Annotated in this window: 118 protein-coding genes, 1 tRNA gene and 1 riboswitch (1 of these 120 cut by a window edge); of the genes, 62 read left to right on the forward strand and 57 right to left on the reverse strand. The window is 67.9% G+C overall.

What is annotated here, in order from left to right; genetic code table 11:
• The 4 genes from ACZYYX_RS13810 to ACZYYX_RS13825 form a co-directional block, all read right to left on the reverse strand.
• The coding region (locus ACZYYX_RS13810; protein WP_463815090.1) for a transglycosylase family protein at positions 1–668 on the reverse strand (668 nt) is incomplete at its 3' end.
• Between the two features lie 9 nt (positions 669–677).
• A riboswitch (cyclic di-AMP (ydaO/yuaA leader) is annotated at positions 678–846 on the reverse strand.
• Positions 847–1,128: 282 nt separating this feature from the next.
• Complete coding sequence (locus ACZYYX_RS13815; RefSeq protein ID WP_463815091.1) at positions 1,129–1,377, reverse strand: MoaD/ThiS family protein; 249 nt, start codon at positions 1,375–1,377, stop codon at positions 1,129–1,131.
• Between the two features lie 3 nt (positions 1,378–1,380).
• The gene (moaA, locus tag ACZYYX_RS13820; protein ID WP_463815092.1) at positions 1,381–2,445 is read right to left on the reverse strand and encodes a GTP 3',8-cyclase MoaA; all 1,065 of its coding nucleotides are present in this window, start codon (positions 2,443–2,445) and stop codon (positions 1,381–1,383) included.
• Complete coding sequence (locus ACZYYX_RS13825) at positions 2,442–2,873, reverse strand: YccF domain-containing protein (RefSeq protein WP_463815093.1); 432 nt, start codon at positions 2,871–2,873, stop codon at positions 2,442–2,444. The genes moaA and ACZYYX_RS13825 overlap by 4 nt, the downstream gene beginning before the upstream one ends.
• A gap of 175 nt (positions 2,874–3,048) precedes the next feature.
• Here ACZYYX_RS13825 and ACZYYX_RS13830 point away from each other — a divergent pair, with 175 nt between their 5' ends.
• Both ACZYYX_RS13830 and ACZYYX_RS13835 read left to right on the forward strand, forming a co-directional pair.
• Complete coding sequence (locus ACZYYX_RS13830; protein WP_335332866.1) at positions 3,049–3,459, forward strand: cold-shock protein; 411 nt, start codon at positions 3,049–3,051, stop codon at positions 3,457–3,459.
• 118 nt (positions 3,460–3,577) lie between these two features.
• Positions 3,578–4,594: a glutathione S-transferase family protein gene (locus ACZYYX_RS13835; RefSeq protein ID WP_463815094.1), complete on the forward strand. Its 1,017-nt coding sequence runs from the start codon at positions 3,578–3,580 to the stop codon at positions 4,592–4,594.
• Here the strand turns inward: ACZYYX_RS13835 and ACZYYX_RS13840 are convergent, their stop codons facing one another.
• Positions 4,595–5,077: a DUF2771 domain-containing protein gene (locus ACZYYX_RS13840; protein WP_463815095.1), complete on the reverse strand. Its 483-nt coding sequence runs from the start codon at positions 5,075–5,077 to the stop codon at positions 4,595–4,597.
• Positions 5,074–6,741 (reverse strand): MFS transporter, encoded by a 1,668-nt coding sequence (locus ACZYYX_RS13845; protein WP_463815096.1) that lies wholly within the window; start codon positions 6,739–6,741, stop codon positions 5,074–5,076. Before ACZYYX_RS13845 ends, ACZYYX_RS13840 begins: the two co-directional genes overlap by 4 nt.
• 332 nt (positions 6,742–7,073) lie before the next feature.
• On the opposite strand from ACZYYX_RS13845, the gene ACZYYX_RS13850 reads away from it, so the two are divergent.
• Positions 7,074–7,820, forward strand: coding sequence for a DUF3027 domain-containing protein (locus ACZYYX_RS13850; RefSeq protein WP_463815789.1), 747 nt, complete (start codon positions 7,074–7,076; stop codon positions 7,818–7,820).
• Between the two features lie 4 nt (positions 7,821–7,824).
• On the opposite strand, the gene ACZYYX_RS13855 is transcribed toward ACZYYX_RS13850, so the two are convergent.
• Both ACZYYX_RS13855 and ACZYYX_RS13860 read right to left on the reverse strand, forming a co-directional pair.
• Positions 7,825–8,277, reverse strand: a complete 453-nt coding sequence (locus ACZYYX_RS13855) for an SRPBCC family protein (protein ID WP_463815097.1) — start codon at positions 8,275–8,277, stop codon at positions 7,825–7,827.
• Between the two features lie 18 nt (positions 8,278–8,295).
• Positions 8,296–8,544, reverse strand: a complete 249-nt coding sequence (locus tag ACZYYX_RS13860; protein WP_463815098.1) for a DUF2530 domain-containing protein — start codon at positions 8,542–8,544, stop codon at positions 8,296–8,298.
• A 51-nt stretch (positions 8,545–8,595) separates the two neighbouring features.
• Between ACZYYX_RS13860 and ACZYYX_RS13865 the strand changes: the two genes are divergently transcribed.
• Both ACZYYX_RS13865 and ACZYYX_RS13870 read left to right on the forward strand, forming a co-directional pair.
• Positions 8,596–9,414 carry a TrmH family RNA methyltransferase gene (locus ACZYYX_RS13865; protein ID WP_463815099.1) on the forward strand — a complete coding sequence of 273 codons (819 nt, stop codon included), beginning with the start codon at positions 8,596–8,598 and terminating at the stop codon, positions 9,412–9,414.
• Entirely contained in the window at positions 9,411–9,695 is a 285-nt protein-coding gene (locus tag ACZYYX_RS13870) for a DUF2537 domain-containing protein (RefSeq protein ID WP_463815100.1), read from the forward strand. The genes ACZYYX_RS13865 and ACZYYX_RS13870 overlap by 4 nt, the downstream gene beginning before the upstream one ends.
• On the opposite strand, the gene sepH is transcribed toward ACZYYX_RS13870, so the two are convergent.
• Together sepH and serC are read right to left on the reverse strand one after the other, a co-directional pair.
• Positions 9,663–10,496, reverse strand: coding sequence for a septation protein SepH (sepH, locus tag ACZYYX_RS13875; protein WP_463815101.1), 834 nt, complete (start codon positions 10,494–10,496; stop codon positions 9,663–9,665). The two genes, ACZYYX_RS13870 and sepH, sit on opposite strands and share 33 nt — an antisense overlap.
• A gap of 88 nt (positions 10,497–10,584) precedes the next feature.
• Positions 10,585–11,700: a phosphoserine transaminase gene (gene serC / locus ACZYYX_RS13880; RefSeq protein WP_463815102.1), complete on the reverse strand. Its 1,116-nt coding sequence runs from the start codon at positions 11,698–11,700 to the stop codon at positions 10,585–10,587.
• Between the two features lie 215 nt (positions 11,701–11,915).
• On the opposite strand from serC, the gene ACZYYX_RS13885 reads away from it, so the two are divergent.
• Entirely contained in the window at positions 11,916–12,944 is a 1,029-nt protein-coding gene (locus tag ACZYYX_RS13885; protein ID WP_463815103.1) for an AurF N-oxygenase family protein, read from the forward strand.
• Between the two features lie 36 nt (positions 12,945–12,980).
• A complete protein-coding gene (locus ACZYYX_RS13890; RefSeq protein WP_463815104.1) occupies positions 12,981–14,654 on the forward strand; it encodes a 4Fe-4S binding protein in 1,674 nt (557 codons plus the stop codon).
• Here ACZYYX_RS13890 and ACZYYX_RS13895 read toward each other — a convergent pair.
• From ACZYYX_RS13895 to ACZYYX_RS13910, 4 genes are all read right to left on the reverse strand, one after another.
• On the reverse strand, positions 14,651–15,427 hold the full coding sequence (locus ACZYYX_RS13895) for a bestrophin-like domain (protein WP_463815105.1): 777 nt from the start codon (positions 15,425–15,427) through the stop codon (positions 14,651–14,653). The two genes, ACZYYX_RS13890 and ACZYYX_RS13895, sit on opposite strands and share 4 nt — an antisense overlap.
• Before the next feature lie 56 nt (positions 15,428–15,483).
• Positions 15,484–15,936 carry a VOC family protein gene (locus ACZYYX_RS13900; RefSeq protein WP_463815106.1) on the reverse strand — a complete coding sequence of 151 codons (453 nt, stop codon included), beginning with the start codon at positions 15,934–15,936 and terminating at the stop codon, positions 15,484–15,486.
• 69 nt (positions 15,937–16,005) lie between these two features.
• Positions 16,006–16,620: a maleylpyruvate isomerase N-terminal domain-containing protein gene (locus tag ACZYYX_RS13905; RefSeq protein ID WP_463815108.1), complete on the reverse strand. Its 615-nt coding sequence runs from the start codon at positions 16,618–16,620 to the stop codon at positions 16,006–16,008.
• Positions 16,617–17,735, reverse strand: coding sequence for a citrate synthase 2 (locus ACZYYX_RS13910; protein ID WP_463815109.1), 1,119 nt, complete (start codon positions 17,733–17,735; stop codon positions 16,617–16,619). Before ACZYYX_RS13910 ends, ACZYYX_RS13905 begins: the two co-directional genes overlap by 4 nt.
• Positions 17,736–17,830: 95 nt before the next feature.
• On the opposite strand from ACZYYX_RS13910, the gene pdxH reads away from it, so the two are divergent.
• From pdxH to ACZYYX_RS13945, 7 genes are all read left to right on the forward strand, one after another.
• Positions 17,831–18,460: a pyridoxamine 5'-phosphate oxidase gene (gene pdxH / locus ACZYYX_RS13915; RefSeq protein ID WP_463815790.1), complete on the forward strand. Its 630-nt coding sequence runs from the start codon at positions 17,831–17,833 to the stop codon at positions 18,458–18,460.
• A complete protein-coding gene (locus tag ACZYYX_RS13920) occupies positions 18,460–19,731 on the forward strand; it encodes an MFS transporter (protein ID WP_463815111.1) in 1,272 nt (423 codons plus the stop codon). The genes pdxH and ACZYYX_RS13920 overlap by 1 nt, the downstream gene beginning before the upstream one ends.
• An 81-nt stretch (positions 19,732–19,812) precedes the next feature.
• Positions 19,813–20,463 carry a TetR family transcriptional regulator gene (locus tag ACZYYX_RS13925; RefSeq protein WP_463815112.1) on the forward strand — a complete coding sequence of 217 codons (651 nt, stop codon included), beginning with the start codon at positions 19,813–19,815 and terminating at the stop codon, positions 20,461–20,463.
• A 123-nt stretch (positions 20,464–20,586) separates the two neighbouring features.
• Complete coding sequence (locus ACZYYX_RS13930; protein ID WP_463815113.1) at positions 20,587–21,891, forward strand: citrate synthase; 1,305 nt, start codon at positions 20,587–20,589, stop codon at positions 21,889–21,891.
• Between the two features lie 153 nt (positions 21,892–22,044).
• Positions 22,045–23,478 carry an MFS transporter gene (locus ACZYYX_RS13935; RefSeq protein WP_463815791.1) on the forward strand — a complete coding sequence of 478 codons (1,434 nt, stop codon included), beginning with the start codon at positions 22,045–22,047 and terminating at the stop codon, positions 23,476–23,478.
• Positions 23,468–23,887, forward strand: a complete 420-nt coding sequence (locus ACZYYX_RS13940; RefSeq protein ID WP_463815114.1) for a MarR family winged helix-turn-helix transcriptional regulator — start codon at positions 23,468–23,470, stop codon at positions 23,885–23,887. Before ACZYYX_RS13935 ends, ACZYYX_RS13940 begins: the two co-directional genes overlap by 11 nt.
• A gap of 75 nt (positions 23,888–23,962) precedes the next feature.
• Positions 23,963–25,216 carry an HNH endonuclease signature motif containing protein gene (locus ACZYYX_RS13945; protein WP_463815115.1) on the forward strand — a complete coding sequence of 418 codons (1,254 nt, stop codon included), beginning with the start codon at positions 23,963–23,965 and terminating at the stop codon, positions 25,214–25,216.
• Here ACZYYX_RS13945 and ACZYYX_RS13950 read toward each other — a convergent pair.
• Together ACZYYX_RS13950 and ACZYYX_RS13955 are read right to left on the reverse strand one after the other, a co-directional pair.
• Positions 25,213–26,781: a phytoene desaturase family protein gene (locus ACZYYX_RS13950; protein ID WP_463815792.1), complete on the reverse strand. Its 1,569-nt coding sequence runs from the start codon at positions 26,779–26,781 to the stop codon at positions 25,213–25,215. The genes ACZYYX_RS13945 and ACZYYX_RS13950 overlap by 4 nt on opposite strands.
• A complete protein-coding gene (locus ACZYYX_RS13955) occupies positions 26,778–27,026 on the reverse strand; it encodes a DUF2630 family protein (RefSeq protein ID WP_335334034.1) in 249 nt (82 codons plus the stop codon). Before ACZYYX_RS13955 ends, ACZYYX_RS13950 begins: the two co-directional genes overlap by 4 nt.
• A 44-nt stretch (positions 27,027–27,070) precedes the next feature.
• On the opposite strand from ACZYYX_RS13955, the gene ACZYYX_RS13960 reads away from it, so the two are divergent.
• Positions 27,071–27,808, forward strand: coding sequence for an SDR family oxidoreductase (locus ACZYYX_RS13960; RefSeq protein WP_463815793.1), 738 nt, complete (start codon positions 27,071–27,073; stop codon positions 27,806–27,808).
• Between the two features lie 9 nt (positions 27,809–27,817).
• Entirely contained in the window at positions 27,818–28,180 is a 363-nt protein-coding gene (locus ACZYYX_RS13965; RefSeq protein WP_463815116.1) for an FKBP-type peptidyl-prolyl cis-trans isomerase, read from the forward strand.
• A gap of 70 nt (positions 28,181–28,250) precedes the next feature.
• Here ACZYYX_RS13965 and ACZYYX_RS13970 read toward each other — a convergent pair whose 3' ends face one another.
• The 3 genes from ACZYYX_RS13970 to ACZYYX_RS13980 form a co-directional block, all read right to left on the reverse strand.
• The gene (locus ACZYYX_RS13970; protein ID WP_463815117.1) at positions 28,251–29,591 is read right to left on the reverse strand and encodes a sensor histidine kinase; all 1,341 of its coding nucleotides are present in this window, start codon (positions 29,589–29,591) and stop codon (positions 28,251–28,253) included.
• Positions 29,592–29,660: 69 nt separating this feature from the next.
• Positions 29,661–30,371: a two-component system response regulator PrrA gene (prrA, locus tag ACZYYX_RS13975; protein WP_463815794.1), complete on the reverse strand. Its 711-nt coding sequence runs from the start codon at positions 30,369–30,371 to the stop codon at positions 29,661–29,663.
• Between the two features lie 40 nt (positions 30,372–30,411).
• The gene (locus tag ACZYYX_RS13980; RefSeq protein ID WP_463815795.1) at positions 30,412–31,188 is read right to left on the reverse strand and encodes a potassium channel family protein; all 777 of its coding nucleotides are present in this window, start codon (positions 31,186–31,188) and stop codon (positions 30,412–30,414) included.
• 138 nt (positions 31,189–31,326) lie between these two features.
• On the opposite strand from ACZYYX_RS13980, the gene ACZYYX_RS13985 reads away from it, so the two are divergent.
• From ACZYYX_RS13985 to ACZYYX_RS14005, 5 genes are read left to right on the forward strand one after another with little or no spacing between them, the layout of a single operon-like run.
• Positions 31,327–33,285, forward strand: a complete 1,959-nt coding sequence (locus tag ACZYYX_RS13985; RefSeq protein WP_463815119.1) for an ABC transporter ATP-binding protein — start codon at positions 31,327–31,329, stop codon at positions 33,283–33,285.
• On the forward strand, positions 33,278–35,149 hold the full coding sequence (locus ACZYYX_RS13990) for an ABC transporter ATP-binding protein (RefSeq protein ID WP_463815120.1): 1,872 nt from the start codon (positions 33,278–33,280) through the stop codon (positions 35,147–35,149). The genes ACZYYX_RS13985 and ACZYYX_RS13990 overlap by 8 nt, the downstream gene beginning before the upstream one ends.
• Positions 35,146–36,966: an ABC transporter ATP-binding protein gene (locus ACZYYX_RS13995; RefSeq protein WP_463815121.1), complete on the forward strand. Its 1,821-nt coding sequence runs from the start codon at positions 35,146–35,148 to the stop codon at positions 36,964–36,966. Before ACZYYX_RS13990 ends, ACZYYX_RS13995 begins: the two co-directional genes overlap by 4 nt.
• Before the next feature lie 28 nt (positions 36,967–36,994).
• On the forward strand, positions 36,995–38,686 hold the full coding sequence (locus ACZYYX_RS14000) for an AMP-binding protein (protein WP_463815122.1): 1,692 nt from the start codon (positions 36,995–36,997) through the stop codon (positions 38,684–38,686).
• Positions 38,687–38,700: 14 nt separating this feature from the next.
• Positions 38,701–40,314, forward strand: a complete 1,614-nt coding sequence (locus ACZYYX_RS14005; protein WP_463815796.1) for an AMP-binding protein — start codon at positions 38,701–38,703, stop codon at positions 40,312–40,314.
• Here ACZYYX_RS14005 and ACZYYX_RS14010 read toward each other — a convergent pair.
• Positions 40,311–41,414 carry an epoxide hydrolase family protein gene (locus tag ACZYYX_RS14010; RefSeq protein WP_463815123.1) on the reverse strand — a complete coding sequence of 368 codons (1,104 nt, stop codon included), beginning with the start codon at positions 41,412–41,414 and terminating at the stop codon, positions 40,311–40,313. The two genes, ACZYYX_RS14005 and ACZYYX_RS14010, sit on opposite strands and share 4 nt — an antisense overlap.
• Before the next feature lie 32 nt (positions 41,415–41,446).
• On the opposite strand from ACZYYX_RS14010, the gene ACZYYX_RS14015 reads away from it, so the two are divergent.
• A complete protein-coding gene (locus tag ACZYYX_RS14015) occupies positions 41,447–41,893 on the forward strand; it encodes a hypothetical protein (RefSeq protein ID WP_463815124.1) in 447 nt (148 codons plus the stop codon).
• Positions 41,894–41,896: 3 nt separating this feature from the next.
• Here the strand turns inward: ACZYYX_RS14015 and ACZYYX_RS14020 are convergent, their stop codons facing one another.
• On the reverse strand, positions 41,897–42,772 hold the full coding sequence (locus tag ACZYYX_RS14020; protein ID WP_463815125.1) for a crotonase/enoyl-CoA hydratase family protein: 876 nt from the start codon (positions 42,770–42,772) through the stop codon (positions 41,897–41,899).
• Between the two features lie 34 nt (positions 42,773–42,806).
• Positions 42,807–43,499 (reverse strand): hypothetical protein, encoded by a 693-nt coding sequence (locus ACZYYX_RS14025; protein ID WP_463815126.1) that lies wholly within the window; start codon positions 43,497–43,499, stop codon positions 42,807–42,809.
• Positions 43,500–43,539: 40 nt separating this feature from the next.
• Between ACZYYX_RS14025 and ACZYYX_RS14030 the strand changes: the two genes are divergently transcribed.
• From ACZYYX_RS14030 to ACZYYX_RS14040, 3 genes are read left to right on the forward strand one after another with little or no spacing between them, the layout of a single operon-like run.
• On the forward strand, positions 43,540–44,274 hold the full coding sequence (locus ACZYYX_RS14030; RefSeq protein WP_463815797.1) for a P-loop NTPase family protein: 735 nt from the start codon (positions 43,540–43,542) through the stop codon (positions 44,272–44,274).
• Between the two features lie 2 nt (positions 44,275–44,276).
• A complete protein-coding gene (locus ACZYYX_RS14035; protein ID WP_463815127.1) occupies positions 44,277–46,283 on the forward strand; it encodes a YhgE/Pip family protein in 2,007 nt (668 codons plus the stop codon).
• Between the two features lies 1 nt (position 46,284).
• A complete protein-coding gene (locus ACZYYX_RS14040) occupies positions 46,285–46,545 on the forward strand; it encodes a hypothetical protein (protein ID WP_463815128.1) in 261 nt (86 codons plus the stop codon).
• A 3-nt stretch (positions 46,546–46,548) separates the two neighbouring features.
• On the opposite strand, the gene ACZYYX_RS14045 is transcribed toward ACZYYX_RS14040, so the two are convergent.
• Positions 46,549–48,018: a carboxyl transferase domain-containing protein gene (locus ACZYYX_RS14045; RefSeq protein ID WP_463815129.1), complete on the reverse strand. Its 1,470-nt coding sequence runs from the start codon at positions 48,016–48,018 to the stop codon at positions 46,549–46,551.
• Positions 48,019–48,043: 25 nt separating this feature from the next.
• Here ACZYYX_RS14045 and ACZYYX_RS14050 point away from each other — a divergent pair, with 25 nt between their 5' ends.
• The 6 genes from ACZYYX_RS14050 to ACZYYX_RS14075 are packed head-to-tail and all read left to right on the forward strand — an operon-like array spanning position 48,044 to position 54,642.
• Positions 48,044–48,778: an enoyl-CoA hydratase gene (locus ACZYYX_RS14050; RefSeq protein ID WP_463815130.1), complete on the forward strand. Its 735-nt coding sequence runs from the start codon at positions 48,044–48,046 to the stop codon at positions 48,776–48,778.
• The gene (locus tag ACZYYX_RS14055) at positions 48,778–49,884 is read left to right on the forward strand and encodes an MBL fold metallo-hydrolase (protein ID WP_463815131.1); all 1,107 of its coding nucleotides are present in this window, start codon (positions 48,778–48,780) and stop codon (positions 49,882–49,884) included. The genes ACZYYX_RS14050 and ACZYYX_RS14055 overlap by 1 nt, the downstream gene beginning before the upstream one ends.
• 29 nt (positions 49,885–49,913) lie before the next feature.
• A complete protein-coding gene (locus ACZYYX_RS14060) occupies positions 49,914–51,503 on the forward strand; it encodes a serine hydrolase (protein WP_463815132.1) in 1,590 nt (529 codons plus the stop codon).
• Positions 51,500–53,878: a cation-translocating P-type ATPase gene (locus ACZYYX_RS14065; protein ID WP_463815133.1), complete on the forward strand. Its 2,379-nt coding sequence runs from the start codon at positions 51,500–51,502 to the stop codon at positions 53,876–53,878. Before ACZYYX_RS14060 ends, ACZYYX_RS14065 begins: the two co-directional genes overlap by 4 nt.
• A gap of 10 nt (positions 53,879–53,888) precedes the next feature.
• Positions 53,889–54,179, forward strand: a complete 291-nt coding sequence (locus ACZYYX_RS14070; protein ID WP_463815134.1) for an antitoxin — start codon at positions 53,889–53,891, stop codon at positions 54,177–54,179.
• Between the two features lie 7 nt (positions 54,180–54,186).
• Positions 54,187–54,642, forward strand: a complete 456-nt coding sequence (locus tag ACZYYX_RS14075) for a type II toxin-antitoxin system Rv0910 family toxin (protein WP_463815136.1) — start codon at positions 54,187–54,189, stop codon at positions 54,640–54,642.
• Between the two features lie 74 nt (positions 54,643–54,716).
• Here ACZYYX_RS14075 and ACZYYX_RS14080 read toward each other — a convergent pair whose 3' ends face one another.
• Positions 54,717–55,364, reverse strand: coding sequence for an NAD(P)H-binding protein (locus ACZYYX_RS14080; RefSeq protein WP_463815798.1), 648 nt, complete (start codon positions 55,362–55,364; stop codon positions 54,717–54,719).
• A gap of 94 nt (positions 55,365–55,458) precedes the next feature.
• On the opposite strand from ACZYYX_RS14080, the gene ACZYYX_RS14085 reads away from it, so the two are divergent.
• Positions 55,459–56,301, forward strand: a complete 843-nt coding sequence (locus tag ACZYYX_RS14085; RefSeq protein ID WP_463815137.1) for an extracellular catalytic domain type 1 short-chain-length polyhydroxyalkanoate depolymerase — start codon at positions 55,459–55,461, stop codon at positions 56,299–56,301.
• A 2-nt stretch (positions 56,302–56,303) separates the two neighbouring features.
• Here the strand turns inward: ACZYYX_RS14085 and ACZYYX_RS14090 are convergent, their stop codons facing one another.
• Positions 56,304–56,885 (reverse strand): TetR/AcrR family transcriptional regulator, encoded by a 582-nt coding sequence (locus ACZYYX_RS14090; protein ID WP_463815138.1) that lies wholly within the window; start codon positions 56,883–56,885, stop codon positions 56,304–56,306.
• Positions 56,886–57,042: 157 nt separating this feature from the next.
• On the opposite strand from ACZYYX_RS14090, the gene ACZYYX_RS14095 reads away from it, so the two are divergent.
• The 9 genes from ACZYYX_RS14095 (at position 57,043) to ACZYYX_RS14135 (ending at position 66,051) form a co-directional block, all read left to right on the forward strand.
• On the forward strand, positions 57,043–57,489 hold the full coding sequence (locus ACZYYX_RS14095) for an MmpS family transport accessory protein (protein WP_463815139.1): 447 nt from the start codon (positions 57,043–57,045) through the stop codon (positions 57,487–57,489).
• Positions 57,486–60,353, forward strand: a complete 2,868-nt coding sequence (locus tag ACZYYX_RS14100; protein ID WP_463815140.1) for an MMPL/RND family transporter — start codon at positions 57,486–57,488, stop codon at positions 60,351–60,353. Before ACZYYX_RS14095 ends, ACZYYX_RS14100 begins: the two co-directional genes overlap by 4 nt.
• Positions 60,354–60,463: 110 nt before the next feature.
• Positions 60,464–61,804 (forward strand): ammonium transporter, encoded by a 1,341-nt coding sequence (locus tag ACZYYX_RS14105; RefSeq protein ID WP_463815142.1) that lies wholly within the window; start codon positions 60,464–60,466, stop codon positions 61,802–61,804.
• Positions 61,805–61,990: 186 nt separating this feature from the next.
• Entirely contained in the window at positions 61,991–62,890 is a 900-nt protein-coding gene (locus tag ACZYYX_RS14110) for a thiamine pyrophosphate-dependent dehydrogenase E1 component subunit alpha (protein ID WP_463815143.1), read from the forward strand.
• Entirely contained in the window at positions 62,887–63,867 is a 981-nt protein-coding gene (locus ACZYYX_RS14115; protein WP_463815144.1) for an alpha-ketoacid dehydrogenase subunit beta, read from the forward strand. Before ACZYYX_RS14110 ends, ACZYYX_RS14115 begins: the two co-directional genes overlap by 4 nt.
• Positions 63,864–64,118 (forward strand): biotin/lipoyl-containing protein, encoded by a 255-nt coding sequence (locus ACZYYX_RS14120; protein WP_463815145.1) that lies wholly within the window; start codon positions 63,864–63,866, stop codon positions 64,116–64,118. Before ACZYYX_RS14115 ends, ACZYYX_RS14120 begins: the two co-directional genes overlap by 4 nt.
• Before the next feature lie 13 nt (positions 64,119–64,131).
• Positions 64,132–64,380 (forward strand): acyl carrier protein, encoded by a 249-nt coding sequence (locus ACZYYX_RS14125; RefSeq protein ID WP_463815146.1) that lies wholly within the window; start codon positions 64,132–64,134, stop codon positions 64,378–64,380.
• On the forward strand, positions 64,377–65,342 hold the full coding sequence (locus ACZYYX_RS14130; RefSeq protein ID WP_463815147.1) for a 3-oxoacyl-[acyl-carrier-protein] synthase III C-terminal domain-containing protein: 966 nt from the start codon (positions 64,377–64,379) through the stop codon (positions 65,340–65,342). The genes ACZYYX_RS14125 and ACZYYX_RS14130 overlap by 4 nt, the downstream gene beginning before the upstream one ends.
• The gene (locus ACZYYX_RS14135; RefSeq protein ID WP_463815148.1) at positions 65,335–66,051 is read left to right on the forward strand and encodes an SDR family oxidoreductase; all 717 of its coding nucleotides are present in this window, start codon (positions 65,335–65,337) and stop codon (positions 66,049–66,051) included. Before ACZYYX_RS14130 ends, ACZYYX_RS14135 begins: the two co-directional genes overlap by 8 nt.
• Here the strand turns inward: ACZYYX_RS14135 and ACZYYX_RS14140 are convergent.
• Positions 66,039–66,458 (reverse strand): hypothetical protein, encoded by a 420-nt coding sequence (locus tag ACZYYX_RS14140; protein ID WP_463815149.1) that lies wholly within the window; start codon positions 66,456–66,458, stop codon positions 66,039–66,041. The genes ACZYYX_RS14135 and ACZYYX_RS14140 overlap by 13 nt on opposite strands.
• Positions 66,459–66,517: 59 nt before the next feature.
• Entirely contained in the window at positions 66,518–66,703 is a 186-nt protein-coding gene (locus tag ACZYYX_RS14145) for a hypothetical protein (protein ID WP_463815847.1), read from the reverse strand.
• A gap of 105 nt (positions 66,704–66,808) precedes the next feature.
• On the opposite strand from ACZYYX_RS14145, the gene ACZYYX_RS14150 reads away from it, so the two are divergent.
• Both ACZYYX_RS14150 and ACZYYX_RS14155 read left to right on the forward strand, forming a co-directional pair.
• Positions 66,809–68,224, forward strand: a complete 1,416-nt coding sequence (locus tag ACZYYX_RS14150; protein WP_463815150.1) for an aldehyde dehydrogenase family protein — start codon at positions 66,809–66,811, stop codon at positions 68,222–68,224.
• Positions 68,225–68,278: 54 nt separating this feature from the next.
• The gene (locus ACZYYX_RS14155; protein ID WP_463815151.1) at positions 68,279–69,163 is read left to right on the forward strand and encodes an amidohydrolase family protein; all 885 of its coding nucleotides are present in this window, start codon (positions 68,279–68,281) and stop codon (positions 69,161–69,163) included.
• A gap of 69 nt (positions 69,164–69,232) precedes the next feature.
• Here the strand turns inward: ACZYYX_RS14155 and ACZYYX_RS14160 are convergent, their stop codons facing one another.
• From ACZYYX_RS14160 to ACZYYX_RS14170, 3 genes are read right to left on the reverse strand one after another with little or no spacing between them, the layout of a single operon-like run.
• On the reverse strand, positions 69,233–69,442 hold the full coding sequence (locus ACZYYX_RS14160; protein WP_463815152.1) for a hypervirulence associated TUDOR domain-containing protein: 210 nt from the start codon (positions 69,440–69,442) through the stop codon (positions 69,233–69,235).
• Between the two features lie 56 nt (positions 69,443–69,498).
• A complete protein-coding gene (locus ACZYYX_RS14165; protein ID WP_463815153.1) occupies positions 69,499–70,395 on the reverse strand; it encodes a cyclopropane mycolic acid synthase family methyltransferase in 897 nt (298 codons plus the stop codon).
• 52 nt (positions 70,396–70,447) lie between these two features.
• Positions 70,448–71,395 (reverse strand): cyclopropane mycolic acid synthase family methyltransferase, encoded by a 948-nt coding sequence (locus tag ACZYYX_RS14170; protein ID WP_463815154.1) that lies wholly within the window; start codon positions 71,393–71,395, stop codon positions 70,448–70,450.
• 191 nt (positions 71,396–71,586) lie between these two features.
• On the opposite strand from ACZYYX_RS14170, the gene ACZYYX_RS14175 reads away from it, so the two are divergent.
• Positions 71,587–72,312 (forward strand): 3-keto-5-aminohexanoate cleavage protein, encoded by a 726-nt coding sequence (locus ACZYYX_RS14175; RefSeq protein WP_463815155.1) that lies wholly within the window; start codon positions 71,587–71,589, stop codon positions 72,310–72,312.
• On the opposite strand, the gene ACZYYX_RS14180 is transcribed toward ACZYYX_RS14175, so the two are convergent.
• Entirely contained in the window at positions 72,302–72,748 is a 447-nt protein-coding gene (locus ACZYYX_RS14180) for a cupin domain-containing protein (protein WP_463815156.1), read from the reverse strand. The genes ACZYYX_RS14175 and ACZYYX_RS14180 overlap by 11 nt on opposite strands.
• A 25-nt stretch (positions 72,749–72,773) precedes the next feature.
• Here ACZYYX_RS14180 and ACZYYX_RS14185 point away from each other — a divergent pair, with 25 nt between their 5' ends.
• Together ACZYYX_RS14185 and ACZYYX_RS14190 are read left to right on the forward strand one after the other, a co-directional pair.
• Positions 72,774–73,220, forward strand: coding sequence for a hypothetical protein (locus ACZYYX_RS14185; RefSeq protein ID WP_463815157.1), 447 nt, complete (start codon positions 72,774–72,776; stop codon positions 73,218–73,220).
• A complete protein-coding gene (locus tag ACZYYX_RS14190) occupies positions 73,217–73,813 on the forward strand; it encodes a GNAT family N-acetyltransferase (protein WP_463815799.1) in 597 nt (198 codons plus the stop codon). Before ACZYYX_RS14185 ends, ACZYYX_RS14190 begins: the two co-directional genes overlap by 4 nt.
• Positions 73,814–73,819: 6 nt before the next feature.
• Here ACZYYX_RS14190 and ACZYYX_RS14195 read toward each other — a convergent pair whose 3' ends face one another.
• Positions 73,820–74,482 carry a hypothetical protein gene (locus ACZYYX_RS14195; RefSeq protein ID WP_463815158.1) on the reverse strand — a complete coding sequence of 221 codons (663 nt, stop codon included), beginning with the start codon at positions 74,480–74,482 and terminating at the stop codon, positions 73,820–73,822.
• Between the two features lie 130 nt (positions 74,483–74,612).
• Between ACZYYX_RS14195 and ACZYYX_RS14200 the strand changes: the two genes are divergently transcribed.
• Complete coding sequence (locus tag ACZYYX_RS14200; RefSeq protein WP_463815159.1) at positions 74,613–75,305, forward strand: response regulator transcription factor; 693 nt, start codon at positions 74,613–74,615, stop codon at positions 75,303–75,305.
• A complete protein-coding gene (locus ACZYYX_RS14205; RefSeq protein ID WP_463815160.1) occupies positions 75,302–76,732 on the forward strand; it encodes an ATP-binding protein in 1,431 nt (476 codons plus the stop codon). The genes ACZYYX_RS14200 and ACZYYX_RS14205 overlap by 4 nt, the downstream gene beginning before the upstream one ends.
• Positions 76,733–76,791: 59 nt before the next feature.
• Here ACZYYX_RS14205 and ACZYYX_RS14210 read toward each other — a convergent pair whose 3' ends face one another.
• The 5 genes from ACZYYX_RS14210 to ACZYYX_RS14230 all read right to left on the reverse strand — a co-directional run bounded on the left by ACZYYX_RS14210 (position 76,792) and on the right by ACZYYX_RS14230 (position 81,529).
• Positions 76,792–77,241, reverse strand: coding sequence for an Hsp20/alpha crystallin family protein (locus ACZYYX_RS14210; protein WP_463815161.1), 450 nt, complete (start codon positions 77,239–77,241; stop codon positions 76,792–76,794).
• Positions 77,242–77,359: 118 nt separating this feature from the next.
• Entirely contained in the window at positions 77,360–77,917 is a 558-nt protein-coding gene (locus ACZYYX_RS14215) for an isochorismatase family protein (RefSeq protein WP_463815162.1), read from the reverse strand.
• The gene (locus tag ACZYYX_RS14220) at positions 77,914–78,765 is read right to left on the reverse strand and encodes a winged helix-turn-helix transcriptional regulator (RefSeq protein ID WP_463815800.1); all 852 of its coding nucleotides are present in this window, start codon (positions 78,763–78,765) and stop codon (positions 77,914–77,916) included. Before ACZYYX_RS14220 ends, ACZYYX_RS14215 begins: the two co-directional genes overlap by 4 nt.
• Positions 78,766–78,791: 26 nt before the next feature.
• On the reverse strand, positions 78,792–80,315 hold the full coding sequence (locus tag ACZYYX_RS14225) for a carotenoid oxygenase family protein (RefSeq protein WP_463815164.1): 1,524 nt from the start codon (positions 80,313–80,315) through the stop codon (positions 78,792–78,794).
• Complete coding sequence (locus tag ACZYYX_RS14230; RefSeq protein ID WP_463815165.1) at positions 80,312–81,529, reverse strand: acetyl-CoA acetyltransferase; 1,218 nt, start codon at positions 81,527–81,529, stop codon at positions 80,312–80,314. The genes ACZYYX_RS14225 and ACZYYX_RS14230 overlap by 4 nt, the downstream gene beginning before the upstream one ends.
• Positions 81,530–81,725: 196 nt before the next feature.
• Here ACZYYX_RS14230 and ACZYYX_RS14235 point away from each other — a divergent pair, with 196 nt between their 5' ends.
• Entirely contained in the window at positions 81,726–82,412 is a 687-nt protein-coding gene (locus ACZYYX_RS14235) for a GAF and ANTAR domain-containing protein (protein WP_463815166.1), read from the forward strand.
• A gap of 4 nt (positions 82,413–82,416) precedes the next feature.
• On the opposite strand, the gene ACZYYX_RS14240 is transcribed toward ACZYYX_RS14235, so the two are convergent.
• The 5 genes from ACZYYX_RS14240 to ACZYYX_RS14260 all read right to left on the reverse strand — a co-directional run bounded on the left by ACZYYX_RS14240 (position 82,417) and on the right by ACZYYX_RS14260 (position 85,443).
• The gene (locus ACZYYX_RS14240) at positions 82,417–82,791 is read right to left on the reverse strand and encodes a DUF4267 domain-containing protein (RefSeq protein WP_463815801.1); all 375 of its coding nucleotides are present in this window, start codon (positions 82,789–82,791) and stop codon (positions 82,417–82,419) included.
• Positions 82,791–83,090 (reverse strand): NIPSNAP domain-containing protein, encoded by a 300-nt coding sequence (locus ACZYYX_RS14245; RefSeq protein ID WP_463815167.1) that lies wholly within the window; start codon positions 83,088–83,090, stop codon positions 82,791–82,793. The genes ACZYYX_RS14240 and ACZYYX_RS14245 overlap by 1 nt, the downstream gene beginning before the upstream one ends.
• Positions 83,091–83,092: 2 nt before the next feature.
• The gene (locus tag ACZYYX_RS14250) at positions 83,093–83,569 is read right to left on the reverse strand and encodes a DUF1772 domain-containing protein (RefSeq protein WP_463815168.1); all 477 of its coding nucleotides are present in this window, start codon (positions 83,567–83,569) and stop codon (positions 83,093–83,095) included.
• A 125-nt stretch (positions 83,570–83,694) separates the two neighbouring features.
• Complete coding sequence (locus ACZYYX_RS14255; protein ID WP_463815169.1) at positions 83,695–84,648, reverse strand: AraC family transcriptional regulator; 954 nt, start codon at positions 84,646–84,648, stop codon at positions 83,695–83,697.
• 54 nt (positions 84,649–84,702) lie between these two features.
• Positions 84,703–85,443, reverse strand: a complete 741-nt coding sequence (locus ACZYYX_RS14260; RefSeq protein ID WP_463815170.1) for an SDR family oxidoreductase — start codon at positions 85,441–85,443, stop codon at positions 84,703–84,705.
• Between the two features lie 206 nt (positions 85,444–85,649).
• On the opposite strand from ACZYYX_RS14260, the gene ACZYYX_RS14265 reads away from it, so the two are divergent.
• Entirely contained in the window at positions 85,650–86,630 is a 981-nt protein-coding gene (locus ACZYYX_RS14265) for an IS481 family transposase (protein ID WP_463815171.1), read from the forward strand.
• On the forward strand, positions 86,627–86,839 hold the full coding sequence (locus ACZYYX_RS14270; RefSeq protein WP_463815172.1) for a hypothetical protein: 213 nt from the start codon (positions 86,627–86,629) through the stop codon (positions 86,837–86,839). The genes ACZYYX_RS14265 and ACZYYX_RS14270 overlap by 4 nt, the downstream gene beginning before the upstream one ends.
• 42 nt (positions 86,840–86,881) lie before the next feature.
• On the opposite strand, the gene ACZYYX_RS14275 is transcribed toward ACZYYX_RS14270, so the two are convergent.
• A tRNA-Arg gene (locus tag ACZYYX_RS14275) sits at positions 86,882–86,954 on the reverse strand.
• A 143-nt stretch (positions 86,955–87,097) separates the two neighbouring features.
• Here ACZYYX_RS14275 and ACZYYX_RS14280 point away from each other — a divergent pair.
• From ACZYYX_RS14280 to ACZYYX_RS14290, 3 genes are read left to right on the forward strand one after another with little or no spacing between them, the layout of a single operon-like run.
• Positions 87,098–87,751, forward strand: a complete 654-nt coding sequence (locus tag ACZYYX_RS14280; protein WP_463815802.1) for a hypothetical protein — start codon at positions 87,098–87,100, stop codon at positions 87,749–87,751.
• Positions 87,748–88,314: a cytochrome c oxidase subunit 3 gene (locus ACZYYX_RS14285; RefSeq protein WP_463815173.1), complete on the forward strand. Its 567-nt coding sequence runs from the start codon at positions 87,748–87,750 to the stop codon at positions 88,312–88,314. Before ACZYYX_RS14280 ends, ACZYYX_RS14285 begins: the two co-directional genes overlap by 4 nt.
• A 1-nt stretch (position 88,315) precedes the next feature.
• Positions 88,316–88,585, forward strand: a complete 270-nt coding sequence (locus ACZYYX_RS14290) for a cytochrome C oxidase subunit IV family protein (protein ID WP_463815174.1) — start codon at positions 88,316–88,318, stop codon at positions 88,583–88,585.
• Positions 88,586–88,591: 6 nt separating this feature from the next.
• Here ACZYYX_RS14290 and ACZYYX_RS14295 read toward each other — a convergent pair whose 3' ends face one another.
• The gene (locus ACZYYX_RS14295; protein ID WP_463815175.1) at positions 88,592–89,416 is read right to left on the reverse strand and encodes an LLM class F420-dependent oxidoreductase; all 825 of its coding nucleotides are present in this window, start codon (positions 89,414–89,416) and stop codon (positions 88,592–88,594) included.
• Between the two features lie 127 nt (positions 89,417–89,543).
• Between ACZYYX_RS14295 and ACZYYX_RS14300 the strand changes: the two genes are divergently transcribed.
• Complete coding sequence (locus ACZYYX_RS14300; RefSeq protein ID WP_463815176.1) at positions 89,544–90,638, forward strand: glutamate--cysteine ligase 2; 1,095 nt, start codon at positions 89,544–89,546, stop codon at positions 90,636–90,638.
• Here the strand turns inward: ACZYYX_RS14300 and ACZYYX_RS14305 are convergent.
• The 12 genes from ACZYYX_RS14305 to ACZYYX_RS14360 form a co-directional block, all read right to left on the reverse strand.
• On the reverse strand, positions 90,635–91,354 hold the full coding sequence (locus tag ACZYYX_RS14305; RefSeq protein WP_463815177.1) for an anti-sigma factor: 720 nt from the start codon (positions 91,352–91,354) through the stop codon (positions 90,635–90,637). The genes ACZYYX_RS14300 and ACZYYX_RS14305 overlap by 4 nt on opposite strands.
• Positions 91,351–91,932 (reverse strand): sigma-70 family RNA polymerase sigma factor, encoded by a 582-nt coding sequence (locus ACZYYX_RS14310; protein ID WP_463815178.1) that lies wholly within the window; start codon positions 91,930–91,932, stop codon positions 91,351–91,353. The genes ACZYYX_RS14305 and ACZYYX_RS14310 overlap by 4 nt, the downstream gene beginning before the upstream one ends.
• 43 nt (positions 91,933–91,975) lie before the next feature.
• The gene (locus tag ACZYYX_RS14315; RefSeq protein WP_463815179.1) at positions 91,976–92,707 is read right to left on the reverse strand and encodes a DUF1365 domain-containing protein; all 732 of its coding nucleotides are present in this window, start codon (positions 92,705–92,707) and stop codon (positions 91,976–91,978) included.
• An 82-nt stretch (positions 92,708–92,789) separates the two neighbouring features.
• Positions 92,790–93,854 (reverse strand): poly-gamma-glutamate hydrolase family protein, encoded by a 1,065-nt coding sequence (locus ACZYYX_RS14320; RefSeq protein WP_463815180.1) that lies wholly within the window; start codon positions 93,852–93,854, stop codon positions 92,790–92,792.
• Between the two features lies 1 nt (position 93,855).
• Positions 93,856–95,082, reverse strand: coding sequence for an Nramp family divalent metal transporter (locus ACZYYX_RS14325; RefSeq protein ID WP_463815181.1), 1,227 nt, complete (start codon positions 95,080–95,082; stop codon positions 93,856–93,858).
• A 93-nt stretch (positions 95,083–95,175) separates the two neighbouring features.
• Complete coding sequence (locus ACZYYX_RS14330; RefSeq protein ID WP_463815182.1) at positions 95,176–95,409, reverse strand: hypothetical protein; 234 nt, start codon at positions 95,407–95,409, stop codon at positions 95,176–95,178.
• 7 nt (positions 95,410–95,416) lie between these two features.
• Entirely contained in the window at positions 95,417–95,665 is a 249-nt protein-coding gene (locus ACZYYX_RS14335; RefSeq protein WP_335330652.1) for a hypothetical protein, read from the reverse strand.
• Between the two features lie 20 nt (positions 95,666–95,685).
• Positions 95,686–96,762, reverse strand: coding sequence for an NAD(P)H-dependent amine dehydrogenase family protein (locus ACZYYX_RS14340; protein ID WP_463815183.1), 1,077 nt, complete (start codon positions 96,760–96,762; stop codon positions 95,686–95,688).
• An 8-nt stretch (positions 96,763–96,770) separates the two neighbouring features.
• On the reverse strand, positions 96,771–97,562 hold the full coding sequence (locus ACZYYX_RS14345) for an SDR family oxidoreductase (protein WP_463815184.1): 792 nt from the start codon (positions 97,560–97,562) through the stop codon (positions 96,771–96,773).
• A gap of 55 nt (positions 97,563–97,617) precedes the next feature.
• On the reverse strand, positions 97,618–98,562 hold the full coding sequence (ku, locus tag ACZYYX_RS14350) for a non-homologous end joining protein Ku (protein ID WP_463815185.1): 945 nt from the start codon (positions 98,560–98,562) through the stop codon (positions 97,618–97,620).
• Positions 98,563–98,571: 9 nt separating this feature from the next.
• A complete protein-coding gene (locus ACZYYX_RS14355; RefSeq protein ID WP_463815186.1) occupies positions 98,572–99,528 on the reverse strand; it encodes a carbohydrate kinase family protein in 957 nt (318 codons plus the stop codon).
• Positions 99,525–100,940, reverse strand: coding sequence for a mannitol dehydrogenase family protein (locus ACZYYX_RS14360; RefSeq protein WP_463815187.1), 1,416 nt, complete (start codon positions 100,938–100,940; stop codon positions 99,525–99,527). Before ACZYYX_RS14360 ends, ACZYYX_RS14355 begins: the two co-directional genes overlap by 4 nt.
• A 292-nt stretch (positions 100,941–101,232) precedes the next feature.
• Here ACZYYX_RS14360 and ACZYYX_RS14365 point away from each other — a divergent pair, with 292 nt between their 5' ends.
• The 6 genes from ACZYYX_RS14365 (at position 101,233) to ACZYYX_RS14390 (ending at position 108,884) form a co-directional block, all read left to right on the forward strand.
• Positions 101,233–102,168, forward strand: a complete 936-nt coding sequence (locus tag ACZYYX_RS14365) for a sugar-binding transcriptional regulator (RefSeq protein ID WP_463815803.1) — start codon at positions 101,233–101,235, stop codon at positions 102,166–102,168.
• Between the two features lie 26 nt (positions 102,169–102,194).
• Positions 102,195–103,556, forward strand: a complete 1,362-nt coding sequence (locus ACZYYX_RS14370) for an ABC transporter substrate-binding protein (RefSeq protein ID WP_463815188.1) — start codon at positions 102,195–102,197, stop codon at positions 103,554–103,556.
• Positions 103,553–104,536 carry a carbohydrate ABC transporter permease gene (locus tag ACZYYX_RS14375; RefSeq protein ID WP_463815189.1) on the forward strand — a complete coding sequence of 328 codons (984 nt, stop codon included), beginning with the start codon at positions 103,553–103,555 and terminating at the stop codon, positions 104,534–104,536. The genes ACZYYX_RS14370 and ACZYYX_RS14375 overlap by 4 nt, the downstream gene beginning before the upstream one ends.
• A 2-nt stretch (positions 104,537–104,538) precedes the next feature.
• A complete protein-coding gene (locus tag ACZYYX_RS14380; RefSeq protein ID WP_463815190.1) occupies positions 104,539–105,423 on the forward strand; it encodes a carbohydrate ABC transporter permease in 885 nt (294 codons plus the stop codon).
• Between the two features lie 29 nt (positions 105,424–105,452).
• Positions 105,453–106,535, forward strand: a complete 1,083-nt coding sequence (locus ACZYYX_RS14385) for an ABC transporter ATP-binding protein (RefSeq protein WP_463815191.1) — start codon at positions 105,453–105,455, stop codon at positions 106,533–106,535.
• Positions 106,536–106,601: 66 nt separating this feature from the next.
• Positions 106,602–108,884, forward strand: a complete 2,283-nt coding sequence (locus ACZYYX_RS14390; protein ID WP_463815192.1) for an ATP-dependent DNA ligase — start codon at positions 106,602–106,604, stop codon at positions 108,882–108,884.
• A 12-nt stretch (positions 108,885–108,896) separates the two neighbouring features.
• Here the strand turns inward: ACZYYX_RS14390 and ACZYYX_RS14395 are convergent, their stop codons facing one another.
• The gene (locus ACZYYX_RS14395) at positions 108,897–110,066 is read right to left on the reverse strand and encodes an alpha/beta hydrolase family protein (RefSeq protein ID WP_463815194.1); all 1,170 of its coding nucleotides are present in this window, start codon (positions 110,064–110,066) and stop codon (positions 108,897–108,899) included.
• Positions 110,067–110,147: 81 nt separating this feature from the next.
• Here ACZYYX_RS14395 and ACZYYX_RS14400 point away from each other — a divergent pair, with 81 nt between their 5' ends.
• A protein-coding gene (locus tag ACZYYX_RS14400) for an HNH endonuclease signature motif containing protein (RefSeq protein ID WP_463815195.1) crosses the window boundary here: on the forward strand, positions 110,148–111,486 show its 5' portion. Its footprint extends 104 nt past the window's final position; only the first 1,339 of its 1,443 coding nucleotides appear in the window; it begins with the start codon at positions 110,148–110,150; its stop codon lies off the right edge, out of view.

Genomic DNA, 111,486 nt, shown 5'->3' on the forward strand with positions numbered 1-111,486 from the left:
GGAGGCAGCGGGGCGTCGAGCGGTGCCGCATCGACCGGAGCCGGGGCCGGAGGCGGCGGGGCCATGGGATCGACCGGCGGCGCGGGCAGCGGGGCGGCCATCGCGTCGACGGGGGCCGGGGCCGGAGGCGGCGGGGCCATGGGGTCGGCCGGCGGCGCGGGCAGCGGGGCGGCCATCGCGTCGAAGGGCGCGGGCGGCGGCGGAGCGAGCGGGTCGGCGGGCGGGGGTGGCGGGAGAAGCAGGCCGAGAGGGCCGGCGGGAGCGGGCGCTTCGTTGGCGGTCTCGTTGACGACGTTGCGGGGTGTTGCGGCGGAGAGCGGCCCGCCGCATGTGGGCCACGCGCCCTTGCCCTGCGATGCGAGCACACGCTCGGCGACCGCGATCTGCTCGTCCTTGGTGGCCAGGTGAGCCGCCGGGGCGAATTCGCCGCCACCGTGTCCGGACCAGGTGCTGGGGGAGAACTGCAGGCCACCCTGATATCCGTTGCCGGTGTTGATGGCCCAGTTGCCGCCGGATTCGCAGCTGGCGACCCGGTCCCATTCGTTGTCGGTGGCTGCGCCTGCGGTGCCGGCCAGAGCCAGGCTGCCGCCTCCGATGACCGCGCCGGTGACAGCGATCTTGGCGACGCTGACAGAAGATGCCGTGGGCTTGCGATGCCGTCCACTCATAGGTGTGCGAGGTCCTCTCGTATGCGCCCGCGAGGTCAGCTGTCGGGTTCGGGCTGGAGAGGTCGCCCGGCCGGCGGCGTCGAAACGACGTCGGCTTCACCCCTAGGAGCCGGTATCGGCTCCAGGTCCTTTCGGTGGACCGGTGGGTCCCCCGCCTCCATCCAGGTGGGTCTCGTCGTCCCCGCGGACCAGCGGATGGAGCTCGGCGCAACTGGTCTCGCAGCGAGCCGGTCTGTGGGGGTGACCGGCCTGGTCCAGAACGGTAACGGCTCGCCAGATTCTCGTCACCTCGTCGCCATCACCGTGTCGCCGACCTCGGCAAATACTAAAAATTCTCTAAAATGCCTGGCGGGCGCGTTGTTCCTGCAGGTGCCGGGCGGCGCAACCTCGCCGTAGCCACCCCGTGATCATTCCGTGATGTGACGTAAATCACGGAATACATGGCGGACAGTCCGCACTTTCACCCGCCGGCGAACGGCGGGAGCACATCGATCGTCTGCGCAGGCCCTAGCGGAGTCGTGATGTCGCGCACAGCCATCCCGTCCCGCAGATACGAGCAGCGCGCCAGCACGCGCTCCAGCTCCGGACCCCGGGACCGGAGCACCTCGACCAGGTCGGCCACCGTCGCGGAGTCGCCCACGTCGACCGCCTCGTGGTCCACCCCTGCCGCCGCGCGCGCAGCGGCGAAGTAGCGCACCGTCACCGTCACGTCTCAGCCGCCGATCGCGCTCATCGGACGGTCGGGCTGCACGAACCCCGGATCGTTGATGCCGTGCCCGGCCGCTTTCCCCCACATGGCGGCGCGCCACGCGGATTCGAGGGCGGCGTCGTCGGCGCCGGACCGCAGCAGGTCCCGCAGATCGGTCTCGTCACGCGCGAACAGACAGTTGCGCACCTGGCCGTCGGCGGTGAGCCGGGTGCGGTCGCAGCTGGCGCAGAACGCATGCGACACCGAGGCGATGACGCCGACATCGCCGAGCACCTCGCCGCCGCTGTCTCGCACCTGCCACAGCTCGGCGGGTGCCGACCCGCGCGGCGCCGGGTGAGGGGTCAGCGTGAACTCCTGGCGCAGCGCGGCCAGAATCTCATCGGCGGACACTGTGCGCTCACGCTTCCAGGAATGGCCGGCGTCGAGTGGCATCTGTTCGATGATTCGCAGCTGGTAGCCCTGCGCCAGACAGAACCGCAGCAGCGCGACCGCATCGTCCAGCCCGCTCACCGGATCGAGCACTGCGTTGACTTTGACCGGGGCCAAGCCGGCGACTTTCGCGGCGCGCAGCCCGGCCAGCACCGCATTCAACCGATCACGCCGGGTGATCGCGGCGAAGCGTTGCGGATCGACGGTGTCCAGAGACACGTTGATGCGGTCCAGGCCGGCCGCCTTCAGCCCAGCGGCGCGTGCGGCGAGGCCGATGCCGTTGGTGGTCAACGTGATCTCCGGGCGGGGACGCAGAGCTGCCGTCGCTGCGATCACCTGCTCCAGATGCGGCACCACCAGTGGCTCCCCGCCGGTGAAGCGCACGCTGGTGACCCCGAGCCGGGTCACCGCGAGTCGAAGGAGCCGATTGAGTTCGTCGACGCCCAGCTTCGCCTCGGCCGGTAGCCAGTCGAGTCCTTCCGCGGGCATGCAGTAGGTGCAGCGCAGATTGCACAGGTCGGTCAGTGACACCCGCAGGTCGGTGGCCACCCGCCCGAAGGTGTCGACCAACGGTCCGCCAGCCGGAGCGCCCTGCGGCAGCCCGCGCACCGATGGCACGCCGAGTGCGACGGCGGTCATCGTGGATATCCGCTCACTGTGCCGGTGGCACCGGTGACACCGGTGGCGCCGTGTCCGTCGACCGGAACGATCTCCTTGCCCAGCGGCATCAGCGAGACCGGGATCAGCTTCAGGTTGGCCAGCGCCAGCGGGATGCCCACGATCGTGATCGCCATCGCGATGGCGGTCAGCACATGTCCGATCGCCAGCCAGATCCCGGCGACGAGCAGCCAGATGATGTTGCCGATCAGGGCGCCGGGCCGGACCCCGGGCTTGTCGACGATCGTGCGACCGAACGGCCACAGCGCGTACACCGCGATGCGCAGCGCCGCGAAGCCGAACGGGATCGTGATGATCAGGACGAAGCAGATCAGGGCGGCGACCAGATAGCCGAGCGCCAGCCACAGGCCACCGAAGATCAACCAGATGACGTTCAGGATCAGGCGCATCTTCTTCCTCCCGCGGTCCGGCAAGCCTACCGAGTTAAGGGGGTGCTGGCTGCGGCGACGTCCGAGTAGGATCGTGGCGGCGCGTCCCGGCAGGCGGGGCGCTTCCTCTATGTAAGCGGTCTGTACCCCGTTGGGTGCGGACGTATCGGTTCAGACAGACAAGCAGGTGAGAGAAGTGCCGACCGGCCGGGTGAAGTGGTACGACGCGGAGAAGGGCTTCGGGTTCCTCTCGCAGGAAGACGGTGAGGACGTCTACGTGCGTTCCTCGGCGTTGCCCGCCGGTGTCGAGGGTCTCAAGGCCGGCCAGCGCGTCGACTTCGGTGTCGCCGCCGGCCGCCGCGGCCCTCAGGCGCTGAGTGTCAAGTTGATCGATCCGCCCCCGAGCCTCACCCGGACCCGCCGCGAGGCGGCCACCGTCGAGCACAAGCACACCCCCGACGAGCTGCACGGCATGGTCGAGGACATGATCACCCTGCTCGAGGGCGCGGTGCAGCCGGAGCTACGCAAGGGGCGCTACCCGGATCGCAAGGTGGCCCGTCGCGTCTCGGAGGTCGTCAAGGCCGTCGCCCGCGAACTCGACGCCTGAGCCCGCGAACTCGACGCCTGAGCCCACGAACTCGACGCCTGAGCCCGCGAACTCGACGCCTGAGCCCGCGAACTCGACGCCTGAGTCGTCGGTCGCCCGACGGGGTAAGACAGAGTCCATGAGCTACGTGGCCGACCCGTCGAGTTCCGGCGGCGACTTCGATCGGGACACCGACTACATCTCCACCCGCATCACTGCCGATGGCCGCGACGGCTATCCGGTCGAGGCGGGACGCTACCGCTTGGTGGTCGCGCGGGCCTGTCCGTGGGCGAATCGCACGATCATCGTGCGTCGTCTGCTCGGGCTCGAGGACTCGCTGTCGATCGGCTTCTGCGGCCCCACCCACGACGAGCGCAGTTGGACATTCGATCTGGATCCCGACGGTGTCGATCCGGTGCTGGGCATCCACTTCCTGCGCGATGCGTACAACAAGCGCATCCCTGCCTACCCGAAGGGCATCACGGTGCCCGCGATAGTCGACGTGCCGACGGGCGAGGTCGTGACCAACGACTTCGCGCAGATCACGCTCGACATGTCGACCGAGTGGACCGCCTACCACCGCGACGGTGCCCCTCAGCTGTATCCCGACCCCCTGCGTGCCGAGATCGACGAGGTGGCCCAGCGCATCTACACCGAGGTCAACAACGGGGTGTACCGCTGCGGCTTCGCCGGCTCCCAGCGTGCGTACGAGCGGGCCTACGACAGGTTGTTCACCGCGCTCGACTGGCTCACCGACCGGCTGGCAGATCAGCGATACCTGGTGGGCGACACCATCACCGAGGCCGACGTCCGGTTGTTCACCACGCTGGCGCGCTTCGACCCCGTCTATCACGGACATTTCAAAACCAACCGCGCCAAGCTCTCCGAGATGCCGGTGCTGTGGGCCTATGCGCGCGACCTGTTCCAGACGCCCGGCTTCGGCGACACCATCGATTTCGTGCAGATCAAGCAGCACTACTACATCGTGCACAGCGACATCAATCCCACCGGGGTGGTGCCGAAGGGCCCGGACCTGGCGAACTGGCTCACCCCGCACGGTCGAGAAGCGTTGGGGGGCAGGCCATTCGGTGACGGGACCCCGCCCGGCCCGCCGCTTGAGAGCGAGCAGGTGCCCGCGGCCCACGGCGCGGGCTGATCAGCTCCAGCTGGTGCGTACCGACCACTCGGCGTGCGGCACCGGGAACTCGTTGCCGTCCTGATCGCGCACCAGCGTCGGCAGCTGCACCGCGAACCCGGTCAGCCGTCCGCGCTGCGCGTCGACGGTCGGGATCGTCACCGCGAGACGGGCATTGGGGCGGAACTCCTCGATCACGTCACCGTCCTCGTAGGCGCGCAGCAGCACCCATGGCGCCTTCGCGATCTCGGCGGGCAGCGACAGCTGCACCGGGTGGCGCCCTGACACGGGCAACTCGCCTTGGTCTGCGGGCACGACACAGTCGGTGGGGTTGAGTACCTGGCAGAACCGGTAGGGCCCGACGCGGGTCAGCTGACCGGCGGAGAAGGCCGAGATCTCCGGCAGCTCCGGTCCCGCGTCGCGGGAGAGCCGCCACACCACGACGGCGGTGCCGGCTGCGGCGAGCAGCGCAACGGCGACCAGGACAGCGATGACGCGCTTCACTCGCCGGTCACCGCCGGCTCGGCGCGCACGCCCTGTGCCGCTGCGTGGACGGGGCGGTTGCCGCCTAGCCCCGGAACCAGCGATTCGCCGCGGTAGCTGAAGATCGTCTGGGCCAGACAGAGGATCAGCAGCGCCGTGATCGTGGTGAACCCCGCGTACAGCTCGGTGTAGATCAGCACGCCCGTCGCACCGCCGATCACCCAGGCCAACTGCAGCAGCGACTCGGAGCGACCGAACGCCGACGCGCGTGACTCCTCGGGCAGGTCGTCCTGCAGCGAGGCGTCCAGGGATGCCTTGGCGACGGCGCTGGCTCCCGAGGTGACCAGGGTCGTGGCGGCGGCGACGAGCAGGCTGCCGGTGAGTGCGGTCGCGAGCGACATCGCGGTCACCGCGATCGCGCACCGGACCACCAGTTGCGCGGGATGACCGAGTTTGAGGCGCGCCGCGGTGAAGTTCCCGATGAAGTTGCCCACCGCGGCCGCGGCGCCGATCAGCCCCAGGATGCGCAGCTGCTCCCAGCCGCTCGCGTCGTGGGCCTTGGCGACGAACGCGGGGTAGAGGAACAGGAAGCCGACCATCACCTTGACCGTGCAGTTACCCCACAGGGCGGCGATGATGTTGCGGCCCAGCGGTTGTCGAGCCTTCGCGGCGGGTGGCTCGCGGAATTCCCCGTCGGTGCCGCTGTGGTAGCTCAGCGTCGCGGGGATCTCACCCTCGGTGACCTCGACCCACTTCGGGATGCGCATCGCCAGCACCGCGCCGGCCATCGACACCGCGACCACGACGTAGAGCGCGCCGGGCATGGCGAACAGCTGGAACCCCCACTCGGCCGCGGCCGCGATACCGCCGCCGACCATCGTGCCGCCGAGGAGGCCGAACATCGTCAGCCGGGAGTTGACCCGGACCAGGTCGATGGTCGGGGGCAGCACCCGCGGCGTCACGGCGCTGCGCAGCACCGAGAAGGACTTCGAGAGCACCATCATGCCGAGCGCGCACGGATAGAGCACCCAGGACGGGAAGCTGCCGGTCGCGCTGTCGAAGTTGGCGATCAGGATCACTGCCAGGACGGTGCGCAGGCCGAACGATGCGGCGAGGGCGACACGGCGGCCGTGCTGCAGACGGTCCAGAGCGGGTCCGATCAGCGGCGCGATGACGGCGAACGGGGCGATCGTGATGAGCAGGTAGAGCGCCACCCGGCTCTTGCTCTCGCCCGTCGCGGCCGCGAAGAACAGGGTGTTGGCCAGGGCGACCGCCATCGCGGCGTCGAGCGCGAAGTTGGCGACCACCGGCCACGTCAGCGCGGTCAGACCGGATTTGTCGGCGCCGTCGGCCGTGGCTGCCCGGTGGACCAGCCCGTACATCTTCGAGCCCATCTCGCGGCTGCGCTGCGCGGCCGCGCGCGTGACCGTCACCTTCTCGGCGCCGGCGGCCCGGTCCTCGTCGAACCGGTCGTAGTTGCGACGACGATCGTGCTCGTCCAGGGGCGGTAACCAGCGGTTCCCGCTGGAGTTGGCGGCGGAGGAGGCTCGCCTGCCGCCGCCCGACACCGGATCGCTGGGGTAGTTGGCCATCCCCGGGTGTTCTCCGGCGGGCGGACGCGGCGGGTAGTAGCGTCCGCCGGTCGGACCGGCGGGGTCCTGGTGGTCGCGCCGCGCTCCTGTCACGCGCTCGATTCTCCCCCATGGAGGCGACAGCGGACGTGCAGCCAACCGGTGTGGCTCGCGACCGGCTGCGTCGGGCAAGATGAACACCGATGGACAGCGTGACCGAACCTTCCTCGCCCGAGCCCGATCGGCCAGCCGAGGCATCCGAACCGGCGGCCGAGTCGGTGGTCGAGCCGTCCGCCGAGACTGCAGTGGAGGCTGAGGCTGCTGAGGCGGTCGAGCCGGCTGAGTCGGAACTCTCTGAGGCGGCCGAACCGGTAGAGCTCGAGGCGGCCGAGACTGAACCGGTCGAGCCCGAGGTGACCGAACCTGAACCGGTCGAGCCCGAGCCGATGCCCGCGGAACTCGTGGCGATGCTGGTCGGCGCCGACGGCGACGCCCGCGCCGCGATCGTGGAGTTCAGCGGCCCCGACACCATCGGCGACTATCTCGGCGCCGAGGTGGAAGACCAGTTCTCGGCCACCCACCGGTTCGTCGCGGAGCTGCCCGGTTACCGGGGCTGGCAGTGGGCCGTCGTGGTGGCGGCCTGGCCGGGCGCGACCCAGGTCACCATCAGCGAGGTCGTCCTGGTCCCTGGCCCGTCTTCGCTGCTGGCACCCGAATGGGTGCCGTGGGAGGAGCGGGTCCGCGCGGGTGATCTCGGTCCGGGTGACCTGCTCGCACCGCCTGCCGACGATCCGCGACTGGTTCCGGGTTTCATGGGTACCGGCGATCCGCAGATCGACGAGGTGGCGGTCGAGGTCGGGCTGGGCCGGCGTCAGGTACTGAGCCTGTGGGGGCGCGCCGATGCCGCGCAGCGCTGGCACGACGGCGATTTCGGACCCGGCTCGGCGATGGCCCGCGCCACCCGCCGGCAGTGCCGAGATTGCGGGTTCTACGTGCCGCTGGGCGGGGCGCTGGGTGTGATGTTCGGGGTCTGCGCGAACGAGTACGCGGCTGACGGCCGTGTGGTCGATGCCGAGTACGGGTGCGGAGCCCATTCCGACACGCCGTCGCCGAAGGGAGCGGGCTCGCCGCAGTTCGACCCGTTCGACGACGGTGTGCTGGATCTGGTGGAGCGCACCGAGGAGCGCTCCTAGTTCGTCAGTTCTCGGCGGCTGCTTTGATGCGCGCCAGCGAGGCGTTCATGCCCTGAATGAGTTCCTGTTCGAAGCTGGGCACCCCGCCCATGAACTTGCCGACCAGGAACGTCGACGCCGCAGTGGTGCCGTTCTCGGCGTTGCGGGTCTCCACCAGCCGGGTGCCGGCGTCGGTGGGCTCGAGCTCGTAGCTCCACACGGTGTTGTTCTCATTCACCTTGAACGCCAGCTTCTTCTCGGGCACGTATTCGGTGATGCGAGATGTGGTGGGCCAGAACAACATTCCGCGGCGATTCATGTTGATGGTGCGGGCGCCCTGGCGGACCCCGCCGATCGCCTTCATCAGCCGGCACTGCGGGCTCCACTGCGGCATCCGATCCAGATCGGAGACCAGCTTCCACACGGTCGAGACCGGTGCGTTGATGTCGATCTGCGCTTGCAGAATGGGCGCCGCCATGACGGTGTCCTCCTCTAATCAGTCCAAACCGCTCTGAGCCCCGCGGGATCCGCGGCGCACGGCGTGACGTTGCCACAGAAAGATCGACGTGCCAAGAACGCCCACGCCGAGTCCGGCCAGGCTGACGGGCCGCCACGGCGCCAACGATGCGACCGTGAACGCGAGCAGAGCCGTGATGAGCCACCCGGCGGTGATCACGACGATCACGGGCCACGGGGAGGTCAGGCCGCGTGGCAGCGGCGGCGGTTCGGGAGGTGTCGTCGTCATCGCGACCCAACGTAATCGATCGATACGCACGCGTCGGTAGTGTCGGTCGCCGTGCCCGCCCTCGTCATCGACGTCGACGATCCCTCCGACCCGCGCCTGGACGATTTCCGCGACCTCAACAGTGTCGATCGGCGACCCGATCTGCCGAGCGGCAAAGGCCTCGTGATCGCCGAGGGCGTGCTGGTGGTGCAGCGCATGCTCGCGTCGAGGTTCCGTCCGCGGGCGCTGCTGGGCACCGACCGCCGATTGGCCGAGCTCGGCGCCGACCTCGACGGGCTCGCTGCGCCGTACTACCGCGCGAGCGCCGAGGTGATGGCCGAGGTGGTCGGGTTCCATCTCAACCGCGGAGTGTTGGCCTCTGCGTCGCGCGCCGACGAGCTGACCGTGCCTCAGGTGCTCGACGGTGCGCGGACGGTGGCGGTGCTGGAGGGGGTCAACGACCACGAGAACCTCGGCTCGATCTTCCGTAACGCCGCGGGCCTCGGGGTGGGGGCGGTGATCTTCGGCGGGGGGTGTGCCGATCCGCTGTATCGGCGCGCTGTGCGCGTCTCGATGGGGCACGCGCTGCTAATTCCGTTCGCGCGGGCGCAGAATTGGCCGGGCGATCTGAGCCTGTTGCGCGACAACGGCTTTCGATTGATCGCGATGACCCCAGATGCTGCTGCGCAGCGGCTGGCCGACGCTTGTGCCGGCCTGGTCGGCGAGAAGGTGGGCATCCTGGTCGGGGCGGAAGGGCCGGGTCTGACCGAGCACACGATGCGCGCCTGCGACGTGCGCGCCCGCATTCCGATGTCAAGCGGCACCGACTCCCTCAACGTCGCGACAGCAGCGGCATTGGCGTTCTACGAGCGGGATAGGCTCGCGCCGTGAAGCCCGAGGAACCGACTCCCTGGGGTACCGGGCTGACCGTCGCGGCGTTCGTCGCGGCCGTACTCGCCGCGGTGCTCATCGTGTTGGGCATCGGTCTGATGAGGGTGAGTCCGCTGCTGGCGATCGGATTGAATCTCGTCGCCGTTGGGGGACTGGCCCCGACGGTGTGGGGCTGGCGCAGGGCGCCGGTGTGGCGCTGGTTCGTGCTCGGCGGGATCGTCGGAGTCGCCGCCGCATGGATCGGGTTGTTAGCGCTGGCCGCCGCTGGAACGTACGCCTAGCAGCACGTCTTCCCACGCAGGCACGGTGGGCCGCGCCTTCTTCTGGCGAGACGGCTTCACCTCGGGGGCGGGGGTCTCCTCGGCCGTCGGCTCGGGTTCTGGTGCATGCACCGACACCTGTGCGGATGCGGGGGCGGGGGCGGGCGCCGGGGCGACCGGTTCAGGATCGCCGAGGGCGAGCTGGGCCACGGGGGCGAGCGGCCGCAGCGGCCGGGCGTAGCTCGGATCGATCAGCTGGTAAGCGGCGTCGTCGAACGCGGTCACCGTGCCGCCGTGGGCGCCCGGCGCGTACCGGAAGTGCGCGACGTTGTCGGACAAGCCGGCCTTCCACGCCATCTGCACCGTCCAGCGACCGTCCTCGTTGCGCCACGCGTCCCACTCGGTGGCTTCGGGGTCCAGGCCGCGGGCGATCAGTGCGGTCGTCACCGTCTCCAGCAGCGTGAGAACGGACGGACCGTCGTTCAGCACAGGGTGCGCGGCGGTGGCCAACTCTGCGGCCCGGGAGCGCTCCAGAAGGACCGGGTGGGCGAACCGTTCCACCCGTGCGATGTCGACACCGGCGGCGGTGGCGACCTGCTCCACAGAGGCTCCGGCGCGGATCTTGGCTTGAATCTCCCTGGGGCGCAGCACGTTCGGCACCTCGACATCGATCGTTGTCTGGTTGGAGCCGGCCCGGTCGCCGCGCACGGCGGCCTTGAGTCGCTCATCGGAGCGCAGGATGAACTTCTCGCCGGAGTCGTCCGTCTCGCAGATGATCCGTTTGCCGTCGACTTCGAGTCCGACGACCTTCAGTTCCCGCATGGCGACCTCCTCTCGGGCTGCGCTGAGCCCGATACGCGGTCACCCTACTGCGTTATCTCGCCGTTACCGCGGTGACACGCGGCAGTCGCTACATCCTCTGGACGACCCAGTCGATGCACGCGGTCAGAGCGCTCACATCGTCAGGCTCCACCGCCGGGAACATGCCCACGCGCAGCTGGTTGCGGCCCAGTTTGCGGTACGGCTCGGTGTCGACGATGCCGTTCGCGCGCAGGGTTTTGGCCACGGCCGCGGCGTCGACGTCATCGTTGAAGTCGACGGTGCCGACGACGGCCGAGCGCAGGGCCGGGTCCGTCACGAACGGGGTGGCGAACGACGATGCCTCGGCCCAGGAGTAGAGCCGCGACGACGAGTCCGCGGTGCGCTTGGTCGCCCAATCCAGTCCACCGTTGCCGAGCAGCCAGTCGATCTGCTCGGCGAGCAGGACCAGCGTGCCGATCGCGGGGGTGTTGTACGTCTGGTTCTTGACGCTGTTCTCGATCGCGATGGGTAGTGACAGGAAGTCCGGCACCCAGCGGCCGGACGCCGCGATGGCCTCGACGCGGGCCAGCGCGGCCGGCGACATCAGCGCGATCCACAGGCCGCCGTCGCCGGCGAAGTTCTTCTGCGGGGCGAAGTAGTAGGTGTCGGCGTCGGTGATGTCGACGGGCAGGCCGCCGGCGGCAGAGGTGGCGTCGATGACGACCAGCGCGTCGCCCGAGCCGTCGGGACGTTGGACGTCGACGGCGACGCCGGTCGAGGTCTCGTTGTGTGCCCACGCGATGACGTCGACGGACGGGTCCGCGGTCGGTGCGGGTGCGCTGCCGGCGTCGGCCTTGATCACCACCGGGTCTCCGACGAAGGGATTCTTGGCCACCGCCGAGGCGAACTTCGCGCTGAACTCCCCGTAGGTCAGGTGCAGCGAGCGCTTGTCGACCAGCCCGAACGCCGCGGCGTCCCAGAACGCGGTCGAGCCGCCGTTGCCGAGGATCACCTCGTAGCCCTCGGGTAGCGAGAACAGCTGACTCAGGCCGTCGCGGACGCGGCCCACCAGGTTCTTCACCGGGGCTTGCCGATGCGAGGTGCCGAAGAGATAACCGGCCTCGGCCAGCGCGGTCAGCTGCTCGGGGCGCACTTTGGACGGTCCGCAGCCGAACCGGCCGTCGCCGGGCTTGAGGTCGTCGGGAATCGTGAGGTCCGCAGCCATGGGGCAAGCCTAGAACCGGGGTGGTTCACCCTTCGAATCCGGTGGGAATCCGGTGACATCGACCGTTGTGCTTGTGATCTGCATCACGTGTGATCGGAATAACGCGCTCAGGGCACATTCAGGAGATTGCCCTGTTCAATTTGTGGGACCGCGGGTACTGTCGCTGGACAACGGGTACAGGAATGTAAACCTCGTATGAGGGATGGAGGCTCCCGATGGCAGTCAAAGAAGCACGCACGAAGATCATCCGCCGCTGGCGCAAGAACATGGACGTGTTCGACGACGCGGAGTACGTGAACACGTTGCAGACCCTCTCTGAGGGGTCCGTGCGGCGCAATTTCAATCCGTACACCGACATCGACTGGAACTCGCCCGAGTTCGCAGTCACGCCGAACGACGAGCGCTGGATTCTCCCGGCGACGGACCCGATCGGCAAGCACGAGTGGTACCGCTCCCAGCCCAAGCAGCGCCAGATCGAGATCGGCATGTGGCGCCAGGCCAACGTCGCCAAGGTCGGTCTGCACTTCGAGTCGATCCTCATCCGCGGGCTGATGGAGTACGCGTTCTGGACGCCCAACGGCTCGCCGGAGTACCGCTACTGCCTGCACGAGGCGGTCGAAGAGTGCAACCACACCCTGATGTTCCAGGAGATGGTGAACCGCATCGGCGCCGACGTGCCGGGCATGCCGAAGCTGCTCAAGTGGGTGCAGCCCGTGATCCCGCTGGTTGCGGGCCCGCTGCCGATCCCGTTCTGGTTCGGCATCCTCGCCGGCGAGGAGCCCATCGACCACACGCAGAAGAACGTGCTGCGCGAGGGCAAGGCGCTGCATCCGATCATGGAGCGCGTCATGGCGATTCACGTCGCCGAGGAGGCCCGCCACATCTCGTTCGCTCACGAGTACCTGCGCAAGCGGGTTCCGGATCTGCCGAGGCGCAAGCGGTTCTGGCTCTCGCTCTACGTTCCTGTGGTCATGCGCGTGCTGTGTTCGGCGATCATCGTCCCGCCGCGGGCGTTCTGGAAGGAATTCGACATTCCGCGCTCGGTGCGTAAGGACATCTTCTTCTCCTCTGCGGAGTCGAGGCAGATGCTGCAGGACATGTTCGGTGACGTGCGGATGCTGGCCCACGACACCGGGCTGATGAACCCGCTCGCCAAGCTCATGTGGCGTATCTGCCGGATCAGCGGGCGGCCCAGCCGGTACCGCAGCGAGCCGCAGCGCGCGCACCTGGCTTCGGTCGCGTAGGCCAGGACAGACGTAGCGACAGGCCAGCGACAGACCATGCCCCATGTGATCACCCAGTCGTGTTGCAGCGACGGGTCCTGTGTTTTCGCGTGCCCGGTCAACTGCATCCATCCGTCACCGGATGAGCCGGGCTTCGCGACCGCCGAGATGCTCTACATCGATCCGGACGCCTGCGTCGATTGCGGAGCGTGTGTGTCGGCCTGCCCGGTGGGTGCGATCGCACCCGACAGCAGGCTGAGCGCCGAGCAGTTGCCGTTCATTGAGATCAACGCAGGGTTCTATCCGAAGCGGGAAGGCAAGCTCCCGCCGACGTCCAAGCTCGCTCCGGTGCCGGAGGCGCCGATGGTGCACACCCGCGGCAGCGGCCCGTTGCGGGTCGCGATCGTCGGCTCCGGGCCCGCCGCGATGTATGCCGCAGACGAGCTGCTCACCCAAGCGGGCGTGCAGGTCAACGTGTTCGAAAAGCTGCCGACCCCTTACGGTTTGGCGCGCGCAGGCGTGGCTCCCGATCACCAGGCGACCAAGCGGGTCACTGCGCTGTTCGACAAGATCGCCGCCCGCCGAGACTTTCGGTTCTTCCTCAACGTCGAGGTGGGATCGGACCTCACCCACGACGAGTTGCTCGAGCACCATCACGCAGTGCTCTACGCCGTCGGTGCGCCGACCGACAAGCGCCTCGACGTGGAGGGGATGAACCTCCCGGGTGCGTGCACCGCCACCGAATTCGTGGCCTGGTACAACGGGCACCCCGATTTCGCCGACCTCTCGGTCGATCTCAGCGGTGAGCGCGTGGTCGTCGTCGGCAACGGCAACGTCGCCCTCGATGTGGCGCGTGTTCTCACCACCGATCCGGATGCGTTGGCGCGCACGGACATCGCCGATCATGCGTTGGCGGCGCTGCGCGAGTCGAACGTTTCCGAGGTGGTGATCGCCGCGCGGCGTGGTCCTGCCGCGTCGGCATTCACCCTGCCAGAACTGATCGGGCTCACGGCTCGATGCGAGGTCGTGCTGGCCCCCGCCGATCATCAGAGGGTGCGCGATGACCTGGCCGAGGTGACCGACGACCTGACTCGTCGCAAACTCGAGATCCTCACCAAACTCGGTGACAGCACCGCGCCCATCACCCGTCCGCGAATTCGGTTGGCGTACTTGCTCACTCCGCGCCGGGTGCTCGGCGCGCAACGGGTGACGGGGATGGAATTCGACGTCACCGGCACCGACGAGGTGGTCACGATCGAGGCGGGCACCGTGTTGACGTCGATCGGCTACCGCGGCATGCCGATTCGAGGAGTCCCGTTCGACGAGACCGCCGGGGTGGTGCCCAACGACGGTGGCCGGGTTCTCGACGGTGATGCGCCACTGCACGGCTGCTACGTGGCCGGGTGGATCAAGCGTGGTCCCACGGGGTTCATCGGCACGAACAAGTCGTGTGCGGCAGAGACCGTGCAGACCCTGGTCGCCGACTACAACGCGGGGCGTCTGCCCGAACCGCGCCACCGGCCCTCAGCTGTGGAGCGCTTTGTCCGCGGACGACAGCCACAGGTCGTCGACGCCGTCGGATGGCGCGCGATCGATGCCGCCGAGGTGGCGCGCGGTGAGGGCCGGCGCCCCCGCGTGAAGTTCACCGACACCGACGAGATGCTGCGTGTCGCCGCCGCTGCGCCGGTCGAGCCGATGCACCGACGGCTGCTGGCCGGGTTGCTGCGCTAACTGTTCCAGTAGTTCAGCACGTTGATGAACGCGGTGGGCTGCACCGACAGCGCGCCGACGTACGGATGCTCGAGCGCGAAGATCAGGTACATCACGAAGGCGAGCAACGATGCCGTCAACCCGATCGCCAATCCGTGGACCAGCAGGTCCCGTGTGCCGAACAGGTAGGTGAACGCCATCAGCACGGCGCCGCCACCGATCAGCAGTACCCACAGTTCGGCTGGCACCGAGGCCTCGCCCGTGGACACCCGTAACTTCCGGTTGGCGCTCAGATCGTTCAGTCGGACGATCGCATGATCGAAGAACGCGATCTCGTTGCGGGTCTCCGGCTGGACCTTTAGATACGAGTTCCACACGTTGTCGAGCGCCTCGGACTGCTCAGAGATGGGCTCGCCGCGGCGCATCCTAGGGAATTCGCTGTCGATCACGTTCCGCGTATAGGCGATCAGGCTGCGCTCCACCTCGTCACGGTTCGCGGCCGGTAGCGCAGTGGAATCGCGGAGCAATTCGGCGACCGCCGAGGCCTCCTTGCCGCTGGCGTCCTCGGCGTCGCCCATCTGTTCCCACACCACCACGACGACGAACGCGACCAGTACGGCGTAGAGCACTCCGGCGACTTGAAACACCGCACTGGACACCGGATTCGCGTTCTCCAGCCGAGTGTGCGACACCATCTTGCGGAACAGCACGAGCCCGCCCACGGAGATTCCCACAATGACGACGACCCAGATCAGTCCGAGAAGCACAGGCGGGAACTGGAGCAACCAGATCATCGTCGGATTATTGCTGGCCCGCCCCGCCTAGCCTGGCAAACACACCAGCGGAATTGTCAGGCATCGCTACCCATCTGCGCCGCGATGTCGGCGACGTCGACCTCGCGCACCGACTCGGCGAGCGCCCAATGATGGCCGAACGGGTCACGCACCACCCCGTAGCGGTCACCCCAGAACTGGTCCTCGAGAGGGTTGACCACGACCGCGCCGGCATCGAGGGCCCGCTGGAATCGGCCATCGACGTCGGCGCCGTGCAGGTGGAGCGTGACGGGCGTGCCACCCAGCGCGGTGGGGGTGGTCGACACCCCGTCGTTGTACTCGGGGAAGTCGTCGTTGAGGAACACCATCGATCCGTTGATCCGCATGCAGGCGTGCATCAGCTTGCCGTCGGGTCCCGGCAGTCGGACCATCTCCTCGGCGCCAAATGCCCGGGCGTAGAAGTCCAGCGCTGCGGCGGCGTCGCCCACCACGAGGTGGGGGACGAGCATCGGGGTGTTGTCGATGGCCATGAAAGTCTCCTTCGGTGAGGGTCGGACGGTCGTCGGTACTGACCCGGCCGGTCCGCGGAACTCATCGGCTCAGACGACGGAGAACCCCGCCGGCAGCGTGCTGCGTCCGGTCAACGCCAGCAGCACCGCCGGGCCCTGCCCCAGATGTGCGCCGATGCGGCCCGCCAGCGCGGCGGCCTCGGCGAGCACCTCGACCGGCGGATGCACGGTCAGCCCCACCGCAGCGGCGATGTCCAGACCGTGTACGGCGATCTCGAAGGTCCGGGTCGGCAGGTAGGTGTTCAACCGCACGCCCAGCCCACCGATCACCTCGATCAGGGGATCACCGGCGGCGTCGATGTCGCCGAGCGCACGCTCGACCAGTTCGTCGATCGCGGCGACGGGGTGTTCGCCGAGATCACGGCCGGCCTGACGCCCGCGCTCCACGATCGCCTCGGCGCCCATGCCGGCGGCAAGGGCGTTGATGCGCACGTAGTACTCGGCTGGTGTGCGCACATCCTCGCGGGATGCTGGGGAGTGCAGGTAGGTGCTCACGGTGATCAGCGATCGTGACGTGTGCCCGACCAGATCGCGCACAGACCACTCGCCGAGCCCCGGATCGTCCCACCGATCCGCGGGTATCTGACGCGCGAGCGTCGCCAGATAGCGTGCGGCCGAGGCAAAGACGATCCGTTCGGTCGTCATGGCCGGGCCAGCGTGTTCCAGCCCTCGACCGACTCGAGGCTGCGCGGTGACGGGCCCACGTAGATCGCCGACGGTCGCACCAGCTTGCCGAGGCGCTTCTGTTCGAGGATGTGGGCACACCAGCCCGCCGTGCGCCCACACGTGAACATCGCGGGCATCATCGTCGGCGGCACCTGCGCGAAATCGAGGATCACCGCTGCCCAGAACTCGACGTTGGTCTCGATCGCACGGTCGGGCCTGCGTTCCCGCAACTCGGCCAGCGCGGCCTGTTCCAGCGCGGCGGCGACCTCGTATCGCGGCGCCGCGAGCCGTTGCGCGGTGGCCCGCAGGACGCGAGCCCGGGGATCTTCGGCCCGATACACGCGGTGGCCGAATCCCATCAGCTTCTCTTTGCGATCCAGGATGCCGGTGATGACCGCGCGCGCGTCACCTGTGCGCTCGGCCTCCTCGATCATCGGGATGACGCGGGCGGGGGCGCCGCCGTGCAGCGGACCGCTCATCGCGCCGATCGCACCGGACAGTGCGGCGGCGACGTCTGCGCCCGTCGACGCGATGACCCGCGCGGTGAACGTCGAGGCGTTCATCCCGTGCTCGGCAGCGCTCACCCAGTAGGCATCGATGGCCTCGACGTGCCGCGGATCGGGTTCGCCCTGCCATCGGGTCATGAATCGTGCTGTCACCGTGGGGCATTCGTCGATGATGCGCTGGGGGACGGCCGGCTTGCCGATGCCGCGCGCGGACTGCGCGACGTAGGACAGACCCATCACCGAGACCCGCGCCAGGTCGTCGCGCGCCGTCTGGTCGTCGATGTCCAGCAGCGGCTGCAACCCCCAGATCGGGGCCAGCATCGCCAGGCCGGCCTGGACGTCGACGCGAACGTCACCGCTGTGCACCGGGACCGGGAACGGTTCGGCAGGCGCAAGTCCCGGCCCGAACCGACCGTCGACCAACAGACCCCAGACGTCGCCGAAGGTCACCTGATTCGCCACCAGGTCGTCGATGTCGACGCCGCGGTAGCGCAGGGCGCCGCCGTCCTTGTCCGGTTCGGCGATCTCGGTCTCGAACGCCACCACGCCCGCGAGTCCGGGGGCGAAATCTTTGGGCACCGCAGTCATGGGCGTGATTGTCGCACCACCCCCCGCCGCCGAAACTGCCAGTCGTACCTCGGGCGTAGCGTGATCGCGTGAGCACATCGGATCACCTCGCGCGCATGCGGGTGGAGTACGGATCGGTGGAAAAGGACGGCAGCGCCGACCTCGACGAGACCTGGCTCGACGGCGGCTGGCTCGCCCTGCTGACCAGCTGGTTGGCCGACGCCGAGCAGGGCGGGGTCGTCGAACCGAACGCGATGGTCGTCGGCACGGTCGACGCGGCGGGAAGACCGTTCACCCGCACCGTGTTGTGCAAGAGCGTGACCGCATCCGGCCTCACCTTCTACACGAACTACGACTCGGCCAAGGGCGAGCAGCTCGCCTCCCAGCCGTACGCCTCGGCGACGTTCCCCTGGTACGCGCTCGGCAGGCAGGTACACGTCCGCGGGGCGGTGACCAAGGTGCCCGACGCCGAGACCGCCGCCTACTGGGCGCAGCGTCCCCGGGGGTCGCAGCTGGGGGCGTGGGCATCGGCGCAGAGCACGCCTGTCGCCTCGCGTGATGCGCTGCACCGTCAGCTCGCCGAGGTCACCGAACGGTTCGCCGACGCCGAGGCGGTGCCCGTCCCGCCGCACTGGGGTGGTTATCTCATCGCGGCCGAGGAGATCGAATTCTGGCAGGGTCGAGAAAACAGGCTGCACAACAGGATTCGCGTTCGCCAGGACCGCATCGAACGCCTCCAACCGTAGTGGGGCGGCTCTTCGCCGACACGACGCCGCTACAGACACCGGATTTCCGGCGGCTGTGGTCGGCCGGCATCGTCACCGTTGTCGGCGCGAACCTGACGATTTTCGCGGTCCCCGTGCAGCTCTATGTCCTGACCCAGAACTCGCTGTACGTCGGACTGGCCGGGCTGTTCGCGCTGGTGCCGCTCGTCGTCTTCGGGCTGTGGGGAGGCGCGTGGGCCGATGCGATGGATCGGCGGAAACTGCTGATCATCACCTCCAGCGGCTTGACGGTGTCCTCGGCGCTGCTGTGGCTGCAGGCGGCGCTGGCGATCGACAACGTGTGGGTGGTGTTGAGCTTGCTGTCGGTGCAGCAGGCGTTCTTCGCGGTGAACTCGCCGACCCGGTCGGCGGCGATCCCGCGGATGCTGCCCACCCCGCAGTTGCCGGCGGCGAACGCCTTGAACATGACGGTCATGCAGTTCGGCGCGATCGCGGGCCCGCTGCTCGCGGGTGTCCTCCTGCACTGGGTCGACCTGTCGACCCTCTATCTCATCGACACGGTGACCTGTCTCGCCGCGGTGTGGGCGACCGTCAGGTTGACCCCGATGCCGCCGTTGCTGACCGGTGAGGGTGCACCGGGCTACGGGCTGGGCGCCGTGCTCGACGGTTTCCGCTACCTCGCGGGCAACCGTGTGGTGCTGATGTCGTTCGTGGTCGACCTGATCGCGATGATCTTCGGCATGCCGCGGGCGCTGTTCCCGCAGATGGCCCACGAGAGCTTCGGCGGTCCCGTCGACGGCGGCACCACGATGGCGCTGTTGGCGGCCGCGATGTCGGCGGGTGCGGTGGCTGGCGGCGTCTTCTCCGGCTGGCTGCCCCGGGTGCGCAGGCAAGGGCTCGCGGTGGTCGGCGCGATCGTGGCGTGGGGCCTGGCGATCGTCGGCTTCGGGCTCGCGGCAGGGGCGGCCAATGGCACCGCAGGCGTGATGCTGTGGATCGCTCTGGGCTGCTTGGCTTTCGGCGGTGCGGCCGACATGGTGTCTGCGGCGTTCCGGTCGACGATCCTGCAGGAGGCGGCGTCCGACGAGCTGCGCGGTCGGCTGCAGGGCGTTTTCATCGTCGTCGTCGCGGGCGGACCCCGCTTGGCCGACACTGCGCACGGCGCGGTGGCTGCTGCCGTCGGCACCACCGTCGCCGCGACGGGCGGCGGTGTGCTCGTGGTGGTCGGGGTGGTGTTGGCGGCGCTGGCGGTGCCGGCTTTCGTGCGGTATCGGGTGCCCGGGGTCCGGTGATCCCGCGGCCGGTCGCTGCCGATCGATCTGCATGTCAGAACGCCCCTCGCGACACCTCCTGGCCGATTAGCATCGACTCCCGTGGGTGATGTCAGGGGGGAGCCCGTGCTCGGGCTTCGTGAGCGCAAGAAGCGCCGTACCCGGGCCACGCTGATCGACGCCGCTGTCGCGCTGTGTGATCGGCAGGGTTTCGACGGGACGACCGTCGACCAGATAGCTGCGAGCGCCGACGTCTCGCCCCGCACCTTCAGCCGCTACTTCGCCACCAAGGACGCGATCGCGCTGGCGCTGATCGACGAGGTGCTCGACCGGGTGGCCGCGGAGCTGATCACCCAGCCGCCCGAGATCGGCCATTTCGAGGCACTTCGCCGGGCGTACGTCGGAATGGCGCAGAGCACCAAGCTGGCCCCCGCCGGGGCACTGTCGTCGTATCGGTTCATGCAGATCCTGCGGATCACGGTGTCCTCGGGGACGCTTCAGCAGGCGGCCGTCGAATTCCGTGCCAGCCCGGTGGATGTGGCGATCGCCGACCGAATGGGAGTGCCTGTCCATGACCGTCGGGTCAGGCTGATGGCGGCGGTGTTCGGCGGTGTGTTGATGACGGCGCTCCAGGAGGTCACCCGGCACCCGTCGGCGCTGGTCAACGTCGCTTTGGACGAGACGATCGCCGTGTTCGAGTCGGTCTGCGATGACTTCATGGCCGAGTTCGCCGCGGTCGGGCAACCTGTCTGACGCGCGCGTGATCCGTCGTCGGCGACCCCCGCGGGCGCCCTCGTGCGAATGCGACTACCTTCTGTAGTCAGACTTGCAGTCAGACCTCGCGATTCCCGTTAGAACCGACCCGAAGGGATCCCAGTGGCCGATCACGCCGAAACCGGGAAAGAGCACGCCACCCTGTCCTATCCCGGCGGGGAGCTGGAACTCGACATCGTCACAGCGACCGAGGGTGCCGACGGCATCGCGCTAGGGTCATTGCTGGCAAAGACCGGTTACACCACGTACGACGGCGGCTTCGTCAACACCTCTTCGACCAAGAGCGCCATCACCTACATCGACGGTGATGCCGGCATCCTGCGTTACCGCGGCTACCCGATCGAGCAGCTCGCGGAGAAGTCCAACTTCATCGAGGTCAGCTACCTGCTGCTGTACGGCGAACTGCCCACCGCCGATCAGCTGGAGAAGTTCACCACCCAGATCCAGCGGCACACCCTGCTGCACGAGGACCTCAAGCGGTTCTTCGACGGCTTCCCCCGCGACGCCCACCCGATGCCGGTGCTCTCCAGCGCGGTCAACGCGCTGAGCGCCTACTACCCGGATTCGCTGGACCCGTTCAACCCGCAGCAGGTGGAGCTGTCCACCATCCGGTTGCTGGCCAAGCTGCCGACGATCGCCGCCTATGCCTACAAGAAGTCCGAGGGGCAGCCGTTCCTGTACCCGGACAACTCGCTGACGCTGGTGGAGAATTTCCTGCGGATGACGTTCGGATTCCCCGCCGAGCCCTACGAGGTCGACCCGGAGCTCGTCCGCGCGCTCGACATGCTGTTCATCCTGCACGCCGACCACGAGCAGAACTGCTCGACGTCGACGGTCCGTTTGGTCGGTAGTTCGCAGGCCAACCTGTTCACGTCGATCTCCGGTGGCATCAACGCGCTGTGGGGTCCGCTGCACGGCGGCGCCAACCAGGCTGTGCTCGAGATGCTCGAGAAGATCCGCAAGGGTGACGACGACGTCGCGACGTTCGTCAAGAAGGTCAAGAACCGCGAGGACGGCGTCAAGCTGATGGGCTTCGGCCATCGGGTCTACAAGAACTACGACCCGCGGGCGCGCATCGTCAAGGAGCAGGCCGACAAGATCCTGGGCAAGATCGGCGTGCAGGACGAGCTGCTCGACATCGCCAAGGAGCTCGAAGAGATCGCGCTGACCGACGATTTCTTCGTCGAGCGCAAGCTCTACCCGAACGTCGACTACTACACCGGCGTGATCTACCGAGCCATGGGCTTCCCGACGCGGATGTTCACCGTGCTGTTCGCACTCGGCCGGCTGCCCGGGTGGATCGCGCACTGGCGGGAGATGCACGGCGAGCCGAACAAGATCGGCCGCCCGCGGCAGATCTACACCGGCTACACCGAGCGGGACTACGCCGACCTCGACGCCCGCTAGCCACTTTTCGCCCAAACCGACGTTTGGGCGAGAAATCGCGAGTGATCTCCGCCATTTCGTCGAGCTCGATTGCGCCGAGCGTCACACCGACGTCACTTGCGATCGTGACAGTTGTAGTTTCACAATCGTTGTGTGAATGAAACTGTCGGCAACCTGACGCCCAGGCGCAAGACGATCGTTCTGGTCTCCTGCTGTCTGAGCCTGCTGATCGTCTCGATGGACGCCACGATCGTCAACGTCGCGATCCCTGCCATCCGCACCGATCTCTCGGCATCGCCATCTCAGATGCAGTGGGTGCTCGACGTCTACACCCTGGTTCTGGCGTCGCTGCTGATGCTGTCCGGGGCCACCGGTGACCGGTTCGGCCGCAGGCGCGTCTTCCAGATCGGCCTGACCCTGTTCGCGCTGGGATCGCTGGCCTGCAGCCTGGCGCCCAGCATCGACGCCCTGATCGGCGCCCGGTTCCTGCAGGGCATCGGCGGCTCGATGCTCAATCCCGTTGCACTGTCCATCATTTCGCAGATATTCGTGGGCCGTCAGGAGCGGGCCAGGGCACTGGGCATCTGGGGTGGGGTGACGGGCATCTCGATGGCGCTCGGGCCCATCGTCGGCGGCCTGCTCATCGAGACGATCGGCTGGCGCTCGGTGTTCTGGATCAACCTGCCCATCTGCGCGGCCGCGCTGATCCTGACCGCCATCTTCGTGCCCGAGACCAAGTCGGCCACCATGCGCAGTGTCGACCCGATCGGACAGTTGCTGGCTGTCATCACGCTGTTCGGCATCGTGTACACCCTGATCGAAGGTCCGGTGCTGGGGTGGACCCACCACCGGGTCATCGTCGTCGCCGTCGTCGCCGTCGCGGCGCTCGCCGCGTTCCTGCGCTACGAATCACGACGCCACGACCCCTTCCTGGATCTCCGGTTCTTCCGCAGCATCCCGTTCAGTTCGGCCACCATCTCAGCGGTCAGTGCCTTCTCCGCCTGGGGTGCCTTCCTGTTCATGATGTCGCTGTATCTGCAAGGCGAGCGCGGTTTCTCGGCGATGCACACCGGCCTCATCTACCTGCCCATCGCAATCGGCGCACTGGTCTTCTCCCCGCTGTCGGGTCGCCTGGTCGGCCGGTTCGGCGCGCGCCCGTCCCTGTTGATCGCTGGAACGCTGATCGCAGCCGCGGCCACGATGCTCACGTTCTTGACGCGGTCCACGCCGGTGTGGTGGCTGGTGATCGTGTTCGCGGTCTTCGGCATCGGGTTCGCCATGGTCAACGCGCCCATCACGAACGCTGCGGTCGGTGGGATGCCCCTGGACCGCGCGGGTGCCGCGTCGGCGGTGACGTCGACGAGTCGGCAGGTGGGCGTCAGTATCGGTGTGGCGCTGTGTGGTTCGGTGGCCGGCTCGGCGATCACCATGAGCGGCGCTGATTTCGCGGCAGCGGCTCGACCACTCTGGTTCATCTGCGTGGCGCTCGGGTTGGTGATCCTGACGCTCGGGGTTTTCTCCACAACGCAACGCGCGCAACGGTCCGCGGACCGGCTGGCGCCACTGATCGCCGGCACGCCGACCCCGGTCAGCGCCCATGTCCGGTGACACAATGGCCGACGGGGTGTGGCGGGACATGACCGCACTGGTCATGGACAACCTCGACGGGTGGAAGCGTCTCGTCGTCGAGCGCTCCGGATTGCCGTTCAGTCGCGTGCGCATCCTGATGCGGCTCAGCAAGACGCCGATGACCGTGAAAGACATCGCCGCAGCCGCCACCATAGACGCGCCCGCTGCGACGGTCGCCATCAACGACCTCGAGCAGCGTGGGCTCGTGAGGCGTGAGATCAACCCGCAGAACCGTCGCTGCAAGGTGGTGTCGCTGACTGACGCGGGACGCGAGTTGGTGCGTGCGATCGACGACGTCCGTGACCCGGCACCGGAGATGCTGACCGGTCTCGACGCCGACGACTTGGCGACGCTGCGATCGCTGCTGGACAAACTCGCCGCCGGCTGACGCTGTCCATCCCCAGAGCCGTTTTCATCCCCAGGCTCGGGGTGAATTGTCAGTGGCCGCTGGGAGATTGGGGTCATGTCTCCGAGCAGTTCCTTGGCCATCGATGAGCGGTTGTCGGTGCTGCATGAGGAATTGGCGGAGCTGACGGGGCAGCGCAATGCGATCGATGCGCGGATCGTGGCGATCGCGGCCGAGATCGACCGCGACGAGCTGTGGGCCGCGGCCGGAGCCCGCTCGACCGCGGGGTGGCTGGCGTGGAAGGCGGGGGTGTCGCCATCGCGAGCGCAGACCGTTGCCGCGATCGCGCACCGCTACGACGAATTCCCGCAGTGCATCGAGGGGTTGCGGGAGGGCCGGTTCTCAATGGATCAGGTCGGCGTGATCGCTGAGCATGGCCTGCCGGGCTCGGACGAGCACTTCGCCACCATGGCGCAATCCGCGACGGTCACCCAGTTGCGCACTGCGTTGAAGATGCAACCCAAACCCATCCCGGAACCGCGGCCCGACGACGAGGCAGAGGATGAGGACGGCGTGCCCGTCGTCGATCCGGGGCCGCAGGTGTCGATCACCTCGACCTCCGATGAGCAGTACACGTACTGGCACATCGCGCTGCCACACGTCGAGAACGCCGCCTTCGACGCCGCGCTGGCATCGCACCGTGACGCGCTGATCTCCGAATGGACGGCCACCGACCCTGATGGGCGGGCGTCGATGCCCGGCAACGCCGCGGCGTTCCTGCGGTTGGTCGACGCGAGCTGGGACGCCGAAGCGATCGCGCGTCCGCACGGGCAACGCACCACCGTGGTCGTACACGTCGATGTAGCCAGCCGAGTCGCGGCCCTGCACTTGGGGCCCGTTCTGCCCGACGGCGACCGCCGGTACCTGGCCTGTGATGCCACCTGCGAGGTGTGGTTTCACCGCGACGGGCAGGTGATCGGGGCCGGGCGTTCAACCCGGACGGTGAACCGGCGCCTACGCCGGGCGCTCGAGCATCGCGACCGTGTCTGCGTGGTCCCCGGGTGCGGGGCCACCCGCGCACTGCACGCCCATCACCTGGTGCACTGGGAGGACGGCGGACCCACCGAGCTATGGAACCTCGCGCTGGTCTGCCCGTATCACCACCGGGCCCATCACCGTGGCCTGATCACGATCACCGGACCCGCCGACCAACTCATCGTCACCGATGCCGCCGGTCGAGCGATGACCTCCGCATCGTTGGCACGACCACCCACCCAACCACCCCCGACCGTCGCACCATGTCCCGGTCCGACCGGGGAACGCGCGAACTGGTGGTGGTACCAGCCCTACGAACCTCGACCGCCCAGCTAGCGGCCGAGCACGGCCATCGCGGCGTTGTGCCCACCGATGCCCGAGACGGCACCGCCCCGGCGAGAACTCGATCCGCACAGCAGGATTCGCTCGTGCGGCGTCGCCACACCCCACCGCTGCGCCGGCGTGGAGAGCGGTTCGTCGTCCTCGGCGAAGGGCCACGACAGCGCTCCGTGGAAGATGTGGCCGTTGGTCATGCCCAGTGCATCGTCGAGGTCGGCGGTCGTCTTGGTCTCGATGCACAGCCGGCCCGCGGCGTCCTCCATCAAGACATCGTGAATCGGCTCGGCAAGAACCGAATTCAACGACGTCAGCACCGCGGAGGTCAGCGTGTCGCGCATCCGCTGTGGGGTTCCGCTCGTCGTCAGGTGGTGCGGTGTGTGCAGCCCGAACACCGTCAGCGTCTGTGCTCCCGACGCGCGCAGTGCATCGGAGAGGATCGTCGGGTCCGCCAGCGAGTGGCAGTAGATTTCACACGGAAGTGGTTCCGGCACAGTGCCATCGGCGGCGTGTCGGTAGGCCGACTCGAGTTGGCTGTAGGTCTCGTTGATGTGGAAGGTGCCCCCGAACGCCTGCTCGACGGTGACGCTGTCGTCGCGCAGACGGGGGAGCCGCCGCAGCATTAGATTCACCTTCACCTGCGCGCCGGGTGCGACGTCGGGGACGTCCTCACCGAGTAGCCGCGCCAGCACGGCAGGCGTGACATTGGCCAGGACGTGGTCGCCGACGACGCGGTGCTGTACACCGCCGTGGCGGTACCGCACCTCTCCGTCGGGCGTGATCGACTCGACCTCCGCGCCGGTGAGGATGTCGGCGCCGAAGCCTGCGGCCGCCGCGGCGAGCGCTCCGCTGACCGCCCCCATGCCGCCGACCGGCACGTCCCAGTCGCCTGTCCCTCCGCCGATCAGGTGGTAGAGAAAGCAGGCGTTCTGCTGCAGCGACGGATCCTCCAGTGCGGCAAAGGTTCCGATCAGGGCATCGGTGGCCATCACGCCGCGGACCAGATCGCTGCGCACCGCCGAGGTGATCGCATCACCGACAGGCTCGTCGATGAGCGCCCGCCACGCCCACTCCGCATCGGCGCCGGCGGCCTCCACGACCTCCCGACGCAGATCAGAACGGGTTCGCAGGGGCTCGGTCAGCGTCGGCCAGACCCGGGACGTCACCGTGGTGCAGCGCCGGTAGAAGTCGTCGAACGCCGCCTCGTCGTCCGCGGCCCCCACCGCACCGAACGTCGAGGCCGGACCGACGAGCAGTCCGGTGCGGCCGCCGGACGTCGGGTCGGGCGTGTAGGACGACCAGCGACGGTGCACCAGCCGGACGCGGAGCCCGAGATCGTCGATGATGCGCTGCGGAAGCAGGCTCACCAGATACGAGTACCGCGACAGCCGCGCGTCGACGCCGTCGAACGCGTAGGCCGACACCGCGGCACCGCCGACGTGGTCGAGCCGCTCCAACAGACGGACGCGGCGGCCGGCGCGGGCGAGGTACCCAGCGGCCACCAGCCCGTTGTGCCCCCCGCCGACGATGACGACGTCGTGGTGGGAGTCCGTAGCGTCGCTCAGTTCAGGTAGCCCTCGACCTCGTCGGCCGGCCGCACCTGCGCGGCGCTCGGGTCACCACCGGTCTCGCGCAGGGCCCGCCGCTGGCGCAGCAGATCCCAGCACTGATCGAGTGCGACCTCCACGGCACGCAACCGCTGGTGCTCTTCGGATTCGTCGATCTCGTGATGCTGGAGCTTGGAGCGGAGATCCTTCTCCTCCGCGACGAGCTGGTTCACCTGGGCGAGGATGTCTTCGTCGTTGGCCACGCCCTACAGTCTGCCCCTCGACGCGATCTAATGAACCGGTGACCATGCGTAGTGCCCTGGTGACCGGGGCGTCGGGCGGTATCGGAGCGGCGATCGCGGCGGCCCTGCGCGAGGAGGACTTCGCGGTGACCCTCGTCGGCCGCGATCAGACCAAGCTGGAAGCGGTGGCGGCCTCGATCGGCGGCTCCGCGGTGCACACCATTGCCGGTTCGCTGGCCCAGGAGTCCTTTCTCGACGAGCTGGTGGCGTTCCACGCCGAGCGGCACGGGTCGCTGGACCTGCTGGTCAACAACGCCGGGGTCGCCGGCAACCGTGCGGTCGCCGACATCACCGCGGACTTCCTCGACGCCCAGCTGGCCGTCAACGTCCGCGCGGTCGTGTTGTTGACCGCGAAGTGTCAACCGCTGCTGAGAGAATCTGTGCGCCAACGCGGTTCGGCGCAGATCGTGAACACGGCGTCGAACGCGGGCAAGCGCGGCGAGGCGACGCTGTCGTCCTACTCGGCGACCAAGGCCGCGGTCGTGGGATTCACCGAGGCGCTGCACGACGAGCTCGCCACCTCGGGCATCAAGGCGACCGCGATCTGCCCGGGTCTGGTGGACACTCCGATGGCGGACGCCTACCGCGGTGCGATCGAAGCCTCCACCATGATCACTGCGCGCGACGTGGCCGAGGTGGTGCGGATGACGACGCGCCTGTCGGCGGCGTGCATCCTCCCCGAGGTGGTGCTGCTGCGGCCGACCGAGTGGTTGCAGCCCGAGGAGGTCCGGACGCCGGTCTAGGCTGATCGGATGGCGACCAAACCCGAGATCGACTTCCCTGACGGCCCGGCACCCACCGAGCTGGTGATCGAAGACATCACCGTCGGCGACGGCCCCGAGGCGGTCCCGGGCGCCAACGTGGAGGTGCACTACCTCGGCGTCGAGTACGACACCGGCGAGGAGTTCGACAGCTCCTGGAAACGTGCTGAGTCGATCGAGTTCCCACTGCGCGGGCTCATCCAGGGCTGGCAGGACGGCATCCCCGGGATGAGGGTCGGCGGCCGGCGCAAGCTGACGATCCCGCCGGAGCAGGCCTACGGCCCGGCCGGCGGCGGACACCGTCTGTCGGGCAAAACGTTGATTTTTGTCATCGACCTTCTGGCTACCCGATGACGTGATCTTTGTCATCGACCTTCTGGCTACCCGATGACGTGATCTTTGTCATCGACCTTCTGGCCACCCGCTAGCGCGGGCCTGGCAGTCGCAGTAACAGCCGCGCACCGCCCAGCGGGCTGGCGTCCAGAGACGCTGTGCCGCCGTGCAATTCGGCCTGCTGGGCCACCAGGGCCAGGCCCAGGCCCGACCCGGAGTGCGATGCCGTCGAGCCACGCGAGAACCGCTCGAACACCACGGTGCGTTCCTCTTCGGGCACGCCGACGCCGTCGTCGTCGATCGCGATCTCCACGCCGGCCCGCGAGCTGACCGCGGACAGCTGCACGCGGGTCGCGCCGCCGTGCTTGACCGCGTTGGCGATCGCGTTGTCGACGGCCAGCCGCAACCCCGCAGGCAACCCGACGATGATCACCGTCGGCGCCGGCACCAGCGACACCTCCAGCTCGGGGTACACCCGCATCGCGTCGTGCGCAGCCCGGTCGAGCAGTTCGGTGATGTCGACCGGCACGTGGTCGTCCTCGGTGGACAGTTCCCCCTGCGCCAGCCGCTCCAGCGCACCCAGCGTCGCCTCGATCCGGGTCTGCGTACGGATGACGTCGCCGACGACTTCCTTGCGCTGATCCTCGGCGAGGTCGAGCGTCGCGAGCACTTCGAGGTTGGTGCGCATCGCGGTCAGCGGGGTCCGCAACTCGTGGGCCGAGACGGAGGCGAAGTCACGGGCCGAGGTCAACGCAGCCTTGGTCCGGCCCTGCTCCTCCCACACGCGGCCGACCAGACCCTTGATCGCGTCGGCGATCTCGACGGCCTCGGTGGCGCCACGGATGTCGATGTCGGGTGCTTCGTCACCCGCCTCGATCTGCCGGGTCTGCTGGGCCAGCCGCTTGAACGGCCGCACCGCGAACGCGGCCAGCAGCCAGCCGCCGAACGTCGCCGCACCCACGGCCATCGTGCAGATGATCAACACGCGGCGGTGCAGGTTGTTGGTGTCGGTGATAGTCGCGTCGTAGGTGGCGCCGACGGCGACCGACATTGGCTCGGGGGTGGACAACTCCACGGTGCGCACCCGGTAGCGCACCCCGTCGACCGTGGTGTCGGCGTACCCCGGCGCCAGTTCGGGCAGCACGACGGAGTTCGACGTCACCTGCCCGTCGGCACGACGGACCGTGATGACGGCGTCCTGGTCGTTGGGCGAGGGCGGGATCTCGTCGAGGCCGCGCGGCAGGAACGGGATCGCGAACCCGGCGGCCTCGTCGAGGCGCCGGTCCAGTCTTTCCTTGCGGTCCTGTGTGATGCCGACCCACACCACCGTGCCGACGATCCCGACGACGATGGCCGCGGCGATCGCGGTGGCGAACGCGACGCGGGTGCGCAGCGACGGCGTGCGCCGGAAGATCCGCGACACCACGATCATGAGCGTGGCCGTCGGTTCTTCGCGCGAGCGCTCATCAGGATCCTCGGTTCTTCGCGCGAGCGCTCATCACTACTGCTGACGGAGCACGAAGCCGACCCCGCGCACAGTGTGCAGCAGGCGGGGCGCGCCGTTGGCTTCCAACTTGCGGCGCAGGTAGCCGATGAAGACGTCGACGACGTTGGTGTCGGCGGCGAAGTCGTAGCCCCACACCAGCTCGAGCAGTTGCGCGCGGGACAGTACCGCGGTCTTGTGCTCGGCGAGCACGGCCAGCAGGTCGAACTCGCGCTTGGTCAGGTCCACGTCGGTGCCGTCGACGCGGGCGCGCCGGCCGGGGATGTCCACTTCGAGCGGGCCGACGGTGATCGTCTCCGACGAGAACGTCGCTGTGGACCCGCGTCGGCGCAGCAGCGCCTTGACCCGGGCGACCAGCTCGGCCAGCACGAACGGTTTGACCAAGTAGTCGTCGGCGCCCGCCTCCAGGCCGGCCACCCGGTCGTCGACGGAGGAGCGTGCCGACAGCACGCAGACCGGTACGTCGTTGTCCATCGCGCGCAGCGCGGTCACCACGGACACACCGTCGAGCACGGGCATGTTGATGTCGAGCACGATCGCGTCCGGCCGCGTTTCGGTCGCACTGCGCAGCGCCTCGGCGCCGTCGACAGCGGTGAACACGTCGAAGCCGGACAGCCGCAGGCCGCGCTCCAGCGAGGCCAGCACGTCGGGATCGTCGTCGACCACGAGCACCCGGGGCGAACCCACTGCACTGTCCATGCCCGCAATCTTGCCTGACGAGAGGCCCGGGCTGCGGGAACCTCGCCCGTTACCCGTCGGGGCGGTCGCGTCCGGGAGCCGGGTCGCCGAGCCGCGCGACCTCCTCGCGCAGCTGGGCGATCTCCTGGACCAGCGTGTCGATGTGCGCGGTGGTCACCTGCTGGGCCGCCGTGTCCTCGTCGGCCACCCGCTCCACGATCCACGACGCCAACGTCGCGGTGATCGAGCCGAGCAGGCTGATGCCCCCGATCATGAGCAGCACGGCGATCACCCGTCCCGTAGGGCTGACCGGGGTCAGATCGCCGTAGCCGACGGTGGTGATCGTCGTCATCGCCCACCACAGGGCCTCGCCGAAGTGGGTGATGTGCGCATCGGGGTAGTGCCTCTCGGCCTGCAGCACGGCCAGCGAGGAGACGTAGACCAGCAGCACCGCCCCACCGACCGTGTACATCGCCACGCGGCCGCGGATGGCGTGGCCGACGGCACGGTTGAGCACCGTGATCAGCGTGACCAGCCGCAGGAGGCGCAGGTGCCGCAGGATGGGCAGCGCCACGATGGCGAGGTCGAAGAGGTGCCGCCAGAACCACCGCCAGCGGTGCTCGGCCAGGGACAGTCGCACCAGGTAGTCGACGATGAACATGCCCCACGTGGCGAGGCTGACGGCATGGACGGCCACGGCTGCCGCCCCTGAGGGGAGCGCGAGCACTTCCACGCTGTAGGCGGCCAGGAACAGCAGGGCGGCGGCGGCGAGCGGCCACTCGGCGCGCCGTTCCCAGGCCTGGAGCCTGGTTTCCGGGGGAGCCGACGGACTCGACGACTCGGACACCTGCGTCGCGGTCTGCTCCGCTTCCACGCTCTGCACGTGCGCTCCTCGTCTGTCTTGCCTCGACTACGGTCCCGACGCTAGCCGGCCCGCCTGGGAAGTCTTTGACCTCACCCATTGTTGAGGTTCTACGGTGATGAGATGAGCTTGGAAACAGTTGCCCGGCAGTCGCTGTACCGGCAGACGGATGCCAGGGGTGGTGATCTGCGCGGTTTGGCAGACCGCCGGCTGATGGCGCGCATCTGGCGGTTCGCTGCTCGGCATCATCGCATGCTCGGCTGGTTCCTCCTGGTCAGCGTGCTCGGCTCGGTGCTGACAGTGGCGACGCCCCTGCTCGCGGGCCGGGTGGTCGACGAGATCACCCGCGGGGGCTCGGTGGCGACGGTCATGGTGCTGGCCGTGGTGATCGCCGGTGTCGCGCTGGCCGAGACGGCGATGTCGTTGCTGACGCGGTGGTTGTCGTCGAACATCGGCGAGGGGTTGATCCTCGATCTGCGCACCGCCGTGTTCGACCACGTGCAGCGGATGCCGGTGGCGTTCTTCACCCGCACGCGCACCGGTGCGCTGGTGAGCCGCCTGGGCAACGACGTGATGGGTGCTCAGCGGGCATTCTCGGACACCCTCTCGGGCGTCGTCTCCAACATCGTGACGTTGACGTTGACGCTGGCGGTGATGGTCAGCATCTCCTGGCAGGTGACCCTGGTCTCGCTGGCGCTGATGCCGCTGTTCCTGCTTCCCGCCCGCCGCATCGGCGCGGCGATGGCGAAACTCTCGCGCGAGGCGGCCGGCCACAACGCGACGATGAACACCCAGATGACGGAGCGGTTCTCCGCGCCGGGTGCCACGCTGATCAAGCTGTTCGGTGACACCGACGCCGAGTCCCGCGAGTTCGGGGTGCGCGCCGGCCGGGTGCGCGACATCGGGGTGCGCACCGCGATGCTGCAGTCGACGTTCATGAACTCGCTGACGTTGATGTCGGCGCTGGCGCTGGCGCTGGTCTACGGCCTCGGCGGCGCGTTGGCGCTGGGTGGGACGCTGCAGGCCGGGGCCATCGTGTCGCTGGCCCTGCTGCTGACGCGGCTCTACGCACCGCTGACCGCGCTGGCCAACGCCCACGTCGAGGTCGCCACAGCCCTGGTCAGCTTCGAGCGGGTCTTCGAGGTGCTCGACCTGGTGCCGCTGATCCAGGAGCGGCCGGGGGCTGTCGCGATCCCCGACGGTCCGGTCACCGTCGAGTTCGACGACGTCCGGTTCGCTTATCCCGCCGCCGACACCGTGTCACTGGCCTCGCTGGAGGACGTCGCGGAACTGGACGACCGCGGTGGCGACGAGGTGCTGCACGGCATCTCGTTCACGGCCCGGCCGGGTCAGATGATCGCGCTCGTCGGTTCGTCGGGTGCGGGGAAGTCGACGACCGCGTCGCTGCTGGCCCGGCTGTACGACGCCACCTCGGGGGCCGTCCGCCTCAACGGGGTCGACGTGCGCGACGCGACGTTCGCGTCGTTGAAGGACACCGTCGGCATGGTGACCCAGGACGGGCACCTGTTCCACGAGTCGATCCGGGCCAACGTCGCGCTCGCCGCGCCCGACGCCACCGATGAAGAGATCTGGGAGGCGCTGCGCCGGGCCCGCCTCGACGGCGTGGTCGCCGACATGCCCGACGGCCTCGACACGATCGTCGGCGAGCGCGGATACCGGCTCTCCGGTGGGCAACGGCAGCGCCTGACCATCGCGCGTCTGCTGCTGGCCGCACCTCAGGTCGTCGTGCTCGACGAAGCGACCGCATCGCTGGACTCCGAATCGGAGGCCAAGGTGCAGCAGGCCCTGGCAGAAGCGCTGGCCGGCCGCACGTCGGTGGTGATCGCCCACCGCCTCTCGACGATCCGCGCGGCCGACGTGATCCTCGTCGTCGAGGACGGCCGGATCGTGGAGCGCGGGACGCACCCGGAGCTGCTGGCGCGCGGTGGCCGCTACGCCGAGCTGTACCGCACCCAGTTCGGGGTGCCCTCGGGCGCGCGGTCGCATCTGCCGTGCCACCGGTCGCATTCGCTAGATGGGTTAACCACTTGCTCGCAGTGGGAAGATGTTGTGAGTGGCTGATTCCGGAACCAACGCGCTGCGCGCAGCGCCCGCGATCGCGCCGCGGCCCCGGCGGGTGAGGCCCAGCTCGGACCTGTGGCGCATGTTGCCGTACCTGCTGCCGTATCGCGGCCGCTGGATTCTGATGTTCACGGCGGCCTTCTTGAGTCTGGGCGCCACGGTCGGGATTCCGCTGATGACCAAGGCGGTGATCGACGGGCCGGTGCGCCACCAGGATCAGCAGGGGCTCTGGACGCTGGGTGCTGCGGCGATGGGCCTCGGGATCGCCGAGGCGGTGCTGTGGTTCATCCGGCGGTGGCTGGTGTCCCGCGCGACGATGGGCGTCGAGGCCGACATCCGCAAAGACCTCTACGCGCGCCTGCAGATCCTGCCGATGTCCTTCCACGGCCGCTGGCAGTCTGGTCAGCTCCTGTCGCGAATCATGAACGATCTGGGTACGATTCGCCGTTTCCTGTCGTTCGGGCTGACGTTCCTGATCCTGAACATCCTGCAGATCACCATCGTCACCGCGATCCTGCTCGCGATGTACTGGCCGCTGGGTGTGGTGGTGCTGGTGTCGATCGTGCCGATCACGCTCACGGTGCTGCACTTCCAGCAGGAGTACACGCGGCTGTCGCGGCTGGCCCAGGATCAGGCCGGTCACGTCGCCACCCACGTCGAGGAGGCCGCGCTCGGTCTGCGCGTGGTCAAGTCCTTCGGCCGGGAGGACTACGTCTACGACCGCTTCGACGAACAACTCACCGATCTCTACGACACGCAGGTGAGCCGGGTGACGGTGTCGGCGAAGTTCTGGACGCTGTTGGAGATCATCCCGAACCTGACGCTGATCCTCGTGCTGGGTTTCGGCGCCTACGCCGCCGGCCACGGCTACGTGACGATGGGCACGCTGGTCGCGTTCATCACGATGATGCTGTCGCTGGTCTGGCCGATCGCGTCGCTGGGCTTCCTGCTGTCGATGACGCAGGAGTCCTTCACCGCGGCCAACCGCATTGCCGAGATCTTCGACGCGCCGCGCGAGATCACCGACGGCCCGCGCGATGCGACCCCGCGCGGTGGCCGCCTGGAGCTCGTCGACGTCGGGTTCAGGTTCCCGGATTCCGACGACTGGGCGCTACGGCATGTGAACGTGACCGTCGAGCCGGGGGAGACGCTGGCACTCGTCGGCGCCACCGGGTCGGGCAAGTCGGTGCTGGTGGGTCTGCTGTCTCGGCTGTACGACGTGACCGAGGGCGAGATCCGTATCGACGCCCAGGACATTCGCGAGCTGAGCCTCGAGGCGCTGCGGCGGGCGGTGGCCACGGCGTTCGAGGATCCGACGCTGTTCTCGATGTCGGTGTCGGAGAACTTGCGCCTGGGCAAGCCGGATGCGACGGACGACGAACTGCGCCAGGCCGTCGAGGTGGCCGCCGCGCAGTTCGTCTACGACCTGCCCTACGGGCTGGACACCCGCATCGGCGAACAGGGCATGAGCCTGTCCGGCGGTCAGCGGCAACGTCTTTCGTTGGCGCGAGCCATTCTGGCCGCGCCCCGCATCCTGGTTCTCGACGACACGTTGAGCGCCCTGGACGTGCACACCGAGGCCGTGGTCGAGGAAGCGCTGCGTCGTGTCCTGCACGCGGTCACCGGCGTGGTGGTGGCCCACCGCGCCTCGACGGTGTTGCTCGCTGACCGGGTGGCGCTGCTGCAGAACGGCACGATCACCCACGTCGGCACCCACGCCGAGCTGCTGGCGAACGTGCCGGAGTACCGCTACCTGTTGGCCGCCGACGACGAGCTCGACGACGGCTGCGAGCGGGAGGTCGACTGGGAGCAACGGGCCGAGCGGGCGCGGCTGGATCACGAGATCCTGGAGGGCAGGACGTGAGCGTGACCCCGGAGTGGCGCGGTCGGTTCGACGAACACGACGACCTGCCCATCGACGAGTCGGTGCCGCGGCGGCGCGAAGCCCGCGCGCTGCTGGGCTCGCTGCTGCGCCCCTACAAGTGGACGGTCGCCGCGCTGGCCGCCGTCGTGGTCGTGGAAAACGTTGCGCGGCTGTCGGTTCCGATCCTCGTGCAGCGGGGCATCGACGACGGCATCCCGCCTCTGCTCGGGGGTGGGTCGGCCGCCACGCTGATGACGATCGTCGGTGTGCTGTGTGCGGTGGTCCTCGTCCAAGCCAGCGCGCGGATGTTCTTCCTGCGCCGTTCCGGTCGCATCGGTCAGCGGGTACTACGGGAACTGCGCCGACGGGTGTTCCGGCATTTCGGCCGCCTCGACATCGCGTTCCACGACCGCTACACCTCCGGCCGCGTCGTCAGCCGATCCACCAACGACGTCGAGGCCATCCAGGACATGCTGGAGACGGGCTTCGACAGCCTGATCACCGCGGTGCTCACGCTCGTCGGCACCGCCGTCCTGCTGATCACCCTCGACGCGGAACTCGGCCTGATGTGTCTGGCGGCGTTCCCGATCCTGGTGATGCTCGTCGCGTGGTTCCACCGCGAGTCGTCGCGGATCTACCGTGAGGTGCGTGAGATCTCGGCGCTGGTGATCGTCCAGTTCGTCGAGACCATGACCGGCATCAAAGCGGTGCAGGCGTATCGGCGGGAGCCGCGCAACCAGGAGATCTTCGAAGGCATCGCCGACCGCTACCGGGTGATCAACGAGAAGACGTTCAGGCTGCTGGCGATCTTCATGCCCGGCGTCAAATTCGTCGGCAACATCACCACCGGCGTCGTTCTGATCTACGGCGGCTACCGGGCCCTGCACGGCGAGATGACGATCGGCACCTTGGCCGCATTCCTGCTCTACCTGCGGATGTTCTTCGAACCCATGCAGGAGATCTCGCAGTTCTTCAATACGTTCCAGTCCGCGTCGTCAGCGCTGGAGAAGCTGGCCGGGGTGCTGGCCGAGAAGCCCGCCATCAGCGATCCCGCCGAGCCGGTCCGCCTCGATCACGTGCGGGGTGACATCTCCTTCCGCGACGTCCGGTTCGAGTACGTGCCGAACCGGCCGGTGCTGCCGCACCTGGACCTGGTGGTCCCCGCGGGGCAGACGGTGGCTTTGGTCGGCACCACCGGCGCGGGCAAGACGACGATCGCCAAACTCGTCACCCGGTTCTACGACCCGGTCTCGGGCAGCGTGTCCCTCGACGGGGTCGATCTGCGCGACCTGCGGCAGACCGACCTGCGCCGGCACGTGGTGATGGTGACGCAGGAGAACTTCATGTTCGGCGGCACGGTCGCCGACAACATCCGTTTCGGCAAGCCCGACGCCACCGACGCGGAGGTGCGGGCGGCGGCCGAGGCGGTCGGCGCGCACGGATTCATCACCGCTCTGCCCGAGGGGTACGACACCGACGTCGCCAAGCGCGGCGGCCGGTTGTCGGCGGGGCAGCGTCAGCTGGTCGCGTTCGCGCGGGCGTTCCTGGCCGACCCCGCGGTGCTGATCCTCGACGAGGCGACGTCGTCGCTGGACATCCCGAGCGAGCGGATGGTGCAGCGGGCGTTGGAGACCGTGCTCGCCGAACGCACGGCGGTGGTGATCGCCCACCGGCTCTCGACGGTGCAGATCGCGGACCGGGTGCTGGTGCTCGAGCACGGCGAGATCGTCGAGGACGGCTCGCCCGAGGAGCTCACCGCTCGCGACGGCGGGCACTACGCGGCGCTGCACCGGTCCTGGGTGCAATCGCTGGCCTGATCTTCGTGCCGCAGGGCAGTATCAACCCATGACCACGAACACCGACCGGTATCGCGCGGCACGTGACCACCTCGTCGAGACGATCGGTGATTACGACAAGGCCGTCGAGACGTTCGAGTGGCCCCACATCACCGGCCAGTTCAACTGGGCGACAGACTGGTTCGACGTCGTCGCGCGTAGCCGCCCGCAGGACATCGCGTTGTGGATCGTGGAGCAGGACGGCCGCGAACAGCGCGTCACGTTCGCCGACATGGCCGCGCGCTCGGATCAGGTGGCGACCTGGCTTGCGAGCATCGGGGTCGGCGCTGGTGACCGGGTCATCCTGATGCTCGGCAATCAGGTCGAGCTGTGGGAGTCGATGCTGGCGGTGGCCAAGCTGGGCGCGGTGATCATGCCGACGACGGCGGCGCTGGGTGCCGACGACGTCGCGGACCGGCTACGGCGCGGCGGTGCAGGTTTCGTGATCGCCAACTCCGCCGACGCCGCGAAGTTCGCACGCGTGGACGCGTCGTTCGTCGGCATCGCGGTGGGGGAGACGGTACCGAGCTGGCTTCCCTACTGGGATGCGGCTGCGGTGGAGGCCGCCGGCCCGTTCGAGCCGGGAACGGCGACGTCGGATCCGCTGCTCATCTACTTCACCTCCGGGACCACCAGTAAGCCCAAGCTCGTCGAGCACTCGCAGGTCAGCTACCCCGTCGGGCATCTGACGACGGCGGCGTGGCTCGGGGTGCGGCCCGGCGACGTGCATCTGGCGATCAGCTCGCCCGGATGGGCCAAGCACGCGTGGAGCTGCTTCTTCGCCCCGTGGATCGCCGAGGCGACGATCTTCGTCTACAACTACGCCCGCTTCGATGCCGACGCCCTTCTCGAGCAGCTGCGCCGCGCCCGCGTGAGCACGTTCTGCGCGCCACCGACGGTGTGGCGCATGCTGATTCAGGCTGACCTGGGCGACAGGCCCGAGGGGCTGCGCGAGATCCTCGGCGCGGGTGAGCCGCTGAACCCCGATGTGATCGCCCGGATCGAACAGGCATGGGGACTGACGATCCGCGACGGGTTCGGCCAGACCGAGACCACACTGGCGGTCGGCAACACCCCCGGCCAGCCCGTGAAGGCGGGCTCGATGGGCCGCCCGATGCCCGGTGTGCCGGTGGTCCTGGTCGATCCGCTGACCGGCGAGCGGGCGGCCGAGGGTGAGATCTGCCTCGATCTGGGCGCGACGCCGCCGAACCTGATGACCGGATACCTCGACGACGAGAAGCGCAACGCGCACGTGATGCGGGACGGCTACTACCACACCGGTGACGTGGCGAGCCGCGACGCGGACGGCTACATCACCTACATCGGCCGCACCGACGACGTCTTCAAGTCCTCCGACTACAAGGTGTCGCCGTTCGAGCTCGAGAGCGTGCTGATCGAGCACCCCGCGGTGGTCGAGGCGGCCGTCGTCCCCGCTCCCGACGAGACGCGGCTGGCGGTGCCGAAGGCTTACGTGGCGCTGGCCGACGGCTGGTCCGCGGACGCCGAAACAGCGAGGCAGATCATGCGATACAGTCGCGACCACCTGGCGCCGTATCTCAAGGTGCGCCGCGTCGAGTTCGCGGAGCTCCCGAAGACCATCTCCGGCAAGATCCGCCGGGTCGATCTGCGTCGCCGCGAGGAGGAGGCGCACCGGGAGGGCACCCCGATCGAGAGCGAGTACCGGTACGAGGATCTGGTGTGAACGGGGGTAGCGAGATGCTGTCGTATGACGCCGGACCCACCGATACGCCGCTCCTCGAGGAGACCATCGGCGTCAACTTCGACCGTACTGTCGCCGCCTTCGGCGACACCGATGCCGTCATCGATGTGGCGGCCGGGCGGCGCTGGACCTACGCCGAGCTCGACGCCGAGATCTCCACGGTGGCACGGGCGTTGATGGCCCGTGGGATCAGGCCGGGCGACCGGGTCGGCATCTGGGCGCCCAACAGCGCGCAGTGGGTGATCGTGCAGTTCGCGACGGCGAAGATCGGCGCCATCCTGGTCAACATCAACCCCGCCTACCGGACCCACGAGCTGGCCTATGTGCTCGAGCAGTCGGGCACGCGCACGTTGTTCGCCGCCACCGCGTTCAAGTCGTCGGACTACGTCGCGATGGTCGCCGACGTGCGTCCGCGCATACCCACCCTCGAGGACGTGATCTTCCTCGGCACCGACGACTGGGCGGGTCTCCTGGGCGATGCGCAGGCGGTGGACACCGCCGAATTGGTCAGCAGATCAGCCGAACTGAACACCGATGATCCGATCAACATCCAATACACCTCGGGCACAACGGGTTCCCCGAAGGGCGCCACGCTGTCGCACCGCAACATCCTGAACAACGGCCACTTCGTCACCGAGCTGATCCGTCTGCAGCCGGGCGATCGGCTCTGCGTTCCGGTGCCGTTCTACCACTGCTTCGGCATGGTGATGGGCACACTCGGCTGCACGACCCACGGTGCGACGCTCGTCATCCCCGCTGCCGCTTTCGGCCCGGCGGACACGTTGCGCGCGATCGCTTCCGAGCGGTGCGTCGGGGTTTACGGGGTGCCCACGATGTTCATCGCGATGCAGAACCATCCCGACTTCGCCGCGACCGATCTCTCGTCGCTGCGCACCGGAATCATGGCCGGTTCGGTGTGTCCGGTGGAGGTGATGAAGCGCTGCGTGGAGGACATGTCGATGACGGAGGTGGCCATCGCCTACGGGATGACCGAGACCTCGCCGGTGTCGTGCCAGACACTCGTCGACGACGACCTCGACCGACGCACCTCCTCGATCGGGCGCGCGCACCCGCACGTGGAGATCAAGATCGTCGACCCTGATACCGGCGAGACGCTGCCCCGTGGTGAGCCCGGCGAATTCTGCACGCGCGGTTACTCGGTGATGCTCGGCTACTGGCGCGACGACGAGAAGACCGCGGAGGCCATCGATTCCGACGGTTGGATGCACACCGGTGATCTCGCGGTGATGCGGGCCGATGGGTACTGCAACGTCGTCGGGCGGATCAAAGACATGGTGATCCGGGGCGGGGAGAACGTCTACCCACGCGAAGTCGAGGACTTCCTGCTCACCCACCCCGACATCGCGGACGCCCAGGTGATCGGGGTTCCTGATGCCGTCTACGGCGAGGAGATCTGCGCCTGGATCCGGATGCGCCCCGGCCGACCCGCGCTGGATGCGGCCTCGGTGCGCGAGTTCGCATCAGAGAGGTTGGCGCACTACAAGATTCCCCGCTACGTGCACATCGTCGACGAGTTCCCGATGACGGTCACGGGCAAGGTGCGCAAGGTCGACATGCGCCGCGACAGCATCGCGCTGCTCGGCCTCTAGCGGAACTCGGAGAAGAACGCGACGACCTCGTCGATGAACAGCTCGGGCTGCTCGAATGCCGTGAAATGACCACCGCGGGGCATGTCGGTCCATCGGGTGATGTTGTAGGTGGCCTCGCACCAGCGGCGCGAGGAGCGCAGGATCTCCTTGGGGAATGACGCGACGCCCGTGGGCAATTCGACCCGGCCGGGACTACCGAACCTGGCGAAGCTCTCCCAGTAGAGCCGCGCCGACGACGTCGCGCTCGCCGTCAGCCAGTAGAGCATCACGTTGTCGAGCATCTCGTCCTTGGTCAGCACGTTCTCCGGATGTCCGTCGGAATCGGTCCAGGCCCAGAACTTCTCGACGATCCATGCCATCTGCCCAACGGGGGAGTCGGTGAGCCCGTAGCCCAGCGTCTGCGGCCGCGTCGACTGCTGCTTGGAGTAGCCGGTGCCCCACTGCTGATGCTCGGAGTAGGTGTCGAGCACCTCGCGTTCGTGCGGCGTCAGGTCGCTCAGGTCTTTCGGCGGCCTGCCGATCGGCATGTTGGTGTGGATCGCCACGCAGTGGCCCTCGTTGCGGCCGATCTGCGTGGTCACCGCCGATCCCCAGTCGCCGCCCTGGGCGCCGTACCGCTCATAGCCGAGTCGGACCATCAGCTCGTCCCACGCCGTCGCGATGCGTTCGATGCCCCAGCCGGTCGCGGCCGGCTTACCCGAGAAGCCGTACCCGGGCAGTGACGGGCACACCACGTCGAAGCCCGCGGCGGTCAGCGGCTCGATCACCTTCGTGAATTCGACGATCGAACCCGGCCAGCCGTGGGTGATCAGCAGCGGGAACGCGTCGGAGCGGCCGCAGCGCTGATGAACGAAATGGATGGAGAGTCCGTCGATCTCGGTGGTGAACTGGTCGAATCGATTCAGTGCGGCTTCCCTTGACCGCCAATCGTAAACGTCGCGCCAGTAGTCGGCGAGCTCGCGGGCGTAGGACAGCGGCAGGCCCTGGCTCCAATCGCCCACGCATTCGCGTTCGGGCCACCGGGTGCGCGCCAGCCGCTCCCTCAGGTCGGCGAGGTCGGCGTCGGGGACGGCGATGCGGAACGGCGTGACGGCAGGCATGATTCATCCTGGCACCGGGATAATCGGAGCTTGTGTCCACCCCGACGCTCGTCCTGCTCGCCGCCACCACGCTGGCCGCCTGCATCTGCCTGGGCGCCGCGCTCTACGAGTCGCTGGTCGTCGATCCGTACTGGCCGCGCCGCCCCGGGCTGATCCAGTCGCGCAACGGAGGCATCGCCCGGGTCAGGTTCTGGCTGCCCGCCCCCGTCGTGTTCGAGGTGCTGCTGATCGTCACGCTGATCCTGACGTGGGGTGACTCCGCGATCGGGACGGCTCTGCTGGTGGCGCTGGTCAGCCACGCGACGATGCGGCTGTGGGCGCTGTTCGATCTGGTCCCGCGCGCCGCGGAGTTCGAACGCACCGATCCCGCCGACGTCGACGAGGCAGCGGCGGTGCGGTGGACGCGACGCAACCTGCTGCGGGTGCCGCTGCTGCTCGTCACTTCCGGCGCGATGCTGACCGCGCTGGCGCTGGCCTGAGGGTCAGTGATCGGGGAAGATCCGCGGCAACGCGGTGGCGCTGCCGGTGAAGTTCGGCGGCCGCTTCTCCCGGAACGCTGCAACGCCTTCCTTGCCGTCGCCGATCGAGGTGTAGAACATCGCCAGCGAGTCGCTCAGGTGCGCCTGCAGCGGTGATTCGGCGGCGCCGTTGCGGTAGATCAGCTGCTTGGCCAGCGCCAACGCCACCGGCGAACGCCCGGAGACGTAGCTGCGGGCCAGTGCGATCGCGTCGGACACCAGCGAGTCGGCCGGATGCACCGACCGCAGCAGCCGGCCGCGCAGTGCGTCCTCGGCGGTGATGATGTCGGCCGAGTAGACCCAGTCCAGGGCCTGCTGGATGCCGACCAGCCGGGGCAGGAACCACGAGGAGCAGGCCTCGGGCACGATGCCGAGTCGGCCGAACACGAAACCGATCCGGGCGTTCTCGGATGCCACCCGGATGTCCATGGCCAGTGTCATGGTTGCGCCGATGCCGACCGCGGCGCCGTTGATCGCCGCGATGACGGGCTTGGGCAGCGCGTGGATCGCCAGGGTGACCCGGCCGCCGGTGTCGCGGATGCCGCTGTGCAGCGGCTCGCTCGCATAATCCGCCTGCATCTGTTCGGGTGTCGGCGCCAGGGTCTCGTCGAGACCGAACACGTTGCCGTCGGCCGAGAGGTCCATCCCCGCGCAGAACGCGCGGCCGGCGCCGGTGACGACGATGGCGCGGATCGCGTCGGCGTAGGCGTCGACGGTGAAGAACTGCTCCAGTTCCCGCGCCATCGTCACCGTGAAGGCGTTGAGCTGCTCGGGACGCGACAGCGTCAGCAGCGCCACCCCGTCGGCGTCGACGGTGCACTGCAGGGTTTCGTAATCCACGTCGGTGAGGCTACCGACCGCCCGGGCGCGGGTTTCAGGCTTCGAGTTCGCCGAGCACCTTGCGTTCGATCGCCGCGCGGGTGGCGACCGGCAGCACCACGAGGCCGGCGAGTTCTTTCTGCGCACGGCCGTAGGCGTTCTGGCGTTCCTGCGGGGTGGCGGCGTCGTCGCCCGCCAGGCGCAGCAGGTGCTGGGCGCGGGCCAGCCGGTCCTGGTCGTCGGCGGAGAAGTCGCTGCGACGGCGGCGGGTCGCCTCGGCCTCGGCGGCATCGAACGCGGCGACGTAGTCGGTCACCGCGTCGCGATATCCCGCGGCGGCATCGCGATCGTCGACGATGTCGTCGGGCTGCGCGGGCCGCAGCAGATCCGCCCGGCTCTTGGCTTTGTGGAAGGCCAGGGTCAGAGGTTCTCGCATGTCCGTCATGACCGGGAAGTCCAGCAGCTTCGCGACGTCCAGTTCGTAGGAAAGCCATCGCGCGTCGGTGGCGTCGTGGCGCGCGAGCAGCTTGGTCAGCTCGCGGCGCCGGTTCTCCACGCTGGATGCACCCGAGGCCTTCTCCCGGGCGAGCGCGACTTTGGTCTCCTGCTTGATGCGGTAGCGCTCGAGCCGGCGCTGGGCGCGGCGTTCGTTGGCGGCCGATATGCCGCGCGCGGCGCCGCCGATCACCCCGCCGAGCGGAAAGACCAGCCACCAGTAGTTTCCGGCGAACTGCAACAGCGCCTCCACACGCCCAGAATGCCACCGGGCGATGTGGTGGGATTGGCTGGTGCCGGACGTGCCGTCAGATCCAGTCCTCGAAGATCCAGACCCAGCGCTCGAGCCCGCGATCGTCGCCCGTGGGCTGACGCTGCGAGGACCATGGGGGCCGGTGTACGGACCCGTGGACCTCGAGGTCCCCGCGGCAGGGGTGACGGTCATGGTCTGTCCCGCGGGGTCGGGGCGCACGGCGTTGTCGATGACGCTGGCCGGACGGATGCGTCCGACGTCGGGGGCGCTGACGGTGTTCGGACGATCCCGCGCCCGCGAAATCTTCGCCGTCGCGGCCCTGGCCGGCATCGACGAACTCGACACCGTGGCCGAGTCGGTCACGGTGGGGGATCTCGTCACCGAGCAGATGCGCTGGGATGCACCGTGGTACAGGCTGATTCGCCGTGCCGACGACGACGACGTGAGACGCGTGTGCGGGCCCGTCTTCGGCGAGTTGCCGCTGCCACCGCGCTCGGAGTTCGTCGAGGAGCTCACCGAACTCGACGGCCTGCTGCTGCGCATCGCGCTGGCCAACACGCGCCGCCCGCGGCTGCTCGTGGTGGGCAACCTCGAGCAGGTCACCAGCGATCAGAGCCGGGACCTGCTGGTCGACCGGCTGGTCGATCTGGGCCGCGAGCAGACGGTGCTGACCGCGAGTGTCAACGGTGTCGCCGCCCGCCCCGGGCTGCGAGAGATCCCGGTCGCAGGCGTCTTGCGCGCCGAACTCGCGGGACTTCAGAGAGGTGAGGCGTAGTCATGCTGGCCGGGATGTCACTGGGCACAGACCTCAAGCGGTACTCGCACGGGCTGATGCCACGGATCGCACTCGTCACGATCATCCTGCTGCCGTTGCTCTACGGCGCGATGTACCTGTGGGCGTTCTGGAATCCGTTCGCCGAGGTCGGCAAGGTGCCCGTCGCGCTGGTCAACGCCGACCGCGGCGCCCAGGTGCAGGGCACGCAGGTGCACGCGGGCGACGAGGTCGCCCGGGCCCTGCTCGATTCGGGCCAGCTGGATCTGACCGAGGTCTCCGCGCAGGAGGCCGCCGACGGCGTGGCCGACGGCCGCTTCTACTTCTCGATCACGTTGCCCGACAACTTCTCCGAGCTGGTGGCTTCCCCCTCCGGGCCTCGTCCGGCGCAGGCCCCGCTGCAGTTCACGTTCAACGACGCCAACAACTACCTCGGCACGGTCATCGGGCAGAACGCCTCGAGGGAGATCCTCAACCAGGTCAACGCCAAGATCGGAGAACGCGGCATCGGCACCGTCGTCAACGGATTGGCCCAGGCCGGCACGGGCCTGGATCAGGCCGCCGGCGGCGCCGAGCAACTCGCCGGGGGCCTGGTCGCCGCTGACGACGGCGCCCACCGGCTCGCCGGCGGTGTGGACACGTTGACCTCGGGTCTGCGCACCGCCCGGGCGGGATCGGCGCAGCTGGCCGCGGGCACCCGCCGACTGAGCGGGGCCGTCGACACGGCGACCACGCCGCTGCTCGACGTGCTCGACCGGGTGGGCGGGCTGGACCTGAATCCCGACGAGGTCGCCCGCGCTGCGCAGCATCTCTCGGGTGCGGTCCGATCGACGACCGACCGGATCGCCGCGCTCAACATCAGCAGTTCTCAGGCGACCGCGATCGTCGACCAGACCGTCGGATTCCTGCAGAACAATCCCGATCCCGCGGTTCGTGACGCCGGGCAGGCGCTCGCCGGCGCGCAGCGCCTGCTGCGCGCCCAGGGCATTGATCCCACCACCGATGACGGGCTGGTCCGGCTGCGCGACAGCGCTGCCACGCTGGAGGGAGAACTGGGTGATCCCAGCAGCCGGTTGCGGACATTCCTGACCCGCGCACTGAACGGCGGCCTGCGCTCCGACGTCGCACAGCTGCGCGACGGGGTCCACCAACTCGATTCCGGAGCGCAGCGTCTCAATGCCGGCCTCGGTCAGTTGGCCGCCGGCGGGAACCAACTGTCCGCAGGGGCACACCAACTGGCCGACGGCACCGCGCAGTTGCGCACCGGCGGGCAGGAGCTGGCCACCCGCCTGCGTCAGGGTGCGGAGCAAATCCCTTCGTGGAACCCGCAGCAGCGCACTGAGGTCGCGCGCACTCTGGCAGCGCCGACGGAGCTCGATCTGCGCAACACCCACCCGGCGGCGACGTTCGGGACCGGCTTTGCGCCGTTCTTCCTGCCGTTGGCCCTGTTCATCGGCGCGATGATCGTGTGGATGTTGCTGACGCCGTTGCAGTCTCGGCCCATCGTGAACGGACTGGGCGCCCTGCGTGTGGTGCTGGCGTCCTATTGGCCGGGGCTGCTGATCGTGGTCTGCCAGGTGGTGGTGATGTATGTCGTCGTCCATGTCGGCGTCGGTTTGCACGCCGCGTACGCGCTGGCCACGGTCGCGTTCCTCGCGCTGGTCGCCGGCGCCTTCCTGGCGCTGATCCAGGCGTTCAACGCGGTGCTCGGGGTCGCCGTCGGACGTGTCGCGACGCTGGCGTTCCTGATGCTGCAGCTGGTCTCCGCAGGCGGCATCTATCCGGTCGAGACCACCGCGAAGCCCTTCCAGATCCTGCACCCGTTCGATCCGATGACATACGCGGTCAACGGTTTACGTCAGTTGATCGTCGGCGGGATAGATGCCCGGCTGTGGACGGCGATTGCGGTGCTATCGGCGGTGCTGCTGGCTTCGCTGGCCGCCAGCTCCTGGGCGGCGCGGCGCAACAGGCAGTACACGCTCGAGCGGCTACACCCGCCGATCGAGGTCTGAGGTGAACCGCGACGACGACCGACGGCTCAAGGATTTCGCCGGTGCCGTGGTGCTGCTGCTCCTGCAGGGATTCTGTTGGCGTGCAGTGCTTTTCCTCTCCCACGGGAATGGCCTGGTGCTGCGCTACGGCGGATTCGCGGTGCTGATGCTGACCCTGGCCGCGGTGATCTGGCGGGTGGTCAGGGCGCGGGCGGCGGCGTGGTTCGCGCTGGGTGGGCTGGGGGTCCAGGCCGCGATCGGTGCGCTCACCCTGCTCGTCTGAGGCTCAGGGCAGGCCGATGCGGCGATACCGCTCGATGCGGGTGGCCAGCCTCTGCTCGGCCGGTCCCTGCCCCAGGGTGTGCAGCTCCGCGGCGATGGTGTCCGACAGTCGGCCGATGAACGCGCGGGGCTCGCCGGCGGCGTCGGGATGCTCGGGCACGACCGCGTCGACGATACCGCTGCGCAAGAGGTCGGCGGATCGGATGCCTTGGGCTGCAGCCAGTTCGGGGGCGTGGTCGACGTCGCGGTAGACGATCGCGCTGGCGCCCTCGGGCGGCAGCGGCGCGAGCCAGCCGTGCAGCGCGGCGATCACCCGGTCGGCCGGCACCATCGCCAGGGCGGGGCCGCCGCTGCCCTGTCCCAACAGGACCGACACCGTCGGGGTGTCGAGCATGACGAGATCGGCCAGGCAGCGCGCGATCTCCCCGGCGAGGCCGTCCTCCTCGGCCTCGACCGACAGGGCCGGGCCCGCCGTGTCGATCACCAGGACGAGGGGCAGCTGAAGACCAGCCGCCAGCGCCATGCCGCGGCGGGCTTCGCGGAGCGCGGCGGGTCCCACCACACCCCTGACATGTTCCTGGCCGAGCACGACGGCGGGCTGCCCGCCGAAGCGCGCGAGTGCCAGCACGGTCGTCGCGGCCTCGCCCTGTCCTGTGCCGGACAGCAGGACCCGCTGGGTGGAGCCGTGGCGCAGCAGCGCACCCACCCCGGGCCGCTCCGGCCGCCGGGAGATCTCCACCGACTCCCAGGCGGGCACGTCGGGCAGCGGCTCGACGGCAGGGGCGGGCGGTGCGGCGCCGGGCGGATCGGACACCACGGTCAGCGTGCGGTCGATGGTCGCGCGCAGGACGTCGAGGGGCACGACGGCGTCGACGACGCCGTGACGCTGGAGGTTCTCGGCGGTCTGCACTCCGGCCGGGAAGGGTTCGCCGTACAGATGCTCGTAGACGCGCGGGCCGAGGAATCCGATCAGGGCGCTCGGTTCGGCGGCGGTGACATGCCCCAGCGAGCCCCACGACGCGAACACCCCGCCCGTCGTGGGATGCCGCAGGTACACCAGATACGGCAGGTGCGCCTGCTTGTGCTGCTGCACGGCCGCGGTGATCTTCACCATCTGCAGGAAGGCCACGGTGCCCTCCTGCATGCGGGTGCCCCCCGAACTGGGCGAGGCCAGCAGGGGCAGCCGCTCGGCGGTGGCGCGGTGCACCGCTGCGACGATGCGTTCCGCGGCGGCCACCCCGATGGATCCGGCGAGGAAGTCGAACTCGCACACGACCAGCGCGACCCGGCGGCCGAACACCCGACCCTCGCCGGTGAGCACCGACTCGTCGAGGCCGCTCGCAGCGCTGGCAGCGGCCATGTCGCGGCGGTAGGAATCCGACATCGGTACCTGAAGCGGTGCGGAGTCCCAGCTCACGAACGATTCCTCGTCCAGGACGGCGTCGCGCAGTTCGAGGGCGCGGATCCGGCTCACAGCTCGAGGCTAATAGGCTGGGCCCATGATTGAAGCCACCCGTGACGGCCACGTGCTGACTCTCGAGATGCAGCGTCCGGAGCGGCGCAACGCCCTGAGCTCCCAACTCGTCGACGGTCTGCGCGAGGCGATCGAGAAAGCCGGCACCGAGGACGTGCGCGCGATCGTGCTCACCGGCGCCGGGCATGTGTTCAGCTCCGGTGCCGATCTGTCCGGCGGCCAGGGCGTGGCCGACGAGCTGCCCGACAAGGCCAGGGCACTCAACCTCGCGATCGACAGGGCGCCGGTGCCCGTGATCGGCGCGGTCAACGGCCCGGCGATCGGGGCCGGGGTCATCCTGTCGATGATCTGCGATCTGCGCGTGGTGGCGCCCGAGGCCTACTTCCAGTTCCCGGTCGCCAAGTACGGCATCGCGCTGGACAACTGGAGCATCCGCCGGCTGACCTCGCTCGTGGGCGCCGGCCGCGCGCGCGGCATGCTGCTGGCCGCCGAGCGGCTCACGTCGGAGGCGGCGCTGCAGACCGGGATGGCCAACCGGATCGGCACGCTGGCCGACGCCCAGGCCTGGGCCCAGGAGATCGCCGGGTACGCCCCCTTGGCTCTGCAGCACGCCAAGCGGGTGCTCAACGACGACGGCGCCTACGAGGATCCCTGGCCCGCGCACCAGGAACTGTTCGACCGGGCGTGGAAGAGCCACGACATCATCGAGGCGCAGGTGGCCCGCATCGAGAAGCGCGCGCCGAACTTCACGGGCGCCTGATGTTCTCGACGGCGCTGCGGTACGGGTTCGGGACGGCCTCCCTCCTGGGAGCCGGCTGGGTGCTGCGGGCGCTGCAGGGCACCTCGGCATCGCTGGGCGCCACCCCCGCCGAGATCGCCCCGGTCGCGCGGCGCTCGCCGCAGTACCGCGACGGCAAGTTCGTCAACTTGGAGCCGCCGTCGGGCATGACGGTGGACCGGGAAGCGCGGCGCACCCTGCTGCGCGATCTGGCCAACTCCGGCTCCTCGGGCAAGCCGCCGGGTCCCATCCCCATCGCCGATCCGCCGAAGGTGCATCCGGATGCGGAGACCGCCGCGGCGAGTTGGTACGGCCACTCCAGCTCGCTGATCGAGATCGACGGCTACCGCGTGCTCGCCGACCCGGTCTGGAGCCGACGATGCTCGCCCTCACGTGCCGTCGGGCCGGAGCGTATGCACGAGATCCCGCTGCTGATCGAGGCGCTGCCCGCGGTCGACGCGATCATCATCAGCCACGATCACTACGACCATCTCGACATCGACACCGTCATCGCCCTCACCCACAGCCAGCGAGCCCCGTTCCTGGTCCCGCTGGGTATCGGTGCGCACCTGCGTAAGTGGGGCATCCCGGAGAGCCGCATCGTCGAGCTCGACTGGCACGAATCGCACCGCATCGGGGACCTGACGCTGGTCTGCACGCCGGCGCGGCATTTCTCCGGCCGGCTCTTCACCCGGGACACCACACTGTGGGCGTCGTGGGTGGTGATGGGGCCGCGACACCGGGCGTTCTTCGGCGGCGACACCGGTTACACGAAGAGTTTCGCCGAGATCGGCGCCGAGTTCGGGCCGTTCGACCTGACGCTGCTGCCGATCGGCGCCTACCACCCGGCGTTCTCCGACATCCACATGAACCCCGAGGATGCGGTGCGCGCCCACCTGGACATGACCGAGGGTGGGCTGATGATGCCTATTCACTGGGCGACGTTCCGCCTCGCGCCGCACGCATGGGCCGAGCCGGCCGAACGTCTCGTGGTGGCTGCCGACGCTGAAGGCGTCCGGATCGCGGTTCCCATCCCCGGTGGCCGGGTGGACGGCGATTCGACGTTCGACCCGTGGTGGCGGCTGTAACGACGCGTTCGCGGGTTACCGTTTCGGGCATGAAACCTCGGGTGGCCGTGCTCGCCGTGTTGTCCGTGCTGGCGGCCGGCTGCGGCGCCGGACCTTCCCCGAATCCGACGACGACGGCGGCGCCACCGAGCCAGAACGCCGACACGCCACCGCCGCTGGTGCCGGCGATGCCGCTGCCCGAGGGCGCGGTGGACAAGGCCGTGGCGAAGCTCGACGGTCTCGCCGAGGAGCTGATGACGTCGTCGGGTATCCCGGGGATGGCCGTGGCCGTGGTGCACGCAGGAAAGACCTTGTACGCCAAGGGGTTCGGCAAAAAGGATCTGACCAGACCCGACGGCTCCGACAACGCCGTCGGCCCCGACACCGTGTTCCAGCTCGCCTCGGTGTCGAAATCGTTGTCGGCCACGGTGGTGGCCCACGAGGTGGGTGCGAAGACCGTCGACTGGAACACCCCGATCGTGTCGAAGCTGCCGTGGTTCGCGCTCGCCGATCCGGCTGTCACGCCGATGGTCTCGATCGGGGACATGATGTCGCACCGCTCCGGGCTGCCCGACCATGCCGGTGACTTGCTCGAGGATCTGGGTTACGACCGCAGGCAGGTGCTGGAGAAGCTGCGGGACTATCCGCTCGATCCGTTCCGGATCTCCTACGCCTACACCAACTTCGGGTTCACCACCGGCGCCGAGGCAACGGCAGCCGCGGCGACCAAACCGTGGGAGGACCTCGCCTCCGACGTGCTGTTCCGGCCGCTCGGCATGACGACAGCGAGTTTTCGCTTCGCCGACTACGCCCGCCGCCCCGACCGCGCCGTCGGCCACATCCGCATCGACAACACCTACCGGCCGCAGTTCGTCCGCGACGCCGACGCGCAGGCGCCCGCCGGCGGGGCCAGCGCTTCGGTGACGGACATGTCGCACTGGCTGGCGATGGTGCTGGGCAACGGGACCTATCAGGGTCGGCAGGTGATCGACCCGGCAGCGCTGCTCCCCGCGCTGACCCCCCAGTCGGTGTCGAGCCCGGCCTCGGAGGCGGCGATGCGTACCGGGTTCTACGGGTTCGGGTTCAACGTCGGCACGACGTCGGCGGCACGCACCGAACTCAGCCACTCCGGCGCCTTCGAGTTGGGCGCCGGCACGAACATCCTGATCCTGCCGTCGGCCGACGTGGCGATCGTCGCGCTCACCAACGCCACCCCGACCGGGGTGCCCGAGACGCTGACCGCGGAGTTCGCCGATCTGGTCCAGTTCGGCGAGATCCGGCAGGACTGGCGCAGCCTGTACGCGAAGGCATTCGAGCACATCGACGCGCCGACCGGATCTCTGAGCGGGAAGCAGCCGCCCGCCGCCCCCGCGCCTCCGGCGCCGCTGGCCGACTACCTCGGCACCTACCGAAACGACTTCTGGGGCCCGGCCACCGTGACCGAGGTCGACGGCACGCTGCGACTGCGGATCGGCACGACACTGGATGTGCCGCTGCGACATTGGGACGGAAACACGTTCGCCTACGATTTCATCACCGAGAACGCGCCGCCGGGCACGGTGGCCTCGGCGACGTTCGACGGCCCGCGCTTGACGCTCGACTACTACAACGCCGAGGGCAAGGGAGTGTTCACCCGGTGACCGCTGCGGGCCTGTCCGACGCGGAGGTCGCCCAGCGCGTCGCCGAGGGCAAGACCAACGACGTCCCGACCCGCGCCGCGCGCAGCGTCTCGGAGATCGTGCGCGGCAACGTGTTCACCCGGATCAACGCCATTCTCGGGGTGCTGCTGATCATCGTGCTGACCACGGGGTCGGTGATCAACGGCGCCTTCGGTCTGCTGATCATCGCCAACAGCGGGATCGGCATCATCCAGGAATTGCGCGCCAAGCGCACCCTGGACAAGCTCGCGATCGTCGGCCAGGCGAAACCCACGGTGCGCAGGCTGTCCGGGACTGCGGCGCGTCAGCCCAGTGAGGTGGTGCTGGACGACCTGATAGAGCTCGGACCCGGTGACCAGATCATCGTCGACGGCGACGTGGTCGAGGCGGCGAACCTCGAAGTCGACGAGTCGCTGCTGACCGGCGAAGCCGATGCGATCGCCAAACACCCGGGTGATCACGTGATGTCGGGCAGTTTCGTGGTGGCCGGCAGCGGTGTCTACCGCGCCACCAAGGTGGGGCGCGAGGCGTACGCTGCCAAGCTCGCCGAGGAGGCCAGCAAGTTCACGCTGGTGAAGTCCGAACTGCGCAGCGGCATCAACAGGATTCTGCAGTTCATCACCTACCTGCTGGTGCCGGCCGGGGCGCTGATCATCTACACCCAGCTGTTCACCACCGATGCGGGCTGGCGGGAATCCGTGCTGCGGATGGTCGGCGCGCTCGTGCCGATGGTGCCCGAAGGTCTGGTGCTGATGACCTCGATCGCGTTCGCCGTCGGTGTCGTCCGATTGGGCCGACGGCAGTGTCTGGTCAACGAGTTGCCCGCCATCGAAGGCCTGGCTCGAGTGGACGTGGTGTGCGCGGACAAGACCGGCACGCTCACCGAGAACGGGATGCGGGTCAGCGAGGTCGAGCCACTGGACGGCAGCGCGGTCACCGAGGTGCTGGCCCAGCTCGCCGCCGACGACGACAGGCCCAACGCCAGCATGGCGGCGATCGCCGAGGCGTACCGGATGCCGCCGGGCTGGACGGCCACCGCCACCGCGCCGTTCAAGTCGACCACGAAGTGGAGCGGCGTCTCGTACGGCGAGCACGGCAACTGGGTGATCGGTGCGCCGGATGTGCTGCTCGACCCGTCGTCGTCGGCGGCTACGCAGGCCGAACAGATCGGTGCGCAGGGCCTGCGGGTGCTGCTGCTGGGGTCCAGTGACCTGCCGGTCGACGATCCGCAGGCGCCGGGCACGGTGACCCCGGCTGCGCTGGTCGTGCTGGAGCAGCGGGTGCGACCCGATGCGCGCGACACCCTCGAATACTTTGCCTCCCAACGGGTCTCGGTCAAGGTGATCTCCGGAGACAACGCGGTCTCGGTGGGTGCGGTGGCGGCGTCGCTCGGTCTCGCAGGCGAGACGATGGATGCCCGCCGGTTGCCCGCCGAACCCGACCGGCTGGCCGACACGCTGGAGGAGTGCACGACGTTCGGCCGGGTGCGTCCCGACCAGAAGCGCGCGATGGTGCACGCACTGCAATCACGCGGGCACAACGTCGCGATGACGGGCGACGGTGTCAACGACGTACTGGCGCTCAAGGACGCCGACATCGGCGTCGCGATGGGCTCGGGCAGTTCGGCATCGCGTGCGGTGGCCCAGATCGTGTTGCTGGACAACAAGTTCGCCACCCTGCCTTTCGTGGTGGGGGAGGGCAGGCGGGTGATCGGCAACATCGAGCGCGTCTCCAACCTGTTCCTGACCAAGACCGTCTATTCGGTGTTGCTCGCGGTGCTCGTCGGGCTCGCAGGTCTGTCGGCCAAGATCTTCGGCACCGATCCTCTGCTGTTCCCGTTCCAGCCCATTCACGTCACCATCGCCGCCTGGTTCACGATCGGGGTGCCGGCGTTCATATTGTCGTTGGCGCCCAATGCCGAACGCGCGCACCCGGGCTTCGTGCGTCGCGTGATGACCGCGGCGCTGCCGTCGGGACTGGCGGTCGGGGTCGCGACGTTCGTGTCCTACCTGCTGGCCTACCAGGGCAGGGCCGCAAGTGCGGTCGAGCAGACGCAGGCCTCGACCGCGGCGCTGATCACCCTGCTGGTGTCGGCGCTGTGGGTGCTGGCCGTGATCGCCCGGCCCTACGAATGGTGGCGGGTGGCGCTGGTCGCCGTGTCCGCGCTGGCCTACGTGCTGATCTTCAGTCTTCCGGCGGCCTGGAAGCTGTTCCTGCTCGATCCGACGAACCTGACGACCACGTCGACGGCGCTGCTGATCGGGCTGGTCGGGGCGGGCGCGGTCGAGGTGATCTGGTGGGTTCAGGGCAGGGTCCTGGGTGAAACCCGCAGGCTGTGGCGTTCGCCAGAACGGTAAAGTCGGTCGCATGGGATTTCTGGACAAGGCGAAAGATCTTCTCTCCAAGAACGCCGACAAAGTGGACACCGTGATCGACAAGGCCGGTGACCTCGTCGACAAGAAGACGCAGGGCAAGTACACGTCGACGGTCGACAAGGTGCAGGAAGCCGCCAAGAAGGCCCTCAACGAGCAGCAGCCGGGCCAGCCCGGCACACCCGGTCAGCCCGGCACACCCGGCACACCCGGCACACCCGGCACACCCGCCCAGCCGCCGGTTCCGCCGCAGCAGGAACCGCCGACGGCGCCGCCGATGTCGTAGCGCGCCGATGGCCAAGCTCTCGGTTTCCGTCGACGTGCCGCTGCCGCCCGAAAAGGCGTGGGAGAGCGCGTCGGATCTGTCCCGCTACAAGGACTGGTTGTCCATTCACAAGGTGTGGCGCTCCCCGCTGCCCGACACCATCGACAAGGGCACCACGCTCGATTCCATCGTCGAGGTCAAGGGCATGCTCACCCGCATCAGCTGGACTGTCGTGCACTTCAAGCCGCCGGAGGCGATGACGCTCAACGGCGTCGGGCGCGGTGGCGTCAAGGTGAAGCTGATCGGCAAGATCAAACCGGCCACGAACACCTCGGGCACCGCCGACGGGTCGAACGTGCAGTTCGACGTGCACCTGGGCGGGCCTGCGCTGTTCGGTCCCATCGGCATGGTCGTGGCGAGCGCCCTGCAGGGCGACATCCAGGAGTCGCTGAACCGCTTCAAGGCCGTCTTCGCCCCGTCCTGAGTCCGGCGAGCAGACGCGAACTCGCGCAGAAACAGCCCCAAAAGCAGGAGTTCGCGTCTGTTCGCGGAATGAAACTAGAGCGCGGCGGGGATCGGGGTGTCGCCGGCGATCACCTCGAACGTGCGGCCCGCGGTCTGCGAGTCGTCGAGGACCGCGACGATGACCGCCGCGACGTCGGCCCGGGAGATCTTCCCGCGGCCTGTCTTCTGGGCGACGGTCACCCGGCCGGTGGGCTCGTCGTCGGTGAGCTGACCGGGTCGCACGATGGTGGCGGAAAGCGCTGGCCGAGAAAGTATTTCGTCGTCGGCGGCGCCCTTGGCGCGCAGGTAGGCGACGAAGACCTCGTCGGCGGCGTCATCGGGAGTGTTCACGTCGGCGCCCATCGACGAGATCATCACGTAGCGCTGCACGCCGGCCGCTTCGGCCGCGTCGGCCAACAGAATCGCGGCATCCCGGTCGACGGTCTGCTTACGGGCCGCGCCGCTTCCCGGACCCGCGCCGGCGGCGAACACCACGGCGTCCGCTCCGGCCAGATGGCCGGCCACGTCGTCGGCGGAGGCGCTCTCGAGGTCGATCACGACAGCTCGCGCACCGGCAGCCTCCACATCGGCGGCGTGGTCGGGGTTGCGGATCAGCCCGACGGGCATGTCCCCGCGCGCGGCGAGCAACCGCTCCGTGATCAGCGCGATCTTGCCGTGACCGCCTGCGATGACGACCTGCATCGTCGATTCCTCCTCGGTCGGGGACACTGGTGCCGTGTCTACCACCGTGCCCCGGTCGGTTTCGGCCGAAACCGTTCGGTCAATACTGGCGCCCGTGCACCGCAGCGCCGCCCGAGTCCTGACCGCACTGGCCACCGGGCTGGTCATCGTGGGTTCCGCCATCCCTGCCGCTGCCGCACCAGGGCCGGCCACGGGGTTGCTCCAGGTCGGCGGACTACAGCGCACCTACTCGGTACACGTACCGCCCGGCGCCGTCACCGGCCTGGTCATCAACCTGCACGGCGCGGGGCAGACCGGCCGTGACCAGGAGGTGGGCACCAACTACGACGCCGTCGCAGACCGCTACGGGTTCGTCGTCGCCTACCCCGACGGGGTCGACATGAGCTGGGCCGACGGTCGCGGTGGCTCGGTCCCCGAGCGACAGGGTGTCGACGACGTGGGTTTCCTGTCCGCGCTGATCACCCAGCTCACCAGCGAGTACGGGGTCAACCCGGGCCGGGTGTTCGTCACCGGCATGTCGGCCGGCGGCTTCATGGCCCAGCGCCTGGCCTGCGACCGCGCCGACCTGGTCGCCGCCGTGGTGTCGGTCGCCGGGACGCTCGGCGCGACGGTTCCGTGCGCGCCGTCGCGGCCGGTGTCCGTGCTCGCTGTACACGGCGACGCCGACCCGGTGGTCCCGTTCGGCGGGGGCCCGATGGTCGGCCGCGGCGGGCCGAGCGTGATCGTCTCGGCATCCGAACTGGTCAACCGCTGGCGCGCCATCGATGGATGCCCGCCGCCCGTCGACACGCCGGGCCGCTCGTCAGCGACCGGCTGCGCCGACGGAACCGCGGTCGAGTTCGTGATCGTCGGCGGTGGCGGCCACGTCTGGCCGACCGGATTCGGCTTCGACGCGAGCCAGGCCGGCGCCGACTTCTTCGCCGCCCACGGGCGCTGAGCTCAGGTGCTGATGCGCCGCAAGCTGGGCAGCAGCACCTCGTCGACGAGCATCCGTACGGTCGCATCGGTCGGCGGCCGCTCCGATATCAGGCACCGGAACACCAGATAACCCGGCAGGACGTCCCAGATCTCGGGGTTGATCGCGGCCTGTTCGATCTCCCCGCGGTCGACGGCGGCCGCCAGCACCTCCTCGATCAGCGTGTGCCGGTGTCGGACGAACTTGTCCTGCATGGCCGCTTGCAGCTGGGGGCTGTGTGACATCTCGTTGAGCACCGCCCGCATCGTGGACGTGTGCTCGCGGGCCTGCGCGGCCACCGACATGCCGATCGCGATGAGATCGTCGCGCAGGCTGCCGGTGTTCGGCGCCTTGGCCGATGCGCGGGTGCCCTCGATGAATGCGGCGAGCACGAGGTCGGCCTTCGAGGGCCACCTGCGGTACATGGTGGCCTTGCTCGCCTTGGCCTCGTTGGCCACCGCGTCGACCGTCAGCCGGTCGTAACCGTGGGTCTGGAGAAGACGGAGAGTCACCTGGAGCAGCTCGGCTTCGCGCTCCGTCCAGCCGCACTCCGACTCGGGTACCACGGGGCCCACCTTATTCCTTCTGATGTGCCCCGCCCCCTTGTCGATTGTCGGCTGCTGCGACACGGTTCAGCGCTTGCAGTGGCCAGTACCGTACCGTACCGTTTCGACCGGCGCCGGTGGGTCAACCGGCCACTCGTCGATCGGGGTGAGCTCGGCAGTGAGCAGAGTGTCGGTAGGCCGCATCGTCCGGAAGCGCTGGACGGTGATCGTCACCGTGGTGGTGGTCGCGATCGTCACGTTCAGCGTGTACCGCCTGCACGGGATCTTCGGCTCCGACAACACCGTGTCCCGGCCGAGCGCCGACGCGCTGGAGAACACCGGATACAACCCCAAGCGCGTGCTGTTCGAGGTGTTCGGCGCGCCGGGGACCGTCGCCACGATCAACTACCTCGACGCCGACGCCCAGCCGCAGCGCGCCGACGACGTCACCCTGCCCTGGTCAACGACGTTGACCACCGACGACCCCACGCTGTTCGCCGATCTGCGCGCCCAGGGTGACGGCGACACGATCGGCTGCCGGATCACGGTCAACGGCATCGTCAAGGACGAGAGGACCACGGACAACGTGAACGGATACATCTCGTGCCTGGACAAGTCCGCATGAGTGAGCACCGCGTCGAGGTCGAACCGTCACGGGTGGCGCACCTGATCCGGGTGCTGTGCGTGCCGATCCTGCTGGTGTGGATCGCTGTCGCGGCGCTGACCAACATCGCTGCCCCGCAGCTCGAGGTCGTCGGCGCGGAGCGCTCGGTGTCGATGAACGCCGCAGATTCACCGTCGATACAGGCGATGCGACACATCGGCCAGACCTTCAAGGAGTTCGATTCCGACAGCGCGGCCATGATCGTGCTGGAAGGCGACCAGCCCCTCGGCGCCGACGCGCACCGCTACTACGACTCCTTGGTCAAGCGCCTGGCGCAGGACACCACCCACGTGCAGCACATCCAGGACTTCTGGGGTGACCCGTTGACGGCCGGTGGCTCCCAGAGCAAGGACGGCAAGGCCGCGCTGGTGCAGGTGTACCTGGCGGGTAATCAGGGTGAGGCACTGGCCAACGAGTCCGTCGACGCGGTTCGCGACATGGTCGCCGACATGCCGCCGCCCCCCGGCGTCAAGGCCTACGTCACCGGTGCCGCGCCGCTGATCACCGACAACTTCGAAGTGGGCAGTGCGGGCACGCACAAGGTCACGGCCATCACGTTCCTCGTCATCGCGGTGATGCTGCTCATCGTCTACCGGTCGGTGGTGACGATGCTGATCGTGTTGGTGGCCGTGGCCATCGAGCTGGCCGCCGCGCGCGGTGTCGTTGCAGTGCTGGCGAATTCAGGGCTCATCGGCCTGTCCACCTACTCGACCAACCTGCTGACGCTGCTCGCGATCGCCGCAGGCACCGACTGGGCGATCTTCCTCGTCGGCCGCTACCACGAGGCGCGCGGCGCCGGCGAGGACCGAAAGGTCGCGTACAACACCATGTTCCGAGGGACGGTTCACGTGATCGTCGGCTCCGGGTTGACGATCGCCGGTGCGGTCGCCTGCCTGTATTTCACCCGGCTGCCCTACTTCCAGACCCTTGGTGTGCCCGCGGCGATCGGTGTGCTGGTGACGCTCGCAGCCGCGCTGACGCTCGGGCCGGCGGTGCTCGTGATGGCCGGCCGGTTCGGGTTGATGGAGCCCAAGCGGGCGATGCGGACGCAAGGGTGGCGGCGCATCGGGACGGTGATCGTGCGCTGGCCCGGGCCGATCCTGGTGGTGACGTGTGCGATCGCGCTGATCGGACTGCTCGCGTTGCCCGGATACAAGACCAGTTACGACGCGCGGCCCTACCTGCCCGACACCGCCCCGGCGGTCGTCGGGTACGCCGCGGCGGAGCGGCACTTCTCCGAGGCCCGGCTCAACCCCGAGCTGCTGATGATCGAGACCGATCACGACATGCGCAACCCCGCGGACATGCTGATCCTCGAGCGCGTCGCCAAGGCGGTGCTGCACACCCCGGGTGTGGCACTCGTGCAGTCGATCACACGACCGCTCGGCACGCCGATCAAGCACAGCTCCATCCCTTTTCAGATCAGCGCGCAGAGTGCCAGCCAGATCATGAACCTGAGCTATCAGAAGGATCGGGCCAACGACCTGATGAAGCAGGCGGCCGAGATCAGCAACACGATCGACATCCTCAAGCAGCAGCTCACTCTGCAGCAGGCCAGTGCGGCCGCGACCCACGAACAGACCCAGGCGTTCCACGACACCGTCACGATCGTCACCGACCTGCGGGACAAGCTCGCGAACTTCGACGACCAGTTCCGTCCGCTGCGCAACTACTTCTATTGGGAGCCGCACTGTTTCGACATCCCGATGTGCGCGGCACTGCGGTCGGTGTTCGACTCGCTCGACGGCATCAGTGCGCTGTCCGATCAGTTCACCAGCATCACAGCCAGCCTCGACAAGCTCGACGCGCTGCAACCGCAACTGCTGGCGCTGCTGCCGCCGCAGATCGCCATCCAGGAACGCAACCGTGACCTGACGCTGTCGAACTACGCGACCACCGGCGGCACCAACTCCCAGAGCGAGGAGGCGCTGCGCAACGCCACGGCGATGGGCCAGGCGTTCGACACCGCCAAGAACGACGACTCGTTCTACCTGCCGCCCGAGGCGTTCGACAACCCGGACTTCAAGCGCGGACTCAAGTTGTTCCTCTCACCCGACGGCAAGGCCGCCAGGATGATCATCACCCACGAGGGCAATCCCGCGACTCCCGAGGGGATCTCGCACATCAATGCGATCCGGGACTCGGCGTTCGACGCGATCAAGGCTACGCCCCTGTCCGACGCCAAGATCTACGTCGCCGGAGTTGCCGCCACGTACAAGGACGTTCAGGACGGCGCCAAGTACGACCTGCTGATCGTCGCGCTCGCCGCGCTCGCCCTCATCCTGCTGATCATGATGTTCATCACCCGCAGTCTGGTCGCGGCGGCCGTCATCGTCGGGACGGTGGTGCTCTCCCTCGGTGCGTCGTTCGGGCTGTCGGTTCTGGTGTGGCAGTACATCTTCGGTATCCAGCTGTACTGGATCGTGCTGGCGCTGGCGGTGATCCTGCTGCTCGCCGTGGGTGCGGACTACAACCTGCTGTTGATCTCCCGGTTCAAGGAGGAGGTGGGTGCCGGGCTCAAGACCGGCAGCATCAGGGCCATGGCCGGCACCGGCGGCGTCGTCACCGCGGCCGGATTGGTGTTCGCGGCCACCATGTCGTCGTTCGTCTTCAGCGATCTGGTCGTGCTGGGGCAGATCGGCACGACGATCGGTCTCGGCCTGCTCTTCGACACCCTGATCGTCCGGTCCTTCATGACCCCGTCGATCGCGGTGCTGCTCGGACGCTGGTTCTGGTGGCCGCAGATCGTGCGGACAAGGCCGGCCAGCCAGATGTTGCGGCCCTACGGTCCCCGCCGCGCCGTGCGTGACCTCCTCGGCGGGTGATAAGGGGGCACACCGGCGGGGCTGTACGAAACATGTCGGAAACATGATCGCCTTGTAGTGGAAACGAGGGGTCGACATTCTCGTTCGGGACCGCCCGAAGGAGTGCGAACGTGAACCAGATCGACCCCGCAGCGACCGCCTGGTTGTTGGCCAGCACCGCCCTGGTGCTTCTCATGACGCCGGGCCTGGCGATCTTCTACGGCGGGATGGTCCGCACCACTGGCGTTCTCAACATGATCATGATGAGCTTCATCGCGATCCCGTTGGTCACGGTCACGTGGTTGCTCGCCGGCTACAGCCTCGCGTTCTCGGACAGCAGTGCCGGCGGGGTGATCGGGGGCCTGTCACACCTCGGGCTGGGCGGAATCACCCCGGACACCGTGCACGGACAGGTGCCCGAACTCCTGTTCGTGACGTTCCAGCTCACGTTCGCGATCATCACCGCGGCTCTGGTCAGCGGCGCGATCGCCGACCGGGCCAAGTTCGCGGCATGGGTGGCCTTCGTCCCGCTGTGGGTGATCGTGGTGTATTCGGTTGTCGCGCACTGGGTATGGGCGCCCGACGGATGGATGATGCGCTGGGGTGTCTTGGACTACGCCGGTGGGTTGGTCGTCGAGATCGTCTCCGGCGCATCGGCGTTGGCGTTGGCGCTGGTGCTGGGGCCACGCATCGGGTTCAAGAAGGAGGCGATGCGGCCACACAATCTGCCGTTCGTCCTCCTCGGCGTCGGCCTGCTGTGGTTCGGGTGGTTCGGGTTCAACGCCGGGTCGGCGCTGGCCGCGAACGGGACGGCGGCGGCCATCTTCTTGAACACCCTGGTGGCCGGCTGCCTGGGCATGCTCGGATGGCTCACGGTCGAACAACTCCGTGACGGCAAGCCGACGACCTTCGGTGCGGCCTCCGGCGTGGTCGCCGGCCTGGTGGCGATCACACCGTCGTGCGGAACCGTCACCACGTTGGGCGCCGCGGCGGTGGGTGTCGCCGCCGGTGTGGTGTGTGCGTTCGCCATCGGTCTGAAGTTCCGGTTCGGATACGACGATTCCCTCGATGTGGTCGGGGTGCACTTCGTCGGCGGTGTCGTGGGGGTCCTGCTCATCGGTCTTCTCGCCTCGGAAACGATGACGGGCGGATCGAGCGGTCTCTTCTACGGCGGCGGCTTCGGTCAGCTCGGCAAACAGGCGGTGGCGGTCGTGGTGGTCGCGGGCTACGCGTTCGCGGCATCGTTCGTGCTGGCCATGGTGATCGACAAGATCATCGGCTTCCGCATCAGCGCCGAGGACGAGGTGTCGGGTGTGGACTTCTCGCAGCACGCCGAAACCGCCTATGCCGAAGGTGTTCACGGGCATGCCAGCGTGCACGGCGCACCGCCGCGCGCAGGCGTGTTCGGCACCTCTGGTCCGACGGCATCTCGGCCGGCTGCCTCGGGAGGGCACGCGCCACAGCAAGACTGACGTGCCCATGCTGTGAATATATGCACACGACGTATTCGACGGTGCGGTAAGTTACAGTAGCTAAGAACTTGTTCCGAAGGTCAGTCACAGCGTCGAGTCACCAGCGTCTCTCACGCATCCCGGGCTGGTCGCCGGGACGTCATTGGGTAGGTCGTAGTCGTTGACGCCGACGGGAGCGGTGCTGAATTGACCGATCTGGCAACGTCTGTGAATGTGCAGACCAGCCGCGCAATGCTGCGCCACATGCTGGTCGCGCGCGGCGTGGACGCTGAGGCGGTCCGCCTGCAGAACCAGGGCCGTGTCGATCTGTGGCTTTCGTGCCGCGGTCAGGAGGCCGCGCAGGTGGCCTCGGCAATGGCGATCGGTGAGACCACCACCATCTTCCCCAGTTATCGCGAACACGCTGTTGCGATCGTGCGTGGCATCGACGGCGTCGGACTGGTGGCGCAGTGGGCGGGCCGCACCTTCTGCGGGTGGAATCCACGCCACCACCGGTTCTTTCCGTACACGTTGGTGGTAGCTGCACAGACGCTTCACGCGGTCGGCTACGCGATCGCCCGTCGGCTGCAGAGTTTTTCCGAGATGGTGGTGGTCTATCTCGGCGACGGGGCGACCAGCGAGGGCGACGTGTCGGAAGCGATGAATCTCGCGGCGGTCGAATCGGTACCGGTGCTGTTCGTCGTGCAGAACAACGGATGGGCGATCTCCAAACCGAGCCATGAACAGATGCGCACGAGCATCGCCGAGCGGGCCCGCGGCTTCGGTATCACGTCGTGGTCCGTCCGCGCCGAGGATCCCGAACGGACCTATCTGCAGTGCCTCAGCGCGCGCGAGCACGTGGAGACCACAGGCACCCCGGGTCTGATCGAACTGCACACCACGAGAACGGCGGGGCACAGCAGTTCTGATGCGCACACGCTCTACCGCGACGAGCAGGAGTTGGCCGCTGCGGCAGCCAACGATCCGGTGCAGAACTACCGAAATCGGCTGTACTGCGCCGGAGTCGTGGACGACGCATGGCTCGCCGAGGTCGATCGCGACATCGAGGCGCACAGCCGCGCGATGGTGGAGGCATTCGGTCGATGACCACCGCGCGGCCCAGCTGCCTGGCCGAATCGCTCAACGGCGCGCTGTCCGAACTGATGGACAGCGACAGCTCGATCGTGTTGATCGGTCAGGACATCGGACGCCTGGGCGGGGTCTTCCGGGTCACCCGGGGCTTGCAGAGCCGCTTCGGAACCGGTCGGGTGCGCGACGCCGTGCTCGCCGAGTCATCGATCGTCGGCCAGGCGATCGGGATGTCGATGGCCGGCCTCAAACCCATCTGTGAGATCCAGTTCGACGGCTTCGTGTATCTGGCGATGAACCAGATCGTCACGCAGGCAGCCAGAATGATCACTCGCTGGAACGGTGAGCTCGACCTGCACCTGGTGGTACGGGTTCCCGTCGGCGGCGGCATCCGCGCGGTCGAGCACCACAGTGAATCCCCCGAGGCGCTGTTCGCCCACACCCCGGGCCTGCACGTCGCCTACCCGTCGTCGCCCGAGGATGCCGCCGCGATGCTCGACTACGCGTGCCACCTCGGCTCACCGGTGATCTTCTTCGAGCCCAAACGTCTGTACTGGCACCGAAGACGCCAAGCCAGGACGGATTCGCAACCCCGCTCGGCGCTCGGCGCCCGTGTGATCCGGCCCGGATCGGCGATCACCGTGGCCGGCTGGGGTGCGGTGCTCGAAGAGGTTCTGGCCGCTGCCGACGACCTGGCCGGTTCTGTCGACGTCGAGGTGGTGGACCTGCGCTGGATCGCACCGATGGACGTCGACACGGTACTCGCCTCCGTCTCCCGTACCAGGCGGCTGTTGATCGTGCACGAGGCGGTCGAATTCTGCGGTGTCGGTGCGGAATTGGCGGCCACGGTGAGTGAGCGGGCCTGGCATGAGCTGGCCGCCCCGGTACGCCGGTTGGCGCCGCCGCGCCACATCTACCCACCCGCGGACCTCGAGTCCGACCACCTGGTCGATCAGCCCGCCATCGTCCGCGCGATCGAGGAGATGTTCCGGTGAGCGGGGATTCGACGATCGACATCCACGTCCCGGACTTCGGTCACGGGCTGACCGACGCCCTGGTCGTGGAATGGCTGGTCTCCGTCGGCGATGTCGTCGAGCGCGGCGACGTGGTAGCCGTCCTCGAGACGGACAAGAGCAGTGTGGACCTGATGGCCGAAAAGTCAGGCACAGTAGTCGAAATCGTGGTCGACGCCAGGTCGATCACGACGTCAGGATCAGTGTTGTACAAACTCGACGAGCGACGGTGAAAGGTCGAAGGCGATGTCATCCATCGAAGAACGAATGAACACCATCATGCTCAAGATCGTCCAGCGTCGATCTCCCGACGCCGGCGTCGACGACTTCACCACCGCGATCTGGGATCTCGACCTGGACTCGCTCGATGTCGCCGAGCTCACCGAGCTCCTGGAGAAGGAGTTCAGCGTCGAAGCCGACCTCGAGCGCCTCGACGAGTGTGTCAGCCCCGCCGACATCAAGAACTACTTCCTGGGACTGATCGGCACACCATGAACGCCGGAATCGTCGACATCGTCACGGCCACAACGGGAGAGCACGTCCCAAACGCCTTCTTCGACTCCATCGGGCTCACCGACGAGTGGATTCGCCGCCGCACCGGAGTGGCTGCGCGGTGGTGGATGGACGACGACGAAGCCCTCGACGATGTCGCCGCGCGCGTCTGCGCGCCGCTGGTCGCCCGGCACGAGGGCACCCGCATCGCCGCGCTGCTGGTGGTGAGCAGTTCGGCCGGCGGTTCGGTGCCCGGGATCGCGCAGCGGGTGGCCACCAAGGCCGGATTACCCCAGGACATCTTGGCTTTCGACATGTCCGCGGCGTGCAGCGGTTTCATCTACGGTCTGATCTCCGGGTTGAGCCTGTGCGACGGCGGCGACGGTTCTGCGGTGATCGTGTGCTGCGTCGAGGCGATGTCGCGCATGCTGGACAAGACCGACCGCAATACGGGGCCGCTGTTCGGTGACGGCGCCGGCGCGGTCCTGATCGCCCCCCGGCCGGAGTTCCGCAAGCATCGCTGGCATGCCGGATCCGACGGCGCGGGCGCGGATCTGATGCGCGGTCAGGTCGGTCAAGGAATCACACTCGACGGTATCCGCGTCTACCATCGCGCCGTCCGCACGATGACCGAGACGGCGAAAATCCTGCAGGACGGTGACGTCGAACCGGCCATCGTCATCGGCCACCAAGCCAATTCGCGCATCCTGCAACGGGTCCGCGACGAAGCTGAGATCGGCGACGCGGTGTTCGTGGACTGCGTCGAGAACTTCGGCAACACCTCGGCGGCATCGATCCCGCTCGCACTGGGTGAATCACTGCGCCGCGGCAGTATTCCCACCGCGGGCCGGGCGCTGCTCGTCGCCTACGGTGCCGGTGAGGCGTGGGGAGGCGTCATGGTCGACTACGACTTCGACGACTACGACGCCGACCTCGCCGACGCCGGCCTCGACCCGGATGGGTGATCGTCCCGACGTCGTCCTCGTGACCGGCGCCTCCCGCGGGGTCGGCGCCGACGTCGCCGTCGGGGTGGCGCGTCCCGGCCGGCACGTTGTGGTCAACTACCGGGAGAAGGAGCGTCGCGCCGCAGAGGTCGTCACGACAGTGCGTGAGACGGGTGCCGGCGCGACGGCGGTGCAGGCGGACCTCTGCGACGAGCAGGCCGTGAGCGCGATGTTCGACCAGGTGTCCCGTCTGGGAACGCTGAAGGTATTGGTGCTCAACGCTTCTGGTGGTCTGGAGCGCCACGCCGACGCCGGCTACGCCCTGCGGCTCAACCGCGACGCGCAGGTGGACCTCACGCGGCGGGCCATGGCGATCATGCCGGCCGGGGCAGTGATCGTGTTCGTCACCAGCCATCCCGCGCATTTCTTCGATCGTCAACCGGTGCCCATCGCCGGCTACGCAGGGGTGGCGGAAAGCAAACATGCCGGTGAGGTGGCCCTGCGTGGGCTACAGCACGAATTCGACGATAAGGGCATCAGGTTCGTGGTGGTCTCGGGGGATCTGTTGGAAGGGTCGGTGGCACTGCGGCTGCTCCAGCGCGTCGACCCGGACGCGGTGGCGGCTCGGCGCGCGGCGGGGTCCCTGCCGACGGTCGCGGACTTCGCCGCGGCGATCGTCGCAGCGGTCGACGCACCGCTGCCGACCGGCGACACGATCTACGTGGGGTGAGGTTTCGAGCGTGAAGCGCGCCGCCGGGGCGGCTTCTCCTCGCGGGGTGGTTCTGCGGCACCCCGGTTGGTGAACCTGCCCAGGGTGGACACGCCCGGCATCGTGGAGACTGCACGGTAGACGTCGTTGCCGGTGGCCACCAGGGCCTCGAGTTGGGGGAGTAGCGCGTCGAGCGTGCGCAACATCGGATCGGCCAGCGCCAGATACCGTTCGGTTCGGTCGATCACCGCATTGAGACGCGCCGTGGCTGCCGCCAGGTTCTCGATCAGGTCGGGCATCTCAGCGGCCAGCTGAATGGAGGCGGGCGGGATGCGCATCGCAGTGGTCGCGACCGTCTGGGCCGCATCTGCCGCCGCCTGCGCCGCTGCCCTGATCTCCTTCGGGCTGGGGACTTTCTGAGGGGTCATGCATCAACGATGACGCATGCCGCCAAAGCCCGTGGGCTTTGGCGGCATGTGTCGGCCCGCTAAAACCAGACTTTTCGCCCGCCGACGGGACGGCCCACCGCGCCGAGAATCCACAGCACGACGCCGACGACAACAAGGATGGCGCCGATCGTGTAGAGGATCGACAGGCTGGTGAAATAGCCGATCAACAGAAGGATGATGCCGAGCACGATCATGGTCAATCCGATCTTCCGGGTCATGTTCACGTCACAATTGCATGGAAGGAATTACCAGTTCCGTCAAAACCAAACCGACCAAAGGCGTGCCGCCGAAGGCGCCCGCACGTCGGCCCGGTGAGGAACAGTGGTGGCATGCGCGAATATCTCGAGTTCTACATCGACGGTCAGTGGGTCCCGCCGGTGCGGCCCAACACCCTCGACGTCGAGGATCCGTCCACGGAGGAGGTCACCGGTCGCATCGCGCTGGGCTCCTCGGCGGACGTGGACGTCGCCGTCCAGGCCGCCCGGCGGGCGTTCGCCTCGTGGTCGCAGACCAGCCGGGACGACCGGCTCGAGATCTTGTCGGCGATCCTGACCGAGTACCGCGCCCGCGCTGGTGACCTGGCCGACGCGGTGCAGGAGGAAATGGGGGCGCCTCCGGCGCTCGCATCGGGACCTCAGGTCAACCTCGGGCTGGGCCACCTGCTCTCGGCCATCGAGACACTGAAGACCTTCGCGTTCGACGAGCAGCAGGGCAACACACATGTGGTTCGTGAGCCGATCGGTGTGTGTGGTCTCATCACGCCGTGGAACTGGCCCCTCAACCAGATCGCCTGCAAGGTGTTCCCCGCGCTGGCCACTGGCTGCACGATGGTGCTCAAGCCGTCGGAGGTGGCACCGTATTCGGCGCAGATCTTCACTGAGATCCTCGCTGCGGCTGGGCTTCCTGCAGGGGTGTACAACCTCGTGTACGGCGACGGTCCCGGGGTGGGGGCACCGCTGTCCGCGCATCCCGACATCGACATGGTCTCTTTCACGGGGTCGACCCGCGCCGGCGTCGAGGTCGCGAAGAACGCTGCCGCCACGGTCAAGCGGGTGACGCAGGAACTCGGCGGCAAGAGCCCGAACATCGTGCTCGACGACGATCGATTCGCCAAGAGCGTGGCCGCCGGAACGACGGCGATGATGCTCAACAGTGGCCAGAGCTGCAACGCCCCGTCACGCATGCTCGTTCCTGCGACGCGGATGACCGAGGCCGTCGACGCGGCGAGGGAGGCCGCGCAGGCCGTGCGCGTCGGCGATCCCGCGGACAAGGAGGCCATCGGGCCCGTGGCGTCGAGGGCCCAGTACGACAAGATCCAGGGCCTCATCGCCCGCGGCATCGACGAGGGGGCCACGCTGGTCACCGGTGGACCCGGTCGCCCCGACGGTCTCGATACCGGGTACTACGTCAGACCGACGGTGTTCGCTGACGTCACCAACGACATGACGATCGCGCGGGAGGAGATCTTCGGGCCGGTGCTGTGCATCCTCGGCTACGACGATCTCGACCACGCCGTCGAGATCGCCAACGACACCGAGTACGGACTCGCAGGGTACGTCTCGGGGGCCGACGCCGAACAGGCCCGCGCCGTCGCCAAGCGCATCCGAGCCGGTTCGGTCGCGATCAACCACGCCTTCGACATCGCGGCACCCTTCGGCGGGTACAAGCGCAGCGGCAACGGCCGCGAATGGGGCCGGTTCGGCTTCGACGAGTACCTCGAGATCAAGGCCGTGATGTCGGTGTAGTCGGTCACGCCGAGAAGGACCAGCGACACCGAAAGCGTGAGAGAAAGCGGCGAAATGTACACCTGCAACATCGATTTCGACCGCGTCGACGCCATCGACATCCACACCCATGTCGAGATCGACGGGCATGGGCACCGGGCGTACGACGACGTCCTGATCGAGGCGACGGCGAAGTACTTCAAGATGCCGCCCGGGATCGTCGCCAGTGTCGATGCCATCGCCGACCAGTACCGCCAGCACAACACCGCCGCGGTCGTGTTCACCATCGACGCTCGGCATGGGATGCGGCACATGCCGAACTCGATCGAGGACCTGGTGCTCGGCGCGGAGCGCAACAACGACGTGCTGATCCCGTTCGGCAGCGTGGATCCCCATCAGGGCCGGCATGCGGTGCACCGGGTGCACGAGCTGGTGCGCGATTTCGGCGTCAAGGGCTTCAAGTTCCACCCCAGCATGCAGGCGTTCGAACCCAATGACCGCGCCTACTACCCGATCTACCACGCGATCGCCGAAGCCGGTGTGCCAGCGCTGTTCCACACCGGGCAGACGGGGATGGGGTCAGGGCTTCCCGGCGGGTACGGCATCAAGCTGCGCTACAGCGACCCGATGCTGCTCGACGACGTCGCCGCCGACTTCCCGGAGCTGACGATCGTGATGGCCCACCCCGCGGTCCCGTGGGTCGATGCGCAGATCTCGATCGCCACGCACAAGCCGAACGTCTTCGTCGACCTGTCAGGGTGGAGCCCCAAGTACTTTCCGCCACAGCTGGTGCACGCGCTGAGCCGGCAGTTGCGCACCAAGGCACTGTTCGGGACCGATTTCCCGTATCTGCAACTCGACCGCTGGCGCCGCGACTTCGACACCCTGGACGTCGACCCCGCGGCGCTGCCGCTGATCTACAAGCAGAACGCGCTCCGAGTCCTCGGGGTCACCCCATGACCGCGAGCAGACGCGAACTCGCCTGAATCAGGCCAGATTCGCGCGAGTTCGCGTCTGCTCGCTCCGTCGTCAGGACTTTTTCTTCAGCGATTCGGGCTTGTGCACAGCGTCATTTCCGCTCTTGTCGCTGACCACCCGGTACTGCGGGTCTTCGTCGGATGCCCGCACCGTGCGCCCGGCCGCCTCGGTGTCGGAGGTGATCTTCTCCTCGACGGTGCCCTTGACGGTGTTGCCGTGGCTCTGCCAGGTGACCTTGTCGCCCTTGTGCAATTCGCTCATGCACGGCGAATACCCGGCCTGCAGATGGGCAGACCTGACCGAAAGGTGACGGTGGGTCAGCTCTTGACGAGGGTGAACTGGCCCAGTTCGCTGACGCCGCGGTTGAAGAAGTCGCTGCAGCCGACCAGGTACTTCATGTAGCGGTGGTACACCTCTTCCGAGGTCGCAGCGACTGCCTCGTCGTGATGGGCCTCGAGCGCTTCGGCCCACGTGTCGAGCGTGCGCACGTAATCGGCGTTGAGGAACTGCGTCTGCTCGAGGGTGAAGCCCGCCTGGCTGGACAGCTCGACGATGTTCTCCTCGCCGGGCACCGAACCGCCGGGGAAGATCTCCTTGGCGATGAACCGCATGAACTTCAGGTCCGTCATCGTGATCGGAATCCCCAGCTCCGGCCACTTCTTCAAGGGGTGCCCGAGGATGGCCTGCAGCAGCATGCGGCCACCATCGGGCAGCACACTGCTGCACATCTTGAAGAACGGTGCGTAGCGCTCCTGGGGGAACGCCTCGATCGCCTCGATGCTGATGATGCGGTCGACGGGTTCGTCGAATTGCTCCCAGCCGCGCAGCAGAATCCGGCGGCTGCGGTCGGTGTCGAGACCGTCGAGCAGTTCCTGCGCGAACTTGCACTGGTTGCGGCTCAGGGTCAACCCGACGACGTTGACGTCGTGCTTCTCGACCGCGCGCTGGAGCACCGAGCCCCACCCGCAGCCGATGTCGAGCAACGTCATACCCGGCTCGAGGTTGAGCTTGCCCAGCGCGAGATCGATCTTGGCCATCTGGGCCTCGGCGAGCGTCATGTCCTCACGCTCGTAGTACGCACAGCTGTAGGTCCGGGACGGATCCTGGAACAAACCGAAGAACTCGTCGGAGAGGTCGTAGTGCGCCTGCACCTCTTCGAAGTGAGGCGTCATGTCCTTGCTCGTATCGGACCGCCCTGCAGAGCCCTTACCCATTCCCCGACCGACCTCCATCTCATCCGCACAGACGGCGGACGTGCTCAAATTACTACACAGACGTCAATGCCTGCTTTTCACAGGTGAATTGCGCGACATCGGTGTAACCGTCCCGGAACAGGTCGGCGCAGCCCTGCAAATACTTGAGGAACCGCTCGTAGATCTCCTCGGAGGTGATCTCGATGGCCTCGTCCTTCTTGTTCTCGAGGTTCGAGGCCCACGCGTCGAGAGTCTTCACGTAATGGGGCTGCAGGTGCTGCTCGCGGGTGATCGTGTACCCGGCGTTGATCGCGTGGTCGCGCACCATCGATGCCAGCGGCAAGCGGCCACCGGGGTAGATGTAATCCATGATGAACTTGATGAACCGCACCTTCGACATGGTCAGGGGCAGTCCCTTGGCCTTGATCTCCTCATCCTCGGGGATGATGATCGTGTGCAGCATCATGACGCCGTCGTCGGGCATCCAGCTGTAGGTCTTCTTGAAGTAGTCGTCGTACTTGTTGAAGCCGAAGTGCTCGAACGCGCCGATTGACACGATCCGGTCGACCTGGCCCTCGAACTCCTCCCAGGGCTGCAGGCGCACCTCCATGCTGCGCTTGCTGGTGGAGTTGGCAAACCAGTGGTTCTCGATGTGTTCCTTCTGGTTCTCCGACAGCGTCAAGCCGATGACGTTGACGTCGTACTTCTCCACCGCGCGCATGATCGTCGCGCCCCAGCCGCAGCCGATGTCGAGCAGCGTCATTCCGGGCTTGAGACCGAGCTTGCCCAGCGACAGGTCGATCTTCGCCATCTGAGCCTGTTCGAGGGTGTAGTCGTCCTGCTCGAAGTAGGCGCAGCTGTAGACCTGGTTGGGGTCCTGCCACAGCCGGAAGAAGTCGTTGGAGATGTCGTAGTGGAACTGCACCTCTTGTTTGTCCGAGCCGCGGGTCTCCGACGCGGACTTCGAGAGCCACTTCGACTGGGCCGTGCCCTGCGGCTGATCGGTTTCGGTGTTCGACATTCGTCCATCCTCATCTGAGTTCGAGATTCACCTGCGGCACACGGCACGGGTACGCTGCTGACCCGCCCGGCCACGAGAAACTGGCTCCGCCGCCGACCATACCTTTCCTCTGCGCGCATCGGCAGGCGGCGTGCGGAACAAGAGCCAATCGAAAACTGCCAAAACGTCGGCGGGACGTCAAGATGGTCGGCATGGCCGAGCCCTTGTTCTATGTGAAGGCGTGCATCAACGGCGCGCGCACCCCGGATCAGCACTCGGGATTACCGGTGACCCCCGATCAGTTGGCGGCCGAAGCGGTGGCCGCCCACGCCGCAGGTGCGCGTGCCGTGCACCTGCACCCCAAGGACGCGCGGGGCGTCGACTCGCTGCTGGCCGCCGACGTGGCGTCAGCCGTGACGGCAGTCCGGGAAGCCGTTCCCGGCCTGCCTCTGGGCGTGACGACGGGATTCTGGGCGCTGCCCGACGCGCAGGAGCGCCGCCGTGCAATTGAAAGCTGGTCTGTCCTACCGGATTTCGCGTCGGTGAACTGGCATGAACCGGGTTCGCCCGAGCTTGCCGAGCTTCTGCTGTCCCGCGGGATCGGCGTAGAAGCCGGGATCTTTCATGTCGAGGCGGCGCAGGCGTGGGGGAGCTCTGAGGTGGCCGCACACTGCCTGCGGGTGATGGTCGAGCTGGGTGCCGACGGCGACGTCGCGACGGCTGACGAGGTGCTGGCGCAGGTCGCCGCGGCGGAATCGCCTGCCCCGGTGCTGTTGCACGGGCTCGACGACAGTTGCTGGCCGCTGCTGCAGCACGCCGGCGCGCGCGGGTTGCAGACCCGCATCGGGATGGAGGACACGCTGCTCCTGCCCGATGGCTCCGTGGCCGGCGGTAACGCGGCGTTGGTCGCGGCCGCGGTCGAGCTGCTCAGTCGGTAGGTGCCCCGAGGGCGAAGTCGGCGAAGTCGAAGCCGGGGACGACGACGCAGCTGACCAGGCAGGGTTGGTCGCCCTGGGGGCGGGCGCGTTGCCAGTGGCCCGGCGGCACGACGAACTGCGGATGTTCGCCGGCGAGGATGTCGGTGCCCAGCACATGGGTGGTGGCGCCGTCCTGCTCCGCGCCGACGTCGAGCAGTAGCGGGCCGCCGGAGTGGTACAGCCACAGTTCGGCGCTGCGCACGGTGTGCCACGCCGACTGCTGGCCGGGCATCAGTAGGAACAGGATGGCGGTGCCTGCGTTGCGGCTGCCGTTGTAGTCCGATGGGAGTGCCGACTCGGGCACGGTGAGCTCACTGCGCCACGTCTCGGTGAACCATCCGCCCTCGGGGTGCGGGGAAAGGTTCAGCCGACGCGCCCATTCGGGGAGATCGCTCATCGGCCCACCCTAGTAGTCTTTGCCCATGTCTCGCGCCCGTCCCGGCTGGCTGGTGGCAGTGTGCGCGCTGGTGGTGGCGGTCGGCGCCTGGTTGCCGTGGCTGCGGTCCTCAGCTGGGGGAGGTGGGCGCGCCAACGGGATCGGTGGGGTGGCCGGTGCGATGCCGGTGCCACCGCCCGGGTTCGGTGTCGGGCAACTGGTCGTGTTGTTGGCCTCAGCGTTGGTGGTGGCCGGCGCGATGGCGGCGCGGGGAGTCTCGGCGCGGATGGCTTCGACTGCGGCGCTGGCGATTTCGGTGATCCTGGTGGTGCTGGCGGTGTGGTTCTACCGGCTGTACGTGTACCCGCCGGTGTCGGCCGCCTACGGCCTCTACGTCGTCGGCGGCGTGGCGGCCGCGGCCGTGCTGCTGTCGATCTGGACGATGCTCGCGGCATGGAAGCGCTCGACCGGAATCGTTGGTGGGAGAGGGTGAACGGCTTCGTCGAGCCGGTAGAGCTGACCGGTGAGCACGGGGTGTCGCTGGAACCGCTGCGGGACGACCATGTCGCGGAGATCGAGGCCGTGGCCGCCGACGGGGAACTGGGCGGTCTGTGGTTCACGTCCGCGCCGAAGGTGGGGGAGGCCGGGCAGTGGGTCGCCGGCCGGTTGGCGGTGCAGGACCCGCAGACGGGGCTCACGTTCGTGGTGCGGGACCGCTCCGGTGCGGTCGTCGGGTCCTCGAGTTACCTTCACGTCGACGGGCCGAATCGTCGCGTGGAGATCGGCCACACCTGGTACGTCGCATCCGTGCGGCGGACCGCGGTCAACACCGCGACCAAGCTGTTGATGCTCGGCCACGCGTTCGATGACTTGAGTTGTGTCGCAGTCGAACTGCGCACCCATCACCTCAACCGTGACAGCCGTGCCGCGATCGAGAGACTCGGCGCCAAACTTGACGGCATCCTGCGCAGCCACCAGATACTGCCCGACGGCTCACGACGCGACACGGTCGTGTACTCGATCCTCGACATCGAATGGCCTGCCGTGCGGTCCAACCTCCGATTTCGGTTGGACCGCAACGGCTGACTTTCCTCACGCCGCAGGTGTGGCCCCGCGTTCGGCGGGCAGCGGAGGGGTGCTCGGGGCCGGCGCCTGGCCGGCCGGAGCGGGCGCCTGACCCGCGGGTCCACCAGGGGGCGGGGGCGGTGCCTGGTCGCCGGGGCCCCTCGGGCCGCCGCGGCCACCGGGACTGTCGGGGCCGCCGGGGGGAGGCGGCGGAGGCGCGTCCCGTCCGGGTCCTCGGTCCGGACCGCCCGGACCACCGGGACCGTCAGGTCCGCCCGGACCGCCGGGCCCGCCCGGGCCCCAGTCGTGCCGGCCCGGTCCGCCCGGACCCGACTCTGGACCGCCGGGTCCCCCCGGACCACCCGGGCCGTCCGGCCCCCAGAAGCCCGGGCCGGGTGGCGCAGGCTGCGCCACCGACGCGGTGCCGACCGACAGCGACATCATCGGATGCGCGTCGGCCAGCGTGCCGCCCAGAAACCCGATCACCAGACCCGCGGCGGCAGCGCCGACGGCCGCACCGACCGGGTGCCGGCTCGCGGGTTCGCGTACCGCGGCCCAGCGTCCCTTCGCTTCGGGCGCCGCGGCAGGGGGTGCGTAGTGCGGCTGCGATTCGGGGATGCGGTCGGTCTCGGGTGTGTCATCGGTGTGCTCGACCGTCGAATCGGTTTGCGGGCGATCATCGTTGGCCATGGGACCTCTTTCGTCGTGGGAACCTGGACTGGTCGCGACGCTAGGACCCGGTCATGAAGCCAACCTGAAGAGCGGCGGCCACGGCGGTTTCTTCAGACGGTCTTCAGAGAGCACCGGCCAGAATGGACCCATGGGCGCCACCGCAGACACCGATCGTGCCGCTGCCCGGGTGCTCGTTGTCGAGGACTCCCCGGCCATCCGCGAGATGGTGGTCGACGCGCTCGTGTCGGCCGGGTACGCCGCCGACGGCCGCGTCGACGGCAACGATCTGGAGGCGGCACTCGACGGCTACCGGCCGGACCTGGTGATCGTGGACATCATGCTGCCCGGCCGGGATGGTTTCGCGCTGGCCGACGTCGTCCGTCAGTGGGGCGACGTGGGGCTGATCATGCTGACCGCGCGCGATGGTCTCACCGATCGGTTGCGCGGCCTCGATGGCGGCGCCGACGATTACGTCGTCAAACCGTTCGAGGTGCCCGAACTCGTGTCCCGGGTCGGCGCCGTTCTGCGCCGCCGCGGGCGCCTGCCTGCGACGGTGCAGACCGGTGACCTCGTCGTCGACCGCGGTGCCGGCATCGCCTCGCGCGCCGGCGTCCCCCTCGGTCTGACCGCCACCGAATTCCGCCTCCTGGATTTTCTTCTCGATCAACGCGGCCGCATCGTCAGCGCGCACCAGATCCTCAATGCCGTCTGGGGTTACGCCTCCTACGACGACAACCTGGTACACGTCCACATCAGCAGCCTGCGGCGCAAGATGGAGGCGCACGGCCCGCGGATCCTGCACACCGTGCGCGGCATCGGCTACCGGTTGCAGGCCCGATGACGGCGACACCGTCGCTGCAGCGACGCGTGGTGATCGCCGTCCTGGTGTTCCTCACCGTCCTTCTCGTGGTGCTCGGCGTCGTCATCGACGTATCGATCGGCGCTCAGGCCCGACGAGACCTCAACAACCGCCTGCAGGCCGGTGTCACACGTGTCGATGCGCTGGCCCGTGCCGGAGTGCCGCCGTCGCAGTGGGTCGACGAGGTCAACGGTGGCGGCATCCGGGCCGCGGTTTTCGCCGCCGACGGCGAGCGGTACGGAGATCCCGCGATCGACCCCGACACCACGATCGGAGAGGACGTCCCGCCGCCACCGCCGCCGGGGCCTCCCGGCCGTGATCGTGGGCCGGGTCCGGATGGTCGCCGCCCGCCCCCGCCGCCGGACGCCACCGCGACGGTGATCGACCATCGGTTACCGGACGGCAGCCGGCTCATCCTGGTGGCCGACACGACCGCCACCTCGGCTCTGCTGCGGCAGTTGCGCATCCTCATGGTGGTCGCGGGCATCGCCGTGCTGCTGGTCACCGCGCTCGGCGTGCTGCTGATCGCCCGCGCCACGATGCTGCCCCTGACACGCCTGACCCAGGTCGCCGAGTCGATCGCCGCCGGCGACCGCGGCAGGCGGGTGCGGCCGGACCGTCCCGGCACCGAACTCGGCCGTGCCGCAGCAGCATTCGACACCATGGTGGATGCGCTGCAGTACTCGGAGAATCGCGCCCACCAGTCGGCGCAGGCCGCCGCGCAGGCAGAAGCCGCCACCCGCCGGTTCCTGGCCGATGCCGCCCACGAACTCCGCACCCCCATCGCCGGCATACACGCTGCCGCAGATCAACTCGTGTCCTCGGCTGTCCAGTACGACGACCCCGAGTCGGCCCGCCAGCGTCACCGGGCCGAACTGGTCCTCAACGAGGCACGCCGAGCGGGCAGGCTGGTCGCCGACATGCTCGACCTGAGCCGTATCGATGCCGGCTCACCGCTCGACCGGCGGCCATGCGATCTGGTGGCACTCGCCGACGCCGAGCGCGATCGCAGCGCGGTGCTGGCTCCCGGTCTGCAGATCCGGCGCAGCGGCGAGGCTGCGCTGCCGATCGTCGCCGACGCCATGCGCATCGCGCAGATCCTCGCCAACGTCGTCGACAACGCCCGCAGGCACACCCCGGCGGGCGGGGTGATCGACATCGACGTCCGCACTGCGGGTGATCGGGCGGTGCTGACCGTCACTGACACCGGTCCGGGCGTGCCGGATGATCAGCGGGAGCGCATCTTCGAGCGGTTGGTCCGTCTCGACGAGGCCCGCGATCGCGACCGCGGAGGCGCAGGGCTGGGCCTGCCGATAGCCCGAGCCCTGGCTCGGGCGCACGGCGGGGATCTGGTCAACGTGGTGCACCGGCCCGGGGCGCGGTTCGTTCTGACGCTGCCGCGACGGTGACACCAACGTGCGGTTCAACCGGACGAATCCGGTTGAACCGCAAGCGTTGTCAGTTGGTACTAGTTTGCGTCGACGGAGGTCGCCTCGATGGATGTCTGCGCGCCGGCGTGCTGGATCTCCACCTTTCGCGGCTTGGCCTTCTCGGCGACCGGGATCGTCACCGTCAGCACGCCGTTCTCGTAGGTCGCCGAGATCGCGCTGGTGTCGATCCCGTCGCCGAGGGAGAGCTGCCGGCGATAGCCGCCGAAGAACCGCTCGTTGGCCAGCCACTGCGCCGACTCGTCGGAGCGTGCTGTGCGATGAGCAGAGATGGTCAGCGTGCCGTTGTCGACGTTCACGTCGACCGACCCCGGGTCGACACCGGGCAGGTCGGCGGTCAGCACGTAGTGGTCGTCGATCTTGCAGAGGTCCATCGGCATGAAGCGCGGGACACGGTTTGATCCGGTCTGGCTGGTCAGCAAGCCCCGGGTCAGAGAATCAAGGTCACTGAACGGATCAAAGCGAAGCACAGCAATCCACCTCCTATGTCGTCCAGAGCCCGCCACCCTGGCGGGCGACCAAATCACTGTGCACCGCCGAGATTAGCACTCGACACCGGAGAGTGCCAAGAAGTTTTCGCCGGTTGTGTCAGCTGTCGGCGAACGCGACAGCGTCGGTCGCGGTGACCGCGGCGACGCGTCCCGGCGCGGCCTGAAAAGACCAGTAGAGATTCGTGTGGTCGATGACGGCGGGCACGGGCGGAGCGCCCCACGTCGTCTTGTCACCTGCGGTGTGAGCGTCGGCGACGAGGGTGACGTCATAACCCCTGACGAAGGCGCCGTGCAACGTACTGCGCACGCACGCATCGGTTTCCGCGCCGACGACGATCAATCGGCCGACGCTGCGGTCGGCCAGGGTGTGTTCCAGCGGGGTCGCTTCGAACGCGTCGCCGTAGGTCTTGTCGATGACGGGTTCGCCGTCGGCGGGGGAGAGCTCCGGCACGATCTGCCAGCCGTCGCTGCCGTGGCGCAGCTCGTCGTCATGGTGTCTCACCCACACGACAGCAACCTCCTCCCGGCGTGCCTGCTCGACCAGCCGGGCGATGTTGGCCACCGCGGCATCTCGTCGGAACGCGCTGTCGACGACGTCGTTCTGTACGTCGACGACGAGAAGCGCCGTCGCCGTCCGGTCCGCGAATGTGGTCATGACGTCATTATCTGCGCACCGCGCAGCGGTTCGAGGCACTGGTCGCAGATGAGCCGCGGATGGAACCTTCGCCCGCACGAGACGTGGGTGACGCGGACGGCCGGTCCGTCGGGATCGGGGTACCAGCGCTGCGCCCACGCCAGTGCGCACACGAGGACGGGGAGCAGTGCGCGGCCCTTGTCTGTCAGCAGGTAACGGCCCGCGACCGTGTGCAGAATCCCTTCGGCGATGAACACGGACAACCGGCCGGAGATCGTAGCCGGCGGTGCGCCGAGCTCGGCGTGGAAGTCGGTGAACCTGCCGATGCCGACGAACGCCGCCACCAGCAGTGCGAACCCCCAGCGGTCGCCGATGACGGTCATCGTCTGCGGGAACAGAACCCCGGAGCGCCGGTCGGGCGAGCGGCGGCGATTCGAGGTCAAGGGCACCGAACGCTGCCAGCCACCGCTCGGACCCCACTGCGCCACAAGCTCTTTCTCCGAGGTGACGGCCGCATCGCACGCCCGGCACGCCAGTCTCGGTGCGAACAGCGACCCGCAGGACGTGTGGCGCATCGCGGGCAGAGGCCGCGGATGATCAGTCACCCAGCTGCGCTCCCACTCCCAGATCGATGTCAGCATCGGCCACAGGGAGCGGCTCTTCGCCGTGGACGTGTACTCGACACGAGTCGGACGGGTCTGATACTCGCGCCGGCCCAACAGCTCTTCGTCGACCAGCGCGCGGAGGCGCCTCGACAGGACGGCATGGGACACGGGAAGCGCGTCGACGAAGTCGCCGTAGCGGGTGGCGCCGAGCAGCGTCTGCTGGATGATCAGCAGGCTCCACTCGTCGCCGAGGACGCCCAGCATCCGCGCGACGGCGTTCGGGGCGTCGATCACAACCCGATCGCGGCGGCCGCAGAATCCTCGTCGCGCCACCGCGGCAACTCCGACCCCGCCGCCCACGTCGAGTGGGTGCCGCTCGAGATCCGTTCGGGCAGTGCGAGTGTGCAGACCGGTCCGTCGGCGACCCGGGCCGCGTCGAACACCAGACAGTACGACGCGTCGGCGTTCATGTCGGTGGTCAACGTGATGAGGTAACCGTCGTCTTCGGCGGTACCACCCGGGCGGGGCGCCATCGCGGTCTCGCTGCCGTAGACGCCCTCGTCGAAGGCGAAGCGCTCCTCGCGGCCGGTGTGCAGGTCGTGCTTGAGCAGCCCGTCGAACAGGAACCAGGAGGGCTTGCCCGTCGCGGCGTAGGTGTAGCGGTGCGCGCGACCGGCGTGGTTGGGGTTGATCATGCCGAATTCGCTGATGCTGTCGGTCAATTGCTCCTCACGGACCTCGCCTGTCGCGAGGTTGAACCGCCAGCGGTGCAGCCGGGCCTGCATCCGGTCGAGTGCGAGGAACCGGAAGGCACGCTGCCACTTGTTGCCCATCCCGTTGTCGGCTGGTTCGGGATCGCCCTGGAAGAACCCGTCGAGCACGATCTCGTCGCCGTCTTCGTAGGCGTTGGGGAAATGCAGAACGTAGGTGGGGTCGGCCTCGAACCACCGGATCTGGGAGGCGTCGCCGCGACGCGGGATGACCGCGAACCGCGACGGGGTGTCGCGGTGGAAGCGCGGCAGATGCACATTGTGCTCGAGCAGCGCGGCGTCCCAGAACAGCGGAAAGTCGTTAAGGATCACGTAGTTCTCGGTGAACGCCATGTCGTGGGGCAGCCGCGGACCGGGGAGTCCGACGTCGACGGTGTGCACCACGTCGCCCGCGCCGCCGACCACGCCGTAGCGCAGGTAGGGCGCCTGCTTGCTGTAGCTGAAGTACAGCAGTTCATCGCCGTCGACCTTGGGGTGCGCGGACACTCCCCACTCGCGTGGGAAGCCGCCGTTCCAGTCCTCCTTGCCCAGCGCATCTCCGGTGCACGGATCGATGCGATAGAGATCGCCGCACTGGTAGTGGCTTGTCAACGCCACCCCGCGATGCACGACCACATCGGTCGACGACGCATCCTTCATCAATGTCCGTGCACCCCAGCCATAGTCACGGCGAGCGAGTTCGACCGGCTCGGCGATGCCCGGCCACAGCGGCCCGCCGGCCTCGTTCTCGGCGAGGAACCCGTCGGTACGGACGAAGCGGTTGCGGTAGAACGCCTTTCCGTCCCGGAAGCCGACGATGTGCAGCATGCCGTCACCGTCGAACGGGTGGTAGTTCTTGAGTGCCGGATGCAGCGGGTTCTCGGTGTTGCGCAGGTACGCCCCGTCGAGGTCGTCGGGAATGGTGCCGGCGACGACCTCGAGATCGTCGCTGTCCCACTCGGTGGTCTGCGGTCGCCAGGGGCCGGTGCGATAGGGGTGGTCGTCGTCCGGCGGCAGCGTGGACAAGAAGGAGGCGACCACTTCGGGATGGGTGCGCAGATTCATGAGTGACTCCCGACGACGAAGCTGACGGTGGTGGCCGTGCTGCCACCGAAGTTGAGGGTGCCGAACGTGGTTGCGCCGTCGACCTGATAGCCGCCGGCGGTACCGCTCACCTGACGGGCGGCGTCGAGGAGCATCCTGACTCCCGAGGCGCCGACGGGGTGGCCGCCGCCGATGAGCCCACCACTGGGGTTGATCGGGCACCGACCGTCGGGGTCGATGTCGCCGCTCTCGATGGCCTGCCACGACTGTCCCGGCTCGGTCAGTCCGATGTGGTCGATGGCGAGGTACTCGCTGGGGGTGAAGCAGTCGTGGACCTCGAAGCCGTCGATGTGGTCGAGGGTGAGGTGGGCTCGGTCGAAGGCGTCGTGAACGGCCGCGCGCACGTGGGGCAGCACATAGGGCGACTGTGCGGACCGCTGCAGCTTCTGATTCAGTCCGAGGCCGACGGTGCGGTGGCCCCAGCCGTCGATGCGGGCCAGCGGGTGTGCGCCAGGATGTGCGCGCAGCCAGCCGTCGGTGACCAGGACGATGCCGGCGCCCCCATCGGTGATCTGGCTGCAGTCGAAGCGGCGCAGCCTGCCCTCGACGCGCGGGTTGCTGACGTCGTCGGCGGTGAGCGGCTGCGGCACGGCCCAGGACCGGGTCTGGGCGTTCGGGTTGGTCTGCGCGTTGGCGAAGTTGCGCTCGGCGATGGCACGCAGATGGGCGTCGTCGAGCCCGTAGCGGCGGTTGTATTCGGCGGCGACGACGTCGAACATGTGCGGCCACATGTATTTCGCGTCGGCGCCTTCGTGGCCCGTCCACGCCGCGGTGCCGAGGATGGCCGTCGCGGTGTCACCGGGCACGGTCTTCTCCAGTTCGACGCCGATCACGAGCGCACTGTCGTAGGCGCCGGACCGCAGATCGGCGACGGCGGACAGGGTGGCGACGCTGCCGGAGGCGCAGGCGGCCTCGTGCCGGGTGGCGGGGGTGTCCCACAGGCCGTCGCACACCGTTGCCGGCATCGCGCCGAGGTGGCCTTGGCGCGCGAACAGCTCACCGAATGCATTGGCCACGTGGACGACGCCGATGTCGGTCGCGTCGACCCGGGCGGCGGTCAGTGTCGCATCGACGACCTCCGCCGTGAGTGCGGCGAAGTCGGACCCTTCCCGTTCGAGGTTGCGCGCGAAGTCGCTCTGGTAGCCGCCCAGGATCCAGACGCCGGCTGTGCTCACTCGCGTGACGCTACTACTTCACTTAGCAGAGTGACAGGGTCTAGGCGGTCTCGTCGGCTGCATGTCTGAACCGACGAGACCTGACAGACGTCTCGGTCGACCGACACCCCTGTCTGCGGCCCTGCATTGCCCGCACACCCGCACCGCAAACCCCGCGCGGTGTACGGTTCCTTTCGATGAAGGAGTTCACGAGGTCATGACCGGTTCGACCAACCGCGACCTGGCACTGCGGATGGCCGAGCTCGCCCGGGCGGTCGCCTCGCCGCGCAGCGTCGAAGACGTACTGTCCGATGTCACCCGAGAAGTGCTGGAGTTGATTCCCAGCACCGACGCTGCCGGCATCCTGTTCGTCGGCAAAGCTGGCCGCTTCGAGTCCGTCGCCGGCACCTCCGAGTTGCCGAACGAGCTGGACCGGCTGCAGATGAAGTACAGCGAAGGACCGTGCCTGGAGGCCGCTCTCGAGGAGACCATCGTGCGCGCCGACGACTTCGCCACCGAATCCCGCTGGCCCCGCTATTCGGCGGCCGCCGTGGAGTTGGGCGTACGCAGCGGTCTGTCGTTCAAGCTCTACACCAGCTCGCAGACCGCCGGGGCGCTGAACCTGTTCGCGGTCGAACCGAATGCATTCGACGCCGCCGACGAGAACATCGGTGCGGTCCTGGCGGCACACGCCGCCGCCGCGATCCTCGCCAGCCGCCATCACGAGCAGCTGCAGTCGGCGCTGTCCACGCGTGACCGCATCGGTCAGGCCAAGGGCATCATCATGGAGCGCTACAACGTCGACGACGTCGCGGCTTTCGACATGCTGCGCCGGCTCTCGCAGGACAGCAACACCAAGCTGACCGACATCGCCGAGCGCGTGATCGAAACCCGGGGCAACTGAGGGTTCACCCGCCGATCAGCAGGGCGCTGGTCACGAGCATGACCGCGGCGGTGCCGCCGTGCACCCCGTAGGCGATGGACCGGGGGCCGCGGTTGCCGACCACGACCAGGGCGTCGCCGAGGGGGATGATCGTGGCGGCCAGAATGACCCAGCCGATGGGGTGGGTGGCGTGAGCGAGCATCAGCACGATGACGATGACCCCGGTGGCGATGTCGCGAATGCCCTTCACGCTTAGGTAGGCGCGAGCGCCGGGCCGGTCGATCTCCAGGGGCACGCCGTAGCCCGCGGCGGCCACGGTCGGGGCGACGAGAAATCTGACGCCGATGGCGATGATGGCGACGGCGAGAAGGCCGGCGAGGACGTAGCCGATGGTGATGATCACGAGGTCTCCTGGTCGAGAAGGGTGGTGTGTACAGCGAGGATGTCGGTGATGTCGAAACCGGCCATGTCGGCCGCGAACTCGAGGCTCGCCATGACCCGGTGGGTGACCTCATCGGGGTCGGCGCCCGACGGATAGGAGACGACGGCGAACAGTCGGCGGGAGCCTGGGTCGGTCCACACGGCGTGGGTGGTGACGCCGAAGGACGCGAAGGTGGTGAGGTGGCGTTGCCAATGCACATCGGCGTAGCGATGCAGCGCCTCGGGTGAACGCAGCGTGTAGGTCCTGAGCTGGAACATGATCAGCTCAGTAGGGCGAGGCACGCCGCGGCCACGGCCACGCCTTGCAGGGAGGCGCGGGCGGTGATGATGGAGTCCCACTTTGCTTGCAGCGCACGGCTGTTCGTGGGTGTGCGGCCGACGTCGGCGGCTTCGGCGAGTTGACGGTTGATGGGCGCGCTGAGTCGGGTGTAGAGCAGAAGCCAGATCAGCAGAGCCGCCGTGGCGATGCCTGCGGCAACGGCCTGCACCCAGTGGGCCGTCACTGCGGCGGTGACGGTGGCGACCAGCGCGCCGAGGATGCCGAGCACGCCGGGCACGGGCATGCGGCGGTCTCCGTAGCGGTGTACCTGGCCCATGACGGCCACGAGGGCGTCATCGCCGACGTGTGCCAGTGCCGGGCGCATCACCATCGCGCAGAACACATCGGTGCCGTACACGACGCCGGTGCCGAGCACCGTGACGATCGCGGCGATGCGGATCAACAGGTCGAGGTCCATCGGGACTCCCTCGTTCGAGTAAGGTGTTAGCGACGCTAACCCTTACAGCGAACGTCAGCAATAGCAGTGCTATTCCCGTGATGCGCCGCTAACTGCCAGGTAACCGCATGCCGCATGGCTTTAGGTCAAGCCTCGAGGCGCTCGGGCCGCCTGGCGTCCGACCCTGCGGCGGATAGGCGGGCGTACTCCGAGGGCGAGCACCCTGCCACTCGTGCGAACGCGGTCGTGAAGGCGGTCGCCGACTGGTAGCCGACCACTTGAGCCACGCGCGCGACGGTGGCGCGATCGGTCCGCAGCAGATCCTTCGCCAAGGCCACCCGCCACTCGAGGAGGTACTGCATGGGCGTCAAACCCACTGTCCCGGTGAATCTTTGCGCAAACACTGAGCGCGACACCGCGGCCACGCGGGCGAGGTGCTCGACTGTCCAGCCGCGGGCGACGTCCGCGTGCAGTGCGCGCAGTGCCGGGGCGAGCACCGGGTCGGCGAGGCCGGCGATCAACCCCCGGCCACGGCTGCCCAGCTCTGGTGCGCCAGGGAGCCGGGCGGCCTCGATGACGAGCACCTCGACGAGACGCTTGAGGATCACGTCACGACTGGGTCCGTCGGTGTCTGCTTCCTCGGTGATCAGCTCGACCAGGCGAGTCAGCCGGGCCGCTCCGGGCTGGCCCCCGCGCACCACGATCACCGGTGGAAGGAGAGCGACCAGCAGCGAGGCGCTGGCCGGGTCGAAGCGGAAGTAGCCGCCGAGCATGCGCATGGTGATCGGCGCGGAGGAGTCGCCGTGGTGGGTGTCGCGTGAGTGATCGAGCGGCGAGAACACGGCGGGCGCGTCCTGGTGGCTGCGCATCGTGAATTCGGGCGTTTGAGGGAAGAGTAGGAAATCGCCACGCTGCAGTTCGATCTCGTCGAGACCGGCGGGCTCCAGCAGGCACGATCCCTCGAGCATGAGACAGAACGCGGGGTCGCCGTAACGTGGCTTCCGGACGCCCCACTGGCCGTCGCCGCTGATGACCTTGGCCAGGACTGCTTCCGGGCGCAGCAGCGACATCAACTCCTCCATCGGTTCGGTGTCGCCCATGCCGCAGACGCTAGCGCGGCGACTCCTCGGCCGCCGACGTCCGAAGCGAGGACATCAGGCCGATTGCGCCAATGCCACTGCATCGGGTCCTGCGGGGAAGCGCAGCTGATCCGATGTGTCCGTTGCGGCGGTGAACACCACGTCGGCGACGTCACCGGGGGTGGTCACCTCACCAGGCTGACCGAACGCCTCCATGATGGGGGTGGTGAAGGGCAGGTAGTCCTCGGGGGTGCGACTCATGCGGTCGGCGCCGTTGCTGGTGAACGCCGTCGATGGACCGTAGCCGGGCTCGACGAGCTTGACCCGAACGCCGAAGTACCCCAGCTCCAAAGCCAGTGACCCGGAGAAGCCCTCGATTGCGGACTTGCTCGCGGTGTAGACAGCGGCCAATGGCATTGCCGCCAGTGTGGTGCTGGAGGTGACGTTGACGATGACGCCCGAGCGGCGTTCCCGCATCTGTGGCACCACGGCCTGCGTTACCGCCATGACGCCGAAGGTGTTGGTGTCGAACAGTTCTCGCGTGGTCTCCATGGGGGTCGACTCGAAGGGGCCGATCCCGCCGATCCCTGCGTTGTTGACCAGGACGTCGATCGGACCCGCGGCCTGGATCGCGTTCGCGATGCTGTCCGGGTTGGTGACGTCGAGTGCGACGATCCGCAGCCGGTCCGAGGCCGGCAGCACGCCGTGACGTGGTGTTCGCATGGTGGCGACGACGTTCCATCCCTGGTCGAGGAATTTCTTCGCAGTGGCGAGGCCGTAGCCCGAGGAGCAGCCGGTGATGAGCGCTGAGGTCATGAAGGAGAAGCTATTGAGCGCAGGCGAGGTGGACAACGCCGTCCCGTCTTGAAGAGCTTCGCGATCGTCTTGCGTCAGCCACAGCAACCGTCAAGCATCAGCCGACGCCATGCATACACAGCGTGCCCCCGGCAGTGTGGTGTTTCAGGACATCGGAATAGGGTGTCTCGCGACATCGGCATAGGCGTGTGGGCCAGTTTCGGCTGGTGTCGAAGGCTCGTCTGGTCATCACCGCTGTCCTCGTGGAGGGCCGCTCACAATCGCAGGTCGCCCGCGATTACGGCGTCTCCCAGAGCTGGATCTCGAGGCTGATCAAGCGCTATACCCTCGACGGCGACGCCGCGTTCGAACCCCGATCCCGGCGCCCCCACACCAGCCCAGGACGGCTCCCACAATCGACCATCGACCTCATCCTCGATCTACGTCGCACCCTCACCGGCAAAGGACTCGACGCCGGCCCCCACACCATCGCCTGGCACCTCGAACACCACCACCATCTACGCGTATCAACCGCGACAATCAGCCGCCATCTCACCCGCGCGGGCCTGGTCGAACCCACCCCACAGAAACGCCCGAAAAGCTCCTACATCCGCTTCGCCGCCACCCAACCCAACCAACGCTGGCAAGCCGACTTCACCCACTGGCGCCTCACACACGGTGTCGACACTGAAATCCTGTGCTGGCTCGACGACTGCTCCCGCCTAGCGATCTCTGTGACCGCCCACCGCCGCGTCACCGGCGCTATCGTCGTCGATGAATTCGCCAAAGCCGTTGCCCACCATGGCATCCCCTACTCCACACTGACTGATAACGGCATGGTGTTCACCACCCGCCTCGCCGGCGGCAAAGGCGGACGCAACGGCTTTGAAGCCGAACTCCACCGCCTCGGGGTCCACCAAATCAACTCCACCCCGCACCACCCCACCACCTGCGGGAAAGTGGAACGCTTCCACCAAACCCTCAAAAAGTGGCTCACCGGCCGACCCCGCGCCACCACCATCGCCGAACTGCAAACCCAACTCGATGCCTTCGTCGACGAATACAACCACCGCCGCCCGCACCGATCCCTGCCCCACCGAGCCACTCCAGCTGTGGTCTACACCAGCCGCCCCAAAGCCGACCCAGCAACCCGCATCGACACCCACAACCGCGTCCGCACCGACCGCGTCGACCAGCAGGAGCCGTGACTCTGCGCGTCAACGGGCGGCTGCACCACATCGGCATCGGCCGCCACCACTACCGAACCCGCGTCCTCATCCTCGCCCAGGACCACCACATCACCGTCATCAACGCCGCCACCGGAGAAGTCCTGCGCGACTTCACACTCGACCCCACCAGGGACTACCAACCCACCGGCGCCCGCAAAGGCCCCAAACGGAAAAAACCGCGGACCTAAAGTAGGTCCGCGGCTATTCCGATGTCCTGCGACATCACAGCGTGCCCCCGGCAGGATTCGAACCTGCGACACCGGCTTTAGGAGAGCCGTGCTCTATCCCCTGAGCTACGGGGGCGACGCTGGGAGCTTACCGGTCGACAGCCGCTGAACCCCAGTCTGCGCGATATGGCAAAAGTGACAAAACTAGAGAACGGCGCCGGTAGCGTGCCCAGCGTGGAGCTGACACTGCAACGCATCGGCGCCTGGTCGGGCAGCATCATGATCGTTCTCTACGGCGCCAGCTTCTCCGGCGTCGCGCAGCTTTTCCCGCCACTGTCGCCCGCCGCGCCCGCCGACGAGATCGCCGCCTTCTTCGTCGACCACAAACTCTGGATCCGCTTCGGCGTCTCCGGGGCGCTGCTCAGCGCGGCACTGGCGCTGCCGTTCCTCGCGGCTATCGTGCTGCGCATCAAACGTGCCGAGGGCGGCTGGGGCATGCTGACGATGACCCAACTGATGGCCGCCACCGTGTTCGTGCCGGCGCTGGTCTTCCCGCAGTTCTTCCTCGGTGTGGCCGCGTTCCGGCCCGAAGAGCGGTCCGCCGAACTCACCCAGGCACTCAATGACGTCTTCTGGCTGTGGTTCATCGGCATCGTCGGCACCATCATCGTGCAGAACATCACGCTGGCCATCGCGTCGTTCACCGATCAGGCCGACACCCCGACCTTTCCGCGCTGGTACGGCTATCTCAACCTCTGGGTGGCCACCCTCTCACTGCCGGGCTGCGTCGTCGTCGTGTTCAACGACGGCCCGCTCGCGTGGAACGGGGTGTTCGCGTTCTACATCCCCGGACTCGTGCTCGTCGTCTGGTTGTTCGCGACCACCGCGGTGATCCTGAGATCGATCAGCACGCAGCGGGCACTGTCGGGGTGACGACCACCGCCCGCCGGGTGCCCGCCGAGAGCGGCACCTGGGTCTTCTTGTTCGGCGACATGGCCGTCTTCGGCGCCTTCTTCGTCACCTTCCTTGTCGAACGCGCAACAGCGCCAGCGGTTTTCGACGAAGCGCGTACCACTCTGCACATCGGGATCGGCGTCACCAACACGCTCGTGCTGTTGACCAGCTCGCTGTGTGTCGTGCTCGCCCTGGGGGCGATGCGCGCCGGCCGGCACGCCATCGCCACCCGGGCGGCCGGCGCGGCCATCGGCTGCGGCCTGGTTTTCATCGCTCTCAAGGTGACCGAATACGTCCTGCTCGCATCGGCGGGGCACGGCCCGGGCGCCAACCACTTCTACCTCTACTACGTCATCCTCACCGGCCTGCATCTGTTCCACGTCTGCCTCGGACTCGGTGCCCTGACATTCCTGCTCACCCAGACCCGACGCACGGACCTCAGCGTCACGCGTACGGCATTGGTGGAAGGCGCCGCGTGCTTCTGGCATCTGGTGGACCTGCTGTGGATCTTCCTGTTCGCGCTGCTCTATCTGGTGAGCTGAGATGACGGTCCTGCAGTTGCTCAAGAACCGCGCCGGGCTCACCTGGTTGGTACTCGTCGCCGCCACCATCGTGTCCTGGGTGGTCGGCGCCGACCACGGCACCGGTTCGGCCGTCGGCGTGCTCGTGCTGGCCATCGCGGCGATCAAGGTGCGTCTCGTCGGCCTCGACTTCATGGAGCTGCGGCACGCGCCGATCCCGTTGCGTGCCGCGTTCGAGGCGTACTGCGTCGGGATGTGGGCGCTGCTCTCGGCGCTCTATCTGTGGTGGTAGCGCAACCTATTTCAGCAGCGCGATGACCTCGCCGAAGGCTTCGGCGTGCCTGTCCTGAACCGTGACGTAGGTGATGCCGTACCGGTCCCGGTAGCCGCGAATGCGATCGGCCATCTCGGCCGCGGACCCCGACAGCACACCCGGATGGCGCAGCAGCTCGTCATCGGAGAGACCGGGCAGGAAGTGTCTCGGGATGGTCAGGTCGGGCATGCCCGAACCGTCCAGCGGCATCGCGGTGATCGCGATGTTCAGCTCCAGCGCATCGAAGCGATCACCGGCGGCGTCACGCACGAACGCGATCCGGTCCGCCAGCGGGTCCTCGTCGGCACCCGCCGCCCGATCGCCTCCGGTGAGCCCGACGATGTCGGCGACCCGGGCCGCGAGCCGCAACACCCGATCGCCGTTGCCGGCGATCATGATCGGCACATCGGGAAGGTGCTCGGCCAGATATGCGCACGTGTCGCGCAGGTGCTCGACCCGTGCGCCGGCACTCGGGAACGGGATGCCTGCAGCATCGAACTCTTCCTTGACGTAGCCGGTGCCCAGCCCGAGATCGAGCCTGCCCTCGGAGACGTCGCGCACGGCCGCCACGTCTCGTGCCAGAAGCGCCGGTCGATAAAACGCCGCGTTGAGGACGAACGAGCCGACGCGCAGCGTTGACGTCGCCATCGCGATCGTCGTCATCACCGGAAACGGCGCCGGCCCACCGAGATGGTCCGGCACGTGCACCACGTCATAGCCCAGGCCCTCGGCCTGACGTGCGAAATCGTGCAGCTGGCGGCGTGACGTGCCGCGCATGACGCCGATACCGAATCGAAATTCTCTGGCCACGATTCGATCGTAGGGACAGGTTTGAAGCGGATCCGGCAGGGGCACTAACGCTGCAGTCTTTCCCCGCAGATCCGGCCCGTCGTGAATATCCGACGGGCCGGATCAAAATTTAGGGACCCGCACGGCCATGGCAGACATTCCCACGATCGGCGTCGAGGAGGAGTTCCTCCTCGTCGATCCCGAGTCCGGTGCACCGCTTCCGCGTAACCGGGAGGTCGCCGAGCACGCCGCCGAACTGGGCATCGAGCTGCAACTCGAGCTCACCAGCTGCCAGATCGAGACGGCGACGGACGTCGCGCACACCGCCGACGAACTCCACCGCGCGCTGGTACGGCTGCGCCGCACCGCCGCCGACGCCGCCGGGCGAGCTGGTGCGCGGCTCCTCGCGGCGGGTCTGCCGCCGACCCTGCCGCACGACTTCCCGATCACCGACACGCCGCGCTACCGCGACATCGGCGACCGGTTCGGCATGATCGCCCACGAACAGGGCATCTGCGGGTGCCACGTGCACGTCGCCGTCCCGGATCGGGACGCGGCGGTCGTGGTGTCGAATCGGCTGCGCCCATGGCTGCCGACGCTGCTCGCGCTGACCGCCAACTCGGCGATCTACCGCAACGCCGACACCGGCCACTCCAGCTGGCGCAGCGTGCTGTGGGCGCGCTGGCCGAGCGCGGGGCCGCCGCCACGGTTCGATTCCGCCGCGGACTACGACGCTGCCGTGCGGATGCTCGTGGAGTCCGAGGTGATCCGCGACGACGGCATGGTCTATTGGGATGTGCGGCCTTCGGCGAACTTCCCGACCGTCGAGATCCGCGTGGCCGACGTCCCCGCGACGGTGGGGGAGACGGTGCTCTTCGCGGCATTGGCCCGCGCGGCCGTGATGACCGCTCTCGCCGAGGAAGAACGCGCTGAGGCGCAGCCGACGCTGGACGCCTGGAGGCTCAAGGCGGCGTACTGGAAGGCCGCGCGTGACGGCGTCGACGGTACGGGCGTCGACCTGCGTGACAACTCGGCCGCCCCGATGCAGACGTTGCTGGCGCACCTGGTCGACTGGGTGCGTCCGGCGCTGGAGGTCACCGGCGACGAGGACGTCGTGCGCCGGGGTCTGGCCGCCGTCGCCGAGCAGGGAAACGGGGCGATACGTCAACGGCGCGCGTGGCGACGCCGCCACGACGTGCGCGACGTGGTCGCCGTCGCGGCTGACGCGACGTTGGAGTTCTAGGTCAACGGGAGTTCGGCGAAGGCCGGCGTGGTGGGTTCCTTCGATCCGCCGGGCGGTTCGATCGTGAACGCCAGTGACTTCGACGCCCCGAGGTCCGGGAGCACCGCCGTGGTCGACGGTGTGACCGCGCCGGCATCCATCGTGCCCGCTGAATGTGGGCCGTCGGCAGCGACCAGCCACATCTGGTAGACCGTCCCCCCCTTGGGCGGTGTCACGTTGTTCATCACGAGGACGCCGGAATCGCGCTCCCGGGAGAAGACCAGCGTCGCTGTGCCGCCGCCGGGAATCTCGCCCGACACGGTCCGCACGTCGGGTGCGGCGAAGATCTGGTCGGTCGTCGACTCCGACGCGGTCGGGCGCATCGCGATCCCGACGCCGAGAGCGCCGAGGCCGACGGCCACGACGGCCGCCGCGGAGAGCATCACGGTGGCCCAGCGGCGTCGTTTAGGCGCGAGGGCACGCACCGAAGCGCCGCCGCCACTGCGTGAGATCTGGTTCAAGACCTGCGCACGCAGTTCAGGCGGTGGTTCGACGGCGGTGGCTTCGGCGATCACCGCCATCGTCTCGCGCACGGCGCGGACTTCGGCGCGGAACGCCTCGGCCTCGCCGGGCGGGGCGTCGCTGAGCCGACGGTTGATGTCGTCGACCTCATGGTCACTGAGCGCATGCAGCGCATAGGGCGTCGCAAGGGACAGCAGTTCTTCCGGGCTGGTCATGTCACCCCCAGGCATCGGCGGAGACCGCGGATGGCGTCACGCATCCGCGACTTGATGGTGGCAAGGTTCGTCGAGAGATGCTCGGAAACCTGCACATAGGTAAGACCGTCGTAATACGCCAACTGGATGCATTCGCGTTGGGTGTCGGTGAGCGAGCCGAGGCACGCTGCGACCTGGCGGCGCTCCTCGTCCAAGATCACCTCGTCGGCGACGTGATCGGTGGGCGTCTCGACGTTGGCGGCCCCGTAGCGGGATTCCCGGGTGCTGGCAGCCTGCTCGGAGCGCACCCGGTCCACCGCGCGCCGGTGCGCCAGGGTCATCAGCCACGCCAGGGGTGAACCCGCCGACGAGTCGTAGGTGTGGGCATTGCGCCACACCTGCAGGTAGATGTCCTGCGTGGTCTCCTCGCTGTACCCCGGGTCGCGCAGGACGCGCAGGACCAGACCGAAGACCCGTGACCGGGTCTGATCGTAGAGAGCGGCGAAGGCGTCCACGTCCTGGCGGGCCACCTGGCGCAGCAAAGCGTCGAGTTCCGCGGTCACGAGCGGTAGCCTAGCGGCTGCCTCCGTGCCATCCACGGACGTTCTGGGCAAGGTGGCCGTCACCAGGTGGCCTTGTCGATCACGAGTGATACACCTTCTCCCGCTCTTCAGAGGGGTGGGGCACCACCGGGACGCGGCGCAGGCGCAGCAGCCTGCCCTGCATTCGCACGCTGAGGGAGTTCATCATCGGTGCCAGCGGCGACACGATCTGCAGCGCCAGGATCTGGGTGATCCCGGCGGCTCGGCGCTCGCCTCGCATCGTCGCGACGAACGCCGGCAGGTTCTCGCGATGCAGCGATATGCGCAGGTCGAGGCGCTCGCCGGGATGCGGTGCACTGATCAGATAGTGGCCGTCGACGTCGTTGAACGGCGAGGCGTACAGCTTCTTGGTGACCATCGCGGGCCAGTCACCCGACGGCGGCAGTAGGTAGGCGTGCCGCTCACCGCAGCTGTTCTGCACCTCGGCGATGACATGCCGCAGCGCGCCGTCCGGGCCGTGGCACCAATAGAAGGTGACCGGGTTGAACACCGAGCCGAGCACCCGGGGCTGCAGCAAAGCGGTGATCCGACCGCCGGCGAGGTCGATGCCCTTGTCGGCGAGAAATGCCTCGACGCGGCCGCGCAGGGTGTCCACGGGTGCGGGCCAGAGATGGTCGGCGGGATCGAAGGTCGCGAACGGACGCAGCCATCCCGGTACGTCCGGTATGTGGTCGAGGTCGATCAGCCAGCTGTAGCTGCGGTGCTCGAAATAGTGATGCACCGGGGCACGCCGCAGGTGCGTGATCCGGGTGCGGTAGATCGCAGCGGTCATGTCCGCAGCGCCGCCCTGTTGTTCCACACCCGGTATTCGGAGCAGTCCGGGTTGCGGATTGCGCCGCGATGGTGTCTCTCTGTCAGGCGTGGTGCCAGGACCGTGCGGCCCGCACCAGTCCCTGCACCAGAGCGGACGTGGCGGGAGCCAGCCCGTCGTCACCCGGAAGCCCGCTGCGCGGGCTGATGCCGCGGACCCGCGCGGAGAGTTCCAGCTGGGCGCCCCCGCCGCGGGTCCGGTTGACCGGGTTGTCCGGGTGCAGACCGCGCAGCTCGCGCGGGATCGCATCGAGGTCGGTGATCACTCGATAGCCCGGAATGGCGATGTGCTGCGCGAGGTGCTGCGCGAGTTCTCGATGCCGACCGCCGGCCAGGAGTTCGGTGCTGCGGCCCATCCGGCCGTATCCGTGCAGGGACACGGCGACGTCGACGTGGTCGAGGAACTCCGCCAGGCGGGGTGACTGCGCGGGATCGTAGAGAGCCGACGCGAGATGGTGGGGGTAGCGGTCGGGATGGTGGACGACGTAGAGGGACGCGTCCGCCGCATCGGCGGCCCGGCGTGCGATGACATCGGTCATCTGCTCGAGCCCACCGCCGTGGATGGCAAGGAACCCGAACTGTGATCGCAGCGCGCTCTCCTCGGTGATCCCGGGCGCCGCTAGGAGTTCCGAAAAAGATTGTGGGGGAGTCGAATTCGGGTCAGCGTCGCGGCGAGGCCACCGCGTCGGGTCCCACCGCTGGAGGAAGTCGATCCACCGGTGAGGCAGGCCGTGATGCTGGGCGCCCTCGAGGATCCGTTCCAGATAGCCGGGGCGCGGCGGTCCCGGCTCCACGCGATGGTCGATGTAGACCCAGGCGGTGCGCTGGCCGTGGGCCGTGTGCACGGTCAGTGCATCGCGCCGGTACCGCACCGGGACACCCTCGGCGCTGTCCAACGTCGCCAGGTCGTGGTCGGAGACGCGCCACAGCACGCCGTGCACCACCCCGCCGGGCTGTGGTTCAACGGTGGCGACTCCGCGTTCGTTGATCAGCCAGTCGTGGTCGGCCAAGGTGGCGGGCTGCGGATCGGTGGCGTCAGGGCAGCGCTGCGCCATCTGGCGCACCGACAGATTGGAGCCGTACGCGAAGTAATGGTGACGTGCCGACAATTCAGCCCGTCAGCGTCAGATAGATGAGCGCCACGTTGAGCACACTAATCAGGCCGGCGACGAGCCAGCCCAGGGTCGTGGTGATGCGTCGGTTGACGTCGGTGCCCATCAGCGATCGGTCACTGGTCAGCCGGATCAGGGGGATGAGCGCAAACGGGATGCCGAAGGACAGCACCACCTGGGACAACACCAGCGCGCGGCTCGGGTCGACGCCTGCCGCGAGCACCGCCAGCGCGGGCAGCAGCGTGATCAGGCGGCGGGTCAGCAGCGGCACCGATCTGCGCAGGAGGCCCTGCATGATCATCGCGCCGGCATACGCGCCGACCGACGACGACGCGAGCCCGGACGCCAGCAGCCCGATCGCGAACAGCAGCGCCACGGTGTGACCGAGCGTGCTCTGAACGGCGGCGAAAGCCCCTTCGATCGAATCGGTGTCCGGCATTCCTTGCAGCGTGGTCGCTGCCACCAGCAGCATCGACAGATTCACCGCGCCGGCGACCAGCATCGCGGCACCGACGTCCCACCGGGTGGCGCGCAGGAGTGCCTTACGCCGAGGCCCCGCCGCGTGATGGCCGTGTCGATCGCGGGCCAGCCCGGAGTGCAGGTACACCGCGTGGGGCATGACCGTCGCGCCGAGCATCGCGGCCGCCAGCAGGATGCTCTCCGGTCCCTCGAAGCGGGGCACCAGCCCTGCGAGGGCCTCGCCGGCGGGAGGTGGTGCGGCGAACAGGCTGGTGAAGAAGCCGACGGCGATGATCGCCAGCAGGCCGGTGATGACGCGCTCGAACACAGTCTGGCCGCTTCGATCCTTGACCATCAGCAGGACCAGGGAGACCGCGCCGGTGATCACGCCGCCGACCAGAAGAGGCAGATCGAACAGCAGGTAGAGCGCAATGGCGCCGCCCACGATCTCGGCGAGATCGGTCGCCATGGCCACGAGCTCTGCCTGCACCCAGTAGGCCAGCCGTGACGGGGTGCCCATCCGGTCGGCCACGGCTTCGGGCAGCGATCGGCCGGTCACCAGACCGAGCTTCGCGGACAGGTACTGGACCAGGCATGCCATCGCGTTGGCGGCGACGATCACCCACACGAGGAGGAAGCCGAACTGGGCGCCCGCGCTGACGTTGGCTGCGACGTTGCCGGGGTCGACGTAGGCGATCGCCGCGACGAAGGCGGGACCGAGCAGCAGCCACAACGGACGGATCGGCGCTGCGACGTCGGGTTTCACCCACGGCCCTTTTCTATTCGTTGAATCGAAGAGAAAAGTTAGGTTAGCCGAAAATCTCGCGGCGTGGCAACGAGTCGGACCTCACGGCATATGTCAGGGCAGGTAGCCGAACGCGCCGAAGGGGTAGTAGTCGCCGCCCTGCCAGCCGCCCCAGTTCCAGGGTGGAGGCGTGGCGGTGATCTGCGTGCTGCCGTTGGTTTCGCAGTAGGTGATCGTCTTGCCGACGTCGCTGCATTTCGGCATCGCGGTCGCGACGCCCATTCCTCCCCAGGCGACCGCGGCACCCGCACCCACGACCGCCGCGAAGCCGAGCACTCGACGCTTCATCCTCGGCTCACATCACGTACGGGCCGTAGCCCCAACCGAAGCCGCCTTCCCACGGCTCGGCGTAGACGCTCGGCCGCGAGTCGATCTGCGCGTTGCCCGGGGACTGGCAGTCAGTGTTCGCGCCGCCCTGGAATCCGCCGCCTTCACCGGTCTGCACGCAGGTGGGCTGTGCCACGGCAGCGGGTGCGGCGGCGATCGCGACGGAAGCGCCGCCGGCAACGAGAAGAGCGGCGACAGTACTCAGGCGAACCTTCATGCGGGGTCCTTTCAGCGGTTTCACCGGTTAGCGTACAGACCTTTGCCAGTCACGGGAGGTAAGTCGAGCGCTGTCACGATCCCCGGCGCGGCGTCGATGACCGCGGGGATGGCGTTGACCACGCGGGCGGCCGTGGCGACCAGGCCGGCGTGGTTGTGGTCGCCGTGGGGACTGCTCAGGCGCAGATCCACCGCGTAGGACGGTTCGCCGGTGATCTCGATGCGATAGGAGCCGCCGGGTTGCGCGGGCTGCGGCCAGTCCGGGCACAGATCGTCGCGCAGCCGGGTGACGTGTTCGAGAACCACCGCGACCTCCCCGTCCTTCATGCCGCGGACCTCGAAACGAATTGCCGCAGTGGTCCCTTCGGCGATGTGGCCGGAGGCGATGTCGAAATCCTCGGGTGCGGGCACCCGCGTGTGGGTCTCGGTCACCTCGTCGAGTTCCAGCCCTAGGCCTGCGGCGAGCTGCCGCACCACGGACCCCCACGCCAGGCTCAGCACACCGGGCATCAGCAGCATCGGCGTCTCGTCGAGGCTGCCGCCGAAACCCATGACGTCGAACATCACCGTCGCACTGTCATAGGTGTCGTAGTTGATGATCTCCATGCAGCGGATCTGCTGGATGCTCTGACAGGTACCTGCCAGAGCCATCGGCAGCAGATCGTTTGCGAAGCCGGGATCGATCCCGTTGACGAAGACGCTGGCATTGCCGGCCTTGGCGGCATCCTCGAGCGGGGTCACCATCTCGTCGGGCAACACTCCCCACGGGTACTGCAGGAACACCGCGCTGCTTCCGACGACGTTGATGCCGGCGGCCAGGATGCGCCGATAGTCCTCGAGAGCCTCCGGCAATCGATTGTCAGCCATCGCGGTGTAGACCGCGGCCTCGGGCGCGGTGTCGATGACGGCGTCGAGATCGGTGGTGGCCAGTACGCCGGTCGACACCCCGAGCCCGGCGAGCTCGCCGGCGTCGGTGCCTGCCTTGGCGTCCGAGGACACCCACACCGCGGTCAGTTCGAACCTGGAGTCCGAGATCAGTTGTGCCAGTGCGTGTCTGCCGACGTTTCCGGTTCCGATGGCGGCGACGCGAATCGTCATGGTGTCCTCTACAGATCGGGGATGGGCAGTTCGAGGTTCGGGTAGGTGATGCCGCCGTCGACCTCGAGGGTCTTACCGGTGAGGTAGGCGCCGGCAGGGGAGGCCAGATAGACCGCGGCCGCCGCGATGTCGAGCGGGTCGCCGAGGCGGCGCATCGGCGTGGCCTGCTCCATCGGTGTCCGCAGGTCGTCGTTGCTCGCCACGATGTCGAGCGCAGAGGTGAGTATCGAGCCCGGGGCGATCGCGTTGACGCGGATGCGCGGTGCGAGATCCAGCGCCGAGAGGCGTGTGTAGTGCGCCAGTGCAGCCTTCGCGGTGCCGTAGGCCGCGAATCCACGTCCTGACACCCGCGCCATCGTCGAGGTGATGTTGATGATGCTGCCGCCGCCCGAGTGCTCGAGCATCAGCGGTGCCGCGGCGAGCGTCAGCGCGTGGGCGGTGGCGACGTTGAAGGCGAATGCGTCGCGCAGATCCTTGGTGGAGGTGTTCAGCAGCGCATTGGGCATGGTCCCGCCGACATTGTTGACGACGATGTCTAGTCTGCCGAATGCCTCGACTGCCTGCGCTGCGAGAGCCGCGGTGTCCTCGGCGTGGGCGAGGTCGGCGACGACGATGTGCGCCCGCCGGCCCACGGCGGCGACTTGCTCGGCCACCTCCTCCAACTGGGCCTCTGTACGGGCAGAGATCAGCACTTCAGCGCCTGCTTCTGCGAAGGCGAGCGCCATCGCTGCGCCGAGGCCGCGGCCCGCGCCCGTCACCACCGCCACCTGATCGTCGAGCCGGAATCTGTCCAGGATCACGGCCGTCACGCTAGCAAGCGAACCGCCGCCCCGGAAGGTATTTTTGGAACACGTTCTATTTCTTGGCTGCGGCTTTCTTCGCGGCCTTCTTGGCGGGAGCCTTCTTCGCCGCATGTTTGGCCGGCGCCTTCTTGGCGGCCTTCTTCGCAGGTGCTTTCTTGGCCGGCTCGTCGTCGTCCTCGGAGTCCTGCTTACTGCCGCCGCTCTGCTCCCGGCGGGCTTTCACGCTCGCCTCCAACTTGGCCAGCAGGTCCGAGACGTCCTCGGAGGCGTCGAGTTCCGTGGGCTGCTCCTCGGTGGTGAATGCCTCGCCGCCCTCGAGCTTGGCCTGGATCAGCTCGTGCAAGTGTTCCTGGTAGTCGTCGTGGTACCGATCGGGGTTGAAGTCGTCGGTCATCGAATCGACGACCTGGCTGGCCATCTTGAGCTCCGCGGGTTTGATCTCGACTTCCTTGTCCAGCACCGGGAAGTCGGGGTCGCGGATCTCGTCAGGCCACAGCAGGGTGTGGATCATCATCACGTCGCGCTTGCTGAAGTCCTTGACCCGCAGCGCGGCCAGCCGTGTCTTGTTGCGCAGCGCGAAGTTCACGATCGCGACCCGGTCGGTCTCCATCAATGTCTTCGCCAGCAGCACATACGATTTCGACGATTTTCCGTCGGGCTCGAGGAAATAACTCCGGTCGTACATCAGGGGGTCTAGATCGCTGGCGGGCACGAACTCCAACACCTCGATCTCGCGGCTGCGCTCCTCGGGCAGGGAGGCGATGTCCTCGTCGGTGATGATCACCGTCTGCCCGTCGTCGGACTCATAGGCTTTGGCGATGTCGCGGTACTCAACGACCTCGCCGTCGACCTCGCACACCCGCTTGTAGCGGATGCGACCGTTGTCCTTGGCGTGCACCTGATGGAACTTGATGTCGTGGTCCTCGGTGGCGCTGTAGACCTTGACGGGGACGTTGACCAGCCCGAAGGCGATTGAACCCTTCCAGATGGACCGCATCACCCCAGGTTAGCCGGGTCGACCCGGCTGCGGGCCGGACCTCGCCGCGGCCGCGTCACGGGTCGCCCGATCGGGCAGGTCGGCACCGGGTCGCGCGACGGTCAGCGCCGACGACAGAGCGGCCGTCTCCAGGGCGTGGGTGAGCGCGGATTCGGAGATGCCGCGCAGGTCCTGTCGCCGCTTCGCCCCCAACACGCCGAGGTCCCACAGCGCATCGATGAGTCCGGCCATGAAGGAGTCCCCGGCGCCGACGGTGTCCACCACGTCGACCGCCGGTGCCGGAATACGGACGCTGCCGCCTGCGACGAGGCCGGACGAGCCGCGCTCGCCGAACGTCACGACGACGACCGCCGGCCCGAGGCCGAGCCAGATGCGCGCGATCTCCTCAGGGGAACGGTCCGGGTCGTACCACGCCAGATCCTCGTCACTGACTTTGACGATGTCGCTGCGCTCGAGCAGACGGTCGATGCGGTTGCGCGCGGCATCGTCGTCGTCGATGAGTGACGGCCGGACATTCGGGTCGAAGGTGATGGTGGCCGACGGGTGGTAGGTGTCGAGCAGTGCAGCCACGGCCCGGCATCCCGGTTCGAGCACCGCGGCGATCGAACCCGTGTGGGCCACCAGCGGCGGGGGAACCTCGGGGGTGCCGCTCAGCTGCCATTCGATGTCGAATTCGTAGGTGGCGCCGCCGTGTTCGTCGAGCATCGCGCGAGCGGTCGGCGTGCGTTCGGCTGTGCTGCTGCCGGTGACCAGCTCGACCCCGGAGGCGTGCAGGTGCTCGGTGATGCGACGGCCGTGATCGTCGCGACCGATGTGGGTGAGGAAGTCGACACCGCGACCGAGCCGGCCCAATCCGACGGCGACGTTGAGCGGGCTCCCGCCGACGTGTTCACCGGTCACATCCGTGTCGCGGATGACGATGTCGATCAGAGCCTCACCGATCACCAATGCCCTTGGACCGCTCAACGCGCACCACCGGAGAGCAGCGCCTCCAAGGTGGCGCGCGCGCCGTCTTCGTGCAGTGATGCGAGCGACTCGCGGTAGGCCTCGACGAACCGGGGTTGCTGCGCGAGGTCACCGAAGAGCGCCGTGTTCTCGATGAACGCTACTGGGTTGTCGCGTTGGGCCTCCGCCAGCGGCCTCAGGGTCTGGACCCGGTTGTCCTCGACATCGATCGGTTCGCCCTGCTCGTCGACGCCCTCGGCGTAGCGCGCCCAGCTGGCGACGACAGCGGCTGAAATCTGCACGCTCCGATCGGCTTTCAGATTCGCCTGGATCACCGGCACCAGCCACTGCGGAATGCGGTCCGAGGAGTACGCGCAGAGCCGGGCGATGGTGTCGCGCACCCCGGGATTGGCGAACCGTTCGATCAGGGTGCGCTGATAGTCCTCGAGGTCGATGCCGGGAACCGGCGCCAACGTCGGCGTGGCCTCGGCGAAGTACCGCCGCAGCAATTCGGCGAACAGCGGATCGCCTGCGGCGTCGTGGACCAGCCGGTAGCCGGCCAGATAGGCGAAGTAGCAGAGAGTCTGGTGGCCGGCGTTGAGCAGACGCAGCTTCATCAACTCGTAGGGAGTGACGTCGTCGACCAGAAGGACATCGGCATCCTCCCACGGAGGCCGGCCGTCGGAGAAGGCATCCTCGAGCACCCATGCCGTGAACGGCTCGGCGATCACCGGCCACTGGTCGTCGACGCCGAATTCGGTTGACACCGTGTCGATCACCGCGGGCGTGGTAACAGGTGTGATGCGATCGACCATCGAGTTGGGGAAGCGGGTGTGCTCGGCCATCCAGTCCGCGAGCCCGGGGTGAGTGGAGTCGGCGTAGGTGGTGAAGGCGTCCCGGGCGACATCACCGTTGCCTTCGATGTTGTCGCACGAGACAATCGTCGGGGAGGCGATTCCCCGGTCGCGCCGACGGGCGAGGGCATCGGTCACGAGGCCGAACACGTTGATCTCGGGCAGATCGTCGAGCTGGTAACCACCCTCGGTGATCGTCAGCGAAATGATGCGGGTGCTCGGCGCGGCCAGCAGCTCGATCACACTGTCCGGGTCGTCTGGCGCGTAGCGGTACTCGACGATCGAGCCGATGACCCGGGCCTCGCGAGTGCCGTCGGGATGCTCCAGCAGCAGGGTGTACAGGCCGTCCTGCGCGGCCATCACGTCGGCCATCTTGCGGTCGGCGGGCAGCACGCCGACGCCGCAGATACCCCATCCGCCGTCCAGCCCCGCGTTGAGGAGCCGGTCCAGGTACGCGGCCTGATGTGCCCGGTGGAATCCGCCGACCCCGAAATGCACGATGCCGACTCCGGTTTGGGCTCGGTCATAGCTCGGGGTGGGAATGCTCAGCTCCCGCAGAGTTCCGTTGTCGAGGTTCATGTCCGCGCCTCCATCGTTGTGACGCTACCCCTGGTGGCCCCGATGCCGAGGGCTGTCGGACGGTGCGGAGCGGGCGGATAGCCGCAGTCTTGAAGTGTTGTGTACGTCACACTTGTCATGTTAACGTGATGAGCATCTACACGCACCCGTGAGCATTTGCTCACGGGCCAGCGTATTGAGCGAGGTGGGGTTCGTGGTCGCAACGGTGCCTAACGGTGACTTCGCTCGCGCCCTTGGCGAGCACGTCGTTCCGCCACGCGAGCGCGCCTCCGCCGAGGACCTCCGCCTCGCCCTGCGGGCGGCCACCCTCTACTACCTCGACGGGTTGACGCAGGCCGAGATCGCGGCACGGCTCGGGGTGTCCCGTCCGACCGCGGGTCGTCTGGTGGCGCGGGCCAAGGCCAACGGCTTCGTACGAATCGAGGTCGTGGTCCCGCCCACCCTCCGCGACGACCTGCACGCCGACGAGGAGCGCGAACTCGAGCAGCGTTTCGGCCTGACCGAGGCGGTGGTGGCCGGACACGGCGTCGACGTCGGCGCGCCGGGCCGGCCCGCGGCGTTCGCCAGCGTTGGCCGCGCGGCCGCCGCGCTGCTCATCCGGCGCATCGCCCCCGACGATGTGCTCGGCTTCACCTGGGGGCCCGAGCAGGTGGCCGTGGTGGCGGCGTTGGCGCCGGGCGCCGCCAGCTGCCGCGCCGTCGTCCAACTGGACGGCGCCATGTCCACCTCGGTGTACCAGACTGGAGTCGAGTTCATCCTCGACCGTTGCGCAGACGTCCTGCGAGCAAACAGTATTCGCCTTCCTGCCCCTCTGTACGCCGACCCGTCGACGGTCGTCTCGATGCGCAGCGACTCGGTGATCTCCAGGACGCTCGAGGCAGGAAGACGCGCCGACATGATGCTGTTCGGTACCGGCGCGGCGTCGACGTCGACCACGCTGTTCGAAGGCAGCTATCTCGACCTGACGATGCTCGACGAACTCGTATCCCTCGGCGCCGTGGGAGAGATCGGCGGTCGCTTCTTCGATGCGCAGGGCGTACCCGTCGCCACCGAACTGCAGCTGCGGGCGGTCTCCGTCTCATTGGACGACATCCGCGACTGCGCGAAGACGATTCTGATCTCCAGCGGAGCCGCCAAGCACGTGGCCACGCTCGGAGCGCTGCGAGGGAGGTTCGCCCGGATGTTGGTGTGCGATATCGATTGTGCTCGTTGGTTGTTGGCTCAGTGAGGAGGCACGGAACAGTGAGACCAGGAATGGTGAAGCGACTCGGGGTGGCGGTGTCCGCGTCGGGCCTTGTGCTCACTGCCGGCTGTGCCGGTGCGGGCAGTCTCGGAGCCTCGTCGAACGAGGTGACGATCGCTCTGGTGTCCAACTCGCAGATGACAGACGCGCAGAAACTGTCGCCGGAGTTCGAGAAGGAGAACCCGGGCGTCAAGCTGAAGTTCATCTCGCTGTCGGAGAATCAGGCCCGCGCCAAGATCACCATGTCGACCGCCATGGGCGGCAGCCAATTCGACGTCGCGATGATCAGCAATTTCGAGACGCCGCAGTGGGCCAAAGATGGTTGGTTGCTCAATCTCTCGGACTACGCCAAGAACACGCCCGGTTACGACGAACAAGACTTCATCCCGTCGCTGCGGCAATCTCTGTCCTACGAGGGCAACATGTACTCGGTGCCGTTCTACGGCGAATCGTCGTTCCTGATGTATCGCAAGGACATGTTCTCCAAGGCCGGGATCGAGGTCAGTCAGGATCCGAACTTCCAACCAACCTGGCCCGAAGTGGCCCAGTGGGCCAAGACGATCAAGGACAAACAGGTCTCCGACGCGGGAATCTGCCTGCGCGGCAAGCCCGGTTGGGGTGAGGTGCTCGCTCCGCTCGACACGGTCATCAACACCTTTGGCGGCCGGTGGTTCGACGAAGACTGGAACGCGCAGCTCAACAGCCCGGAGGTCAAGAAGGCCGTCAACTTCTACGTCGACACGATCAAGGAGTCCGGCGAACTCGGGGCGTCCTCGACGGGTTTCCAGGAGTGCGCCAACTTGTTCGGGCAGGGCCAGACGGCGATGTGGTACGACGCGACGTCGGCAGTGTCGGTCCTCGAGGATCCGGCGACGTATCCGGACCTCGTCGGCAAGATCGGCTACCTGCCTGCGCCGATCGTCGAGAAGCCCGATTCGGGGTGGCTCTACACGTGGGCGCTCGGCATCCCCAAAGGCGCCAAGAACCCTGACGGCGCGTGGAAATTCATTTCGTGGATGACAAGCAGGGATTACATGAAGCTGGTCGGCGAGAAGTTGGGTTGGGCTCGGGTACCACCCGGCAGCCGAACCTCCACCTACACCGAACTGCCGGAGTACGAGGCGATTTCGAAGTCGTACGGACCCCTGACGCTGCGGTCGATTTCCGGTGCGACCCCGGACAAGCCCACAGTCCAACCGGTGCCCTACACAGGCGTGCAGTTCGTCGGGATACCCGAGTTCCAAGATTTGGGAACGCGGGTCAGCCAGCAGATCAGTGCAGCGATCGCCGGGCAGCAGTCCGTCGACGCCGCGCTGGAGCAATCGCAGTTGTATGCCGAAGTCGTCGGCAAGAGCTACCAGGAGAAGCGATGACCACAACTTCGCCACCCACCGGCCTCACGGCCGAGGCCGACGACAGAGCCGTCGCTGAACGGGTTCGCAAGATCAGGGAGTCGCAGGACGTCGGCGTGAGCCGCGCGGAGGGGTGGCGCCGGCGTGGCCCGCTGCTACCGGCCCTGATCTTCATGATCGCGGTGACCCAGGTGCCGTTCCTGTTCACGCTCTACTATTCGACGCTGTCGTGGAACCTGGTGCGTCCCGGCTCGCGACAGTTCGTCGGGATCAACAATTACGTCGCCGTCGTACAGGACAGCCAATTCTGGTCGGTGGCAGGCAACACCGTCATCCTGATCGTCGGGGTGGTGCTCATCTCCGCATTCCTCGGCCTTCTCATCGCGCTGCTGCTGGATCGGGCATTCCTCGGCCGCGGGGTGGTGCGTACGCTGCTGATCACGCCGTTCCTGATCACTCCCGTTGCCGGAGCGCTCATCTGGAAGACCACGATCCTCGATCCGAACAACGGCATCCTCAACTGGGCGCTGTCCCTGGTGGGGATCGGGCCGGTGGACTGGATCGGCCAATTCCCGTTGGCGATGGTGATGGTCGAACTGATCTGGCAGTGGACGCCGTTCATGATGCTGCTGATCCTGGCCGGCCTGACGTCGATGCCCCGTGACCAACTCGAGGCGGGACGGGTGGACGGCGCAACGGCGGTCCAACTCTTTCGGGAGTTGACGCTGCCGCATCTCCGCCGCTTCATCGAGTTGGGGGTGGTGCTCGGAGCGATCTACCTCGTCAACACGTTCGACGCGATCTTCATGATGACCCAAGGCGGTCCCGGCGTCGCGAGCGCGAACCTGCCTTTCTACATCTATCAGCGTGCGTTCCTCGGCTTCGACATGGGTCAGGCGGCGGCGATGGGGGTGGTGGTCGTCATCTTCACCATGATCATCGCCAGCTTCGCGCTGCGATTGATCTTCACATCGTTCTCCGGCAAGGAAGAGGCAGCCTAGTCATGACTACCCACGACGTCGTCGATAGCAGCGAACGAACAACGGCCGCCGACGGTGCAGCACCGGTACGCAAGAAGAAGTCCAGGAAGTTCAGTCCGTGGGGTGTCGTCGCATGGCTGGCCGGTATCGGCTTCTTCTTCCCGGTGTTCTGGATGGTGCTGACCTCTTTCAAGGCCGAGAGCGACGCGGCGACCAATCCGCCCAAACTGTTCTTCGAGCCGACGCTCGATCAGTACTCGGCCGTCTTCAACCAGGGAATCGGTCCGGCGATGCTGAATTCGGTCTTCGCAACGGCCGTGTCGACCATCCTGGTGCTTCTGCTCGGGGTGCCCGCGGCATTCGCACTCTCGCTGCGGCCGGTCCGCAAGACATCCGACGCGCTGTTCTTCTTCATGAGCACGAAGATGCTTCCCGTGGTCGCGGCCATCCTTCCGCTGTATGTGATCGTGTCCAACCTCGGACTGCTGGACAACATCTGGGCACTGATCGTGCTCTACACGTCGATGAACCTGCCCATCGCGGTCTGGATGATGCGGTCATTCTTCCTCGAGGTGCCGGGCGAACTGCTGGAGGCGGCGAGCCTCGACGGAGCAAGTCTCTGGCGCTCGGTGCGGGAGGTGATCCTGCCCCTGGTCTCCCCGGGCATCGCTGCAACGGCGTTGATCTGCGTCATCTTCGCTTGGAACGAATTCTTCCTCGCAGTGAACCTCACTGCGGTGAATGCCCAGACCATGCCCGTGTACCTCGTCGGCTTCATCACCGGCGAGGGTCAGTACTGGGCCGTGCTGTCGGCGGCCGCGACCATGGCGGCACTCCCCGTGATCCTGTGCGGGTGGTTTGCCCAGAACAAGCTGGTGCGCGGCCTTTCGTTCGGCGCAATCAAGTAACCCCACTGTCGAGATAGAACGGAATAGTCATGGCTGCAATCACATACCGGAATGCGACCTGCATCTACGAGGGCTCGGACAGGCTCGCGGTGGATTCGCTGAACCTCGATATCCACGACGGTGAGTTCGTCGTCCTGGTCGGGCCGTCGGGTTCGGGAAAGAGCACCGCGCTGCGAATGCTCGCCGGCCTCGAGGACATCGACGAGGGCGCCATCGAGATCGGCGGCAAGGACATGACCGGTGTGCCGTCAAAGGACCGCGACATCGCGATGGTGTTTCAGAACTACGCGCTGTATCCGAACAAGACCGTCGCGGAGAACATGGGCTTCGCGCTGAAGCTGCGAGGCGTGCCCGCCGCCGAACGGCGCGAGAAGGTCGAAAAGGCGGCGAAGATCCTCGACCTCACCGAGTTCCTGGATCGCAAACCCGCGAAGCTCTCCGGCGGTCAGCGCCAACGCGTTGCGATGGGCCGCGCCATCGTGCGCGAGCCGCAGGTGTTCTGTATGGACGAGCCGCTGTCGAACCTGGATGCGAAGCTGCGCGTGCAGACGCGCACTCAGATCGCCGCGCTGCAACGACGGCTGGGTACCACCACCGTTTACGTCACGCACGATCAGGTGGAGGCCATGACGATGGGTGACCGGGTGGCCGTGCTGCGCCTCGGGAAGCTGCAGCAATTCGCCTCTCCGAACGAGCTTTACGACCGGCCGGCCAACGCCTTCGTCGCCGGCTTCATCGGTTCGCCCGCCATGAACCTCATCGACCTTCCCGTCACCGACAACGGCGTCAAGATCGGCGATTCCGTGCTGGAGTTGGAGCGCGCCGACGTCGCAAAGGTCAGCGAGGCCGGTCTGTCGGAGGTCACGTTCGGAATTCGTCCCGAGCAGCTCGAGATCTCGAGCGACGGCGCTGGCGTCGAGGTCGTCGTCGACCTGGTCGAAGATCTCGGCAGCGAGGCCTTCGTCTACACCCACGCGGGCTCCGGCGTCGAACTCGTCGCCCGGTGCAATCCGCGCACTGCGCCGAGACTCGCGGACACGGTGCGCCTGCGGAAGAACCCCGAGGGCGCAGTGCACCTGTTCAACCCGACCACGGGCGAGCGGCTGAACTGAATCGCGCCGCGTTCACCCGGGACTTCAGCGCGCGTTGAACCGACTCGCGGGGGGTAATACCGTCGAGTGGTGGACGGCTACCAGCGGGTGCGGTTGAGCAACCCCGACAAGGTGCTGTATCCGGCCACGGGCACGACCAAAGCCGAGGTCTTCGAGTACTACGTCTCGATCGCCGCGGCGATGCTGCCGCACATCGCGGGCCGCGCGGTCACCCGGAAGCGTTGGCCCAACGGCGTGGACGAGCCGGCGTTCTTCGAAAAGCAGCTGGCCTCCTCGGCGCCGGACTGGCTGGACCGCGGGACCATCGTGCACAAGTCGGGCACCACGACCTACCCGATCATCGACACCACGGAGGGTCTGGCGTGGATCGCGCAGCAGGCGGCGCTGGAAGTCCATGTGCCGCAATGGCGCTTCGAAGCGGGTGAACGCAGCGGCGCACCCGAGATGGGGCAGGCGACCCGGATCGTGTTCGATCTCGACCCCGGTGACGGAGTGAGCATGCCTCAGCTCTGCGAGGTCGCGCACGAGGTGAGGGACCTGATCTCCGACATCGGCCTGCAGACGTTCCCGTTGACCAGCGGCAGCAAAGGGCTGCACCTGTACGTCCCGCTGGACGACCCGATCAGTTCACGCGGGGCGTCGGTGCTGGCCAAGAGGGTCGCTGTGCAGCTCGAGCAGGTGATGCCGAAGAAGGTCACGGCGACGATGACCAAGAGCCTGCGCGACGGCAAGGTCTTTCTGGACTGGAGTCAGAACAACGGCAACAAAACCACCATCGCACCGTATTCGCTTCGCGGACGCGAACATCCGACGGTGGCCGCACCACGCACCTGGGACGAAATCGAGGATCCCGACCTGCGGCATCTGACGTTCGCCGAGGTCCTGGAACGCTGGGAGCGGGACGGAGATCTGCTCAGCGATCTGGACGAGCCGCTGGCGGTGCCCGATCGGCTGACCACCTACCGCGGTATGCGCGACAGCGCCAAGACCCCCGAACCTGTACCGGCGCAGGCGCCGCAGGTCGGCAACAACGACAAGTTCGTCATCCAGGAGCACCACGCGCGACGGCTGCACTACGACTTCCGCCTCGAGCGCGACGGCGTCCTGGTGAGCTGGGCTGTGCCCAAGAACCTGCCGGACACTCCCTCGGTCAATCACCTCGCGGTGCACACCGAGGACCACCCGATGGAGTACCTGACGTTCGCCGGGGAGATCCCGAAAGGTGAGTACGGGGGCGGTGAGGTGTACGTGTGGGACACCGGAACCTACGACACCGAGAAGTTCACCGACCACTCGCCGGACGGGCCCGCGAAAGGCGGTGAGGTGATCGTGACTCTGCACGGCGAGAAGATCCGAGGCCGCTACGCGCTGATCCAGACCGATGGCAAGAACTGGCTAGCGCACCGCATGAAGGAGCAGCAGGAGCCGACGTTCGCGGATCTGGCGCCGATGCTGGCCACTGAGGGCTCCATCGAGCGATACACGAAGGCGCAGTGGGCTTTCGAGGGTAAGTGGGACGGCTACCGGGTGCTCGTCGACGCAGACCACGGTGCGCTCAGTGTGCGTTCGCGTCGCGGCCGCGAGGTCACCGCCGATTATCCGCAGTTTCGCGCGCTGGCTGCCGATCTCGCCGAGCATCATGCGATTCTCGACGGCGAAGCGGTGGCGCTCGACGAGTCCGGTGTGCCCAGCTTCCGCGAGATGCAGAACCGGAAAAGGTCCACGCGGGTCGAGTTCTGGGCCTTCGACATTCTCTACCTCGACGGTCGTTCGCTGTTGCGGGCGAAGTATTCGGACCGTCGGCGCATCCTCGAGGCGCTGGCCGAGCAGGGCGGGCTGATCGTGCCGGCGCAACTCGACGGTGACGGTCGCGATGCGTTGGCGCTCGCGCGCGACAAGAACTGGGAAGGGGTGGTGGCCAAGAAGCGAGATGCCACCTACCAGCCGGGCCGGCGGTCCTCGGCGTGGATCAAACACAAGCTCTGGCGCACGCAAGAGGTGGTGATCGGCGGCTGGCGCGCCGGAACGGGCGGGCGCACCAGCGGTCTCGGCGCGTTGATGCTCGGCATCCCCGACGAGGACGGTTTGCAGTTCGTCGGGCGGGTCGGCACCGGGTTCACGGAGAAGGAACTCGCGATGCTGCGGGCGACGCTGGAGCCACTGCACACCTCGGAATCGCCCTTCGTGACAACGCTTCCCACGCAGGACGCCAAGGGCGTGACGTTCGTGCGTCCGGAACTGGTGGGTGAGGTCCGGTACAGCGAGCGCACTGGGGACAACCGGCTTCGCCAACCGAGTTGGCGCGGGCTGCGTCCCGACAAGGAGCCGGGGGACGTGCGATGGGAGTGAAGACTCCCGGAATCAGCTGTGTGCGAACGCCTCTCGGAGGAACGGCGTCGAATCGGCCATCGATGCGAGGACCGTTCCGCTGTGGTCCTCTTCGGGGTAGACCCGCAGGGTGACGTCCTGATTGTTGGCGACCAGTTGGTCGTAGAACGACAACGTCGACGACGGCGGGACGTCCCGATCGAGTAGCCCCACACCGAGAAACAGGGGACGGTCGAACCCGGTGGACGGCGTCCCCATGAAGTCGTACAGCGCCTCGGTCATGCCGGGGATCGAGTTCAGTGGTGCGGAGAAGAACGACGCCGGCGTCAGGTGTGCCAGCTGATCCGACAACTCGGCGGTGCACAGGGTTTCGGCGCGGGAGGCCGCGTCGATGCCGGCGGGACTCAGCACACTGCCGACACCCAGTTCGGGCCGCGCCTCGCGCAGCGACGCCAGGATGTACGCGGTGTAGGCGTTGGCGATGGGCCCCAACTCGGGGAGCTCGAGGTTCGGCCCCGCCTGGGCCACCAGCTTGTCGATGTTGGCGGGAGCGCCGGTGGCGACGGCGCCGCGGTAGTCCAATCCGGTGCCGCGGCTGAACTCGGTGGCCCAGCGTGCGCTGCTGACTGCGGCGCCGCCGCCCTGCGACTGCCCGACGATCGCCCACTCGGGAGATAGCGGCAGGCCCATGTCGTGGGCGGCGATCACGGAGTCCACGACCGCATGGGCGGTGGCGACACTGTTGAGGTAGCTCATCAACCCCGGTGTGCCCAGGCCGGCGTAATCGCTGGCGACGACTGCGTAACCCTGGTCTAGCCAGTGCGACAGGTACTCGTCGTCACGTGGGGTCCGGGGTCGGGCCGAGGGTGTGCAGTCGTCGCCGAGTCCGACGGTGCCGTGGGCCCAGGCGATGACCGGGAATCCGCCCTCGGGTGCGGGCCCCGGGGGCAGGAACACCGCTCCCGTGCTGACAGCGGGCCGATCGTGTTGATCGGTGGTGGAGTACAGGACGCGAAAGGCGGGACCGGCGCCGGTGAGTGACAGCGCAGGGTCCAGAGGGACGGAGGTGATGGTCGTTCCGGCCGGCGGGATGGGGCCGGCGAAGAACCGAGCGTCCAGGCCCGACCACGCCGGCGCGTCGGCATGAGCGGGTGACGCCGGAGTGGCCACAAATGCCGCAATGAGCAGTACGGCCAACATCATTCGGTGTCTCCAACGCATCGGGGCAGCCAACCACATTCCATCAGGAGGTGTCACGGGCGCCCGGGATTTGTCGGTGGTCGAATGTATGTTCGAAGTATGTCGGGGGTGCGGGAGGCGGTGGCGGTCTTGCGGGCCGCAGTCGACGGCGTGCTGGCCTGCAATCTGGACCTCTCGACGGCTGCGGAGCTCACGGAGCTGCTCGACGCGGTGGAATCCGCCGGCTGCCGGCTCCCGGCGGCCCAGCACCGAGCGTTGGCCCGGCTGCAGATCGAGACCACCCCGCAGCAGATGGGCGCCAAAAATTGGAAAGACGTGCTGGCGATCCGGTGGCGGATCAGCGGCGGTGAGGCGCATCGCCGGTTGACCGAGGCTGCGCTGCTCGGGCCGCGGGTGTCGCTGACCGGAGAGCCGTTGCCGCCGGTGTTGGAGGCGACCGCCATCGCGCAGGAACAGGGGCTGATCACCGGCGAGCATGTCACCGAGATCCGCAAGGCCGTCGACAAACTCCCCGGCTTCTGCGATACCGCGACCCGCGAGCAGTTCGAGGTCGAGCTGGTCCGCACCGCGGTCGGTGCCGGCCCGAAAGAAACCCGCGACGCCGCCGATCTGACCCTGTTCCTGCTCGATCAGGACGGCCCCGAACCCGACGATGCGGAACGCGTCCGCAAGCGGGGGTTGAACACGGGCCCGCAGCGCCGTGACGGCATGACGCAGTGGCGGGCCGATCTAACCCCCGAAGCCGCCGCGGTGTGGGAGGCGATCTTCGCCAAATACGCCGCCCCCGGCATGTGCAACCCCGACGATGACGAGCCCTGTATCTCTGGGACGCCCACGCAGGCGCAGATCGACGCGGATCACCGCAGCCTGGCCCAGCGCCAGCATGATGCGCTGCTGGCGGTGGGGCGGATCGCGTTGATGAGCGGGGAGTTGGGTCAGCTCAACGGGTTACCGGTGGCGGTGATCGTGCGCACCACGCTGCAGGATCTGGAATCCCGCGCCGGGATCGGGGTGACCGGTGGCGCCACCCGGCTGCCCATCAAAGACGTCATTCGGATGGGCGCGCACGCGAGCCACTATTTGGCGGTGTTCGACCGGGCCACCGGCTCCGCGTTGGATTTGTTCCGGACGCGGCGGGTGGCGTCGGTGGCGCAGCGGGTCATGTTGATCGCGCGTGAGGGTGGCTGCACCAAACCGGGCTGCCGAGTCGGGGCGTACGGATGTCAGGTCCACCACGTCACACAAGATTGGGCTGCGGGTGGGCTGACCAACATCGACGACCTCGGCCTGGCCTGCCCACCCGACAACCGCTCCGTCGCACCCGCCAGCTGGACCACGTCGATGAACACCCGCCACGAGGTGGAATGGACCCCACCACCGAACCTGGACACCGGCCAAACCCGGGTCAACACCCACCACACCC

The organism is Mycobacterium sp. IDUB_1, assembly GCF_055419625.1.

Bases quoted from the DNA above. Each gene is read 5' to 3' on its own strand.
- ACZYYX_RS13965 (WP_463815116.1), top strand. From the start codon at position 27,818: ATGGCGACCAAACCCGAGATCGACTTCCCTGACGGCCCGGCACCCACC.
- ACZYYX_RS14225 (WP_463815164.1), bottom strand. From the start codon at position 80,315: ATGAATCTGCGCACCCATCCCGAAGTGGTCGCCTCCTTCTTGTCCACG.
- ACZYYX_RS14035 (WP_463815127.1), top strand. From the start codon at position 44,277: ATGCTGGCCGGGATGTCACTGGGCACAGACCTCAAGCGGTACTCGCAC.
- ACZYYX_RS14115 (WP_463815144.1), top strand. From the start codon at position 62,887: ATGACCACCGCGCGGCCCAGCTGCCTGGCCGAATCGCTCAACGGCGCG.
- ACZYYX_RS14385 (WP_463815191.1), top strand. From the start codon at position 105,453: ATGGCTGCAATCACATACCGGAATGCGACCTGCATCTACGAGGGCTCG.
- ACZYYX_RS14220 (WP_463815800.1), bottom strand. From the start codon at position 78,765: ATGCTGGGCGTCCTCGGCGACGAGTGGAGCCTGCTGATCATCCAGCAG.
- ACZYYX_RS13960 (WP_463815793.1), top strand. From the start codon at position 27,071: ATGCGTAGTGCCCTGGTGACCGGGGCGTCGGGCGGTATCGGAGCGGCG.
- ACZYYX_RS14185 (WP_463815157.1), top strand. From the start codon at position 72,774: ATGTCTCGCGCCCGTCCCGGCTGGCTGGTGGCAGTGTGCGCGCTGGTG.
- ACZYYX_RS14050 (WP_463815130.1), top strand. From the start codon at position 48,044: ATGATTGAAGCCACCCGTGACGGCCACGTGCTGACTCTCGAGATGCAG.
- ACZYYX_RS13835 (WP_463815094.1), top strand. From the start codon at position 3,578: ATGAGCTACGTGGCCGACCCGTCGAGTTCCGGCGGCGACTTCGATCGG.
- sepH (WP_463815101.1), bottom strand. From the start codon at position 10,496: ATGCGGGAACTGAAGGTCGTCGGACTCGAAGTCGACGGCAAACGGATC.
- ACZYYX_RS14125 (WP_463815146.1), top strand. From the start codon at position 64,132: ATGTCATCCATCGAAGAACGAATGAACACCATCATGCTCAAGATCGTC.
- ACZYYX_RS13850 (WP_463815789.1), top strand. From the start codon at position 7,074: ATGCCCGCGGAACTCGTGGCGATGCTGGTCGGCGCCGACGGCGACGCC.
- ACZYYX_RS14215 (WP_463815162.1), bottom strand. From the start codon at position 77,917: ATGACCACATTCGCGGACCGGACGGCGACGGCGCTTCTCGTCGTCGAC.
- ACZYYX_RS14305 (WP_463815177.1), bottom strand. From the start codon at position 91,354: ATGACCAGCCCGGAAGAACTGCTGTCCCTTGCGACGCCCTATGCGCTG.
- ACZYYX_RS14070 (WP_463815134.1), top strand. From the start codon at position 53,889: ATGGGATTTCTGGACAAGGCGAAAGATCTTCTCTCCAAGAACGCCGAC.
- ACZYYX_RS14135 (WP_463815148.1), top strand. From the start codon at position 65,335: ATGGGTGATCGTCCCGACGTCGTCCTCGTGACCGGCGCCTCCCGCGGG.
- ACZYYX_RS14075 (WP_463815136.1), top strand. From the start codon at position 54,187: ATGGCCAAGCTCTCGGTTTCCGTCGACGTGCCGCTGCCGCCCGAAAAG.
- ACZYYX_RS14370 (WP_463815188.1), top strand. From the start codon at position 102,195: ATGGTGAAGCGACTCGGGGTGGCGGTGTCCGCGTCGGGCCTTGTGCTC.
- ACZYYX_RS14200 (WP_463815159.1), top strand. From the start codon at position 74,613: ATGGGCGCCACCGCAGACACCGATCGTGCCGCTGCCCGGGTGCTCGTT.
- ACZYYX_RS14250 (WP_463815168.1), bottom strand. From the start codon at position 83,569: ATGGACCTCGACCTGTTGATCCGCATCGCCGCGATCGTCACGGTGCTC.
- ACZYYX_RS13985 (WP_463815119.1), top strand. From the start codon at position 31,327: ATGAGCTTGGAAACAGTTGCCCGGCAGTCGCTGTACCGGCAGACGGAT.
- ACZYYX_RS14170 (WP_463815154.1), bottom strand. From the start codon at position 71,395: ATGTCGAACACCGAAACCGATCAGCCGCAGGGCACGGCCCAGTCGAAG.
- ACZYYX_RS14005 (WP_463815796.1), top strand. From the start codon at position 38,701: ATGCTGTCGTATGACGCCGGACCCACCGATACGCCGCTCCTCGAGGAG.
- ACZYYX_RS13885 (WP_463815103.1), top strand. From the start codon at position 11,916: ATGGCAGTCAAAGAAGCACGCACGAAGATCATCCGCCGCTGGCGCAAG.
- ACZYYX_RS14290 (WP_463815174.1), top strand. From the start codon at position 88,316: ATGACGGTCCTGCAGTTGCTCAAGAACCGCGCCGGGCTCACCTGGTTG.
- ACZYYX_RS13890 (WP_463815104.1), top strand. From the start codon at position 12,981: ATGCCCCATGTGATCACCCAGTCGTGTTGCAGCGACGGGTCCTGTGTT.
- ACZYYX_RS14175 (WP_463815155.1), top strand. From the start codon at position 71,587: ATGGCCGAGCCCTTGTTCTATGTGAAGGCGTGCATCAACGGCGCGCGC.
- ACZYYX_RS14380 (WP_463815190.1), top strand. From the start codon at position 104,539: ATGACTACCCACGACGTCGTCGATAGCAGCGAACGAACAACGGCCGCC.
- ACZYYX_RS13945 (WP_463815115.1), top strand. From the start codon at position 23,963: ATGTCTCCGAGCAGTTCCTTGGCCATCGATGAGCGGTTGTCGGTGCTG.
- ACZYYX_RS14155 (WP_463815151.1), top strand. From the start codon at position 68,279: ATGTACACCTGCAACATCGATTTCGACCGCGTCGACGCCATCGACATC.
- ACZYYX_RS14180 (WP_463815156.1), bottom strand. From the start codon at position 72,748: ATGAGCGATCTCCCCGAATGGGCGCGTCGGCTGAACCTTTCCCCGCAC.
- ACZYYX_RS14300 (WP_463815176.1), top strand. From the start codon at position 89,544: ATGGCAGACATTCCCACGATCGGCGTCGAGGAGGAGTTCCTCCTCGTC.
- ACZYYX_RS14160 (WP_463815152.1), bottom strand. From the start codon at position 69,442: ATGAGCGAATTGCACAAGGGCGACAAGGTCACCTGGCAGAGCCACGGC.
- ACZYYX_RS14130 (WP_463815147.1), top strand. From the start codon at position 64,377: ATGAACGCCGGAATCGTCGACATCGTCACGGCCACAACGGGAGAGCAC.
- ACZYYX_RS13855 (WP_463815097.1), bottom strand. From the start codon at position 8,277: ATGGCGGCGCCCATTCTGCAAGCGCAGATCGACATCAACGCACCGGTC.
- ACZYYX_RS13970 (WP_463815117.1), bottom strand. From the start codon at position 29,591: ATGATCGTGGTGTCGCGGATCTTCCGGCGCACGCCGTCGCTGCGCACC.
- ACZYYX_RS14395 (WP_463815194.1), bottom strand. From the start codon at position 110,066: ATGATGTTGGCCGTACTGCTCATTGCGGCATTTGTGGCCACTCCGGCG.
- ACZYYX_RS14100 (WP_463815140.1), top strand. From the start codon at position 57,486: ATGAGTGAGCACCGCGTCGAGGTCGAACCGTCACGGGTGGCGCACCTG.
- ACZYYX_RS14330 (WP_463815182.1), bottom strand. From the start codon at position 95,409: ATGAAGCGTCGAGTGCTCGGCTTCGCGGCGGTCGTGGGTGCGGGTGCC.
- serC (WP_463815102.1), bottom strand. From the start codon at position 11,700: ATGGCTGCGGACCTCACGATTCCCGACGACCTCAAGCCCGGCGACGGC.
- ACZYYX_RS14010 (WP_463815123.1), bottom strand. From the start codon at position 41,414: ATGCCTGCCGTCACGCCGTTCCGCATCGCCGTCCCCGACGCCGACCTC.
- ku (WP_463815185.1), bottom strand. From the start codon at position 98,562: ATGCGGTCCATCTGGAAGGGTTCAATCGCCTTCGGGCTGGTCAACGTC.
- ACZYYX_RS14205 (WP_463815160.1), top strand. From the start codon at position 75,302: ATGACGGCGACACCGTCGCTGCAGCGACGCGTGGTGATCGCCGTCCTG.
- ACZYYX_RS14060 (WP_463815132.1), top strand. From the start codon at position 49,914: ATGAAACCTCGGGTGGCCGTGCTCGCCGTGTTGTCCGTGCTGGCGGCC.
- ACZYYX_RS14360 (WP_463815187.1), bottom strand. From the start codon at position 100,940: ATGAACCTCGACAACGGAACTCTGCGGGAGCTGAGCATTCCCACCCCG.
- ACZYYX_RS13895 (WP_463815105.1), bottom strand. From the start codon at position 15,427: ATGATCTGGTTGCTCCAGTTCCCGCCTGTGCTTCTCGGACTGATCTGG.
- ACZYYX_RS13910 (WP_463815109.1), bottom strand. From the start codon at position 17,735: ATGACTGCGGTGCCCAAAGATTTCGCCCCCGGACTCGCGGGCGTGGTG.
- ACZYYX_RS14340 (WP_463815183.1), bottom strand. From the start codon at position 96,762: ATGACGATTCGCGTCGCCGCCATCGGAACCGGAAACGTCGGCAGACAC.
- ACZYYX_RS14000 (WP_463815122.1), top strand. From the start codon at position 36,995: ATGACCACGAACACCGACCGGTATCGCGCGGCACGTGACCACCTCGTC.
- ACZYYX_RS14195 (WP_463815158.1), bottom strand. From the start codon at position 74,482: ATGGCCAACGATGATCGCCCGCAAACCGATTCGACGGTCGAGCACACC.
- ACZYYX_RS13860 (WP_463815098.1), bottom strand. From the start codon at position 8,544: ATGACGACGACACCTCCCGAACCGCCGCCGCTGCCACGCGGCCTGACC.
- ACZYYX_RS14260 (WP_463815170.1), bottom strand. From the start codon at position 85,443: ATGACCTCAGCGCTCATCACCGGCTGCTCCTCGGGCTACGGCCTCGCC.
- ACZYYX_RS14315 (WP_463815179.1), bottom strand. From the start codon at position 92,707: ATGACCGCTGCGATCTACCGCACCCGGATCACGCACCTGCGGCGTGCC.
- ACZYYX_RS14150 (WP_463815150.1), top strand. From the start codon at position 66,809: ATGCGCGAATATCTCGAGTTCTACATCGACGGTCAGTGGGTCCCGCCG.
- ACZYYX_RS14080 (WP_463815798.1), bottom strand. From the start codon at position 55,364: ATGCAGGTCGTCATCGCAGGCGGTCACGGCAAGATCGCGCTGATCACG.
- pdxH (WP_463815790.1), top strand. From the start codon at position 17,831: ATGCGGGTGGAGTACGGATCGGTGGAAAAGGACGGCAGCGCCGACCTC.
- ACZYYX_RS14375 (WP_463815189.1), top strand. From the start codon at position 103,553: ATGACCACAACTTCGCCACCCACCGGCCTCACGGCCGAGGCCGACGAC.
- ACZYYX_RS14245 (WP_463815167.1), bottom strand. From the start codon at position 83,090: ATGTTCCAGCTCAGGACCTACACGCTGCGTTCACCCGAGGCGCTGCAT.
- moaA (WP_463815092.1), bottom strand. From the start codon at position 2,445: ATGACCGCCGTCGCACTCGGCGTGCCATCGGTGCGCGGGCTGCCGCAG.
- ACZYYX_RS13905 (WP_463815108.1), bottom strand. From the start codon at position 16,620: ATGACGACCGAACGGATCGTCTTTGCCTCGGCCGCACGCTATCTGGCG.
- ACZYYX_RS13900 (WP_463815106.1), bottom strand. From the start codon at position 15,936: ATGGCCATCGACAACACCCCGATGCTCGTCCCCCACCTCGTGGTGGGC.
- ACZYYX_RS13940 (WP_463815114.1), top strand. From the start codon at position 23,468: ATGTCCGGTGACACAATGGCCGACGGGGTGTGGCGGGACATGACCGCA.
- ACZYYX_RS14165 (WP_463815153.1), bottom strand. From the start codon at position 70,395: ATGGGTAAGGGCTCTGCAGGGCGGTCCGATACGAGCAAGGACATGACG.
- ACZYYX_RS14055 (WP_463815131.1), top strand. From the start codon at position 48,778: ATGTTCTCGACGGCGCTGCGGTACGGGTTCGGGACGGCCTCCCTCCTG.
- ACZYYX_RS13825 (WP_463815093.1), bottom strand. From the start codon at position 2,873: ATGCGCCTGATCCTGAACGTCATCTGGTTGATCTTCGGTGGCCTGTGG.
- ACZYYX_RS14235 (WP_463815166.1), top strand. From the start codon at position 81,726: ATGACCGGTTCGACCAACCGCGACCTGGCACTGCGGATGGCCGAGCTC.
- ACZYYX_RS14255 (WP_463815169.1), bottom strand. From the start codon at position 84,648: ATGGGCGACACCGAACCGATGGAGGAGTTGATGTCGCTGCTGCGCCCG.
- ACZYYX_RS14140 (WP_463815149.1), bottom strand. From the start codon at position 66,458: ATGACCCCTCAGAAAGTCCCCAGCCCGAAGGAGATCAGGGCAGCGGCG.
- ACZYYX_RS14280 (WP_463815802.1), top strand. From the start codon at position 87,098: ATGATCGTTCTCTACGGCGCCAGCTTCTCCGGCGTCGCGCAGCTTTTC.
- ACZYYX_RS14335 (WP_335330652.1), bottom strand. From the start codon at position 95,665: ATGAAGGTTCGCCTGAGTACTGTCGCCGCTCTTCTCGTTGCCGGCGGC.